This window comes from Pseudomonas frederiksbergensis (genome assembly GCF_001874645.1).
GTDB classification, from domain to species: domain Bacteria; phylum Pseudomonadota; class Gammaproteobacteria; order Pseudomonadales; family Pseudomonadaceae; genus Aquipseudomonas; species Aquipseudomonas frederiksbergensis_B.
This window is the reverse complement of sequence record NZ_CP017886.1, coordinates 2,200,830-2,315,623: the sequence shown is the minus strand read 5'-3', so window position 1 is coordinate 2,315,623 and position 114,794 is coordinate 2,200,830. Positions and strand designations below refer to the sequence as shown.

The window sequence follows — 114,794 nt, the reverse complement described above, 5'->3', positions numbered from 1 at the left end:
AGCAGCGGCGACTTTGCGCTGGCGGATCGGCATGGCGCTGGCGCTGGTCGGCTGCGGTGTCTTGCTGCTACTGGCGGTCGTGCTTGGGCGGCGGGTGGTCAATCGCCTGAAGCTGCTGATCGCGGCAATGGAGGATCTGGCCGCGGGTGATGGCGACCTGACCAAACGCGTGCAGATCAATAGCAAAGATGAAATCGGCGACATGGCGTCGGCGGTCAACCGCTTTGTGGATAAGTTGCAGCCCATTGTTCGCGAAGCGGGTGATGTGGCCCAGCGCACCGGCGTGGAAATCGGCGCCATGAGCAAGCGCAATGCGGGTGCCGATGCGGCAGCGAAATCCCAGCGCGATGAGGTGGCGGAGAGCTTGCGTGCCTTGTCGCAAATGGCTGACGAGGCGCAGGCCGAAAGTCACGCGATGCAGGCGGCGTTGCAGCAGGTGGTGGATATTCGTCAGGCGACGGATGAAAACACTCGCACCTCGGCGCAGGTCGGCAGTCTGATCGAGGCATTGGCTGGACAAGTCGATACCGGGGCCAAAGTCATCGAGCGTCTGGCGCAGCAGAGCGAGCAGATTGAAGTGGTGCTGGAGGTGATTCACGGGATCGCCGAGCAGACCAACTTGCTGGCACTGAACGCGGCGATCGAAGCGGCGCGGGCCGGTGAGACCGGGCGTGGTTTTGCGGTGGTGGCCGATGAAGTGCGGGCGCTGGCCAGCAAGACTCAAAGCTCGACGGGCGACATTCAGGCGCACATCGGGGCGTTGCAGCAAGGCGCTCGTGAGGCTGTGGCGGCGATTGGACAGGCAGGGCGTCAGGCCAGCGAAGGTTTGCTGGTATTGCGCGACAGTGCGCGTTTGCAGCAGTCAGTGCAGGTTTCTGTCGAGCAGGTGCATGCGGCCATCGGTCTGGCGACTCAGGCCGCGGCCCATCAGGCCAAAGGCGCGCATGCGGTACGCGGGCGGGTCGAGACGATTCATGCCCAGGCAGAGCGTGCGGCGCAGGCCGTGGTGGAAACCACAGCCAGCGGCAAGGTGCTGGACAGTTTGGCGGCGCAGTTGAAAGCAAGCCTGGGGCAGTTCAGGGCTTAATCCAAAGATCAAAAGATCGCAGCCAGCGGCTGCTCCTACAGGGAAACGCATATTCCTGCGGAGCTGCCGCAGGCTGCGATCTTTTGGCTTCGATTTTTAAGATCAAAGGCTCGGGGTTGTGCAGGCAGATTCAAGGATTTCCGGAAGCCAGAAACGCAAAAACCCGCTTTCGCGGGTTTTTGTGAGATTCAAGATCGTTGACCTTGAACTTTGAATTGGTGCCCAGAAGAAGACTCGAACTTCCACGACCTTGCGGTCACCAGCACCTGAAGCTGGCGTGTCTACCAATTTCACCATCTGGGCAGTATCAGCAACGTTGCCGCTGTTGATGTGGCGCACTATACGGAGAGCGTTTTGATCTGTAAACCCCTGATTTGGTTTTAATAAATCAAATGCTTAGAATGCAAAAACCCGCTTTCGCGGGTTTTTGTGTGAGCCTTGAAATTGAACTAATCTCAAGCTCTGAATTGGTGCCCAGAAGAAGACTCGAACTTCCACGACCTTGCGGTCACCAGCACCTGAAGCTGGCGTGTCTACCAATTTCACCATCTGGGCAGTATCGGCAACGTTGTCCGTCGTCGATGGCGCGCACTATACGGAGCGTCGTTTTAACTGTAAACCCCTGATATCAAAAAAACCTGGAAAATTTTACGAGCGGTGCTCAATGCTGTCTTTCAAGGTTGAGGAAGGGGCTTTTAGGGCCTCAAAGAGCCTGAAATTTCCCGTTTCATTACGCCTATGCCAAACTAACCCGCATATAGACAAGGTGAAAACTCTCTAATGGCCGATTGGCAGTCCCTCGATCCCGAGGCCGCTCGTGAAGCGGAAAAATATGAAAACCCTATTCCTAGCCGCGAACTGATCCTTCAGCACCTTGCTGATCGAGGTTCGCCTGCTAACCGCGAGCAACTGGTCGAAGAGTTTGGTCTGACCACAGAAGACCAGGTCGAAGCCCTGCGCCGCCGCCTGCGCGCCATGGAGCGCGATGCTCAGCTTATTTACACTCGTCGCGGCACTTACGCGCCGGTAGACAAGCTCGACCTGATCCTGGGCCGCATCAGCGGTCACCGTGACGGCTTCGGCTTCCTGATCCCGGACGACGGCAGTGACGACCTGTTCATGAGCCCGGCGCAAATGCGCCTGGTGTTCGACGGTGACCGTGCGCTGGCACGGGTATCCGGTCTGGATCGTCGTGGTCGCCGTGAAGGCGTGATCGTCGAAGTCGTGTCCCGTGCTCACGAGAGCATCGTCGGTCGTTACTTTGAAGAAGGCGGCATCGGCTTTGTGGTGGCCGACAACCCGAAGATCCAGCAGGAAGTGCTGGTCACTCCAGGCCGTAACGCCAACGCCAATATCGGCCAATTCGTTGAAGTGAAAATCACGCACTGGCCGACCCCGCGCTTCCAGCCGCAAGGCGATGTGGTGGAAGTGGTCGGTAACTACATGGCGCCGGGCATGGAGATCGATATTGCCCTGCGGACCTATGACATTCCTCACGTCTGGCCGGAAGCGGTGCTCAAGGAAGCCGCCAAGCTCAAACCGGAAGTCGAAGAGAAAGACAAAGAGAAACGCATCGACCTGCGTCATCTGCCGTTCGTCACCATCGACGGCGAAGACGCTCGCGACTTTGATGATGCGGTCTATTGCGAAGCGAAGCCGGGCAAGCTGCGGCTGTTCTCCGGCGGCTGGAAGTTGTACGTGGCGATTGCCGACGTTTCCAGCTACGTGAAGATCGGTTCGGCGCTGGATGCCGAGTCTCAGGTTCGCGGTAACTCGGTGTACTTCCCCGAGCGCGTGGTGCCGATGCTGCCTGAGCAGCTGTCCAACGGCCTGTGCTCGCTGAACCCGCATGTCGATCGCCTGGCCATGGTTTGCGAGATGACCATCTCCAAATCCGGCGAGATGACCGACTACTGCTTCTACGAAGCGGTGATTCACTCCCACGCCCGCCTGACCTACAACAAGGTCAGCGCAATGCTGGAGCAGCCGAAAACCACCGAAGCTCGTCAGCTTCGTGGCGAATACACCGACGTGGTGCCGCACCTCAAGCAGCTCTATGCGCTGTACAAGGTGTTGCTGGCGGCCCGTCATGTGCGTGGCGCGATCGATTTCGAAACGCAGGAAACCCGAATCATCTTCGGTACCGAGCGCAAGATTGCCGAAATCCGTCCGACCGTGCGCAACGACGCGCACAAACTGATTGAGGAGTGCATGCTGGCGGCCAACGTGGCTACCGCTGAATTCCTGAAAAAACACGAAATCCCTGCGCTGTACCGGGTTCACGACGGTCCGCCACCGGAGCGCCTGGAAAAACTCCGCGCCTTCCTCGGCGAGCTCGGCCTGTCCCTGCACAAAGGCAAGGACGGCCCGTCGCCGAAGGACTATCAGGCGCTGCTGGCCGGGATCAAGGATCGTCCGGATTTCCACCTGATCCAGACCGTCATGCTGCGCTCGTTGAGCCAAGCGGTGTACAGCGCTGATAACCAGGGCCACTTCGGTCTGAATTACGAAGCCTATACCCACTTCACCTCGCCGATCCGCCGTTACCCGGACTTGCTCACACACCGGGCGATTCGCAGTGTCATCCACTCCAGGCAAGACACGCCGCACGTGCGTCGTGCCGGGGCGATGAGCATTCCGAAAGCGCGCATCTATCCGTACGACGAAGCGGCGCTGGAGCAGCTCGGCGAGCAGTGCTCGATGAGCGAGCGCCGTGCCGACGAAGCGACCCGCGACGTGGTGAACTGGCTCAAGTGCGAGTTCATGAAAGATCGCGTGGGCGAGTCGTTCCCGGGTGTGATCACTGCCGTAACCGGTTTTGGTCTGTTCGTCGAGCTGACCGACATCTACGTCGAAGGTCTGGTCCACGTGACCGCTTTGCCGGGTGACTACTACCACTTCGACCCTGTGCATCACCGCTTGGCTGGTGAGCGTACCGGTCGCAGCTTCCGCCTCGGCGATACCGTTGAAGTGCGTGTGATGCGGGTTGACCTGGACGAGCGCAAGATCGACTTCGAGATGGCCGAAAAAACCATCAGCGCACCGATTGGTCGCAAGAAGCGTGGTGCAGAGACGTCGGCGCCTGCAGCCAAGACTGCTGCTGAGCCTGGGCCGGCAAAAACCGGTCGTCGTGGTTCCTCGAAGGAAAAGGCCCCTGAGGCTTATCGCCCGAGCGATGCCGCGGCGAAAAACGCCGAAGTACGCAAAAGTCGTGAAATGAAGCAGGCGTTGCTGGCCGAAGCTAAGAGCGGCGGTAAAGCGGCGTCTGGGGGAAAGGCCGGACGGTCGGCGCCTGAAAAGGCCTCCGGCGGCAAGCCAGCCAAACCGAGTAAACACCGTAAAGGCCCGCCCAAGGCGGGCTCGGCTCCAGCCAAAAGCGGCGGGGCACGTAAACCTAAGGCCAAGTCATGAGTCAGTTGGAAAAAATCTATGGCGTGCATGCCGTAGAAGCGTTGCTGCGTCATCACCCGAAACGCGTCAAGCAGATCTGGCTGGCCGAAGGCCGCAGTGATCCGCGCGTTCAGACGCTGATCGAGCTGGCTAACGAAAACCGCGTTGCGGTCGGTCAGGCCGAGCGTCGTGAGCTGGATGCCTGGGTTGAAGGCGTGCACCAGGGTGTGGTGGCGGACGTAAGCCCAAGCCAGGTCTGGGGCGAGGCCATGCTTGACGAGCTGCTCGACCGTACCGAAGGCGCACCGCTGTTGCTGGTGCTCGACGGCGTGACCGATCCGCACAACCTCGGTGCTTGCCTGCGTTCTGCCGACGCGGCGGGTGCATTGGCAGTGATCGTTCCGAAGGATAAGTCGGCCACCCTGACTCCGACTGTGCGTAAAGTCGCCTGTGGCGCCGCGGAAGTGATTCCGTTGGTGGCCGTGACCAACCTGGCGCGCACCCTGGAGAAACTCAAGCAGCGTGGTTTGTGGGTTGTCGGTACGGCAGGGGAGGCGGAGCAGGATCTGTATCAGCAAGACCTGACCGGCCCGACCATCCTGATCATGGGTGCTGAAGGTAGTGGGATGCGTCGCCTGACTCGTGATCTTTGCGACTACCTGGTGCGTTTGCCGATGGCCGGTAGCGTCAGCAGCCTCAACGTATCCGTGGCGACCGGGGTGTGCCTGTTCGAGGCCCTGCGCCAGCGCGGTGTCAAGGCCGCAGCCAAAAAGCCCTGACACACCTCTGTAGGAGCTGCCGCAGGCTGCGATCTTTTGATCTTCTAAAAAGCAACGTCAAAAGATCGCAGCCTTCGGTAGCTCCTACGGTTTTTTATTCTCTGGGTAATGTGATTGTTCAAATAATCACCAATTGCCTTGCGCCGCTTCTGTCCCTTCTCTACAATTGCGCCCCTTGCTGTGACGGCAGGCACGCATGTGTCTATCGCCGGCAAGTCCATAAGTGTCATTCACTCCTTGTCTGACCGCTTTTGAGCGGCAGGCTACAACCCGTAAGGAGCATTCATGCGTCATTACGAAATCATCTTTTTGGTCCACCCGGATCAAAGCGAGCAAGTCGGCGGCATGGTTGAGCGTTACACCAAGCTGATCGAAGAAGACGGCGGCAAAATCCACCGTCTGGAAGATTGGGGCCGTCGTCAACTGGCCTACGCAATCAACAATGTTCACAAGGCTCACTACGTGATGCTGAACGTTGAGTGCACTGGCAAGGCCCTGGCCGAGCTGGAAGACAACTTCCGCTACAACGATGCAGTGATCCGTAACCTGGTCATCCGTCGCGAAGAAGCCGTTACTGGCCAATCCGAGATGCTCAAGGCTGAAGAAAACCGCAGTGAGCGCCGTGAGCGTCGCGACCGTCCTGAGCACTCCGACGCCGAAGGCGTTGACAGTGATGACAGCGACAACAGCGATAACGCTGACGAGTAATCCACGGACCTTTTGAGGAGCCTATTACATGGCACGTTTCTTCCGTCGTCGTAAATTCTGCCGCTTCACCGCTGAAGACGTGAAAGAGATCGATTACAAAGATCTCAACACTCTGAAAGCTTACGTATCCGAGACCGGCAAAATCGTTCCAAGCCGCATCACCGGTACCAAAGCTCGTTATCAGCGTCAGCTGGCCACCGCTATCAAGCGCGCCCGCTTCCTGGCCCTGCTGGCCTACACCGACAGCCACGGCCGCTGAGACCGGGCAGTCGACACGTAGCAAAGGATTGAATGCATGCGCGCCATAGCTGAGTTCATCATGCGCGGTCGTATGCAGGCCACTCTTGTAGTGGCTGGATGCGCGGCATTGCCGTTGTTGTATTGGTTGGGTGCTGCCGCCGGGAGCCTTGTGCTGCTGCGGCGCGGATTGAAGGACGCCCTCGGCGTTCTTGCTCTGGGAATACTGCCGGCATTGATCTGGTGGCTGTATTCCGATGATCCACGCGCACTCATGGTGTTGCTGGGGTCTTCGGGCCTTGCGCTGGTTTTGCGCGCAAGTGAATCCTGGAACCGCGTGCTGCTGGTCAGCATAGCGATGGGATTGGTGTTTTCAGTGGTGCTGGGTGCGGTTTACCGCCCTCACATCGAGATTCTGGCGCAGGAACTGGTAAAGATCCTGCCGCTGGCCCTCGGTGACCTCTATCAGCAATTGTCGGTAGAGGAGCGAGCGCGTCTCGCCGCCCTGATTGCCCCGGTCCTGACTGGCCTGATAGCGGCCTTGTTGCAAATCGTCAGTGTGCTGAGCCTGATTATCGGGCGCTACTGGCAGGCGTTGTTGTACAACCCTGGTGGTTTTGGTCGCGAGTTTCGCGCCATCCGAATCCCGCTGGGGCCAGCGATGTTGCTGCTGGCGTGCATGCTTCTGGGGCCGAACTTCGGTAGCCAGATGGCCATGTTGACGCCGTTGTGCAGCGTACCGCTGGTGTTCGCCGGGCTGGCCCTGATTCATGGGCTGGTGGCTGAAAAGCGACTGGCCAAATTTTGGCTGGTGGGGTTGTACGTAACGCTGTTGCTGTTTATGCAGCTGATCTATCCGTTGCTGGTGGTCCTGGCCATTGTCGACAGCCTGATTGATTTTCGCGGTCGTTTGACGCCGAAAGACGTCGATAGCGCGAACGGTGAAGGTTAAAAGTTAAGAGGATTTTCACATGCAACTGATCCTTCTGGAAAAAGTCACCAACCTGGGCAACCTGGGTGACAAAGTGAACGTTAAGGCTGGTTACGGTCGTAACTACCTGCTGCCTTACGGCAAAGCGACCGCTGCGACCGCTGCCAACCTGGCTGCGTTCGAAGAGCGTCGCGCTGAGCTGGAAAAAGCCGCAGCAGACCGTAAAACTTCGGCTGAAAGCCGCGCTGCCCAACTGGCTGAGCTGGAAGTGACCATCACTGCCACCGCCGGTGACGAAGGCAAGCTGTTCGGTTCGATCGGCACTCACGACATCGCTGATGCACTGACCGCCTCTGGCGTTGAAGTTGCAAAAAGCGAAGTTCGTCTGCCGAACGGCACCATCCGCAACGTAGGTGAATTCGACGTAGCCGTGCACCTGCACGCTGAAGTTGAAGCCACCGTACGCGTTGTCGTGGTAGCAGCTTAAGCAATACTTGTCGGCTGGCACCCTTGGGTGCTTGCCGGTAACATCGGGCACGATCCTGTTTACAGGTCGTGCCCTTTGTCTTTCTGCGGTTCCTGATTTTCTACAACCCCTGCTTTTCCTAAAGAAACCAAGTGGCCATGAACGATATCTCCGCTCCTGAGCAATACGATCTGCAAACCGCCGCGCTGAAAGTGCCGCCGCATTCCATCGAGGCCGAACAGGCCGTGCTCGGTGGTCTGATGCTGGACAACAACGCCTGGGAACGCGTGCTCGATCAGGTGTCGGATGGTGATTTCTATCGGCATGACCACCGCCTGATCTTCCGTGCGATCGCCAAGCTGGCCGATCAGAACTCGCCGATCGACGTCGTGACCTTGGCCGAGCAATTGGACAAGGAAGGTCAGACCTCGCAAGTCGGCGGTCTCGGATACCTGGGTGAACTGGCGAAAAACACGCCGTCGGTCGCCAACATCAAGGCCTATGCCCAGATCGTTCGTGAGCGAGCGACCCTGCGTCAGTTGATCGGCATCAGCACTGAAATTGCCGACAGCGCCTTCAATCCGGAAGGTCGCACTGCCGCCGAAATTCTCGACGAAGCTGAACGGCAGATCTTCCAGATTGCCGAAGCCCGGCCGAAAACCGGCGGCCCGGTGAGCGTCAATGACCTGTTGACCAAGGCCATCGATCGTATCGACACCTTGTTCAACACCGACAACGCCATCACCGGCCTGTCCACCGGCTACACCGACCTCGACGAGAAAACCAGCGGCCTGCAACCGTCTGACCTGATCATCGTCGCCGGCCGTCCATCGATGGGTAAAACCACCTTTGCGATGAACCTGGTGGAAAACGCCGTGCTGCGCAGTGACAAGTGCGTACTGGTCTACTCGCTGGAGATGCCAGGCGAATCGCTGATCATGCGTATGTTGTCGTCCCTCGGCCGGATCGATCAGACCAAGGTCCGGGCCGGTCGGTTGGACGACGACGATTGGCCGCGCCTGACCTCGGCGGTCAATCTGCTCAACGATCGCAAGCTGTTCATCGACGATACCGCCGGTATCAGCCCGTCGGAAATGCGCGCACGGACTCGGCGTCTGGTGCGTGAGCACGGCGAAGTGGGCCTGATCATGATCGACTACCTGCAACTCATGCAGATCCCGGGCTCGGGCGGCGATAACCGGACCAACGAGATTTCCGAAATCTCCCGCTCGTTGAAAGCCCTGGCCAAGGAATTCAACTGCCCGGTGGTGGCGCTGTCGCAGCTCAACCGCTCCCTGGAACAGCGTCCCAACAAGCGCCCGATCAACTCCGACTTGCGGGAATCCGGAGCGATCGAGCAGGATGCCGACGTCATCATGTTCGTTTACCGGGACGAGGTGTATCACCCGGAAACCGAGCACAAGGGCATCGCCGAGATCATCATCGGCAAGCAGCGGAACGGTCCGATCGGTACGTCACGCCTGGCGTTCATCGGTAAGTACACCCGCTTCGAAAACCTCGCGCCGGGCAGCTACAACTTCGACGACGAATAATCTCGTCGTCTCTAATTCCGACCATGGTCGTCGGAATTGGTTAAATTTTGTGCTATATTCCGCGCCCGCGAAATTCAATGAAAGCCAACACCGGTTATCGACATGCAAGCAGCCAAGCCGTTATTTGACTATCCCAAGTACTGGGCCGAATGTTTCGGGCCAGCGCCATTCCTGCCGATGAGCAGGGAGGAGATGGATCAGCTCGGCTGGGATTCCTGCGACATCATCATCGTCACCGGTGATGCGTACGTCGACCATCCGTCGTTTGGCATGGCAATCATTGGCCGGCTGCTGGAGTCCCAGGGCTTTCGCGTCGGGATCATTGCCCAGCCAAACTGGCAGTCCAAAGACGACTTCATGAAGCTCGGCGAGCCGAACCTGTTCTTCGGTGTCGCGGCCGGCAACATGGACTCGATGATCAACCGCTACACCGCCGACAAGAAAATCCGCTCCGATGACGCCTACACCCCCGGTGGCCTGGCGGGCAAACGTCCGGATCGCGCGAGCCTGGTGTACAGCCAGCGCTGCAAGGAAGCCTACAAGAATGTGCCGATTGTCCTCGGTGGCATCGAAGCTTCCCTGCGCCGTATCGCACACTACGATTACTGGCAGGACCGGGTGCGCAACTCGATCCTGATCGACGCCTGCGCCGACATTCTGCTGTACGGCAACGCCGAGCGAGCGATCGTCGAAGTTGCCCAGCGTCTGTCCTACGGTCACAAGATCGAAGACATCACCGACGTTCGTGGCACCGCGTTCATTCGCCGTGATACGCCGCAAGGCTGGTACGAAGTCGACTCCACGCGCATCGACCGTCCGGGCAAGATCGACAAGATCATCAACCCGTACGTGAACACCCAAGACACTCAGGCCTGCGCCATCGAACAAGAGAAGGGGCCGGTTGACGACCCGGAAGAAGCCAAGGTTGTACAGATCCTGGCGAGCCCTCGGATGACCCGTGACAAGACCGTGATTCGTCTGCCATCGGTAGAAAAAGTCCGTGGCGACGCCGTTCTGTACGCCCACGCCAACCGTGTGCTGCACCTGGAAACCAACCCGGGCAACGCTCGCGCATTGGTACAGAAGCACGGCGAAGTCGACGTCTGGTTCAACCCGCCGCCGATTCCGATGACCACCGAAGAGATGGACTACGTGTTCGGCATGCCTTACGCCCGTATTCCGCACCCGGCGTATGGCAAGGAGAAGATCCCGGCCTACGACATGATCCGTTTTTCGGTGAACATCATGCGCGGCTGCTTCGGCGGCTGCACCTTCTGCTCGATCACCGAACACGAAGGCCGGATCATCCAGAACCGTTCCGAAGAGTCGATCATTCGCGAAATCGAAGAGATCCGCGACAAGGTGCCAGGCTTTACCGGCGTTATTTCCGACCTCGGCGGCCCGACCGCGAACATGTACCGTATCGCTTGCAAGAGCCCGGAAATCGAATCCGCGTGCCGTAAGCCATCGTGCGTGTTCCCGGGCATTTGCCCGAACCTCAACACTGACCACTCGTCGCTGATCCAGCTGTATCGCAGCGCTCGCGCCTTGCCGGGTGTGAAGAAGATCCTGATCGCGTCCGGCCTGCGTTACGACCTCGCGGTCGAGTCGCCGGAGTACGTCAAAGAGTTGGTGACCCACCACGTCGGTGGTTACCTGAAGATCGCCCCGGAACACACCGAGGAAGGTCCGCTCAATCAGATGATGAAGCCGGGCATCGGCAGCTATGACAAGTTCAAGCGGATGTTCGAGAAGTACTCCAAGGAAGCCGGGAAAGAGCAGTACCTGATTCCGTACTTCATCGCCGCCCACCCGGGCACCACCGACGAAGACATGATGAACCTGGCCCTGTGGCTCAAGGGCAACGGTTTCCGTGCGGATCAGGTACAGGCGTTCTACCCGTCGCCGATGGCCACCGCCACTGCCATGTACCATTCGGGCAAGAACCCGCTGCGCAAGGTGACTTACAAGAGCGACGCCGTGACGATCGTCAAGAGCGAAGAGCAGCGTCGTCTGCACAAGGCGTTCTTGCGTTACCACGACCCGAAAGGCTGGCCGATGCTGCGTGAAGCGTTGACCCGCATGGGCCGTGCCGACCTGATCGGACCGGGCAAGAACCAGCTGATCCCGTTGCACCAGCCGGCCACCGACAGCTACCAGAGCGCCCGTCGCAAGAATTCGACGCCAGCCGGTAGCCATAAAGTGGCCGGGGAAAAGACCACCAAAATCCTCACGCAACACACTGGCTTGCCGCCGCGTGCCAGCGATGGCGGTAATCCGTGGGACAAGCGTGAACAGGCCAAGGCTGCGGCGTTCGCCCGTAACCAGCAGGCCGCCAAGGAACGCAAGGACGCCGCCAAGGGCAAAGGTCCCAAGCCTGCACGTAAGCCGGTAGTGCCGCGCTAAGCGGTGTTTGCCTGTTAACAAAACGCCAGCCTTCGGGTTGGCGTTTTGCGTTGTATATCAAGATCAAAAGATCGCAGCCTGCGGCAGCTCCTACGAGGAAACGCGTATGCCAGTGTAGGAGCTGCCGCAGGTTCGGGCCGCGTTCGGACGATCTTTTCACGCTCCCGCCACATTTCTGTGCAACCTTCATCACATCAAATCCCGCATTGCGCGGTTTTGGTGCTGTACTGCGCGAAGCAAACGGAGAAAGCGCCGATATGCCGGCTGGCATAAGTCTTGCGCGCTTTCAGTTACGCTTAAGGCTCGCAGGAGGCACGCCGTGTCGATTCATGTCGCATTGCACCATGTCACGCATTACCGCTACGACCGCGCCGTCGAACTCGGCCCGCAGATCGTTCGCCTGCGCCCGGCTGCCCACAGCCGCACGCGGATTCTTTCCTATGCGTTGAAAGTGTCGCCTGAGCAACACTTCATCAATTGGCAACAAGACCCCCAGGGCAATTACCTGGCACGGTTGGTGTTTCCCGAGAAAACTGCGGAGCTGCGGATCGAAGTCGATCTGCTGGCCGAGATGGCAGTGTTCAACCCGTTCGACTTCTTCCTTGAGCCTTACGCGGAAAAAATCCCTTTCGCCTATGCCGCCGACGAACAGCGCGAGCTGGCGCCGTACCTGGAAACCCTGCCACTGACGCCGACGTTCAAGGCTTATCTTGACGGCATCGACCGCACGCCGCTGCCCGCCGTGGATTTTCTGGTGGCCCTCAACCAGCGCCTGAGCGAAGACATCGGCTACCTGATCCGCATGGAACCGGGCGTGCAAACCCCGGAGTACACCCTGGAACACGCCTCGGGTTCTTGCCGCGATTCGGCCTGGTTGCTGGTGCAACTGCTGCGCAACCTCGGGCTGGCGGCGCGATTTGTTTCCGGTTATCTGATTCAACTCACCGCTGATGTCAAAAGCCTCGACGGTCCTTCCGGCACCGAGGTGGATTTCACCGACCTGCACGCCTGGTGCGAGGTTTACCTGCCCGGTGCGGGCTGGATCGGCCTGGACGCCACCTCCGGGTTGTTTGCCGGTGAAGGGCATATTCCGTTGGCCTGTAGTCCCGATCCGTCCTCTGCGGCGCCGATCAGCGGCCTGGTCGAACCGTGCGAGTGCGAATTCAGCCACGAAATGTCGGTGGAGCGGATTTGGGAGGCCCCAAGGGTCACCAAGCCCTACACCGAAGACCAGTGGCTGGCGATCCAGGCGCTGGGCCGGCAGATCGACGCCGACCTGCAAGAAGGCGATGTGCGTCTGACCATGGGCGGCGAGCCGACCTTCGTCTCCATCGACGACCCGGACGGTGCCGAGTGGAACACCGCTGCGCTCGGGCCGGACAAACGTCGACTGTCCGCCGAGCTGTTCCAGCGCATGCGCAAACATTACGCCCCCAAGGGCCTGGTGCATTTTGGTCAGGGCAAGTGGTACCCGGGCGAGCAACTGCCGCGCTGGTCGCTGAATTGCTACTGGCGACGAGATGGCGTGCCGATCTGGAATAACAGCGCGCTGATTGCCGATGAGCAGCAAGACTACGGCGCCGATGGCACATTGGCCGGGCGTTTTCTGGCGAGTGTCGCCGAGCGTTTGAAACTGCCTACGCGCTTTGTATTTCCGGCTTACGAAGACAACCTCTACTACCTCTGGCGCGAAGGCGCGTTGCCGGTCAACGTCAGCGCCGAAGACTCACGGCTGGGCGATGAACTTGAGCGCGCCCGCCTGCACAAGGTCTTCAGCCAGGGTCTGGACAAAGTGATTGGCCACGTGCTGCCGCTGGCGCGTACGGCCAAGGGCGATCAATGGCAGAGCGGTCGCTGGTACCTGCGTGACAGCCATTGCCGACTGGTGCCGGGAGACTCACCGCTGGGCTATCGCTTGCCGCTGGCCTCGCAGCCGTGGGTGACGGCGGCGGAGTACCCGTTCGTGCACCCGCTCGATCCGAATCAGGATTTGCCGGAACTGCCTGACGCAGCCCAGTTGCAGGCGCATGGTGAGCCGGCAACGGCTGATGAGCGCACACCGAAAATCGATCAATCCGCCGATTGGCTGACCCGCACCGCGTTCTGCGCCGAGGCCCGGGAAGGTCGGTTGTACCTGTTCATGCCGCCGCTGGAACGCGTCGAGGATTATCTGGAACTGGTCAGCGCCATCGAAGCCACTGCCGAGGAGCTGCATTGTCCGGTGTTGCTGGAAGGCTATGAACCGCCGAGCGATCCACGCCTGAGTAACTTTCGCATCACCCCGGACCCCGGCGTTATTGAAGTCAACGTGCAGCCGTCCGCCAGTTGGGACGAACTGGTCGAGCGCACCGAATTCCTCTACGAAGAGGCACGCCAGACCCGGCTGACCACCGAGAAATTCATGATCGACGGCCGGCACACCGGCACGGGTGGCGGTAACCATTTCGTACTCGGTGGCGCGACTCCGGCCGACTCACCGTTTCTGCGTCGCCCGGATCTGCTGCGCAGTCTGATCAGTTACTGGCATAACCATCCGTCGCTGTCCTACCTGTTTTCTGGCCTTTTCATTGGTCCGACTTCCCAGGCGCCGCGTGTGGATGAAGCCCGCAACGATGCGTTGTACGAGCTGGAAATCGCCTTCGCGCAGATGCCCGAACCGGGTGAAGAGTGCGCGCCGTGGTGGGTGGACCGCTTGCTGCGCAACCTGCTGATCGACGTCACGGGCAACACCCACCGCGCCGAATTCTGTATCGACAAACTCTACTCTCCGGACGGCGCCACCGGTCGCCTTGGGCTGCTGGAGCTGCGCGCTTTTGAAATGCCACCTCATGCGCGGATGAGCCTGGCTCAGCAACTGCTGCTGCGAGCATTGGTGGCGCGGTTCTGGCGCGAGCCGTATGCGCCGGCCAAGCTGGCCCGCTGGGGCACCGAGTTGCACGACCGTTTCCTGCTGCCGCACTTTATCGAGCAGGATTTCGCCGATGTGATCGTCGACCTCAACGCCGCCGGTTATGCGCTGCGCGCCGAGTGGTTTGCGGCGCATCTGGCGTTTCGCTTTCCCAAGGTCGGCGATTACGCGGTCAGCGGCATTGAACTGGAGCTGCGTCAGGCGCTGGAGCCCTGGCATGTGCTGGGTGAGGAAGGTTCGGCCGGCGGCACGGTGCGCTACGTCGACTCGTCGCTGGAGCGTTTGCAGGTCAAGCTCACAGGCTTGGCGCCGCAGCGTTATGTGCTGACCTGCAACGGCATCCCGGTACCGCTGCAACCGACCGGGCGCGTCGGTGAGTTTGTCGCCGGTGTGCGGTTCCGCGCCTGGCAACCGGCCAACTGCCTGCAACCGACCATCCCGGTTCACGCGCCGCTGGTGTTCGACCTGCTCGATACCTGGATGCAGCGCTCGCTGGGCGGTTGTCAGTACCACGTCGCGCATCCGGGCGGGCGTAACTACGACAGTTTGCCGGTGAACGCCAACGAGGCCGAGAGTCGGCGGATGGCGCGGTTCTTCCGCCTCGGTCACAGTCCGGGAACTTTGGTGGTGCCGACGCTGACTATCAACGATGAACTGCCGATGACTCTCGATTTACGACGCTTCTGAATCAGACACGACGCCCGGTTTTTTCGCATATCCGGGCGTCAGAGGTCTGCGTTAATCTGACTTTTCATTGCTGGCTGCCGAGCTTTCCATGCCTGACCTGCTTGACCGTTACCCGCTCACGGCGGGCACCTATCATGAACTGCTCGACGACAATGGGGCCGTGCGCCCGCACTGGCGACGGCTGTTCGATCAGTTGCAACGCAGCACGCCGACGCAACTGGTGCAGCGGCAAGCCTTGCTGGCACGGCAGATTCAGGAAAACGGTGTCACCTACAACGTTTACGCCGACGCCAAAGGCGCAGATCGTCCATGGGAACTGGACCTGTTGCCCCATGTAATGGCGGCCGATGAGTGGCAGCAGTTGTCCGCAGGGATCGCCCAGCGCGCGCGTTTGCTCAATGCGGTGCTGGCGGATTTGTATGGCCCGCAGCGTTTGATTGCCGAAGGCTTGCTGCCGGCAGAACTGGTGTTCGGTCACAACAACTTCCTCTGGCCTTGTCAGGGCATTCAACCGCCGGACGGGGCCTTTTTGCATCTGTATGCGGTGGACCTGGCTCGCACGCCCGATGGGCGCTGGTGGGTGACGGCGGATCGAACTCAAGCGCCTTCGGGTGCCGGTTATGCGTTGGAAAACCGCACCATCGTGTCGCGGGCCTTTCCGGAGTTGTACCGAGATTTGCAGGTGCAGCACCTGGCCGGGTTCTTCCGCACCTTGCAGGAAACCCTCGCGCGCCAAGCACCGAGCGCCGATGAAGTGCCGTTGGTGGTGTTACTGACGCCAGGGCGGTTCAACGAGAGCTATTTCGAGCACCTGTATCTGGCTCGCCAACTGGGTTATCCACTGGTTGAAGGCGGCGACCTGACCGTGCGCGATGCCACGGTTTACCTGAAAACCCTCAGCGGTTTGCGTCGGGTCCACGCGATCATGCGTCGGCTCGACGATGATTTCTGCGATCCGCTGGAGTTGCGCACCGACTCGGCGCTTGGCGTGCCGGGCCTGCTTGAAGCGGTGCGACAGGGGCGGGTGCTGGTGGCCAATGCCTTGGGCAGCGGCGTACTGGAATCGCCGGGGCTGTTGGGCTTCCTGCCGAAGATCAATCAATACCTGTTCGGTGAAGAACTGATCCTGCCGTCCATTGCCACCTGGTGGTGCGGTGAACCGCCAGTGTTGGCGCAGGCGCTGGAAAAAATGCCTGAACTGGTGATCAAACCGGCATTCCCTTCACAAAGCTTTGCCCCGGTATTCGGCCGTGACTTGAGTGAAAAACAGCGCAAAAGCCTCGCCGAGCGCATGCAGGCACGGCCTTATGCCTATGTCGCGCAAGAACTGGCGCAGCTGTCGCAGGCGCCGATCTGGCAAGCCGAAGACGGTCAGTTGCAGCCCCGGGCGATCGGCATGCGCGTTTACGCGGTGGCCAGTAAAGACGGCTATCGGGTGTTGCCCGGCGGTTTGACCCGGGTTGCGGCGGAAGCTGACGCCGAAGTGGTGTCGATGCAGCGCGGCGGTGCGAGCAAGGACACCTGGGTCTTGGGTGAGCGAGCGCCAATGGGCGAGCAATGGAAAACCCATCGGACTATCGGCGTGCATGATCTGGTACGGCGCGATCCCTACCTGCCGTCGCGGGTGGTCGAGAATCTGTTCTGGTTCGGCCGTTATTGCGAGCGCTGCGACGACAGCGCGAGGCTGCTGCGGATCATGCTCACACGCTACGTCGACGGCGACGATCCACAAGCCTTGCAGGCCGCGGTCGATCTGGGTGAAAGCCTGATGCTGCTGCCCGACGAAGGTAATTTGCCCGAGCGTTTGCTGACGGCATTGCGCGGTGATGACTGGTCGTTCAGCCTGCGTTCCAACCTGCAGCGCTTGCAGTGGGCGGCGTCCCAGGTGCGCGGCAAGCTCTCACGAGAGAACTGGCAGGCGTTGGTGGAATTGCAGCGCGACGCCGCGGAGCTGGAAACCGAAGAGCCGGATTTTGGCGAGTTGCTGGATTTCCTCAACCGCTTGGTGATGTCACTGGCGGCGCTGTCGGGATTTGCGCTGGACGACATGACCCGCGACGAAGGCTGGCGCTTTTTGATGATCGGTCGGCGGATCGAGCGTTTGCAGTTTCTCAGCAGCAGCCTGGCGGCGTTCCTGCGCGGCGCTGGAGCGTTTGATCAAGCCGGGCTGGAATGGCTGCTGGAGCTGGGCAACAGCAGCATCACTTACCGTTCCCGCTATCTGGCGGTGGCGCAATTGATTCCGGTGCTCGACGTGTTGCTGCTCGATGAGCAGAACCCTCACGCGGTGCTGTTTCAGCTGAAACTGGTGACCCGGACACTTAAACGCTTGAACGACGACTTTGGTGTGCCGCGCGAGCAGGCGTTGCCTTCGTTGGTAGAGCGTCTGGCGCGATTCGATCTCGGTTGTCTGGAGAACGCGTTGTTCGGCGAAACCAGCGTTCGCGCAGCCCTCGATGGTCTGGCGGATCTGTTGCAAGAAATCGCCGATGTCAGCAACCAAGTCTCTGATCGCCTGGCGTTGCGGCACTTCGCCCATGTCGATGATGTCAGCCAGCGCACGGTGTCCGTCTGATGAGCGCCCATTACCAGATTCTCCACGACACCCATTATCACTACGACAGCCCGGTGTCCCTGGCCCAGCAACTCGCCCATTTGTGGCCCCGGCCCTGCGCCTGGCAGCGCTGCACCGAGCAGCACTTGCAGATCAGCCCGGAGCCGACCTCGCGCCGCGATGAGCTGGATGTGTTCGGCAATCCGCTGACCCGCCTGGCCTTCGAACGGCCTCACGACGAACTGCTGGTCAATGCCCGGCTGACGGTCGAAGTACTGGCCCGGCCACTGCGCGATTTCAATCAATCACCAGCCTGGGACATGACCCGCAGCGCATTGACCTATAGCGGTCAGCCGATTGCTCCGCAGCTACTGGAAGCGTGTCGCTATCGGTTTGAGTCGCCGTATGTGCACTTGAAGAGCCGCTTCGTCGAGTTCTCCGAAAGCTGTTTTGCGCCGGGCCGTCCATTGATGTTGGGCGTTCAGGCGTTGATGGAGAAGATCTTCAGCGAATTCACCTTCGACGCCGAGGCGACGCAGGTCGCAACGCCGCTGGTGGAAGTGCTGGAGCGTCGGCGTGGGGTCTGTCAGGACTTTGCGCACTTGATGCTCGCCTGCTTGCGCTCCCGCGGATTGGCGGCGCGTTACGTCAGCGGCTACCTGCTGACTCAGCCTCCACCGGGCCAGCCACGGTTGATCGGCGCTGACGCGTCCCACGCCTGGGTCTCGGTATTCTGTCCGGTGCTGGGTTGGGTTGATTTCGATCCGACCAACAATGTGCAGCCGGCGCTGGAGCACATCACCCTGGCCTGGGGCCGGGATTTTTCCGATGTCTCGCCATTGCGTGGAGTGATACTGGGCGGCGGCAGCCATGACCCGGAAGTGCGGGTGACCGTCATGCCACGGGATGAACATTAAAGATCGCAGCCTGCGGCAGCTCCTACAGCAGAATGCTGCCCGGCATAGGAGCTGCCGAAGGCTGCGATCTTGAGGGGATGCTTAGGCCTGCGAGGGTCGGCAGCATCACTGCCGACCCTGGACACAGATCCGGTGGGTTTGATCAGAACATCAAACCCTGTGGGTCTCAGGCGTCAGGCGCCTGATCTTTCGGTGCTTCAACAGCGTCATCAGCAACCACTTCACCTTCTGCATCCGGGGTCAGTGCGCCGGTTTCTTCATCGGCGGCAGCTTTCTTGCGTTGCAACTTTTCCTCTTTCTTCTGCTCTTTGGCCAAGTCTCTCTGACGTTTGGCGAAGGAGTAATTAGGTTTAGCCATGGGCGATCCTCTGGGGTCGAAGGTGAGGTTGAGCGGCGCGTATTCTGCCTTTAAACCGGGGACAAGGGTTAGCCGGGTTTTTGCCCGACCCATTTTGGGGCTACCACCGGTTGCCAGGCATCCAGCGCATCCAGCAGATCCTGCGGCGATTCGCTCATTTGCAGCATGTCACGGTGATGCTCGCGAACGAAGCCTTCGCCGACGACATGATCAAGAAATGCCGTGAGTTTGCTGTAGAAACCGTTCACTTCCAGCAACCCCAGCGGTTTGCCGTGGTAACCGAGCTGGCCCCAGGTCCAGACTTCGAACAGCTCTTCAAACGTGCCGAGGCCGCCCGGTAGCGCGATGAACGCGTCGCTCAGCTCGGCCATGCGTGCCTTGCGTGCGTGCATGCCGTCGACCACTTCCAGGCGCGTCAGGCCGTTGTGGCCGATTTCCGAGTTCTTCAGGCTCTCGGGAATGATCCCGATCACTTCGCCGCCCGCCGCCAGTGCAGCATCGGCAACAATGCCCATCAAGCCGACAGCACCGCCGCCGTACACCAGCGTCAGCTTGCGCCGGGCCAGCGCCTGGCCGAGGGCGATCGCCGCTTGCCGATACGCCGGGTCAGTGCCGGTGCTGGCGCCGCAAAATACACAAACAGACGCTAAAGACATGCCTTACCCCATGGTCAGTGATGACTCCAGAATAATGGCTGACAGAGGACGCTCCAAGGGTTAATCCTCGGTGCGTGCTTCTTCATAAGTGCCGCTGGCGCCACAGGCATAGGCGGCGAGCAAACTGCACAACAGGCTATTGAAGGACATGACCGGCGCTCCAGGATGAGATGACACGCCGATCATAGGTGCGCGCCAGAGGTTTGGCCGGTTAATTGTTTCGATCAATGTCATAGCCTGAAAGTTGTATACAATTCTTGATTCAAGTCATAGGCACTTCCAGAAATTTCAGGCAGTCTTTAGGCCCTACGGATTTTGTTAACCCTGCCTTGGAGATTCACCATGTTTGCCAAACTCGTTGCGGTATCCCTGCTGACACTGGCCAGCAGCCAATTGATGGCTGCAGAGTGCAAGGTCGATGTCGACTCCACCGATCAGATGTCCTTCAACACAAAGGAGATCACCATCGACAAGAGTTGCAAAACCTTCACTGTCAACCTGACCCACTCCGGCAGCTTGCCGAAGAATGTCATGGGCCATAACTGGGTGCTGAGCAAAACCGCAGACATGGCGGGTATCGCCACCGACGGCATGGCCGCCGGCATCGACAAGAATTACTTGAAAGAAGCTGACACTCGCATTATCGCCCACACCAAAATCATCGGTGCCGGCGAGAAAGACTCGGTGACCTTCGACGTGTCGAAGCTGACCGCTGGCGAAAGCTATCAGTTCTTCTGCTCGTTCCCGGGCCACAACTCGATAATGAAAGGCGCTGTTGTCCTGAAGTAATCGAATTTGACTCATAAAAAAAGCGTCCACTCGGGACGCTTTAATGAGATGGTCACCCCCACACCCTGCGAGGGCTACGCTTTCGCAGGGTGTTTTGTTTTCGGAGGCCATCATCATGAGCGAGTCAGCGCTGATCGGAATCGATCTCGGTAAACACAGTTTCCATCTGCACGGCCAGGACAAATCCGGGCGAGAGGTGTTTCGCAAGAAGCTCTCGCGCCCACAGATGATGCAGTTCTTCGGCAACCTACCGGCCTGTACCGTGGTGATGGAGGCGTGTGCCGGCGCGCATTTTGTCGCTCGTCAGCTGATCGCCATGGGGCATCAGGCCAAACTGATTTCTCCGCAGTTCGTCCGGCCCTTCGTCAAGGGCAACAAAAACGACTTCGTGGATGCCGAGGCCATTTGCGAAGCCGCTTCACGTCCGTCGATGCGCTTCGTCTCGCCTAAAACCGAGGCCCAGCAGACTCTTTCCGTTCTGCACCGCCTGCGCGAATCGCTGGTGCACGACCGCACCAAAGCCGCCAATCAGATGCACGGTTTCCTGTTGGAGTTTGGTATCAGCCTGCCCAAAGGTCTGGCGATCATGAAACGTTTGGCGAGTATCTTGGCCGAGCATGAGTTGCCGGTTCGGCTCACCGGGCTGTTGCAACAACTGCACGATCACTTCGTTTGCCTGGATGAGCAGATCAAGGAACTGGATAAAGAGCTGGCAAGCCAACTGGCCGCCGATGATCTGGGCAGTCGCCTGCTGAGCATGCCGTGTGTCGGCCCGATCACCGCCAGCCTGTTGGCTGTCGAAATGGGCGACGGCCAACAGTACAAGTGCAGTCGCGACTTCGCCGCGTCTGTGGGTCTGGTGCCCAGACAATACAGCACCGGTGGCAAGGCGAATTTGCTCGGCATCAGCAAGCGCGGTGACAAGCACCTACGGCAATTGCTGGTGCAGTGTGCTCGGGTCTACATGCAAAGGCTGGACTACCAGCGCGGCCGTTTGGCCGACTGGGTACGCTCAATGCTGACGCGACGCCACTCGAACGTGGTGGCCTGTGCCTTGGCTAACAAGCTGGCGCGGATCGCGTGGGCGCTAGCGGCCCACCATACGCAGTATGAAGCAGGGCCAGACGCGCTGAACGCCTGACCCTGCGGTTGTTGCAGTACCACGAACCACCCTTCAGGTTTTGCGATAGCTGAACAACGGATGACGTGAACGGCCCACCGGCCTGACGAACAACCTGGCACAAAAATCGGCTTTAGAAAGCCGTCGGTTTTTTCAGGATCGTCAGGCGCGACTCTCATCGTGGCGCGGGGCATGCCCCAAACAGACGCCGGATAGATTTAAGCAAGCCAACCACTTCACCCATTAATCAGTATTGCAAAAACGGGGGTGACCATAGATTTTTGTGCTCGACGTTTGACCGCGTCATTGTTCATCGCGAGCAGGCGTCAGTACAGGCCACAGCAGCCTCAAGGCGCGAACGGCATCACCCGCTTGTGATGGGTCTTGCGGTACGTATCGCAGATGATCTTGAACGCCTCTTCACGCACCGGCTCCCCATGCAGGAAGGCATCAATCTCGGCGTAGGTCACGCCGTGGGACGCTTCATCCGGTTTGCCGGGCGACAGGTCTTCGAGGTCGGCAGTCGGGATTTTTTCCACCAGCGACTCCGGCGCACCGAAGCTGCGGGCGATGGCCCGGACCTGGTGCTTCACCAGGCCGCTCAGCGGCGCGAGGTCGCAGGCGCCATCACCGAACTTGGTGAAGAAGCCCATCACCGCTTCGGCCGCGTGGTCGGTGCCGATCACCAGGCCGTGGGCGGCCCCGGCGATGGTGTATTGCGCGACCATGCGCATCCGCGCCTTGGTGTTGCCCAATACAAAGTCCACCGAGACCGCGTGCTTGCCTTCGAAGGCGGCGACTTCACTGGCCAGCGATTTGACCGCCGGGCCGATGTTCACGGTGTGGCGCTCATCCGGGGCGATGAAGTCCACCGAGGCTTGCGCATCGTGTTCATCGAACTGGGTTTCGTACGGCAAGCGTACGGCGATGAATTTGTAGCGCGTGTCACCGCTGCGCTCACGTAACTCGCGCATGGCGCGCTGGGCCAAAAGCCCGGCGGTCAACGAGTCGACGCCGCCGCTGATGCCCAGCACCAGCGTCTTGAGCCCGGAATTGACCAGGCAATCCTGGATGAAGGTAATCCGCCGTGCGACCTCAGCCTCCAGGGCTGCATGATCGGCGAAGGGCGGTTGGACCTTGAGCTGTTCAGCAATCTCACGCTGTACGGCTTGCATGAATTCACTCCTTGCTTGATGTGCCAGAGAGGGCGGCAGGTACTTGAAACACATGTCGCAAATAGGCGACGAAATTCGGATCTTTGCAGTGTGTCTTGCCTGCTTCATCAGAGATCTTGGCGACGGGTTGACCATTGCAGGCCGCCATTTTAAGCACGATGCTCATCGGTTCGACACCCGGAATATCGCACGTCAGGTGGGTGCCGATACCGAAGCTGACATTGATCCGACCGCGCAGCGCCCGGAAAATCTCCAACGATTTTGGCAGCGTCAAGCTGTCGGAGAACACCAGCGTCTTGCTCATCGGCTCGATACCGAGCTTATGGTAATGGGCGATGGCTTTTTCGGCCCAGGCGATCGGGTCCCCGGAGTCATGGCGCAAACCGTCGAAGAGCTTGGCGAAATACAGGTCGAAATCGCTCAGGAAGGCATCGGTGGTGATGCAGTCGGTCAGGGCGATCCCCAGCAGGCCGCGGTATTCGCGAACCCAGCAATCGAGGGCGGCGCTCTGGCTGTCGATCAGCCGCGGGCCGAGTTGTTGGTGGGCCATGATCCATTCGTGAGCCATGGTGCCCAGCGGCTTCATGTCCAGCTCACGGGACAGGTGCACGTTGCTGGTGCCGACGAAACGGCCGGGGAAATCGTGCTTGAGCACGTTCACCACTTCTTCCTGCACCCGGTAGGAGAAGCGCCGGCGAGTGCCGAAATCCGCCACCTGCAGGTGCGAGAGTTCTTCCGCGCTGGCATTGGCGCTCAACCAGTCGAACTTGCGATAGAGCTGTTCGCGCGCTTGCTCCATGACGATTTCACGGTAGCGATAGCGATTGCGCACTTCGCTGACGACCGCCAGCAGTGGCACTTCGAACAGGATGATATGCAACCACGGCCCGCGCAGGCGGATGAACAGCTCGCCGTGCTCGATGCCGGTGTGGATGTAACGCAGGTTGAAGCGGAACAACCCAAGAAAGCGCAGGAAGTCCGGCTTCAGGAAGCTGATGCGCTCCAGAAAGCTCAGCTGATCGGCGCTCAGGCTCAGTTCAGCCAGACGCTCGATCTGAAAACGAATCTCCGCCAGGTACGGGCGCAGATCCTCACTGTTACGGCAGCGGAACTCCCATTCGACTTCAACGTTGGGGTAGTTGTGCAGCACCGCCTGCATCATGGTCAGTTTGTAGAAGTCGGTATCGAGCAAGTTCTGCACGATGCGATCGGCAAACACACTCTCGCTCATAACGGGAATCTCCAGGCTGGCCGCCGCTCAAGGCCGCGGCGTTTCAGCTGTTTCAATGAATGGGGCTAGTGGCGCATATCGGTGGGCTGCATTGCCAGCATTTTTTACATTTACGCCGTGTTGTTCCCCCCCCGTAGGAGCTGCCGCAGGCTGCGATCTTTTGATTTTGCTTTTTAAGATCAAGAGATCGCAGCCTGCGGCAGCTCCTACGGGAGGTCAGGTGTTCGGGCTATCAATCTGCTCCAGCATCCAGGCCACAAAATCGCGCACCTTGGGCACTTCCGCCGAATGTTCGGGATAGGCCAGGTAATAGGCGTCGCTGCTGGGCATCGCGTGTTGCCAGGGGATGACCAGTTTGCCGTCGGCCAATTCCTCTTCCACCAGAAACCGTGGCAGCAAGGCGACGCCGCAGCCGACTTGCGCGGCGCGGATGCACATATAAAAGGTTTCGAAGCGCGGCCCGTGATAGCTGTGTTCGGTCTGGTAACCCTGGCTGTCGAACCAGTCGTGCCAGGCCTGGGGTCGCGAGGCATTTTGCAGCAGCACCAGATCGCTGAGTTGGGTCGGGTCGGTGAAGGGCTGCTCCGGCAGGCTGCCGGGTGCGCAAACCGGCACCAGCTCTTCGCCAAACAGTTTCAGGCATTCGGTGCCGGGCCGCGAACCCTGGCCGAAATAGAACGCCAGATCGCTGCGCCCTTGCAGCAAGTCGTCGGCTTCCTGTTCGTTGCACAGGTCCAGATGAATGTGCGGATGGCGCAGACGCCAGCCTTTAAGGCGTGGTACCAGCCAGCGAGCGCCGAAGGTCGAAGGTGTGGACACGCGCAATACTTCGGTCTCACCGCCGTAGGAACGCAGGTAGTGGGTCGACATTTCGACTTGCGTGAGGATTTTTCGGACTTCAACCAGGTACAAATCCCCGGCCGGGGTCATTTGCAGGCGTCGACGTACCCGGCGGAACAGCAGGTGCTGCAACAGCTCTTCGAGTTGCGCGACCTGTTTGCTCACGGCGCTTTGGGTCAGGTTCAGCTCTTCGGCGGCGCGGGTGAAGCTCAGGTGACGAGTGACCGCCTCGAAACACTGCAACGCGGTGATCGACGGCAAGTGGCGTTTATTCAGCATGGGAGGGGCCTTATTCTTGTTGCAACGCTTTGCATGAATAAACGGAATGATATCTCGCTTAATCGTCGTTTGTTGGCACGTCTCGGGGCGGCTACAACTATAGGCCTGAAGCCCCTTGTCAGCGGGCTGTGAATTTTCTGCTTTTCACGTTGAAGGAGTGACCCATGGTTGCCGCATTGCTTGATCGTTTGGGTGTGAACCCGGCCCTGTACCAGAACGGCAAACAGCCCGTGCATTCACCGATCGACGGCAGCCGTATTGCTTCCGTGAACTGGGAAGGCGCCGCTGAAGTCGAGCAGCAGGTCAGTCGCGCAGAGCATGCGTTCGATCTGTGGCGCAAGGTCCCGGCCCCGCGTCGCGGTGAACTGGTGCGTCAATTGGGCGACATTTTGCGTGAATATAAGGCCGATCTGGGCGAGCTGGTGTCCTGGGAGGCCGGCAAGATCACCCAGGAAGGCCTGGGTGAAGTTCAGGAAATGATCGACATCTGCGATTTCGCCGTCGGCCTGTCCCGTCAACTCTACGGTTTGACCATCGCTTCCGAACGTCCAGGCCACCACATGCGTGAGTCCTGGCATCCGCTGGGCGTGGTCGGGGTGATCAGTGCGTTCAACTTCCCGGTCGCGGTCTGGGCCTGGAACACCACGCTGGCGCTGGTCTGCGGCAACTCGGTCATCTGGAAACCGTCGGAGAAAACCCCGCTCACCGCACTGGCCTGCCAGGCGCTGTTCGAGCGTGTATTGAAGAATTTCAGCGATGCGCCGCAGTACCTGAGCCAGGTGATCATCGGCGGCCGCGATGCCGGTGAAGCGTTGGTGGACGACCCGCGTGTGGCCTTGATCAGCGCCACCGGCAGCACCCGCATGGGCCGCGAAGTGGCGCCGAAAATCGCCGCACGCTTTGCTCGCAGCATTCTGGAGCTGGGCGGCAACAACGCAATGATCCTCGGCCCAAGCGCCGACCTTGACATGGCTGTGCGGGCGATTCTGTTCAGTGCGGTGGGTACTGCCGGTCAGCGTTGCACCACCCTGCGTCGTTTGATCGCCCACGAGTCGGTCAAGGAAGAGATCGTTACCCGCCTCAAGGCGGCATACGCCAAAGTGCGCATCGGTCACCCACTGGAAGGCAACCTGGTTGGCCCGCTGATCGACAAGCACAGCTTCGAGAACATGCAGGACGCGCTGGAACAAGCCTTGAGCGAAGGCGGCCGGGTGTTTGGCGGCAAGCGTCAGCTCGAAGACACGTTCCCGAATGCCTACTACGTTTCGCCGGCCATCGTCGAAATGCCAGAGCAAAGCGATGTGGTGCGTAGCGAAACCTTCGCCCCGATTCTGTACGTGGTTGGCTACAAAGACTTCGCCGAAGCGCTGCGCCTGAACAACGCGGTGCCACAAGGTCTGTCGTCGTGCATCTTCACCACCGACGTGCGTGAAGCCGAGCAGTTCATGTCGGCGGTGGGCAGCGACTGCGGGATCGCCAACGTCAACATCGGCCCGAGTGGTGCGGAAATCGGTGGCGCCTTTGGTGGCGAGAAAGAAACCGGCGGCGGTCGCGAATCCGGCTCCGATGCGTGGCGCGGTTACATGCGTCGTCAGACCAACACCGTCAACTACTCGCTGGAGTTGCCGCTGGCCCAGGGCATTACCTTCGACTGAGGGGGCTGCCTTAAAAGATCGCAGCCTGCGGCAGCTCCTACGGGAGTTGACCCTGGCAGCGATTGTGCGATGTACCCGATCGGCGTAGGAGCTGCCGAAGGCTGCGATCTTTCGGGTTGGTTAGGTTTCTGATCGGAGTCTGGCAATGCCGTTATCGGACGAGTGCTTATGGGAAAAACTGACGCCGCAACGGCCTGACCGGGCGGCGCTCAAGGGTGAGGTGACGGCGGACGTCTGTGTGATCGGCGCCGGTTTTACCGGTTTGTCAGCGGCGGTGCATTTGCTGGAACAGGGCAAAAGCGTCTGCGTGCTGGAGGCCAAGCGCTGCGGGCAGGGTGGTTCGGGGCGTAACGTCGGGCTGGTGAACGCCGGGATGTGGATTCCTCCAGACGAGATCGAAGCCGGGTTCGGCGAAGCGATCGGCAGCCAGCTCAACCGTATGCTCGGAGCGGCACCGGCTCTGGTGTTCAGCCTGATCGACACCTACAACATCGATTGTCAGTTGCGCCGTGAAGGCACGTTGCACATGGCGCACAACGCCCGTGGCGAAGCCGATCTGCGCAGTCGTGAAGAACAATGGAAGCGCCGCGGCGCGCCCGTGGAGTTGTTGACCGGTGCCGCTTGTGAGCAGGCCACCGGCACCAAAAAGATCGCCGCCGCGTTGCTCGACCGCCGCGCCGGTACGCTCAATCCGATGGCCTACACCAGTGGTCTGGCCAAGGCTGCTGCGGATCTGGGGGGAAGCTGTTCGACCATTCTCCGGTGACCCGACTCGAACGTCAGGGCCAACGCTGGTCAGTGCAAACCGCCGAGGGTTCGGTCATGGCCGAGCAGGTGGTGATCGCCTCCAACGCCTACACCGAAGGCGACTGGACTGAACTGCGGCGCAATTTCTTCCCCGGTTACTACTATCAGGTGGCCTCCGCGCCGCTGACTGAAGACGCCGCACAGTTGATTTTGCCCGGTGGCCAGGGTTCCTGGGACACCCGTCAGGTGCTCAGCAGTATTCGTCGAGACAAAGACGGCCGGTTGTTGCTCGGCAGCCTGGGCAACGGCAATCAGAAACCCACGTGGTTCCTCAAGGCCTGGGCCGATCGGGTACAGCAGCATTATTTCCCTTACCTCAAACCGGTGGACTGGGAATGCACCTGGACCGGTTGCATCGCATTTACCCCCGATCACTTGATGCGTTTGTTCGAGCCGGCGCCCGGTTTAGTGGCAGTGACCGGTTACAACGGCCGTGGCGTGACCACCGGCACGGTGGTCGGTAAAGCCTTCGCCGATTACTTGTGTAACGGAAATCCTCAGGCGCTACCGATTCCCTTCGCACCCATGCAGCCACTGGCCGGGGTGGGCCTGCGCAGCTGTTTATACGAGGCCGGGTTTTCGCTCTATCACGCGGGCCAGTGCCTGCGGATTGTCATCTGATCGAGGAATTTTGTTGCGGGAAGCGGCGCTTTTTGGCGCAGCGACTAGCCTGTAATGGTGCGTGTTGTAGCAGTTGCGCACCGGCAGTGTGCAGTTCGGTGACGCACGCTGTTACAGGTTGGTTGCACGTCGTTTCGCGCCGCGGTTGCAATGATGGCGCGTGCGGGTTGCGCCTAAAAAAATAAATGGTTTCACCTTCCGCGGTTTAGACGGTTGCACGCCCAATGAAAAAGGGTCAGAAACAGTCGAAATAACAATAAAGCAGCGACTTTTTGAAGAATAAAAAACCGATGGCACGCCACTTGCTCTGCGCTTTGTAGCTGAATCAAAGCTTCCGCTGAAGTTGCTGTGCTAACTAAAAAACCTCAGGAGCACCATCACATGTCGCAGACGTTTTACAGGAAAGGTTTTCTGGCACTCGCAGTTGCTACTGCATTGGGTGTTTCTTCGTTTGTTCAGGCGGATGTCAAAATTGGTGTGGCAGGTCCGATGACCGGTCCTAGCGCTTCCTTCGGCTTGCAGTACATGAAAGGCGCGCAAGCGGCGGCGGATGCAATCAACGCCAAGGGCGGCATCAACGGCGAAAAAATTGTACTGGTCCAGGGCGATGACGCCTGCGAACCGAAACAGGCTGTGGCTGTCGCGAACAAAATGGTGCAGGACAAGGTTATCGGCGTTGTCGGGCACTTCTGCTCGTCGTCGACCATCCCGGCTTCTGAGGTCTACTCCGACGCAGGCATCATCGCGATCACTCCGGGTTCTACCAACCCGGCGGTCACCGAGCGCGGCCTGCCTGCCATGATGCGTATGTGCGGGCGTGATGACCAGCAAGGTATCGTCGCGGGCAACTACATCGTCGACGTCCTGAAAGGCAAGAAAGTTGCCGTCATCAACGACAAAGACACCTACGGTAAAGGCTTGGCGGACGCAACTGCCAAGCAGTTGACCGCGCGAGGCGTGAAACCGGTTCTTGAAGAAGGTCTGACCCGCGGCGAGAAAGATTTCAGTGCCGTGATCACCAAGGTCCGTTCGGTAGGGGCTGATGTCCTTTACTTCGGCGGCCTGCACCCGGAAGCGGGTCCACTGGTCCATCAACTGCGTGAGCAAGGCCTGAAAGACGTCAAGTTCATGTCCGATGATGGCATCGTGACTGACGAAATGGTCACGACTGCCGGTGGTGCTCCTTACGTCGACGGCGTGTACATGACCTTTGGCGCTGACCCGCGTCTGATTCCAGACAGCAAGGCTGTTGTAGAAACCTTCCGCAAGTCCGGTTACGAGCCTGAAGGCTACACCCTGTACGCTTACGCCTCGGTGCAAGCCCTGGCTGCCGGCTTTAACGGTGCCAAGACGAACAAAGGTGAAGACGCGGCTAAATGGCTGAAAGCGCACCCGGTGGAAACCGTGATGGGCAAGAAGGAATGGGATGGCAAGGGCGACCTGAAAATCTCCGACTACGTGGTTTACCAGTGGGATGCTGCGGGCAAATACCACCAGCTGGACAAACAGAAGTGAGATAAGCGCATCGCCAGGCCTGGGTCTCTCGACATAAATCGTGGGGTGCAGGCCCGGCTTTGGTCATGGGTTCTGCAATCGTGCCGACCCGGTATTTTTCTTCTGAGCCACGTGAACCTGGCCAGGTGCGCCTCACAAGGGCTCATCGACGCCGGGTTCGCGCTGGCCTCTCAAGTTAGTGAGAGTGCATGATGGACGGTATTTTCCTGCAACAAGTTATCAATGGTCTGACTCTCGGATCGGTCTACGGCCTGATCGCCATCGGCTACACAATGGTCTATGGCATCATCGGCATGATCAACTTCGCCCACGGCGAGGTTTATATGATTTCCGCGTACCTCGCGGCGATCAGCCTGGCTCTGCTGTCCTACTTCGGTGTTGAATCCTTTCCGTTGTTGATCCTGGGCACTCTGCTGTTCACTGTCTTCGTGACCGGTGTGTATGGCTGGGTCATCGAGCGCATCGCTTACAAACCGCTACGCAACTCCACCCGACTGGCACCGCTGATCAGTGCTATCGGCGTTTCCCTGATCCTGCAGAACTACGCGCAGATCGCTCAGGGCTCACGGCAACAGGGTATTCCTACGCTGCTGAGCGGTGGGCTGAGATTCGATATCGGTACGGGTTTCGTGCAGATCACCTACACCAAAATCTTTATTCTGGTCGCCGCGTTTGTCGGGATGGCCCTGCTGACCTACGTCATCAAATACACCAAGTTGGGGCGCATGTGTCGTGCGACCCAACAAGACCGCAAGATGGCCTCGATCCTCGGGATAAACACCGACCGGGTGATCTCCTATGTGTTCATCATCGGTGCCGCCATGGCTGCGTTGGCCGGTGTCTTGATCACGGTGAACTACGGCACCTTCGATTTTTACGCAGGCTTCGTGATCGGCATAAAGGCCTTCACCGCTGCGGTGCTCGGCGGGATTGGTTCGCTGCCTGGCGCCATGCTCGGCGGGATCATTCTCGGCGTTTCCGAGTCGCTGTTTTCCGGCGTGATCAACTCTGACTACAAGGACGTCTTCAGCTTCTCGCTGCTGGTACTGATCCTGATTTTCCGTCCTCAAGGCCTGTTGGGTCGCCCACTTGTGGCGAAGGTATAAGTATGTCCGACGCTAATAACAAAACTATCGATGTCAAAAAAAGCCTGATCGACGCTGTTCTGGCCGGGTTGATTGCCCTGATTGTCTTCGGCCCGATCGTGGGCGTAGTGCTTGAAGGTTATAGCTACAACCTGCAGCCGACGCGTGTGGCCTGGATGGTCGGGGCGGTAATGATCGGGCGTCTTGTCTTGAGTCTGTTCATGCAGACCGCCAGGGGCGTGAAGGTCCAGCAAAGCTTCGAGGTCACCGGCTCAGGCGTGCATGTACTGCCACCTGATTACAAGTCGCGGCTGCGCTTGATCATCCCGGGTTTGATCGTGATCGCTATCGTGTTTCCGATCTTCGCCGACAAGTACCTGCTGACGGTGGTGATCCTGGGGCTGATCTACGTGTTGCTGGGCCTCGGTCTGAACATCGTGGTCGGTCTGGCAGGTCTGCTCGACCTGGGTTACGTGGCGTTCTATGCCATCGGCGCTTATGGCCTGGCGCTGGGTTATCACTACCTTGGACTGGGCTTCTGGACCATGTTGCCGCTGTCGGCACTCATGGCGGCGCTGGCCGGATGCATACTCGGCTTTCCCGTATTACGCATGCACGGCGACTACCTGGCCATCGTGACCCTGGGCTTCGGTGAAATCATTCGCCTGATACTGACCAACTGGCTGTCCTTTACAGGAGGGCCTAACGGTATGCCGGTGCCCTCACCGTCGGTTTTCGGCATCGAGTTCACGCGTGTGGCGAAAGATGGCGGGATACCCTTCCATGAATTCTTCGGGACTGAATACAACCCGAACGTAAAGTTCATGCTCATCTATGGCGTGCTGTTCCTCGTCGTAATGCTGGTGCTGTACATCAAGCATCGCCTGACTCGCATGCCGGTCGGGCGTGCCTGGGAGGCTTTGCGCGAAGATGAAATCGCTTGCCGCGCCATGGGTCTCAACCATGTACTGGTCAAGCTGTCGGCCTTTACCCTGGGGGCTTCCACCGCCGGTCTGGCCGGTGTGTTTTTCGCCAGCTATCAAGGTTTCGTCAACCCGACCTCGTTCTCGTTCTTCGAATCGGCCTTGATCCTCGCCATCGTCGTGCTCGGCGGCATGGGGTCGACCGTCGGCGTGGTGATCGCCGCGTTCGTGCTGACCGTCGCTCCGGAACTGTTGCGCAGCTTCGCCGAATACCGCGTGTTGCTGTTCGGCATCCTCATGGTGCTGATGATGATCTGGAAGCCGCGTGGCCTGATTCGGATCAGCCGTACCGGTGTGACCCCACGTAAAGGTGCCTTGACTGAGAGGGCCGCGCCATGAGCGAAGAAATCGTTCTAAAGGTCGAGAACCTGATGATGCACTTCGGCGGCATCAAAGCCCTGAGCGACGTCAGCCTGAAGGTCAAACGCAACTCGATCTTCGCGTTGATCGGCCCCAACGGTGCGGGCAAGACCACGGTGTTCAACTGCCTGACCGGTTTCTACAAGGCCACCGGCGGGCGTATCGAACTTGACACCCGCGGTGTGAAAACCAACGTCATCAAGATGCTCGGGGAACCGTTCAAGGCGACTGATTTTGTTTCACCAAAAAGCTTCGTCAGCCGGCTCCACTACAAGATGTTCGGTGGCACGCACCTGATCAACCGTGCCGGCCTGGCGCGGACCTTCCAGAACATTCGCCTGTTCAGGGAAATGTCGGTGATCGAGAACCTGCTGGTGGCCCAGCACATGTGGGTCAACCGCAACCTGGTGTCCGGCATTCTCAACACCAAAGGCTACCGCAAGGCCGAAAGCGACGCCCTGGACCATGCCTTCTACTGGCTGGAGGTGGTCGATCTGGTGGACTGCGCCAACCGCTTGGCCGGTGAACTTTCCTACGGCCAGCAACGGCGTCTGGAGATCGCCCGGGCCATGTGCACCCGGCCCAAGATCATTTGTCTGGACGAACCGGCGGCGGGCCTCAACCCGCAGGAAACCGAGGCGCTCAGCGCGATGATTCGACATCTGCGCGACGACCACGACATTACGGTGGTGCTGATTGAACACGACATGGGCATGGTAATGAGCATTTCCGACCACATCGTGGTGCTGGACCACGGCAACGTGATCGCCGAGGGTAACCCTCAAGCGATCCGCAACGATCCGAAAGTGATTGCCGCCTACCTGGGTGCTGATGAAGAGGAGCTGGTATGACTCAACCGATCCTCGAACTGAAAGAGATCGACGTGTTCTACGGGCCGATCCAGGCCCTGAAAAAGGTCTCGCTGCACATCAACGAAGGCGAAACCGTCAGTTTGATTGGCTCCAATGGTGCCGGCAAATCGACCTTGCTGATGTCGATTTTCGGGCAGCCACGTGCCGCCGACGGGCAGATCGTCTACCGCGGCGTGGACATCACTCACAAGTCATCCCACTACATCGCTTCCAACGGCATCGCGCAGTCGCCGGAAGGGCGGCGGGTGTTCCCCGACATGACCGTCGAGGAAAATCTGCTGATGGGCACGATCCCGATTGGCGATAAGTTCGCTGCCGAAGACATGCAGCGCATGTTCGAGCTGTTTCCACGGCTCAAGGAACGGCGCAATCAGCGGGCGATGACCATGTCCGGTGGCGAGCAGCAAATGCTTGCCATTGCCCGGGCTTTGATGAGTCGGCCTAAATTGCTGTTGCTCGACGAGCCAAGCCTGGGGTTGGCGCCGATTGTGGTGAAACAGATCTTCGCCACCCTGCGCGAACTGGCGGGCACCGGCATGACCATCTTCCTGGTCGAGCAGAACGCCAACCACGCGCTCAAGCTGTCCGACCGGGCCTACGTGATGGTCAACGGTGAAATCCGTCTGAGCGGCACCGGCAAGGAGTTGCTGGTGAACGAGGAGGTGCGTAACGCGTATCTCGGCGGTCACTAAGCTTCGCCGATGTCAAACAGCGCCCTGACGGCTCCGGCCTCAGGGCGTTTTTTATACCCCTACGGGGATGTGGTTTTGGATTGGGGAAATTGTGGAAAACAATATTCGCAACCTGTCAAAGCGCGACATAAAGCCGCTGCAAATGGCTGTTTTTCCACAGTTTTGACTTGTCCCCGTTTGCTGTGGAGCTGGCTGTGGGTAACGTGGGAGCAACTCGCTGCAGGCCTTTGTTTACGGGGTGTCCAGGTGTGTGGTTGTTTTTTGATCAGGTGCTTTCTAGGGACTTTGAGCCTGGGTTGTCAACCTTTTTATTGCTACAGGGACGGTGCTGAAAAATGCTCCAGCAGCCTGTGGATAAGTCTGTGGTTAAACTCTGGAAAGACTCGGCAAAGGGCCGTAATGACTGGCCGGGAGCCATCGTCTCAGTGACGGGTCGGTCGCATGGATCGATGCTGGCTACACTTGTCAGTACCCAGGTCAAGCAAAAAACTTTCAAATCTGCCTGCAAAGCCTTGTAGATAGCGCGTCTCAAGGTTTGCACTTGCCCCCAAAGACTGTGGACGGGGCTGTGGATAAGGTGCGTGCAATTGGCTACGAGCCAGAGCAGCCAAGGCTTGGCAGTAGTTGAGTGTTTTTTGTACGGCGAACATGACAGAATTTTCATTTTCGCGGTTTTGGGTTCAGGTACTCTGCGCGCCTTGGCGCCCCTGAATGGGCGCTCGTCATTTGACGACATGGAGTAATTGCATGACCGATAGTCCCGCCTTTGCTCCTGTCGAGCCCGTCAGTCCGACGCGCCGACTGCGTCAACGAATCGGTTACCAACTGGCGGTGATGGACCTCGGCGGACGCGGGCTGGCACTGATCGGCGGGCTGATTTTGCTGGCTTGGATCAGCTCCGGTATCTACAAGGTTCAGCCGGATGAACAGGGCATCGTGCTGCGCTTCGGGCGTTGGCAGCAGACCGCCGAATCCGGGCTGCACTATCACTTGCCCTATCCCGTCGAAACCGTCCTGTTACCCAAAATCACCCAGGTCAATCAGCTGCAACTGGGCACCACTACCAGCGTGCAGAGCGCTGCGAGCAATGGTGCGCGCGACAAGCAGATGCTCACCGGTGACGAGAACATTGTCGAAGCCGATTGCACGGTGTTCTGGCGAATCAAGGACGCGCGACTCTACCTGTTCAAAATCAGCGACCCGGAGCGCTCGGTGAAACTCGCGGCCGAAAGCGCCTTGCGCGAGGTGATCGGGCGCACGCCGATTCAGTCAGTGATGTCCGATAAACGTGCGCAGATCGCCGATGAAACCCGGGACTTGTTGCAACAACTGCTGGATCGCGAACAGGCCGGGATTCTCGTCACCCAGGTACAACTGCAACGGGTCGATCCGCCGCCGCAAGTGATCGATGCGTTCAACGACGTTCAGCGGGCCCGTGCCGATCAGGAGCGCGCCCGCAACGAAGCCGAAGCCTATGCCAACGATGTGATTCCCCGCGCCCGTGGCGATGCGGCGCGTATCACGCAAGAAGCCGAGGCCTATCAGGCGCAGGTCGGCAACCTGGCCGAGGGCGAGGCCAAACGCTTCCTCTCGGTCTATAACAGCTACGTGCAATCCAAAGACGTCACCGCCTGGCGCCTGTACATGGAGAGCATGGATGAAGTGCTGAAAAAAGCCTCCAAAGTCATCATCGACTCTTCCGGCAAGGGCATGTCCGGGGTGGTGCCGTACATGCCGCTGAGCGAGCCTGGCAAACCGCTGCAAAAGGATGCCCGACCATGAACCGCACCTTCAAATGGTTGGCCGCAGCCGTCGTCGCGATTGCGCTTTGGGCGTTGGCCGCGTCGGCCTATGTCGTCGATGAATCGCAACAGGCACTGATCATCCGCTTTGGCGCACCGATGGGCGTGGCCGGGGAACCGGGGCTCAAGTTCAAGGTGCCGTTCAGTGATTCCGTCGTGTTCTACGACAGTCGCTTGCAGACTCTGTCGTCACCGGCCGAACAAGTCATCCTCGGTGATCAGAAACGTATCGAGGTCGAGACCTATACACGTTTTCGCATCAACGACCCGCTGCGTTTCTATCAGACGGTCGGAACGCTGGACCAGGCCAATGCGCAGCTGACACAAATGGTCAGCTCCTCACTGCGCCGAAAGCTGGGTGAAATATCGCTGCGTTCGTTGTTGTCCACGGAGCGTCAGCAGGAAGTCTCGATCATCGAGAAAGACGTGGCCGACAAGGCCCACGCACTCGGCATCGATGTGACAGAAGTGCGCCTGCACCGCGCCGATCTGCCGCTGGAGGCCAGTCAGGCGATTTACGACCGGATGAAATCCGAGCGTCAACGCGAAGCCAAGGAGCTGCGCGCGCAGGGCTTTGAATGGGCTCAGCAAATTCAGGCCAAGGCCGACCGTGATCGCACGGTGTTGCTGTCCGAGGTCCAGCGCCAGTCGGCAATCACTCATGGTGAGGCCGATGCGGCGGCCAACCAGATTCTTTCGGCGGCGTTTAGCAAAGACCCGGAATTCTACAAGTTGTACCGCTCGTTACAGACTTACCGTCAGGCGCTGTCTGACAGTCAGCCGATGCTGGTACTGACGCCTGATGCTGAGTTTCTCAAGCAGTTTCGGAACGGGCCGGCAACGACCAGCGGCAAGTAGCAAGTGCCATGAGCGACCTTCCCGCAGACCGCCGCGCGTTTCGACAACGCCTGACCCGCTTGCTCGCGGCCATGGGCCCGGGGCTGGTGGTGATGATGGCCGACACCGAGGCCGGCAGCGTAATTACCGCAGCGCAAAGTGGTGCGCAGTGGGGCTATCGCTTGTTGCTGCTGCAGTTTCTGCTGGTGCCATTGATGTTCATGGCCCAGGAGCTGACGGTGCGCTTGGGTTTGTGCACCGGCAAAGGCTATGTGGAACTGGTTCGTCAGCGCTTTGGCCGGGCGCTGGCCATGAGCACCGCGATTGTTTTGCTGCTCAGTTGTTTTGGTGCGCTGCTGACGCAGATGAGCGGTCTGGTGGGGGCCGGCAGTCTGTTCGGTATTCCGGGCTGGCTGATTTTGTTCACGCTGGTGGTGTTCATCCTCGGCATGGTGCTGACGGGTTCGTATCATTCGGTCGAGCGCGTAACCCTCGCGGTGGGATTGTTCGGCCTGGCGTTTCTGGTGATGGCGGTCAAGGCGCAGCCTGATGTTCGGCAGATACTGCACGACATTGTCCGGATGCCCCTCAACAACCCTGACTATCTGTACTTGCTGGCAGCCAACCTCGGCACCAGCGTGATGCCCTGGACGGTGTTCTATCAGCAATCGGCGCTGATCGATAAGGGCTTGGGTGCTGAACATTTGCCGCTGGCGCGAATCGATACGCTGGTCGGTGCGGTGTTCTGCCAGGTGCTGACCGCCGCCATCGTTATCGCTGCCGCCGCGACCCTTGGCGGGCACGGCGCGGGGCTAGAGAGCATCGCCCAAATCGGCGAAGCCTTTGGTGCGTTGATCGGGCCGACCTGGGGCGAGGCAGTGTTCGCCATCGGGCTCGCCGGCGGTGCTTTGGTGGCTACCATCGTCGTCTGTCTGAGCGCAGTCTGGGCTGTGGGCGAGGCATTGGGCGTACGTCATTCGCTGGAGCAACATCCGCTGGATGCGCCGTGGTTCTATGGCCCCTTTGCGTTGTTGCTGATTGGCGGAGCGCTGCTGGTGGCGTCTGGTGTGAACCTGATCCGCTTGTCGATCGCAGTCGGGGTACTCAATGCACTGTTGATCCCGCTCATATTGCTGTTGTTGTTCTTGCTGGCGCGCAGTGTGCTGCCGCCGGAACATCGCCTGCGCGGACGTTACGCGCTGGCGGTTGCTGTCATCTTCACGCTGACCTCGGTGCTCGGGCTGTACGCCGGCCTGAGCGGTTCGCTGGGATGATGTTCCGATGACGCAGTCTTTTGCCAGGAAACCGCTCGATGTTATTTGAAGGTGCGCTGCACGCGCTGAGTATGGTCTTTCAGGTGTTCCTGCTGGACCTGATCCTGTCCGGCGATAACGCGTTGGTGATCGCCCTGGCCTGTCGCGGGTTGCCGCCGGAACAGTTACGTCGGGCCGTGTTGATCGGCACCAGCGGCGCGATCATCCTGCGGGCGTTACTGACCACGCTGACCGGGTGGTTGCTGTTGGTGCCGTGGCTCAAGTTGATCGGCGCGGTGCTGTTGCTGGTGATTGCCATACGGCTGCTGACCGAGAATGAGGCCGACGAACAGGGCAGCCTGCCAGGCGGCTCGCCACAGACCTTGGGTGGCGCGGTGGTCACGGTGCTGACCGCCGACCTGATCATGAGCATGGATAACGTGGTCGGGCTGGCGGCGGTGGCGCAGGGCAGTGTCTTTTATCTGGTGCTGGGGCTGCTGCTGAGCGTGCCGCTGTTGATGTTCGGCAGCCTGCATATCACCCGTCTGTTGCAGCGCCAGCCGTTGCTGGTGTCGATTGGCGCAGCACTGCTGGGCTATGTCGCGGGGGACATTGCGGTCTCTGATCCGGTGGTCGTGGGCTGGGTCAACAGCCAGTCACCTGCGCTCAATCAGGTGGTGCCCTTGTTGTGTGCGGTGTATGTGGTGCTTCAGGCTCGGATCATTCTTCGGCAACGTGCGCGGTTGCCCAAACCTGCGGTCATACAGCGGGTTGCGCGGGCGGTCAGGTTTCAGGAACCGGTCAGCGAGCCGGTGAAGTTGCCTGTCGTGAAACCCGAGGTCGAACTGACGGCATCGCCTGCGCCTGTGATTGAAGCGTCCAGTGACGCGCCGCCTCGACGTCTGTTCGGCGAATACAGTGGGTTGGCGACGGTGTTGGCGGGGCTTGCCGGTATTTTCGTGATCAGCGCTGCGTTGTATAGCCTGGTGGGCGGATTGTCGGGTGGTCTGCTGCCGACGCCGCAAAAGGATTATGCGTATGTCTGCACCGGCGCGAGCACCACCCTTTACTATCGACCCGGCGGCAGCACGATCCGGCTCGTCACGGGTGGCGGTGAAGCCTCGGGTTACGTGAGGTACAAGAAAATCCTCTGGCAGAACCCGCAGAACGCCCTCAAGGAACTGCACCTGACGCCCCCCAGCGAGATCGAAAAGACCAGCGCTACGGTTGTCACCCTCAATGGCGGCAGTTTCTCGCAGATCCAGTGCGCGCGCAGCCCGTGACGTGATGGTTGATGACCCGGTTGCCGCTGTGCTCCGGGCCGGGCATGCTGCTGGTTGAGTTTCTATTCCAATGGCTGCGTATCAGCCCAAACCAGGAGAACACGATGTCCAACACCCTGTTTATTACCGGCGCGACGTCCGGTTTTGGTGAAGCCTGTGCCCGTCGTTTTGCCGAGGCTGGCTGGAAACTGGTGCTGACGGGCCGTCGTGAAGAGCGTCTGAATGCCCTGTGCGCCGAATTGTCGAAGCAGACCGAAGTCCATGGCCTGGTGCTCGACGTGCGTGACCGCAAGGCCATGGAAGAGGCGATCGCCAACTTGCCGCCGTCGTTTGCCACGCTGCGCGGACTGATCAACAACGCGGGCCTGGCCTTGGGTGTAGACCCGGCGCCAACGTGCGATCTGGACGACTGGGACACCATGGTCGACACCAACGTCAAAGGCCTGATGTACAGCACCCGCCTGCTGCTGCCACGCTTGATTGCCCACGGTCGCGGCGCCGGGATCATCAACCTCGGTTCCATCGCCGGCAACTACCCGTATCCGGGCAGCCACGTGTATGGCGCGACCAAAGCCTTCGTCAAACAGTTCTCGCTGAACCTGCGTTGCGATTTGCAAGGCACTGGCGTGCGGGTGAGCAACATCGAGCCGGGCCTGTGTGAAAGCGAGTTCTCGCTGGTGCGCTTTGCCGGTGACCAGGCCCGCTATGACGCCACGTACGCGGGCGCTGAGCCGATCCAGCCGCAGGACATCGCCGAGACGATTTTCTGGGTCCTCAATGCCCCGGCGCACATCAACATCAACCGTCTGGAATTGATGCCGGTGAGCCAGACCTGGGGCGGGTTTGCGATCGACCGTAGTGGCAAGGCATAAGATCGAGTCGGATTCATCGCGGGCAAGCCTTGCTACAGGTTCTGTGTCGACACACGACCCGTAGGAGCAAAGCTTGCTCCGGGCAGTGCTCCGACGATTGCGTTCAGCTAGGCGAAAGTACCCGTAAGGTAGACTCCTCCCCTTAAACCCCCACCGCACTCTGCGGTTTCAAGGTTTTTAGAGGAGGAAATGTGAGTAACCGAGGTGAGCAGGTACTGCTCAAACAATCGACCATCCTGATGTTCGCCGTGGGGATCGCCGCGATCGTCACGGGTGTTGCTTCTGGCTCCCAATCGATTTTATTCGATGGTTTTTTTTCGCTGATCGCGACCGTCATCAAGGTCCTGATGCTGATCACCGCCAAGCTGATCGCCAAGGAAAGTAACCAGCGCTTCCAGTTCGGCTTCTGGCACCTGGAACCGATGGTGCTGCTGATCGAAGGCAGCTTTTTGTTGCTGATTGCGATCTACGCCTTTCTCAGCGGTGTGTTCGGCATCATCAACGGTGGCCGCGAGATCGAACTGGGCCTGGTGATCCCTTTTGCGGCGCTGCTTAGCGTTGTCTGTTTCGGCTATTTCTTCTACGTCCGCTATCGCAATCGTACGTTGAAATCGTCGTTGATCCAGTTCGACAACATCAGTTGGCTGGTGGATGCGATGCTCTCGATCGGCTTGCTGGTGAGCTTCCTCACCGCGTTGCTGCTCAAGTCATACGGCTATGGCGCGTGGGCCGCTTACGTCGACCCGTCGATCCTGATCCTGCTGGCCCTGAGCATGCTCGCGCCGGCCTTCAATATCCTCAAGCCAGCGTTACGCGATGTACTGGGGATTGTCCCGGATCAGCTGGATGACAAGGTTCGCCAGGTGATGGACGAGGTTAAGGCCGAGCATGGTTTTGCCGACTACGTCTCGTATGTGCAGAAGCACGGACGGGCGCGTTTCATCGAGATTCACGTGGTATTGCCGGTGGACTACCCACTCGACGGCGTGGCCACACTGGATGAACTGCGTGAGCAGATTTCGGCGAAGCTCGGCAAGCCGGATGCGGCGCGTTGGCTGACCATCAGTTTCACCGGTGATCGCAAGTGGATTGCTGGTTGATGTCTTGACCCTTAAAAGATCGCAGCCTGCGGCAGCTCCTACAGGGTATCGCCACGGGTTGCGATCGCACGGGTATCGCCACGGGTTGCGATCGCACGGGTATCGCCGTGGGTTGCGATCGCCCATGGGTATCGTCGTAGGAGCTGCCGAAGGCTGCGATCTTTTGCGATCAACCGAAATATTCGGCGAGGCCGCGATAACAGGTCGCCAAATGGTAAGGCGTGGTCGACGGCATGTCCCCGCGGCTGACCGCGCTGTCCCTGTCCAGGCACTCGTACCAGCCACCGGCATGCAGGAAGCGTTGTTGCAATGCGAGCAACTGGCGTTGAATCAACGCTTCGCTGTCCGGGCGCAAAGTCAGGGCTCGCAGGTATTCCGCCTGGGCCCAGATGCGCTGGGTTTCATCGCGGGGGCGACCGTCCAGATTCGGGTCAAGCATGGCCCGAACCGCTCCTGTCTGCTGATTGACGCCTTGTTGCTCGGTAGCACTGAAGGCGCGACTCAAGGACCGGTGCAGTGTTGATCCGCGTAGCAACGCCGAAGACTCGAGCAGGAAATACCATTCGAACTGATGCCCCGGTTCAAACCAGTTATCCACAGCCCCCAGCGGCTTCTCCAGCATCACCCCGTCATCCGGGTGGATGAAGCGCTTGTGCATGCCGTCGCACAGCACAACGAGCGCGGTTTGCACGGCGGTGTCGTCGCGTACGGAAAGCGTGGCGAGGAATGCTTCGGCCAAATGCATCAGCGGGTTTTGCAATGGCCCGGTGTTGAGCGACGACCAGTCGCGGTCGAGGCTGGCTTCGTACAGACCGTCGTCTGTGGCGAAACGCTGCGCAACGACTTCCAGTGCCGCATTGAGCACCGACGCAACCAACGGCTCACGAACCTTGGCCCAGTAATGGGCGCAGGCAAACAGAATGAAGGCGTGGGTGTAGAGGTCTTTACGCTGATCCAGCGGCGCGCCATGGGCATCGATGCTATAGAACCAGCCGCCGTGCTCGGCATCGTGGAAATGCCGTTGTAACGAGCGAAACAGCGCAGCAGCCCGCTCTTCGGCAGCCGGCACGTCTCCGATCAGGCTGGCGAACAGGTACAGCTGTCGCGCGCAGGCCATGGCCCGGTAGCGTTGTGGCGGTAGTGGCCGATGCTCGGCGTCCAGCGCTTCATACGGCAACGCCATGGCTGCGTTCCAGCCGGGCCCTTGCCAGAGCGGCACGATCACGTCCTGGAAGTGCTGCTGCACAGTGGCGAACAGGGCGGTCAATTCAGGCTGGGAGGCGGAGCGGGGAGCGTCGGGCATTGGCTGGCGTCGTCACGGCAGGAGTGTTTGCGCGACATGGTAGCAGAGAGGTCGGCCTGAGAGACGCGTGTTACGGCACTCGCCTCGTAGGAGCTGGCGAAGCCTGCGATCTTTTGATCTTGAAGGCCTACCCCCCGATAAAAGATCGCAGCCTGCGGCAGCTCCTACGCAGGATCAGGTGTCCGGTTTCAGTCCGCTGTCAGAAGCCCCTGGCGTTCGATGAAGGCGATGATTTCTTCAAGGCCCTGGCCGGTTTTCTGATTACTGAAGACGAACGGCTTGCCGCCGCGCATGCGTTTAGTGTCGCTGTCCATCATCGACAGCGATGCGCCTACCAGCGGCGCCAGGTCGATCTTGTTGATCACCAGCAGGTCAGACTTGCAGATCCCAGGCCCGCCCTTGCGCGGCAGCTTGTCGCCGGCCGAGACATCGATCACGTAGATCGTCAGGTCCGAAAGTTCCGGGCTGAAGGTCGCCGACAGGTTGTCGCCACCGGACTCCACCAGAATCAGATCGAGACCGGGAAAGCGTCGGTTCAGTTGATCCACCGCTTCGAGGTTGATCGACGCATCTTCGCGGATCGCCGTGTGCGGGCAGCCGCCGGTTTCCACGCCGATGATCCGCTCGGGGGCCAGGGCTTCGTTGCGCACCAGAAAATCGGCGTCTTCGCGGGTATAGATGTCGTTGGTGACCACCGCCAGGTTGTAGCGATCACGCAACGCCAGACACAGGGCCAGGGTCAGCGCGGTTTTGCCGGAACCCACCGGGCCGCCGATGCCGACGCGCAGAGGTTGTGTGTTCATGTGATTCTCCAAAATAACAGGCCCTAGGAACGGAACAGACGGCTGTACTGGCGCTCATGGGCCATGCACGCCAGGGACAGGCCGAAAGCGGCACTGCCGTAGTGTTGAGGGTCAAGGCTTGAGGCGTTCTGCTGAGCCTGTTGCAGCAGCGGCAGCAGCTCGCTGGTGAGACGTTGCGCGGCTTGCTGGCCCAGCGGCAGGGTTTTCATCAACACCGCCAATTGATTCTCCAACCAGCTCCAGAGCCAGGCGGCCAGGGCGTCTTGCGGGGTTATCTGCCAGGCGCGCGCGGCCAGCGCCCAGCCGAGGGCCAGATGCGGTTCGCTACGTTGTGCGAGAAAGGCGCGGGCGGTGTCATCCAGTTCCGGCAAACCGTTGAGAAGTTGCTGTAGGGAGTAGCCCATTTGCCGGCTCTCCTGATGCAGCTCGCGGGTTTCCCGACTGGCGCGGTGTTCCTCGCTACATTGCAGCAACTGTGGCCAGTCTTCATGGGCGGCGGCGGTGCAATGGGCGAGTAACAGCGGCGCTTCGAAGCGCGCCAGGTTGAGCAGCAACTGATCGCTGATCCAGCGTTTGGCCGATAGCGGATCGCTCACGCGGCCGTTGTCCACGGCCATTTCCAGGCCTTGGGAATAGCTGTAGCCGCCAATCGGCAATTGCGGACTGGCCAGACGCAGCAGCGCCCAGGCCGGGTTCACGTGCGTACGCCGAACTGATGCAGTTTCGGTGGATAGTTAAAGTCCTCGTCGCCGTGTCGCGAATGATGATGGCCACCGCCATAGGCGCCGTGCTCCGGCTGGAACGCTGCTTCGATGTTTTCGGCCCGGGCGCCCAACTGTTCGAGCATGGCTTTGAGCACGTAGTCGTCGAGCAGGCGCAGCCAGCCATCACCGACTTGCAGGGCAACGTGGCGGTTGCCCAGGTGATAGGCGGCGCGGGTCAGTTCGAAAGCATTGGCGCAGGTGACGTGCAACAGCTGTTCGGGACGGGCGCAGACGCGGACGATGCGGCCGTCTTCGGCCTCCAGGCATTCGCCGTCGTACAGCGGCGGCTGGCCGCGCTCCAAAAACAACCCGACGTCTTCACCTTCAGCACTGAAACAGCGCAGACGGCTTTTACTGCGCGCCTCGAAGTTCAGGTGCAACTCGGCGGCCCAGACGGGGTGAGGGTCGACTCTGCGATGAATCACCAGCATGGGAAGGTTTCCGGCAAAGGACAATGCTCAGGTTAGAGCAAGGGGCTTGCCAATCGGACGAGACGTAGGAGAACCCTGTCAGAGCGTAGAAGATGTTTCTGGATGTTGCAGGGTTTTGGGCTGACTTGGTGCGTGATGGTTTTTTCGAGCACCCATTTGTGGCGCATAAAAAAGATCGCAGCCTGCGGCAGCTCCTACAGGGATCGCATTTCTTTGTAGGAGCTGCCGCAGGCTGCGATCTTTTTAAACGATTACTCGGTACTGCCCAACCCTTGCCAATGCTTCAAACCGATAAAAATAAAGCGCAGCTGCTGAGTGATCTTTGCCTGTGGCGTCAGATGCACGGGCAGTGCCTCGGCGGGAGGGTCGATGATGTCGGGAAGGGTGGCGAACACGCTTTTGACGATCAGGTCAGCCATGACCGATAACCCGGCGAAATCGAGGTGTTGCAGCTTGGGCATCAAGGACAGGTCGGCGGCCAGGTCCGAGCTGATGTTTTCGCGCAGTTTGCCGATGGCCAGGCGCACCGGCAGCGAGCCACCATATTGTTCGCGCGCCAGAAACAGGAACTGCGAACGGTTGGCCGCGACCACATCAAGGAAAATTCGCACTGAGGCATCGATGATTCCGCCCATGACGAATTCATTGTGGCGCACCAGGCGGATGGTTTCGCGGAAGGTCTGGCCGACTTCGCTGACCAGTTCCAGCCCTAACTGATCCATATCGGCAAAGTGCCGGTAGAAACCGGTCGGGACAATGCCAGCGGTTTTTGCCACTTCACGCAGGCTCAGGCTGCCGAATCCTCGGCCGCATTCCATCAGGTGGCGGGCAGCGTCCATCAAGGCGTTGCGGGTCTGTTGTTTCTGTTCGGCGCGGGGCAGCATCAGGCGGCTGGCTTCTAATCAAGGACAGCGGCGCACTCTAGCAAATCAGCTTTGCTGGCGTCGAACTTGAGTAAGGGATGCAGAGGGGGAAGTGCGAGCTACATAAAGTCAAAGCCCGATCCAGGGGATCGGGCTTTTTTCCGGGCCAGCATGGCCTTAGCTCAGGCTAGCGTTGCGTTCGATCACGCGGTCACCACCGCCTTCAGCCAGGGTTTGGCCTTGTGGAGTGTGGTCGGAACCGTCAGCGGCAAGGGTCTGGCCTTGTGGAGTGCGATCGGAACCGTCAGCAGCCAGGGTCTGGCCTTGTGGAGTGCGATCGGAACCGTCAGCAGCCAAGGTCTGGCCTTGTGGTGTCTTGTCGTAGCCGTCCTGAGTGATCAGGCCTTTTTCTTTCAAGCGTTCGTTACCATTGGCACCGTCGGCAACAGTTTGGCTATAAACCGAATGACTGGATTTGACTTGCGGAGTTGCCTGGTCGGCAGCTGGCAGGGCAAAAGCAGTGCTGGCTAACATCGAGAGGGTCAGGCTAAGCAGTAATTGGCGTTTCATGATGGGTTGCTCCTTGGGAGGGCGATAAAGTGGGTACGGAGCCAATGCTACTCTCGATAAGTCGATATAAAAGTTCATAAAGGCAATGGTAATAATCAACGGAATTGATTGTTCAGCGGAAAGCCTCTAGAACGGACGTTTCCGGGGAACGCTTTTGCACCGAGGTGGGTATTTTCGACTCACTCACGCGACGGGAAAGTGCGGCGTGGGTAACGGACGCTGGCTGAGTGGTCAGGGACATTGGTTTTTTTTTGCGCCTTATGGGTCTTTGCGTTAAACCTGCGGGCCATTTGCCAGTCGTAGCTCTCATAACGTAGTTCCCACAAACGGCCGATTTCTGGCCTCGCGTTTCTTATGTGCGTCGCAGTTAGGGCGCTGAGTCGTAATCAGGAGCCCTGTGCAATGACGCGCAGTCGTAAAATTCTCGCCTGGGTTGTCGGCGGCCTCGTGTTGCTGATGGCCCTGCTGCTGGTGATCATTGCGTTCTTCGACTGGAACCGGATCAAACCGCCGCTCAACACCAAAGTCTCCGAAGAACTGCACCGCCCCTTTGCCATCAACGGCAACCTGACGGTGGTCTGGAAGCGTGAAATCGATGAAGACGGTTGGCGTGCCTGGGTGCCGTGGCCGCACGTGGTGGCCGAGGACTTGAGCCTGGGCAACCCGCAATGGTCGAAAAGGCCGCAAATGGTCAGCCTCAAGCGCGTCGAATTGCGGGTTTCGCCGTTGGCTCTATTGGCACAGCGGGTAGTGATTCCGCGCATCGACCTCACCGAACCCAATGCCGATCTGCAACGCCTGGCTGACGGCCGCGCCAACTGGACGTTCACGTTCGACCCGAAAGACCCGAACGCCAAACCGTCCAGCTGGGTGGTAGACATCGGTGCGATCGGCTTCGACAAGGGCCACGTCACCCTTGACGACCAGAGCCTGAACACTCAGCTCGACCTGCTGATCGAGCTGTTGGGCAAGCCGATTCCGTTCAGCGAGATCGTCGGTGATAAAGCCGCCAGGAAAGCCCTGGAGAAGGGCTCGGCGCCGCAGGATTATGCGTTTGCGCTGAAGGTCAAAGGCCAATACCACGGTCAGAAACTCGCAGGCGAAGGCAAGGTCGGCGGGCTGCTGGCGTTGCAGGACGCGACCCAACCGTTCCCGTTGCAGGCGCAGGTGAAGATCGCTGACACCCGCGTCGAGCTGGCCGGGACGCTGACCGATCCACTGAACCTCGGCGCGCTGGACCTGCGCCTGAAACTGGCCGGCAGCAGCCTGGGCAACCTTTATCCATTGACCGGCGTAACCCTGCCGGCTTCGCCGCCTTACGCCACCGACGGTCACCTGAGCGCCAAGTTGCACGAGCCGGACGGTGCGACGTTTCGCTACGAAGCATTCAACGGCACCATCGGCGGCAGCGATATTCACGGCAACCTGGCGTATGTCGCCAGCCAGCCTCGGCCCACGCTCAGTGGTGCGCTGATCTCCAATCAACTGCTGTTTGCCGACCTCGCGCCGTTGATCGGCGCCGACTCCAACGCCAAGCAAAAGGCCCGTGGCGGCGAAAGCAAGCAGCCGGCGGACAAGGTGTTGCCGGTCGAAGAGTTTCGTACCGAGCGCTGGCGCGATATGGACGCCGACGTCGAGTTCACTGGCAAGCGTATCGTCCACAGCGAGAAACTGCCGTTCACCGATCTCTACACCCATCTGCTGCTCACCGATGGCCAGCTCAGCCTGGAGCCGCTGCGTTTCGGCATGGCGGGTGGCAAGCTCGATGCACAAATCCGTCTCAACGGTCGTGCCACGCCGCTGGAAGGGCGGGCGAAACTGACCGCGCGCGGCTTCAAACTCAAGCAGCTGTTCCCGAGCTTCGAGACGATGAAAACCAGCTTCGGTGAGCTCAACGGTGACGCCGACATTACCGGTCGCGGCAACTCGGTGGCGGCGTTGCTGGGCAGCGCCAATGGCAATCTGAAGATGTTGATCAACGACGGCGCGATCAGTCGTGAACTGATGGAGCTCGCGGGGCTGAATGTCGGCAATTACGTGGTCGGGAAAGTCTTTGGTGACAAGGACGTGAAGATCAACTGCGCGGCGGCCGACTTCGGCATCAAGAGCGGTTTGGCGACTTCCCGGCTGTTTGTGTTCGACACCGAGAACGCAATTGTCTACATCGACGGCACGGCGAACATGGCCAGTGAGCAGCTCGACCTGACCATCACGCCAGAATCCAAGGGCTGGCGGCTGATCTCGTTACGTTCGCCGCTGTATGTGCGCGGCAAATTCATCAAGCCGGATGCCGGCGTGAAAGGTGTGCCGTTGATGCTGCGGGGCGCGGGGATGGTGGCGCTCGGTGTGATTGCCGGACCGGCGGCCGGGCTGCTGGCATTGGTGGCGCCGAGTGGCGGTGAGCCAAATCAATGCGCGCCATTGCTGGAGCGGATGAAGGCGGGCAAGGCGCCCAAGACCGTCAAGGGCTGAAGGCTGCGCGGTTTGGGCGTTGAGCGCTAATGGAGTTTGACGCACCATTAGCGCGGTAGCGGCCTACTGCATGCTCTGGAGCATCAGCCTTTCATTGAGTGTATGGGTGTCGCTGGATCTATATGAAAAAGGTGGGTGTTTACCGTGCTGCCCAGCTTTCCAGTCACCCGGTTTCTGACGCCTTCGTACTTGTCTTCCTGCAGGTGGGTAGTCCACAAGACGGTCTCAGGATCGTCAAGAATAGCCCGTTGGGAGATCTCTTGATCCAGAATCGTGATGTCAACGGCGCGGGAGGTTTTGAATGAAAGGTGAAATGAAAGGGTTGTTTTGTTTTCGCAGACGATGGTCAGCAGTGTGCTGATGGTGAAGGTGGTTTTTTCACCGGGGATAAGACTGCCTGGGTGAGCGACTGGAGCGTTTTTTCTTTGAATTTTATTCAATACCGCCTTAATGATCGGGGAGTCATCAGGCAGCTGTTTGATGATGGAGAATGCATGGCCAAGCTGTTGTAGTTGCTCTTCCTGTAGTGCGCTGGACAAACCGATTTTTGCAAGACTCAAAAAGCTCGAGGGTTCTTTTTTGATCGTGCGGTTCTCAAAGCTTTTGAGCGCCCAGAACAAGTTGTTGAGGGTCTTTTTATAGTCGGCAAACCAAGTGTCGGGCGTACTGTTGGCGGTTAATTGTGCCAGCAGGCTGGAATGCAGAATGTCTTTTTTAAAATCGTCGGAATGTAAACCGTAAAAAAGTGTAATGTTTCCGTCGACGACGTAAATGTCGGGTGCGGTAGGTTTCATAAAAATTCCGGGTAAATGAAGTGAAAGCGCATGGGCAGGAACAGAGGCCATGAGTGCTCACTGGCCCCGATTCTTATCAGTTTGCTTGAATGTAATTATTGAAAGCCCGGGATACTGTCCAGGTAGTCTTCGGCAGCTTGGCCGAGCTTCCTGAGAACGGATGCACGTACTCCGTCGTAAAGATCAGTATTGAGATAAACGGCCGAGGCTGCCGATTTAATAGCGGTTGATTGAGTGGTCGATTTCCACCAGAGGATACCTCGCTTGCTTTCCCTGACATCCACGGATGTGCAGTTAAGAACCATCATGGGCGAGCCTCCGCGGGTTTGCCAGACGGGGGACATGTCAAACTTGGCTTCATAGCCAACTTTGGCATTGCGATTGTAAATGCTGATCAGCCCCTGATCATCTTTGACGCCTGCCACCGCTTTGCCTGTGAGCGCCAGCAGTTGAGGGGCGTTAGCGCCCACCAGCCCCTGAAGTATCTCAATGGCGACAGCATCCATGGTGAGTCCGGTCTTTTTGATGGTTATATTCTTGACTTGGGATGCTTGAGTGACCCAGCCAAGTTTGGCAAGACTCTCGGTGTAATAGGTATACCACTCGTGCAGTTGTTTGATCGGGTCATATTTTTGTGAGGCGGCGTTCTGGACAAGTAATTTGCAATTATCAACGTCTTTACGGTTTTGATCCGAGACGCCCGGCATGTAAATATTCATCATTTCCGGGCCGACCGTGCCACTTTCTTTGTTGGGGTCGGTCGGTGGGCTGAAGGTCGCTATTCGGGGTGTGAAGTTTGATGCGGGTAACGCAGGAAGTGTATCAATGAACTCGAGTCGTTGTTCCATGTGCATGGCGGTAGTCCTTTACTAAGTTAATAGGGCAAGTCATAGGCTTGCGAGGCCAAAGATAAATTAATCGTTCAGAAAGTCCATGAGCGCTTTGTAACTGGATAGTTGTTGAAGTGGGCGCTGGATAGGGGGAGTGAAGCGTGTGTGTGGGCTGTTGAAGTTGTTGGGCGTTGGCGTGTATGAACGTGTGAGTGATGGGCAAGGCCAAAAGTTTTGTTCGATCTGGTAATCCCGAAATGATCGCGGTCAGCAGGCGGTGCCTGCCGGGGGACGCAGGAGTCGCGCAATGTCATAGACTGGTCGTGAAAGCGTCATCTTCGGTGGCGATGCTTGAGGCCGACGTCTTGCATCCCGCCTTGGGCCTTTTCATCGATCACAAGGATGTCTGCCCATGTCGCAAGAAACCGCCACGCGTTACCCCTTGGTGCTGGTTCCGGGAATGCTCGGGTTTATTCGCCTGCTGCTCTACCCGTACTGGTACGGGATCATCCCGGCGCTGCGCCGGGGTGGGGCGACAGTGATTGCGGTACAGGTTTCGCCGGTCAACTCCAACGAAGTGCGTGGTGAGGAGTTATTGACGCAAATCGATGAGATATTGCGCGAAACCGGTGCGAGCAAAGTCAATCTGATCGGTCACAGCCAGGGTTCGCTGACCGCCCGTTATGCTGCCGCCAAGCGCCCGGACCAGGTGGCCTCGGTGACCTCGGTAGCCGGGCCTAACCAGGGTTCGGAGTTGGCGGATTATCTGCACAAACACTATTCGCCCGACAGCGCGAAGGGACGTGTGCTGAGTGCCTTGTTGCAGCTGGTTGCATGGTTGATGGGCCTGTTGGAAACCGGTAATCGCCAGCGTAAATGGCCGGTGGATGTGCATGCCTCGCACAACTCGCTGACCAGCGAAGGGGTCGCGTTGTTCAATCAGCGTTACCCACAGGGATTGCCCGAGACTTGGGGCGGGCATGGGCCGGAGTGGGTCAACGGCGTGCGCTATTACTCATGGTCCGGGACCTTGCAATCGGGCAAGACCGACCGTGGCGGCAATCTGTTCGATGGCACCAACCGCAGTTGTCGGCTGTTCGCCACCACCTTCGTCCGTGAAGCCGGGCATTGCGACGGTATGGTCGGGCGTTACAGCTCTCACCTTGGCACGGTGATTGGTGATGAATATCCGCTGGACCACTTCGACATCGTCAACCAGTCGCTGGGGCTGGTGGGCAAAGGCGCCGACCCTTTGCGGTTGTTTGTCGAGCATGCGCAGCGGTTGAAGGCGGCGGGGGTGTGAAATTTGTGTAGCAGACAAGATCGCAGCCTGCGGCAGCTCCTACAGGCAACTCCCCCCGTAGGAGCTGCCGCAGGCTGCGATCTTTAACAGTTCATCAGGCAACGCAGGTCTTGCGGCCCAACACCAAGGTCCAACGCTCCGAAAGAATCACCCCACCCAACGTCAGCACTCCACCTACCAGGTGGTACAGCGCCAATTGCTCATGCAGCACCACCGCCGCAATCAATGCCGTAATCAACGGCAGCAGGTTGAAGAACAGCGTGGTTCGGCTTGGCCCCAGACGCACCACCGCTTGCATCCACGCCAGTGGCGCGAGCATCGAGGCCAGCAGGCAGGCATAAAGCACCAGCGGAATGTTCTGCAAGGTCGGGCCGACTGTTGGCGAGGCCATGAACAGCGGAAACAGTACCACCACCGCCACCAGCACCTGCAAATACAACAGCACCAGCGGTGGCAGGCGCAGCTGCCATTTTTTCAGCAAGGTGCTGTAGACCGCATAGGCCAGTGTAGCGATCAGCATCATCGCATCGCCCAGGTTGACCCCGTGTTCCAGTAGCGCACCCAGGCTGCCAGACGACACCACCACCAGCACGCCGGCAAACGACAGCACCGCACCGGCCAGCGCGCCGGCCGTCAGCCGCTGGCCGAGGCTGATAATGGCCATGGCCAGCGACATCAACGGCATCAGCGACAGGATGATGCCCATGTTGGTGGCCGAGGTCATGGTCGCGGCGAAGTAGGCCAGGCTTTGATAGACCGCCATACCGAGCACGCCGAGGATGAAGATCTTGCCCAGGTTCGGGCGAATCTCCGTCCAATGGTTCATCACCGGTTTGAGCATGAACGGTGTGAACAGAATCCCGGCGAGCAGCCAGCGATAGAAACCGATCTCGGCGGGGAAGATCGCGCCGACCGCCAGTTTGTTGATCACGGTGTTGCCGGCCCAGATGAAAATGGCCAGCAGGGGATAAGCGTATTGCATGGGAAAAACCAGAACGTTCGTTAATGAAGCGCAATTATCCGCCTGTCTGGATGAAAGCCTATACTGCGATCCAGACAACCTGCCTCTGAATACGGACAGCATGAACAGTAAACACATCGATCTGCTGGATTTCAGCGAACTGCCGGCCCCTGTGTACTTCCGCTATGCCGACTTTGATGCTCACCGCTTTGCCTCGGCTCACTGTCATCCATGGGGCACGCTGGAGTATTCGGCCCACGGCGTATTGCACATGGAAATCGGCGGCAGCCGCTTCATGTCGCCGCCGCAATACGCGGTGTGGGTGCCGCCGCACACCGAGCACAGTTTCTACAGCAACCAGCCGATTAATTACCGCGCTGTTTGCCTCGCGCCGCCGCTGTGCCGCGACCTGCCGCAGCAGGCCTGTACGCTGGCGATCAGTGACATTCTCAAGGCGATTCTCAAGGACTTCGCGGCCCGCGACGTAAAGATCCCCGAGAGCCCGGCTGACAAGCGCTTGGCCGAGGTACTGGTCGATCAGCTTCAACAGGCGTCGGTGCATAACTGTTATTTGCCTTACGCCAGCAGCGCCGGACTGCTGAGTGTGCTCGAAGCCTTGCAGGCGTCGCCGGGCGACAATCGGCCACTGGTGCAGTGGGCGGAGCAGATCCACGTCAGCGAACGAACCCTGGCCCGGCAATGTGTTCGAGAACTGGGCATGAGCTTCGGTGAGTGGCGCCAACGCTTGCGTTTCCTGGCTTCGATCGAAGCACTGGACAGCCCGCGCAGCATTCAGGAGGTCGCTTTCGATATGGGTTACAGCACGTCGTCGGCGTTTATCGCGATGTTTCAGCGCCAGGCCGGTTGCACGCCCGAGCAGTATCGACGGACCACTCTGGAGAGTCGGTGAGGGTGTAACAGGCTTTGTCTACACTCATCTCGAGGCCGCGCCCATCGGCGCGGTAACAAGGAGAAAACTCCATGAAGATGCTGCGTATCCCTTTGTTGATGATCGGTCTGTTGCTCTGTTCCCAGGGCTTTGCCGCCACGGCTCAACAGAACAAAATGACCACCTGCAATGCCGACGCCACCGCGAAAGCCCTCAAGGGTGATGAGCGCAAAACCTTTATGAGTACCTGCCTGAAAGCCGCGCCGGCAGCAGACGCGGCCAAGACCATGACACCTCAGCAAGAGAAGATGAAAACCTGCAACGCCACCGCCACCACGCAGGCACTTAAAGGCGATGCGCGCAAAACCTTCATGAGCGATTGCCTGAAGAAAAAATAAATATCGAAATATCGAAAGATCGCAGGCTTCGCCAGCTCCTACATGAGACCGCGATCCTCGTAGGAGCTGCCGCAGGCTGCGATCTTGCGGGTCATCCGCTCGCTTCGCCGCTCGAAGGCTGGCAGACTGCCAATCCTTTAACGCCGTTTGTTTTGAGGCTGTATGCCAACGTTTTCTCAGCGTCACGTGTTGCTGTTGGTCAGTTGGGTGATCATTTTTGGTGGTTTGCTGCTGGTGTTGCCGCTGCGACTGTTGCCCAGTCTGCTGGCCGGGTTGCTGGTGTTCGAACTGGTCAACATGCTCACCCCGCAGCTGCAACGACTGATCGAAGGTCGGCGGGCACGCTGGCTGGCCGTGGCCTTGCTTGGCACTCTGGTGGTCAGCGTACTGGCGCTGATTTTTGCCGGTGCTATCAGTTTTCTGCTGCATGAAGCGGAAAACCCCGGGGCTTCCCTGGACAAATTCATGCTGGTGGTCGACAAGGCGCGCAGCCAGTTGCCTCCATTCATCGACGCTTATCTGCCGGCCAGCGCCGCCGAATTTCGCGTGGCCATCGGCGAATGGCTGAGCAAGCACCTGAGCGACTTGCAACTGGTCGGCAAAGATGCAGCGCACATGTTCGTCACGTTGCTGATCGGCATGGTGCTGGGGGCGATCATTGCCTTGCAACGCGTCCCTGATCTGACCAAACGCAAACCCTTGGCGGCGGCGCTGTTCGACCGTTTGCACCTGCTGGTTCAAGCGTTTCGCAATATCGTCTTTGCGCAGATCAAGATTTCCCTGCTCAACACCTTCTTCACCGGGATCTTCCTGGCGGTGATCCTGCCGTTGTTCGGGATCAAGCTGCCGCTGACCAAAACCCTGATCGTGCTGACCTTCCTGCTGGGCTTGCTGCCGGTGATCGGCAACCTGATCTCCAACACGCTGATCACCATCGTCGGCTTGTCACTGTCGATCTGGGTCGCGGTGGCGGCGCTGGGTTATCTGATCTTTATCCACAAGCTGGAATACTTCCTCAACGCGCGGATCGTCGGCGGGCAGATCAGTGCCAAGTCCTGGGAGTTGCTGCTGGCAATGCTGGTGTTCGAAGCCGCGTTCGGCCTGCCGGGGGTGGTGGCGGGGCCGATTTATTACGCGTACTTGAAGAGCGAGTTGAAGCAGATCGGGATGGTCTGACGTATAGCCCGTAGGCCGTAGGAGCTGCCGAAGGCTGCGATCTTTTGATCTTCTTCAAGTAAAAGTCAAAAGATCGCAGCCTTCGGCAGCTCCTACGGGGAAGGTTGTGATTCAGCAGCCGTAACGCTTCATGGCCTCGATCGCCAACCCGCTGCCGATGCTGCCGAAGATATTCCCTTCCACATGCTGCGCATTCGGCAACATCGCCGAAACACTGTTACGCAGCGCCGGAATGCCGCTCGAACCACCGGTGAAGAACACCGTGTCCACCTGATCGACGCGCACATTGGCGTCGTTGAGCAATCGGGTCACGCTGTTGCGCACCCGCTCCAGCAGGTTATCGATGGCCGACTCGAACAGCGCCCGGCTCAGCTCTACGCTCAAACCCGGTTCGATCCGGTCCAGCGGCACATGACGACTGTCAGCGTGGGTCAGCTGGATCTTGGTTTCTTCCACTTCCATTGCCAGCCAATGCCCGGCGCGCTGGTCGATCAGCTTGAACAGGCGGTCGATGCCGCCGGTGTCTTCGATGTCGTAACGCATGCTGCCCAGGGCCAGGGTCGACTTCTGCGAGTACACCGAGTTGATGGTGTGCCAGGTCGCCAGGTTCATGTGGTGGCTGGTGGGCATGTAGGCGCCGCTCTTCATCCGGCTGCCATAGCCGAACAGCGGCATCAGGCCTTGCAGGCTCAGTTGCTTGTCGAAATCGGTCCCGCCGATGTGCACGCCGCCGGTGGCGAGGATGTCGTCGTGACGGTTGTCGTGGCCGCGTCGCTCAGGGGACAGGCGAACCAGAGAGAAGTCCGAAGTACCCCCGCCGATGTCGACGATCAGTACCAGCTCTTCCTTTTCGATGGTCGATTCATAGTCGAACGCTGCGGCAATTGGTTCGTACTGGAACGAGACGTCCTTGAAACCGATGGCACGGGCCACGTCCACCAGCGTGTTCTCGGCTTCCTGGTCGGCCATTTCATCGTCATCGACGAAAAACACCGGGCGCCCCAGCACCACTTCTTCGAATTCTCGACCGGCGGCGGTCTCGGCACGCTTTTTCAACTGGCCAATGAACAGCCCGAGCAGGTCCTTGAACGGCATCGCCGTGCCCAGAACGCTGGTGTCGTGCTTGATCAGCTTGGAGCCCAGCAGGCTCTTGAGCGAGCGCATCAAGCGGCCTTCGTAGCCTTCCAGGTACTCGTGCAGCGCCAGCCGGCCGTACACCGGGCGGCGCTCTTCCATGTTGAAGAAGACCACCGACGGCAGGGTGATCTTGTCGTCCTCCAGCGCGATCAGCGTTTCCATGCCAGGGCGCAGCCAGCCGACAGTGGAGTTGGACGTGCCGAAGTCGATACCGCAGGCACGGGCTGGAGATGCGTTTTTCATGTCTTTCGAGTTCCGGTTAAAAAACGGCCGCGCAGTGTATGCCAGAGCGGCGAAGAATCGAAGGCCGACTATCTGCTAATTCGCACCTTTAAGCGCCTTGAAAGACTATCCTTGTTCCCCAAACTTACAGGCATGAGCCTGGCAGCCATTCTGCAATCAAGTGATCCGCCCCGGCTGCCGATAAACTTCTGATGCGCTGCCCGATCACACTCTTGAGATCGGTCAAGCCTGCGGCTGCCAATCAGTGCATGCTGTGTCTGGCTGCGCGATATCGATAACGGATGGTGATTCCCTCGATGGACTTCAAAGACTATTACAAGATTCTCGGTGTGGAGCCGACCGCTGACGATAAGGCGATCAAGGCCGCCTATCGCAAGCTGGCGCGCAAATACCACCCCGACGTCAGCAAGGAAAAGGACGCCGAGGCCAAGTTCAAGGACGCCTCGGAAGCCTATGAAGCGCTGAAAAGCGCCGACAAGCGCGCCGAATACGACGACTTGCGCAAATACGGCCAGCACGGCCAACCGTTTCAGGGCCCGCCGGGTTGGCAGCAGCGTGGCGGTAGCGGTGGTTTTGGTGGACAGGATGGCGGCGATTTTTCGGACTTCTTCAGTTCGATTTTCGGTAACCGTGGCCCGGGTTTCGGGGGTGGACAGTCTGGCCGCAGTGCCGGTCGTCGAGGGCAAGACGTGGAAATGGAATTAGCGGTTTTTCTGGAAGAAACCCTGTCGACCGAATCGAAAAAGGTCAGCTTCCAGGTGCCGCAGTACAACGCGGCCGGTCAGCACGTCAGCAATACCAGCAAAAGCCTGAACGTGAAGATTCCGGCGGGTGTCACCGATGGTGAGCGCATTCGGCTCAAGGGGCAGGGGGCTCCGGGTGTCGGTGGCGGCGCTAATGGCGACCTGTACCTGACCATTCGTTTTGCGCCGCACCCCAAATTCGACCTTGAAGGTGAAAACCTGATCATCACCTTGCCGTTGGCTCCGTGGGAGCTGGCGCTGGGGGCAGAGGTCGCGGTGCCGACCCTGACCGGCAAGATCAACCTGAAAGTTCCAGCCGGCAGCCAGAACGGCCAGCGCATGCGCGCCAAAGGCCACGGCCTGCTGAACAAGGCAGGGCAGCGCGGTTATCTGTTCGTGCAGCTCAAGGCCGTGATGCCGAAACACACCGATGATGACGTCAAAGCGTTGTGGCAGGAGCTGGCGAAGAAAGCCGCTTTTAATCCGCGGGAGCATTTTTGAGTCAAGAGAAGGAGTAGCCAATCATGAGCAACCCCCTGATCGTTCAACTGGACATGGCAGAATTCTGTGAGGCGACCGATTTGTCGGACGTCTACGTGATCGAAATCGTCGAACACGGCATCCTCGAACCTCAGGGCACGCAGCCCAAGGATTGGCGTTTCAACGACTATGAACTGGCGGTCGCCAAGCGCGCCGCCAAGTTGCGCCAGGACCTTGACCTGGAATGGGAAGGCGTCGCCCTGGCGCTCGACCTGCTCGAAGAAGTGCAGCAACTGCGTGCCGAAAACCGGATGCTCAGGCAACGGCTGGGGCGGTTGGTGATCGAGTAGCGTGAAGACTCAAAGCTGCTTGAAACCCTGAATGACGGCGATCCCTAATGGCGACTTTCCTGCAGACATTAAAAAGCCGGCTTGTGGCCGGCTTCTCGGGGACTGGCTTGGTTTATTTTTGGTAAACCGTACCAGCCTTCAAAACGTACACCCGGATCTTGCGTCCGGCTGTGGGACTTGGCGAGAAAGTCATCTGCCTTGTCGGTGCGATCGGACGGGCGCTGGGCGGGTCGATGCAAATGTGGGGCGCAGCATACTGATTTTTTTGAGTAATTCCCAGCGTGAAGTGCTATCCAGAGCGTTGTGCTGCTTAAAAGGGCGGTGCGGTATCAGCAGAACGGCACCGGTGGCCGCTGTTTGTTCAGCGTGGACCACCAGAAGACCCAGCCGAGGATTTCGATGTTTTGTTCTTCGATCTGTTTGGCGCTGAAGATTTCGTCGGGGTAGCCGTTGCTGTTGTGGCTGCGCAGTCGCAAGGCGCCGGAGGGGAGGCGGTGCAGGTATTTGATGCGCAGCATGCCGGCGTGTTCGAGGGCGTAGATCTGGCCGTCGACGACCTGGGTCAGGCTGCGGTCGATGGCGAGGGTCGAGCCGTCTTCGATTTTTTCCGACATGCTGTCGCCGACCATCGGTACGCAGATGGCTTGGGCCGGTTCGACTTCCAGGCTCTCGAGGTGGCTTCGCGGCAGGCGGATGAACTCGCCGGGTATTTCGACGACCTGGGTATCGCTGGCACCGGGGGCCGTGGGGACTTCTTTATACAGCGGGATTTCTACATCGGCCGAATCGACATTCACGGTATACACGCCGCGAGTTTCTTGCGCCTCGTAAACGTTACCGGTCTGATCGGCCAGTTGTATCGGGCCTGGATGCCTGGGGCCTTCGCCGTTGAGCAGCCACAGGCTGTTGACGCTTAACAGGCGGGCGATTTCGTCCATTCGCGGGTAGGGAACGCCGCGGTTGTACCAGTTGTTCACGTGCTGGGGCTCGACGTTGCAGAAGGCCGCGAATGCCGTCGGGGTGATGTTCACCTCTTTCAGGAGCGCTTTGAAGCGTGGGCCGCATTTGTGCTTTTTCATGAATACGGAGTTTACGGGCCGGGGTGGCCGGATTAAATAAACAACCGGGTCAATTTTCGCGGGAATATTCTGCTGAAGTGCAGGATATTGTTAGTTCATATTAAACGCGTCTAAACGTTAGACGGTGTTTCATTAAACGCGCTGTTTATCCTGATGTTTTAACGCTCATAAAAAAACCCCGGATAACCGGGGCTTCTTCAAGAAGTCAGTGGCGTTCAGCCAATGCCGTCTCAGCCTTTATAGGCCGCAACCGACTTCGTGATCGCGGCGCGAGCGGCGTCTGCGTCGGCCCAACCTTCGATCTTCACCCATTTGCCTTTTTCGAGATCTTTGTAGTTCGCGAAGAAGTGCTCGATCTGCTGAATCAGCAGCGGTGGCAGGTCGGTGTATTCCTTCACGTCAACGTACAGCTGGGACAGCTTGTCGTGTGGAACGGCGATGACTTTAGCGTCGCCGCCGCCGTCGTCGGTCATGTTCAGGATGCCGACTGGACGCGCGCGGATCACCGAGCCTGGAGCAACCGGGTAAGGGGTCACAACCAGCACGTCGAGGGGATCACCGTCGTCTGCCAGGGTGTTCGGGATGTAACCGTAGTTGGCCGGGTAGAACATTGGGGTGGCCATGAAACGGTCAACGAACAGGCAATCGCTGTCTTTGTCGATTTCGTATTTGATCGGCGCGTGGTTGGCCGGAATCTCGATCGCGACGTAGATGTCGTTCGGCAGGTCTTTGCCAGCCGGAATCTTGCTGTAGCTCATTGGGCGGTGCCCCCGTAAGTGGCCAAATGACTTGGCCGGATTGACCAAAAAGTGGCGGCGATTATAGGCATATTCCGCCGCCGACGCCACGTACCAGCCTAGTCGTGTGCTTGGTAAGCCGGATGTCCGGCTTGCAGTTGCTTGAGCCGCGTCAGTGGGTCCTGGCGGTAAAACAGCTGCAGTTGCTGATAGACCTGTGGATAAGTTGCGTGCAGCAAATCCGGGGCGCTGAAGAAGTATTCGCTGGTGACCGCGAAGAACTCGGCCGGATTTTCCGCTGCATAAGGGTCGATGGCGGTGTCGGCGTGCGGGTGGCGATCCAGTTGGCGATTAAGGTCGTCGTAGGCATGTTGCATGACCTTCGCCCAGTCGCTGACGCGCATGTCGCTGTGCAGCGGTGGCAAACCGTTGGCGTCGCCGTTAAGCATGTCGAGTTTGTGCGCCAGTTCGTGGATCACCAGGTTGTAGCCTTCCCAGCCCCCGCTGGCCATCACGCCCGGCCAGGCCAGAATGATCGGTCCCTGTTGCCAGGCTTCGCCGCTGTGCTCGCCGTTCCATTCATGCTCGACGCCGCTGGCATCGCGATGGCGCTGCGGGCTGAGGAAGTCGTCGGGGTAGAGCACGATTTCGTGGAAACCCTGATACCAGTTCAAATCGCCCAGGTGCAGCAACGGTAATTGCGCTTGCGCGGCGAGCAACAGGCGCTGCTCCTGGTGCAGTTCGACGCCGGGCAGGCAGGTCAGGTGTTTGTCTTGCAGAAAGAGCACGGCGGCTTCGCGCAGCCACCGATCTTCGGTGTCGCTGAGGCCGTCGAGAAAACTCAGGTGCTGGCGCACCCGCTGCCAGGTTTCATCGGCAACGGGGTGCTTGGCCAGCGTGCGCTGGCGGCGCCAGGCGTTGAGGGACCACATGGACGCTCAGCGCGACGCGGCTTTGGAGCTCGCGTTGGCCAGGCGATTGCGGATCAAACCGATGATCATCGGCACCAGCGACAGCAGGATGATGCCCACTACCAGCAACGACAGGTTCTTCTTGATGAACGGCACGTTGCCGAAGAAGTAACCGAGGGTCACCAGGCCGCCGACCCAGAGGATGGTGCCGAACACACTGAAGGCGAAGAAGCGCGGGTAAGGCATTTTGCCTACGCCGGCGACGAACGGTGCGAACGTCCGGATGATCGGCAGGAAGCGCGCCAGTGTCACGGTCTTGCCGCCGTGCTTGTCATAGAAATCATGGGTTTGTTGCAGGTAGTCGCGACGGAAAATCTTCGAATTTGGATTGCTGAACAGCTTTTCGCCGGCCGTTCGTCCGACAAGGTAATTGGTGCTGTCACCGAGAATCGCCGCCAGCATCAGCAAACCGCCCAGCAGCACCGGGTCCATGCCGCCACCGGCCGCTACCGCGCCGGCGATGAACAACAACGAATCACCCGGCAGGAATGGCATCACTACCAGTCCGGTTTCGCAGAAAATCACCATGAACAGGATGGCGTAGATCCATGGCCCGTAGTTGGTCACCAGCAAGTCGAGGTAGACGTCGAGATGCAGGATTAGGTCGATCAGGTTGAAATCCATGGTGGGCACCTGTGGTAACGACCCGACTCAGCAGGCCTGTGCGAATATTTTGAAAAAATGGGCTACAGGGCCGTGGAGTTTTTCTTACAGCCCGTGAGGTTCACGATTATACGGACTGAAAGGTGAAAAGCGTGTCGAGTTTGTAGCGAGGGATTTCCAAGGGGCGGGAGAAGCCGCCCGTAGGAGCTGTCGTAGCCTGCGATCTTTTGATTCTTGGCGAATGTAGAGACGCTGAAGATCAAAACATCGCAGCCTACGACAGCGCCTACGAGTTTTTGATCTTACAGCTCTTCGCTGATCGGCAAGACGTAGTTCTTGAACTCGGTGTCTGCGCGAAAACCGATGGATTCGTAGGTTTTCTGCGCTATTTCGTTGTCGCTGCTGGTGGACACGCGCATGCGCACAGCCTGGGTTTCCTTGGCCATTTTCTTTGCGGTACGCATCAGGTTGTCGGCGACCAGTTGGCGACGGGCGTCTTCGGCGACGTAAATATCGTTGAGGATCCATACGCGCTTGAGCGACAGCGACGAAAAGCTTGGGTACAGCTGACAAAAGCCCAGCAATTTGTTGTCATCATCATCGGGCAGGGCCAGATAGATCACCGACTCCTTACGCCGCAGGCGCTTTTCCAGAAAGGCCCGGGACGAGTCTGGATAGGCCAGTGAGCCATAAAATTCGCGGTATTTGACGAACAAGGGCGTCAGAAGGTCCAGGTGCTCGAGGGTTGCTTGAGTAATCCGCATGCTAGGCCTCAACTTTCAAGTAGATAGGGCGGCAGTTTCCAGTGGATACGACGGCAATCGTTTCATTACTCGGGCAGCCGTTCGTCGATGCTGCCTGAAAGCAGAGCAAAAACGCAATTCGGATACGGGTCAGTCATTCGGCGGACTCAGTAGGAAATTTCCTTTCATGTCAGCGTCATCTTTCGACCCAAGAGTCTGGACCTGGGCTTCGTCTTTCAGGTTGACTCCCGACAGCTGCCGCCGACAGGCCTCGCGCATCAAGTACAGCAAACGGTGTGCCGCCATGCCGTAACTCAAGCCTTCCTGTCGGACATTGGAAATACAGTTGCGGTAGGCGTCCGTCAGGCCGACCTTTGGATTATAGGTGAAATACAAGCCGAGACTGTCTGGCGAGCTGAGGCCAGGGCGTTCGCCGATCAGGATCACCACCATTTTTGCACCCAGCAACTCACCGATTTCGTCAGCCACGGCGACGCGACCCTGCTCCACCAGAATCACTGGCGACAACGACCAACCTTCGGCCTGGGTCTGTTCTTCCATGCGCGCCAGAAACGGCAAGGTGTGCCGATGCACCGCCAGCGCCGACAGGCCGTCGGCCACGACCACCGCCAGATCAACGCCGCCCGGGTTGGCCAAGGCGTGTTCGCGCAGCCTTTGCGCAGACGCGTCACTCAGCTTGCGACCCAGGTCCGGGCGTTGCAGGTAGCTGTGGCGATCGGTGGCGGCGCTGTGCAGCAGCAGACTGTCGCGCCCGCGCTCGGTCAATTGAGCGCTCAGCCCGGCAGGGTCGAAGGGCAAGTGCACGGCGTCGCGGGCCTGGGCGTGGGCGTACTGGAAATCCAGTTGCGCGCCGGTCGGCATGCTGGTGCCGGTACGACCCAGAGCGATGCGTGCCGGGGTCAGGCGGCGCAGCCCCAGCAAAGGGTTTTGCGGGTCGAAGGGTGGTTTGTCCATCAGCAGATTACTCATCCCAGTTGCGCCATGGCCTGGCGGAAGGCCGGCGGCAGGTGGTTGCCGAAGTGAACCTTGCCGTCACCTTGGGTGAAGATGCCCATTTTCGCCAGCCACAACTCAAACTCCGGCGCAGGTTTCAGGCCGAGGGTCTGGCGCGCGTAGAGCGCGTCGTGGAACGAAGTGGTCTGGTAGTTGAGCATGATGTCGTCGGAGCCGGGGATGCCCATGATGAAGTTGATCCCGGCCACGCCCAGCAGCGTCAGCAGGGTGTCCATATCGTCCTGATCGGCTTCGGCGTGGTTGGTGTAGCAGATGTCGCAGCCCATCGGCACACCGAGCAACTTGCCGCAGAAGTGGTCTTCGAGGCCGGCGCGGATGATCTGTTTGCCGTTGTAGAGGTATTCCGGGCCAATGAAGCCGACCACGGTGTTCACCAGAAACGGCTTGAAATGCCGTGCCACGGCGTAGGCGCGGGTTTCACAGGTTTGCTGGTCGATGCCGTGATGGGCGTTGGCCGAGAGCGCGCTGCCCTGGCCGGTTTCGAAGTACATCAGGTTTTGCCCCAGCGTGCCGCGATTGAGGCTCAATCCTGCGTCATAACCTTCCTGCAGCACATTCAGGCTGATGCCGAAACTGGCGTTGGCCGCTTCGGTGCCGGCGATCGACTGGAACACCAGGTCCAGTGGCACGCCACGGTTGATCGCCTCGATGGAGGTGGTGACGTGGGTCAGCACGCAGGCTTGGGTCGGGATTTCGTAGCGCTGGATCACCGCGTCGAGCATTTCCAGCATGGCGCAGATCGAGGCGATACTGTCGGTGGCCGGGTTGATCCCGATCATCGCGTCGCCGTTGCCATAGAGCAGACCGTCGAGAATGCTCGCGGCAATCCCGGCGGGTTCGTCGGTGGGGTGATTGGGTTGCAGGCGGGTCGACAGGCGACCGCGCAGGCCCATCGTGCCGCGAAATTGAGTCACCACGCGGATTTTCTGTGCCACCAGCACCAGGTCCTGTACGCGCATGATCTTCGACACGGCGGCCGCCATTTCCGGGGTCAAGCCGGGGGCGAGGGCGCGCAGGCTGTGCTCGTCGGCCGCATCGCTGAGCAGCCAGTCGCGAAAGCCGCCAACGGTCAGGTGGCTGACGGTCGCAAAGGCGCTGGCGTCGTGGGTATCGATGATCAGCCGGGTGACTTCATCGGATTCGTAAGGGATCAGTACTTCTTGCAGGAAATGCTTGAGCGGGATGTCAGCCAACGCCATTTGCGCGGCAACCCGTTCACCATCATTCAGGGCGGCAACGCCGGCCAGGAAGTCCCCGGAACGCGCCGGGCTGGCCTTGGCCATGACGTCCTTGAGGTCGTCGAAACGGTAGGTCCGGGCGCCGACGGTATGGGCAAATGCAGCCATGAGCGGTGTCCTTCTGATGTATTGAATGCATTTGGTGCATGCGCCGGGCCATTCGCCCGGCGCAGGTGCACGTTATATGCCCGTGAGCATCGCGTCGGCCGGTGCATCGGAGCGCTGTTTGGCGGTCAGTTGGAAGTAGATGAAACCTGCCACCATGAAACCGAGGAAAATCATCCCGATCAAGGTATTGAACCAGGCCATCGCCACCAGGCAGACCACCGCCAGGAACAGCGCAATGCCCGGCACGATCGGATAACCCGGGGCGCGGAAGGTGCGCTCCAGCAGCGGCTCGGTTTTACGCAGTTTGAACAGGCTGAGCATGCTGATGATGTACATCACGATGGCGCCGAACACCGACATGGTGATCATCGCGGCTGTCAGGGTCATGCCTTGCAGGTTGACCAGTCCATCGCTGTAAATCGCCGCGATGCCGATCACGCCGCCGGCCAGAATCGCCCGGTGCGGCGTCTGGAAGCGCGAGAGCTTGGCCAGGCCGCGAGGCAGGTAGCCAGCACGAGCGAGGGCGAAGAACTGTCGCGAGTAGCCGAGGATGATCCCGTGGAAGCTCGCCACCAGACCGAACAGGCCAATCCACACCAGCATGTGCATCCAGCTGGAGTTGTTGCCGACCACGGCTTTCATCGCCTGTGGCAGCGGGTCGTTGATGTTCGCCAGTTGACGCCAGTCACCCACGCCGCCGGCCATGACCATCACGCCCATCGCCAGGAACACCAGGGTCAGGATACCGCTGACGTAGGCCTTGGGAATCGTACGTTTCGGGTCCTTGGCTTCTTCGGCAGCCATGGCCGCGCCTTCGATGGCGAGGAAGAACCAGATAGCAAACGGTATCGCCGCAAACATCCCGGGGATCGAGCCCATCGTGAACTCGCTCGAACCCGACCAGCCGTTGAGCACGAAATTGCTGAAGCTGAAGCCCGGTGCAACCACGCCCATGAACACCAGCAGTTCGGCTACCGCCAGAACGGTCACCACCAGTTCGAAGGTCGCGGCAATGCTGACGCCAAGAATGTTCAGGCCCATGAACACGAAGTAGGCGCCGACCGCGGCGATTTTCGGGTCCAGATCCGGGTATTGCACGTTCAGGTAGGCGCCAATGGCCATCGCAATGGCCGGTGGCGCAAAGACGAACTCGATCAGCGTAGCAATCCCGGCAATCAAACCGCCTTTTTCACCAAAGGCCCGTCGGCTGTAGGCAAAGGGCCCGCCAGCGTGGGGAATCGCGGTGGTGAGTTCGGTGAAACTGAAGATGAAGCAGGTGTACATCGTCGCCACCATCAGCGCGGTGACGAGGAACCCCAGGGTACCTGCGGTGCCCCAGCCATAACTCCAGCCGAAGTATTCGCCGGAAATCACCAGACCGACGGCAATGCCCCACAGGTGCAGGGTGCCGAGTGTGGGTTTGAGCGTAGTTGTCGAAGTCATAAGTCCTCTCTGCTTTTTATTGTTTGATCTGTTGGACTTTCGGGTGTGGCGGTTTGGGTGGATCGACGCTGTTCACGCAGCGGTTAATCTGTCGATCGGGCACGCAAAGCCCGTGCCAGAGCGGCAGGGCAATGATTTTTGGTTGGAACGCCATCCCTGTAGGAGCTGGCGAAGCCTGCGATCTTCTTCAACCTGGCGACGGGAGCTGCCAACAGACAAAGATCAAAAGATCGCAGCCTGCGGCAGCTCCTACGCCGGTTTTAAGCCTGGAGGGTTAGAAGAAACCCAGCGGATTGATGTCGTAGCTCACCAGCAGGTTTTTGGTTTGCTGGTAGTGGTCGAGCATCATTTTGTGGGTTTCACGGCCGACACCGGACTTCTTGTAACCGCCGAATGCCGCGTGGGCCGGGTACAGGTGGTAGCAGTTGGTCCAGACGCGACCGGCCTTGATCGCCCGACCCATGCGGTAGGCGCGGTTGATGTCGCGGGTCCAGAGACCGGCGCCGAGGCCGAACTCGGTGTCGTTGGCAATCGCCAGGGCTTCGGCTTCGTCCTTGAAGGTGGTGATGCTCACCACCGGGCCAAAGATTTCTTCCTGGAACACGCGCATTTTGTTGGTGCCCTTGAGCAGGGTCGGCTGGATGTAATACCCGGTCGCCAGGTTGCCCTCGAGTTTTTCCACTTTGCCGCCCGTCAGCAACTCAGCACCTTCACCTTTGGCGATTTCCAGGTAGGAGAGGATCTTGTCGAATTGCTGCTCGGACGCCTGGGCGCCGACCATGGTGTCGGTGTCCAGCGGGTCGCCACGTTTGATTTGCAGGACCTTCTTCATCACCACTTTCATGAAGTCGTCGTAGATCGACTCCTGCACCAGTGCGCGGGACGGGCAGGTGCAGACTTCGCCCTGGTTGAAGAACGCCAGCACCAGGCCTTCGGCGGCTTTCTCGATGAAGGTCGGTTCGGCTTGCATGATGTCGGCGAAGAAGATGTTCGGCGATTTGCCGCCCAGTTCCACGGTGGACGGAATGATGTTTTCGGCAGCGCATTTCATGATGTGCGAGCCGACCGGCGTCGAGCCGGTAAAGGCGATTTTGGCGATGCGCTTGCTGGTGGCCAGGGCTTCGCCGGCTTCTTTGCCGAAACCTTGCACGACGTTCAGTACGCCGGGTGGCAGCAGGTCGCCGATCAGTTCCAGCAGAACGGTAATGCCCAGCGGAGTTTGCTCGGCGGGCTTGAGCACCACGCAGTTACCGGCGGCCAGGGCCGGGGCGAGTTTCCAGGCGGCCATCAGGATCGGGAAGTTCCATGGGATGATCTGCCCGACCACGCCCAGCGGTTCGTGAATGTGATACGCCACGGTGTTGCCGTCGATTTCCGCGGCGCTGCCTTCCTGAGCGCGCAGGCAACCGGCGAAGTAACGGAAATGGTCAGCGGCCAGCGGAATGTCGGCGTTCAGGGTTTCACGCACGGCCTTGCCGTTGTCCCAGCTTTCGGTGATCGCCAGCACTTCGAGGTTTTGTTCAATGCGGTCGGCGATTTTCAGCAGCACCAGCGAGCGTGCCTGAGCAGACGTGCTGCCCCAGGCGTCGGCGGCTGCGTGGGCAGCGTCGAGGGCTTTTTCGATGTCTTCGGCCGTGGAACGGGGGAATTCGGCAATCGGTTGGCCGTTGACCGGCGAGGTATTGGTGAAGTACTGACCTTTGACAGGCGCGACGAACTCGCCGCCGATGTAGTTGCCGTATTGACTCTTGAACGAAACGATAGCGCCTTCAGTACCTGGGTGAGCGTAACGCATGGTGAGTGTCTCCTTGGCTTTTGTACTTATAAGGGAGTACGCGCAGTAAGCGCTTGAGAAGCGTAGAGCAAAGGTCGGGCCAGTGCTTTGCGGGACAGGTAAATCAAGGGTTTACGGTTTTATTGAGGGTTGGTGAAGCAGGGCCTGTGACAGATGCAATACAGGCCTTGTGACAGTTTGTACCGCTTGTGGCACAGCCCGTGACCTGGCGGTCAGGCCGGCATTGCAATGCGCTCGACGCTGGAGGATGCTCAGTGCCTGTAATGGACCGTAGGAGCTGCCGGAGGCTGCGATCTTTTGACTTTGTTTTTTCAAAATCAAAAGATCGCAGCCTCCGGCAGCTCCTACAGGGCCGTGTACACCTTTCGGGGAGAATAATAAGAAATGCACAGCAACCATTTGAGTCGCCATGCCCAGCAAGTCTTGACCGTGACCCAAGGCAAATCCCATTTGCAGGGGCCGGGCAGCGATCCGTCCATCGCCCGTTCCTGGCTGCGTTGTCTTGAGGACTATCACCTCGACCCGGCCCTGACCATGGCGCCGACGGTGCTTGAGCACGGTCGGGTGCTGGAGAGTCGCGAGCGCTTGCAGCAAGTCCTGCAGATCGCTGGCGGCGAAATGACCAGCCTGCATCAACAACTCTCCGGTGCCGGCCACGCGGTGCTGTTGACCGACGCCCGCGGGGTGATCCTCAACTGTGTCACCGCGCCCGCCGAACGGAAGATTTTCGAGCGCGCGGGTCTGTGGCTCGGCGCCGACTGGAGTGAAGCCTGCGAAGGCACAAATGGAATCGGCACTTGCCTGGTGGAGCGTCAGTCGCTGACCATTCACCAGGATGAGCACTTTCGCGGTCGCCACACTGGCCTGACCTGTTCGGCGAGCCCGGTGTTCGACCCGCACGGCGAACTGCTGGCGGTGCTCGACGTTTCGTCGGCGCGCCACGATGTTTCGCGGCAAAGCCAGTTTCATACCATGGCGCTGGTCAACCTCTCGGCGAAGATGATCGAGAGCTGCTACTTCCTGCGTTACTTCGACAATCAATGGCTGCTGCGCTTTCACTTGCAGGCCGAGTCCGTCGGGCTGTTCAGCGAGGGGCTACTGGCGTTCGACGGCGAAGGGCGGATCAGCGCAGTCAATCAGAGTGCGTTGAACCTGCTGGGGCATGTTCGCGGCGGGTTGCTGGGTAAACCGGTCGAGGCGTTTTTCGATTGCTCGCTGGACGAATTGCTGGGGCGCGCGAGCGTCAATGCCAGCGCCAGTTGGCCGCTGCGCACCCGCGACGGGCGGGTGTTGTTTGCGCTGCTGCGCGGCCAGCCCCGCAGCGTCCCGACCCCGGTACTGCAAAAGCCGAGCATTGCCGAGCGCTCGGTTCTTTCGGATATTTGTCTTGGGGATGAAGGGCTGCAGGCTGATTTTCGTAAAGCCTTGCGGGTCTTCGAACGTGATGTGCCGCTGCTGATCAACGGTGAAACCGGCTCAGGTAAAGAAGCCTTCGCCAAGGCCGTTCATCAGGCCAGTCAGCGCGCCGAAAAAGCCTTTGTCGCGCTCAACTGCGCGGCGATCCCGGAAAGCCTGATCGAGAGCGAACTGTTCGGCTATCGCGGCGGCAGTTTCACTGGCGCACGCAAAGAGGGCATGCGCGGCAAGTTGCAGCAGGCCGATGGCGGCACGCTGTTCCTCGACGAGATCGGTGACATGCCACTGGCCCTGCAAACCCGACTATTAAGAGTGCTGGAAGATCGGCTGGTGGTGCCTATCGGTGGCGAGCCGCAGGCGGTCAACGTGCGGATCATCAGTGCCACTCACCGCAATTTGCTCGAGCGGGTGCAGGACGGCAGTTTCCGCGAAGATTTGTATTACCGCCTCAATGGCCTGGAAATCGCCTTGCCGGCCTTGCGCGAACGCAGCGACAAATCCCGATTACTCGATTTTTTGCTGGCTGAAGAGTCGGGCGGGGAGACGGTGCTGATTGATGCGGCAGCGCGACAGGCGCTGCTCGACTTCGCCTGGCCGGGTAACGTGCGGCAGTTGCGCAACGTGTTGCGCACCCTGGCGGCGTTGTGCGAGGACGGGCGGATCGGGGTTGAAGATTTGCCGGTGATGATTCGGCAGGGGCGGCCGGTGCTTGCGCTGGTGCAGGCGGACGAGGTGTCCGAACATCCGCTGGACGATGCCGAACGTTTGGCCTTGCTCAATGCTCTGGAGCAGCAGCGTTGGCACATGACCCATACCGCTGAACAACTGGGTGTCAGCCGTAATACGCTTTATAGAAAGCTGCGCAAGCACGGCATTGCCCGGTAGCGAAAAGATCGCAGCCTGCGGCAGCTCCTACAGAAGAAGCCAACCGCGCTCTGCGTAGGAGCTGCCGCAAGCTGCGATCTTGGCGATCATCTGCGCGCTGGTGATCTCGAGTCCGAAACACAAGGTGCGATTTTCGGCCCTCTACGCTAACCTGCCTCGATGTTTTACGAGGTTGACTATGCACATTCATATTCTGGGTATTTGCGGCACTTTCATGGGCTCGATGGCGGTTCTGGCCAAAGAGCTGGGCCATCACGTGACGGGCTCCGATGCCAACGTCTACCCGCCGATGAGCACTCAGTTGCAGGCGCAGGGCATCGAGCTGACGCAAGGCTATGATCCTGCCCAACTCGATCCGGCCCCGGATCTGGTGGTGATCGGCAATGCGATGTCGCGCGGCAACCCTGCGGTCGAATACGTATTGAATAAAGGCCTGCCGTACGTCTCCGGTCCGCAATGGCTGGCCGACCACGTGCTGCAAGGTCGTTGGGTGCTGGCGGTTGCCGGCACCCACGGCAAGACCACCACCAGCAGCATGCTCGCCTGGGTGCTGGAACACGCCGGCATGAGTCCGGGCTTCTTGATCGGTGGCGTGCCACAGAACTTCTCGGTGTCGGCGCGTCTGGGTGCCACGCCGTTCTTCGTGATCGAAGCCGATGAGTACGACAGCGCCTTCTTCGACAAGCGTTCGAAATTCGTTCACTACCGTCCGCGTACCGCGATCCTCAATAACCTTGAGTTCGATCACGCCGACATCTTCCCCGATCTGCCGGCCATCGAGCGGCAGTTCCACCACTTGGTGCGGACCATCCCGAGCGAAGGCCTGGTGATCCACCCGACCACCGAACCGGCATTGCAGCGCGTTATCGAAATGGGTTGCTGGACCCCGGTGCAAACCACCGGTGCAGGCGGGCAGTGGCAGGTCAAGTTGCTCAGCGCCGACGGCTCGAAGTTTGAAGTGATGTTCGAAGGCGTCGCCCAAGGCGTGGTCGAGTGGGACATGACCGGCCAGCACAACGTGGCCAATGCCTTGGCCACTCTGGCGGCCGCGCGGCATGTGGGCGTGGTCCCGGCGATGGGCATCGCCGCGTTGAGCGCGTTCAAGAGCGTGAAACGGCGCATGGAAAAAGTCGCTGAAGTTCACGGTGTCACTATCTACGACGACTTCGCGCATCACCCGACCGCCATCGCGACCACCCTCGACGGTCTGCGCAAACGCATCGGCGACGCGCCGTTGATCGCGATCATCGAGCCGCGTTCCAACTCGATGAAGCTTGGCGCACACCGTGACGGTTTGCCGGAAAGTGTGGTCGATGCCGATCAGGTGATCTGGTACGCGCCGGCCAACCTCGGCTGGGATCTCGGCGCGACGGCTGCGCTGTGCTCGGTGCCGTCAATGGTCAGCGATTCGCTGGAAGGCATTATCGAGCGGGTGAAGAGCCAAGCCAAACCGGGCACCCACGTGGTGATCATGAGCAACGGCGGCTTCGGCGGCCTGCATGGCAAATTGGCCGAGGCGCTTAAATGAGCAATGGTCCGGATCGCATCACCCTTGCCATGACCGGCGCTTCCGGCGCCCAGTATGGTTTGCGCCTGCTCGATTGTCTGGTGCGCGAAGACCGCGAGGTGCACTTCCTGATCTCCAAGGCTGCGCAACTGGTGATGGCGACCGAGACCGACGTCACGCTGCCGCCAAAACCGCAGATGATGCAGGCCTTCCTCACCGAGTACACCGGCGCTGCTGCCGGGCAGATTCGGGTGTATGGCAAGGAAGACTGGATGTCGCCCGTGGCCTCGGGCTCCGGTTCGCCAGCCGCGATGGTGGTGGTGCCGTGCTCGACCGGGACCTTGTCGGCAATTGCCACAGGCGCCTGCAATAACCTGATCGAGCGCGCCGCCGACGTGACGCTCAAAGAGCGTCGACCATTGATTCTGGTGCCACGCGAAGCGCCGTATTCAAGCATTCACCTGGAAAACATGCTCAAGCTGTCGAACATGGGCGTGACCATTCTGCCGGCCTCACCGGGCTTCTATCACCAGCCGCAGACCATCGATGATCTGGTGGATTTTGTCGTGGCGCGGATTCTCAATTTGTTGAACATCCCGCAAGACATGCTGCCGCGTTGGGGCGAGCACCATTCAAGCTGCGATGAATAAGTTATTGAGTCTGCTGCTCGTCCTGCAATTGGGCGGCTGTGCCACCGCACGTACGCTGGACGCAGCCAAGCCCGGCGCGCCGGTGGTGTACTCGGGCATGCGTCTTGATCTGTATGCGCTGGACGGCGGTTGCTGCGCCAAGGATCGTTTTGGCGCCGAAGCACCGAGCTACCCCGGCATCGACCTGCCGGCCAGCGCGCTGCTCGACACGCTGCTGTTGCCGCTGTCGGTGTTGACGGTGTTGGGTGTGGGGTTTCAGGCGACGGGCGGGTTGTAAGCAAAAAGATCGCAGCCCGTAGGAGCTGCCGAAGGCTGCGATCTTTTGATTTTTACTTACCGAGCTTGCGCAATTCGTCGGACTCGACAATCCGCACACCGTCCTGTTCTTCCAGCGCCAGGCGCCACATGGCGCGGGCCAGTTGGCAGGCTTCGATGCCGCGGTATTTGCCGGGAATCAGTCTGGACAGCGGGCCTGCCAGTTGTTCGGCGAGTCGCGGTTCAAGGCGATCTCCCAGTAGCAGGGAAGGCCGGCAGATGGTCAGTTGCGGCCAGTTCTGTGCGCGTAATGCGTATTCCATCTCGCCCTTAACCCGGTTGTAGAAAATCGAGGATCTCCGATCGGCCCCCAGGGCGCTGATCACGATCAGGTGCCGTGCGCCCATCTCCCGCGCACGTTTGGCGAACGCCACCACCATGTCCAGATCAACGGCGCGAAAGGCTTTTTCGGAGCCGGCCTGTTTGATCGTCGTGCCCAGGCAGCAGTAGGCAATGTCGACGCGGCCACTGAGTTGTGGGAGAAATACAGCCGGGTCGCCGACCGGGTTTTCCAGGTGTGGATGTTCCGCCAGTGGCCTGCGTGAGGGTGCCAGTACGCGGCTGATGGTCGGCTCGTTGAGCAGCCGATCAAGTAAGTGCTCACCGGTCAGGCCGGTGGCTCCAGCGAGCAATATATGCTGAGGCGTCAAGTACATAATGTTTCCCCCTTGATACTGTTTCAGCTTAGTTGCTCTTTGCTTCCTTGCTGGTTAAAGCGGCACTTTGTAGTGCCTTGCGTGCTTGCTGCTTGCGCAATAATTGCCAGTGCGCCACCACCCCTTTAGGCGCCCAGATCTGTGGTTCAGATGCTTCGAAGTTGTCTGCCAGTTCGCGCTCGGCAACGGTGGCCTTGGCCAGTTTGAACGCCTGCTCCAGATCGTCGGTCTGGTTCAGGGCCTGAACGAATAACGCGTCGCCGAAGTAAGTGAAGTCTGCCTCTTCCGAGCAACCGAACGACACTCGGTCGGCGCGCGAGGCGGTCATGATCAGCGTGTGTTCGTCTTTGAGTGCCGGGATAAAACCGCCGGAGTAGCACGCCGAAATCACGATGATCTTGTCGCGATTTTTCAGCGGTGCGAGGACCGCTGCCAATTCGTCAGCCGGCAAGTCGGCCAGCTCCAGGCGCGGTTGGTCGAGCACCAGTTCGTGTTCGTGGGTGCCGTGGCTGGTCAGGTAGATGAACACCAGGTCTTCCGGCCCGCTGCGTTCGGCCAGGGTCAGGGCGGCGCGGCGCAGGTTCTCGCGCGTGGCCATCGGCCGGTCGCCAAGGTGGTCGCGATGGTTGACCAGGCGGATCTGGCCGTAGGCACCAAAGCGGCTGGCGAGCATGTTGCTGACGTAGTCGGACTCGCGCAGAAACACACTCTGCTTGCCGTCGCCGCCCACGGTCAGGGTGTACAACTCGATCGCCGGGGTCGAGGCGGGCACATTGGCCAGCGCCTCTTCGAGCAGACGGCCTTGCGCCAGTAACCCCAACTCGAGGGTGTCTGGCAGCAACTTGCCATTGGCATCGCGTACACGCTGACCATTGATCCAGTCGCCGCTTTGCACGCTGCCATCAGTCAGCACCAGCGTGCCATGCCCTTGGTAGCTGTCGCTGTCGAACTCGCCGATGTAAAAGCTGCCGTCCGACAAGTTCAAGCGGCCTTGGCCGGTGAAGCGCCAATCGCTGAACTGGCCGATATAGTGGCTGTTATCGGCGCCAATCAATTCACCTTTGCCGTTCAGCGCGCCTTCCTTGAATTGACCGACCCACACGTCGCCATCGGCGTTCTCGTAGCGGCCTTTACCGTTCAACTGATTCTGTTTGAAACCGCCGACGTAGCTGTCGCCCTCGGCGCTGCTGAAGGTGCCGTTGCCTTCCAGCTGGCCGTCGACGAAATTGCCGGTGAACTGGTTGCCGCTGGCATCGCCGCGCTGGCCTTCGCCGTTGGGTTTGCCATTGGCGAACTGGCCCTGATACTGACTGCCGTCCTCAAGTTCGAGGCGACCGAGCCCGGAATACTGATCGGCCTTGAACTCGCCACGGTAGGTCATGCCGTCTTCTTTGAGGGTGCCTTCACCGTCGCGCCGACCGAGTTTGAAACCGCCGGTGTAGCTGCTGCCACTAGTGGTCAGCGTGCCCTGGCCATGGAACAGCCCTTGCTGGAACTCCCCGCGGTAGACTTCGCCGTTGCTGCCGTGCCATTCGCCCTGACCGTGCCACTGGCCTTTGTCGAACTGACCGGCGTACCAGCTGCCGTTCGGGTAGTCGATCCGGCCCTGACCTTGCAGCAACCCGTTGACCAGATCCCCCCGATAGCGGCCACCATCCGGCAGGCGTGCGTCGGGCGGCAACAGCGATTCGCCGTCACCACAGGCGGTGAGCAACAGGGTCAGGACAAGGGGTGCAAGTGAGCGCATAGCGGGATCCGGGCAATTAGGCGAGGGAGTATGCCGCAGCTATGTGTCTGATATATAGAGACGCGGTGCGAAACAGTAGGAACTGCTTCGCATCCGGCAGGGGTTAAACGAACGCCAGCGACAGCGGTTCAGCGATGTACGCAGGTTTATCCGAGCCTTCGATTTCCAGCGTGGCGGTGGCCTTGAGCAGCCATTGGCCGGGTTTCTTCTCGGTGACTTCAGACAGTTCGACCTTGAGCCGGACTCTGGAGTCGACCTTCACCGGTTGAATGAAGCGCACGCTGTCCAGGCCGTAGTTGACCACCATCTTCAAACCTTGCGGGAGGACCAGGATGTCTTCCATCAGTTTCGGGATCAGCGACAGCGACAGGAAACCGTGGGCAATCGTGCTGCCAAACGGGGTTTGTGCGGCTTTTACCGGGTCAACGTGGATGAACTGATAATCGCCTGTGGCTTCAGCGAACAGGTTGATGCGGTCCTGATCGATGGTGAGCCATTCGGAACGTCCGAGTTCCTTGCCGACATAATCTTTGAGCTCTGCAACTGGAACATAGGGCATTGAGACTCTCCTTGGGTTCATCGTTTTTAAAGTTTTTTCGGGGGGGATTCAATCCCGGAACAACCACGTTAGATCATCACGGGGATTTGCTCCGGTCAAGCATCCATGCTTTTGGCGAATACCCATGCATAGCAAGTGCCATGCTTATAATGTCCGGCCCGCTTGTGGGGGACGAGTTTTGCTGGAGATGACGGATGTTGCTACGCGGCCTGACCTGGCTGGTGCTGTTTCAATTGCTCGGCACAGCCCTCAACCATTTGTTTTTGCCGGTGCTGCCAGGGCCGATTATCGGCCTGCTGTTGCTGCTGGGGTTCCTGGTCATTCGTGGCGAAGTGGCTGAGCCCTTGAACCTGGCCGCTGGCAGCCTGCTGCGTTATTTGCCGTTGCTGCTGGTGCCACCGGCGGTGGGCGTGATGGTTTACGCCGCCGATATCGCTGCGGACTTCTGGGCCATCGTTGGCGCATTGGTGTTGTCGCTGCTGCTGTCCTTGTCTTTCGCCGGGGTGTTGATGCAGCGGCTGATCAAGCGTCACGCTGTTCGCACGGAGGAGTCGTTATGATCTTCGACTGGCAGGGCGCGCTGGCGGCAGTGATTCATCACCCGTTGTTCGGTATCGGCGTTACGTTGGGCGCCTATCAACTGGTGTTGGCGGCGTTCGAGAAAACCCGTTGGATCTTCCTGCAGCCAGTGCTGGTATCGATGCTGCTGGTGATCGGCGTGCTGCTCGCGTGTGGGCTGACGTACGCCGAATACCGTAAAAGCACCGAGATCCTCAGCATTCTGCTGGGGCCGGCGACCGTTGCGCTGGCGGTGCCGCTATACCTGAACCTGCGGCGGATTCGGCAGCTGTTCTGGCCGATATTTACTACGCTGGTGATAGGGGGGTGGTTGCCACCGGCATGGGCGTGCTGCTGGGGTGGTGGTTTGGCGCCGAGCACATGATCCTGATGACCATGGCGCCCAAGTCAGTCACCTCGCCGATTGCCATGCTGGTGGCCGAGCAGATTGGCGGAGTGGCCGCGCTGGCCGCGGTGTTCGTGTTGATCACGGGGGTGATTGGCGCAATTTTCGGCCCGAGTCTGTTGACCCGACTCGGTGTGCACAGCCCTGAAGCCCGCGGCATGGCGCTGGGTATGACCGCCCACGCTGTCGGGACGGCGGTGGCGATGCAGGAAAGTGAAGAATGCGGCGCCTTCGCGGCGCTGGCGATGAGCCTGATGGGTGTGGCCACGGCGGTGTTTCTGCCGTTGGCGGTGTCGATGGTGGTGTAAGGAAATGTCTATGAGCCTGGCGCTTTTTCCGCTGAACACAGTGCTGTTTCCTGGCTGCATCCTCGATTTGCAGATTTTTGAGGCGCGCTATCTGGACATGATCAGCCGCTGCATGAAACAGGGTGCAGGCTTTGGTGTGGTATGCATTCTGGATGGGGATGAAGTGGGCGTCGCGCCCGAAGGTTATGCGCGGGTCGGGTGCGAAGCGCTGATCACCGACTTCAAACAACAGGACAACGGCCTGCTGGGCATTCGGGTACAGGGCGGGCGGCGTTTCCACGTGTTGCGCACCGAGGTGCAACGCGATCAGTTGACCGTCGCCGAGGTCGAGTGGCTGGAGGACGAACCGGAGCAACCGTTACAGGACGAAGACGCCGATCTGGTCGCACTGCTCAAGGCCCTGGCCGAACACCCGATGGTCGAAGCGTTGAACATGGGCACCGAAGCGACAGGCCAGCAGTCACTGGCCAATCAACTGGCGTACCTGTTGCCGTTTGCCGAAGTGGACAAGATCGACCTGCTGCAACTCGATGACCCGCAACAACGCCTGGATGCGATTCAGGCGTTGCTGGATGAGTTGCAGGGTGAGTTGTTTGCCTGACGCCCGCTAAAAGATCGCAGCCTGCGGCAGCTCCTACATGGATTCGGTGTGCGTCCTGTAGGAGCTGCCGCAGGCTGCGATCTTTTGCTTTTGCTAATACGCATACCGCAACATCATATGAGGCAAATGCCACAGCGCGAAGAACCCGAACAATGCGACCAACATTGGCAAGACCAGCCACCAGGCCTTGGCCGGCATTGGGCTCAGGGGGACTTGGCGCTGGGTCACCGCCAGGCTGGCCGCACACACGCAAGCCGCCAGCACCGCTCCGGCCAGTACATCGGTTGGCCAGTGCGCACCGAGATAAACCCGCGACAGGGCGATGGACGCAGCCGGCAAGCAACCGAGTAGTAGCCAGGTCAGGCGCATGCGCGTTGGCTGGCCGCGACCGGCCAGTATCGCGAGGGTCAGGAACAACGCAAACGAACCTGACGAATGACCACTGGGCATGCTGTAGCTGGTCAGTGGATCGGTCAGTACTTCCGGGCGCATCCGGGCGAACAGGTGCTTGGTCCCAGTGTTTGCCAGTGCAGTGATCAGCAGCGTGCTGCCCGCGAAGATCATGTGCCGCCATTGCCGCGTGACCAGCAGCAGGATCGTCAGTGCCGCGCTGATCACGAACATGTTTTTGAACTCGCCGAGCTGGGTGAGCATTACGGCGACTTCATCCAGCAGCGGGCTGCGGTGTTCCTGAATCAGCGTCATCAAGCCCTGATCGAAAGCCTTCAGGTGCGGGTAGCCGATGAACAGTCCGCCGAGTATCGCCAGGCTGAGGCCGGCGATCAGTGCGGTGATTTGGCGATGAGCGCGCAAGCTGCCGTTGATGCTCAGGCCCACCAGCACCGCGATGCTGCCGACCACCAGTCCGGCCTGTGGCCAGAAGCCTTCCGGCAGTGGCAGGCGAATCGCCGCGCCCGTCGCCCAGCCCGGCAGCAAATAGGCCACAGACCAGCCGGCCCCCGCCAGCAAGCTGACGGCAAAGAAGCGTGGGAACGGCATGTCGAACATCCCGGCCACCATCGGTAGCATCGGGCGCAATGGGCCGATAAAACGCCCGACCAACAAGCTCGCGATGCCATAGCGCTGGAAATAGTTTTCGGCGCCGTTGATCCATTCTGGATGATGACGCAGCCCTGGCAAGCGCCGAATGTTCTGGTGGAAGTGTCTGCCGAGGAAATACGACAGCACATCGCCGAACAGGCCGCCGAGCAAACCCAGCAGCAGCGTTTCGCCCAGCGACAGCGCGCCGCTGCCGGCCAACGCCGTGATGGCAAACAGCAACACTATGCCGGGAACAATCAAACCGACAATTGCCAGGCATTCAACACAGGCCACTATGAATACCGCCACCGCCAGCCATTGCGGGTTTACCGTCAACCAGACGGTCAGGCTATCGAGCCATGGGCCCATACATACAACTCCATTGTTTTTCGTTGGTCTGTAGGAGCTGCCGCAGGCTGCGATCGTTAACAGTCAAAAGATCGCAGCCTGCGGCAGCTCCTACGGGGGATTGAGTTTTAAATCAGGAAATAGTCGCGGTTTTCGACTTGGCCGCGTCGCAGAGGGTTCCGGGTGCAATAGGGCGCGTAAGTGCTGTCGACGAAGCGGTACATCAGGTGTTCGTCGCGGCCATGAGGAATGCCCAGGCGTGTGGTCTGGATGACATGGGCGGGGTGTGTGCCGACGTCTTCGACAAACAGCACTTCATGATCGAAGCGCTTGGCATCCCAGGTTGGCACGTTCAGGCCCAGCGCCTTGCACAACAAGGTCTGGCCGGCGCAAAGCTTTTGTGAGGGGCGTGGTCGGCCATTGGCGTCGGGGTTGTTGAGCAGCATCTGCGCCAAGCTCGCCGGGCCGGAAATTTCATCGATCCACGGGTAGGCCGATTTGATCAGTACCGCATTGCCCGGCCCATGGGCGCTGAAGTTCAGTGAGTCGCCGCCACGGGCGTAGTACATATAGATGTGGCCACCATCCAGAAACAAAGCCTTACGCTTTTCTGTGTAACCGAGGGAGGCGTGGCTGCCCTTTTCTTCGCAGTAATAGGCTTCGGTCTCGATAATCCGCGCCGAAAGCCACAGATCACCGACCCGATGGCGGATCACTTTGCCCAGCAACTCGCGGGCAAGCAGCTGAGCATCACGATTGAAAAAGCAGTCGGGCAGGGCTTCTGGCAGTTTCGCGGTGGTCAGAATGGACATGGCGGCCGAAGTGATCAGATAAATATGACGGAATGATAACAACTCCCGACTTAATCGAGGCTGAACACTGCCCATTTCGACCATCCGCCCGTCACTGCTGTTAGTAGGAGCGCGCGACAGCTATAATCTGCCGCTTTCCTCTTTGCCAAGACCACAGAGACCATGACTGAGTCCGTTCTTGACTACATGACCCGTTTGGGTCGCGCTGCCCGCGACGCTTCCCGCGTGATCGGCCGTGCCAGCACCGGGCAGAAAAACCGCGCCCTGCTGGCTGCCGCCAACGCTTTGGATAACGCTCGCGCCGAGTTGACCGCCGCCAATGAACTTGACCTGGCCGCAGGTCGGGCCAATGGGCTTGAGCCGGCCATGCTCGAACGTCTGGCCCTGACCCCCGCACGCATCGACGGCATGATCGTCGGTTTGCGTCAGGTGGCGGCGCTGCCCGACCCGGTCGGCTCGATCCGCGACATGAGTTACCGGCCGTCGGGTATTCAGGTCGGCAAGATGCGCGTGCCTCTGGGCGTGGTCGGGATCATCTATGAGTCGCGGCCGAACGTGACCATCGATGCCGCGAGCCTGTGCCTGAAGTCCGGTAACGCAACCATCCTGCGCGGTGGTTCCGAGGCCATTCATTCCAACCGCGCCATTGCCGCCTGCATTCAGCGCGGTCTGGCTGAAGCCGGTTTGCCGGCGGCCGTGGTGCAAGTGGTTGAAACCACCGATCGTGCCGCTGTCGGCGCGCTGATCACCATGCCCGAGTACGTCGACGTGATCGTACCGCGCGGCGGCAAGGGGCTGATCGAACGGGTCAGCCGCGACGCTCGCGTGCCGGTGATCAAGCATCTGGACGGCATCTGTCACGTGTATGTCAGTGCCCACGCCGAGTTGCCGAAGGCCCAGCGCATTGCGTTCAACGCCAAGACTTACCGTTATGGCATCTGCGGCGCCATGGAAACCCTGTTGGTCGATCAAGCGGTCGCCAAGGCATTCCTGCCGGCGATGGCGGCACAGTTCCGCGAAAAAGGCGTCGAACTGCGCGGTTGCGAACGCACCCGGGCGATCATCGACGTCGTGGCCGCGACTGAAGAGGACTGGAGCACCGAATACCTGGCGCCGATTCTGTCGATCCTGGTGGTCGACGGCCTGGACCAGGCGATCGAGCACATCAATCATTACGGCTCGCACCACACCGACTCGATCGTCAGCGAACACCAGGGCGAAGCCCGGCGTTTCGTGGCTGAAGTTGATTCGGCTTCGGTGATGATCAACACCCCGACGTGCTTTGCCGATGGCTTCGAATACGGATTGGGTGCCGAGATTGGCATTTCTACTGATAAGCTGCACGCCCGCGGCCCGGTGGGCCTCGAAGGTCTGACCTGCGAGAAGTACATCGTGGTCGGTGATGGCCAGTTGCGCGGCCAGGAGCCGGTCTGACTTGGGCGATCTCGGCCAGAGTGCCGCAGTGACTGCCAGCGAAGCCTGTTCTCGGCGCATTGGCGTCCTGGGCGGGACCTTCGATCCGGTGCACATCGGCCATTTGCGCAGCGCACTGGAAGTGGCTGAATCGCTGGCCCTCGATGAGTTGCGCCTGACGCCCAGCGCCAGGCCCCCGCATCGGGACACGCCGCAGGTCTCGGCGCAGGACCGTCTGGCGATGGTCGATTGCGCGGTGGCCGGTATAGCACCGTTGGTAGTGGACGACCGCGAACTCAAGCGCGATAAACCGTCCTATACCATCGACACCCTGGAGCTGATGCGCGCGGAACTCGCCGCTGACGACCAATTGTTTCTACTTTTGGGCTGGGACGCATTTTGCGGCCTGCCCACTTGGCACCGCTGGGAAGAGTTGCTCCAGCATTGCCACATCCTGGTGCTGCAACGCCCGGATGCCGACAGCGAACCGCCGGATGCCTTGCGCAACCTGCTGGCAGCGCGCTCGGTGAGCGACCCGCTGGCCCTCAAAGGGCCGAGCGGACAGATTGCATTCGTCTGGCAGACGCCGCTCGCGGTATCCGCCACCCAGATCCGTCAACTGCTGGCCAGCGGTAAGTCGGTACGTTTCCTGGTGCCCGACGCGGTCCTGGCCTACATCGATGCGCACGGACTTTACCGTGCGTCGAACTGAATAGGAGTGCTTTGAGGCACGTGGCAACAACGTGTATTGAAGCGCCCGAACATACGAGCAAAACGAGTTTTATATGACTGACAAAGACGTAACTAAAGTAAAGCGCAAAGGTTCGTTCAAGAGCGCCCCGCTGCCAGTAACGGCTGAAACCGGCCCGGCACTCGTCGGCGAAGAACTGGTCAAGGTTGCCGTAGCGGCCCTGGAAGACGTCAAGGCCCAGGACATTCTGGTGATCGACGTTCGTGAAAAGCAGAGCATCACTGACTTCATGATCATCGCTACCGGTACTTCCAACCGCCAGATCGGCGCGATGCTGGACAAGGTCCGCGAGGCGGTCAAGGCCCAAGGCGTCAAGCCGCTGGGTGAAGAAGGCAAGGGCGACAGTGACTGGGTGCTGCTGGACATGGACGATGTCATCGTACACATGATGACCGCCTCGGCCCGCCAGTTCTACGACCTGGAGCGTCTGTGGGAAGGTGCCGAGCTGAGCCGTGCCACCGATGGCAAGCACCACAGCCCTGAAGTCGGCCACGAGCATTTCACCAAGCTCAACAAAGACCAGCAATAAGGGTTCGCTGTGCGACTGCGTCTGATCGCCGTCGGTTCACGCATGCCCAAATGGGTGGAAGAAGGCTGGCATGAATATGCCAAGCGTCTTCCTTCCGAGCTGGCGCTGGAACTGGTGGAAATACCGCTCAACACCCGCGGCAAGAATGCTGACGTGGCGCGCTTCATCCGTCAGGAAGGCGAAGCCATGCTGGCCAAGGTCGGCCCGAACGAGCGCATCGTCACCCTCGAAGTTCACGGAAAACCCTGGAGCACCGAGCAACTGGCGGTCGAACTGGACCGCTGGCGGCTGGACTCGCGTACGGTGAACTTCATGGTCGGCGGCCCCGAAGGGCTGGCGCCGGAAGTGTGTGCACGGGCTGATCAGCGCTGGTCGCTGTCGCCACTGACCCTGCCGCACCCGTTGGTGCGGATTCTGATTGGCGAACAGCTGTATCGCGCCTGGACCGTGCTGTCCGGGCACCCTTACCACAAGTAGTTCAGCGCCCCCATGTCTCAGCCGATCCGCATCAAGGACCACGAGAAAGACGCCCGTCTGGTGCGCGGCCGGGTCGTGTTCGGGGCAATTGCGGTGGTCACGCTGATCGGCGTGCTAATTGCGCGCCTGTATTTCCTGCAGGTGATTCAGTACGAGTATCACTCGACGCTGTCGGAAAACAACCGCGTCCACGTTCAGCCAATTCCGCCGACTCGGGGACTGATCTACGACCGTAATGGTGTGGTAGTGGCCGATAACCGGCCCAGCTTCAGCCTGAGCATGACCCGCGAGCGCTCGGGTGACTGGAAGCAAGTGCTCGATGTGATCGTCGAAGTGCTGCAACTGACGCCCGAAGACCGGGTGGTCTTCGAAAAACGCATGAAACAGGGGCGCCGGCCGTTTGAGCCGGTGCCGATCCTGTTCGAACTGACGGAAGAGCAGATTGCCCGGATTGCGGTGAATCAGTTCCGTCTGCCGGGCGTCGAAGTGGTTGCGCAGCTGGTGCGTCACTATCCGCAGGGCGCGCACTTTGCGCACTCGGTCGGGTACATGGGGCGGATCAACGAGAAAGAGCTCAAGACGCTGGATCCGGTGGCTTACAGCGGCACCCATCAAATTGGCAAAACCGGCATCGAGCGCTTCTACGAGCCTGAGTTGCATGGTCAGGTCGGTTACGAAGAAGTCGAGACCAACGCCCGTGGCCGCGTGTTGCGGGTGCTCAAGCGTACCGATCCGATTCCCGGCAAGGACATCGTCCTGAGCCTGGACATCAAATTGCAGGAAGCCGCCGAAGCCGCACTGGGTGGGCGCCGTGGTGCGGTGGTGGCGCTGGACCCGAACACCGGCGAAGTGCTGGCGATGGTCAGTCAGCCGAGCTTCGACCCGAACCTGTTCGTGACCGGCATCAGCTTCAAGGCCTATGCCGAACTGCGTGACTCGATCGACCGGCCACTGTTCAACCGTGTGCTGCGCGGTCTGTATCCGCCAGGTTCGACCATCAAGCCGGCCGTGGCGATTGCCGGGCTGGACTCCGGCGTGGTGACCGCTTCGACCCGGGTTTTCGACCCCGGTTACTACATGTTGCCCAACTACGATCACAAATACCGTAACTGGAACCGCACCGGCGACGGCTATGTGGATCTGGACACGGCAATCATGCGTTCCAATGACACCTACTTCTACGACCTGGCGCACAAGCTGGGGATCGATCGGTTGTCGGCGTACATGGGCAAGTTCGGCATCGGCCAGAAGGTCTCGCTGGACATGTTCGAAGAGTCGCCGGGGCTGATGCCGTCTCGCGAATGGAAACGCGCGACCCGACGCCAGGCCTGGTTCCCGGGTGAGACGCTGATTCTGGGGATTGGTCAGGGTTACATGCAGTCCACCCCGTTGCAGCTGGCCCAAGCCACTGCGCTGGTCGCCAACAAGGGCAAGTGGAACCGTCCGCACCTGGCGAAAACTATCGAAGGACAGAGGCCGCTTGACCCGAACCCGATGCCGGACATCGTTCTGCGCGATGCGTCGGACTGGACCAAGGTCAACCACGGCATGCAACAAGTGATGCATGGTGCCCGCGGCACCGCGCGCAAAGCGGCGATCGGTTCGCAATACCGGATTGCCGGTAAATCGGGTACCGCCCAAGTGGTCGCGATCAAACAGGGCGAGAAGTACGACCGCTCCAAGGTTCAGGAGCGCCACCGTGACCACGCCTTGTTCGTCGGTTTTGCACCGGCCGACAACCCGAAAATCACCGTGGCGGTGATGGTCGAGAACGGTGAGTCGGGTTCCGGCGTCGCGGCGCCAGTCGTGCGGCAAGTCATGGATGCCTGGCTCCTGGGCCCGGACGGCCGACTCAAACCCGAGTACGACAGCCCTATCAGCGCGGAGGCTACGGCCCGTGAAGAGTAATTTTGATCGCATCCTCTCCAGTGAGGACGTGATGCGTCGCCGCGCGACGCTGTTGCAACGCATACACATCGACGGCCCCTTGCTGATCCTGCTGCTGATCCTCGCTGCCGGCAGCCTGTTCGTGCTGTATTCGGCCAGTGGCAAGAGCTGGGACCTGCTGGCCAAACAAGCGACGTCGTTTGGGATCGGCCTGGTGTCGATGATCGTCATCGCCCAGTTCGAGCCGCGCTTCATGGCGCGTTGGGTGCCGCTGGGCTATGTGCTCGGAGTGATCTTGCTGGTGGTGGTGGACGTGATGGGCCACAACGCCATGGGCGCGACGCGCTGGATCAACATTCCCGGGGTGATTCGCTTCCAGCCCTCGGAATTCATGAAGATCCTGATGCCGGCGACCATTGCCTGGTACCTGTCCAAGCGCACGTTGCCGCCGCAACTCAAGCATGTCGGGGTCAGCCTGTTCCTGATTGGGTTGCCGTTCATATTGATCGTGCGTCAGCCGGACCTCGGCACGTCGCTGCTGATTCTCGCGGGTGGTGCTTTCGTGCTGTTCATGGGTGGGCTGCGCTGGCGCTGGATCCTCAGCGTGGTCGCGGCGGCCGTGCCGGTGGCCGTTGGCATGTGGTTCTTCATCATGCATGACTACCAGAAGCAGCGGATCCTGACGTTCCTCGACCCGGAGAGCGATCCGCTTGGCACTGGCTGGAACATCATTCAGTCCAAGGCCGCCATCGGTTCCGGCGGCGTGTTTGGCAAGGGCTGGCTGCTGGGCACCCAGTCGCACCTGGACTTTCTGCCGGAAAGCCACACCGACTTCATCATTGCGGTGATGGGCGAAGAGTTCGGTCTGGTGGGCATTTGCGCCTTGCTGCTGATTTACCTGCTGTTGATTGGTCGTGGGCTGGTGATTACCGCCCAGGCGCAGACATTGTTCGGAAAATTGCTGGCCGGCAGCCTGACCATGACGTTTTTTGTTTATGTTTTCGTCAACATCGGTATGGTCAGTGGCCTGTTGCCGGTGGTGGGGGTGCCGTTGCCGTTCATTAGCTACGGCGGAACTTCGCTGGTGACCCTGCTGTCAGCGTTTGGGGTTTTGATGTCGATCCATACCCATCGTAAGTGGATCGCACAGGTTTGAATAAGGTGAAGATTTCAATGCAAGTAATGCGTGGCTGGGCGACTCGATACGCTCCGTGGGTCGGCCTGGTAAGCATCCTTGGTGCAGCGCAGGAAGCGTTGGCCGGCGATTATGAAGGCTCGCCCCAAGTGGCCGAATTCGTCGGTGAAATGACCCGCGACTATGGTTTTGCTGGCGAACAGCTGATGGGCGTGTTCCGCGAAGCCGAGCGCAAGCAATCGATTCTCGACGCGATTTCCCGACCGGCCGAGCGGGTCAAGCAATGGAAGGAATATCGTCCGATGTTCCTGACCGATGCGCGGATCGCCCGGGGTGTGGATTTCTGGCGTCAGCACGAAGCAGCGCTGGCCCGCGCCGAGCAGGAATACGGTGTTCCGGCCCAGGTGATCGTCTCGATCATCGGCGTTGAAACCTTTTTCGGCCGAAATACCGGCAATTATCGGGTGATCGACGCCTTGTCGACCCTCAGTTTCGACTACCCTCCACGTGCAGAATTCTTCCGCAAGGAATTGCGCGAGTTCCTGCTACTGGCCCGCGAAGAGCAGGTTGACCCGCTGACGCTTAAAGGCTCGTACGCCGGCGCCATGGGGTTGCCGCAGTTCATGCCGAGCAGCTTTCGCGCCTATGCGGTGGATTTCGACGGTGATGGCCACATCAATATCTGGACCAATCCGATTGATGCCATCGGCAGCGTTGCCAGCTATTTCAAACGTCACGGCTGGGAGGCCGGTCAGCCGGTGGTCAGCCGGGCCGATGTGCGCGGCGATCAGGTCGACGACGGTTTGACCACCGGCATCGAGCCGACGAAAACCGTCGGGGAGTTGCGAGCGTTGGGCTGGTCAAGTCATGATGCGCTGCGCGATGATATGCCGGTCACCGCTTTCCGGCTGGAAGGTGACAATGGCCCTGAATACTGGATGGGCCTGAAGAATTTTTACGCGATTACGCGTTATAACCGCAGCGTGATGTACGCCATGGCTGTACATCAGTTGTCTGAAATGCTGGTCCAAGCACGGGGCGTCAAGTAATGCTGGCATCGCCAATCCGCAAACCCCTGAAGCTGCTGGCTTTCGCCGCGTTGTCGTTGCTCGTGGTCAGCTGTTCGACCAGCCGTGCGCCGCAACAAAAATACCCGACCGCCGTACGCGCAACGCCAGGGCTGGATATCAACCGAGCCCACAAAGACGGCGCGCCGTGGTGGGATGTGGACATCTCGCGCATTCCCGACGCCACGCCGACCCTGCACACCGGGCCTTACAAGGCCAACCCGTATACCGTGCTGGGCAAGACCTACTTTCCGTTGGCCGAATCCAAGCGTTATGTCGCTTCGGGCACGGCGTCCTGGTACGGCACCAAGTTTCACGGGCAGAACACCGCCAACGGTGAAGTGTATGACCTGTACGGCATGAGTGCCGCACACAAGACCCTACCGTTACCCAGCTACGTTCGGGTGACCAACCTGGACAACAACAAGAGCGTGATCCTGCGGGTCAACGACCGCGGGCCGTTCTATTCGGATCGCATCATCGACTTGTCCTACGCCGCGGCCAAGAAACTCGGGTATGCCGAGATTGGCACTGCGCGGGTCAAGGTTGAAGGCATTGACCCGCAAGAGTGGTGGGCGGCAAAAGGCCGACCCGCGCCGTTGATGCTCAACGAGCCGCAGGTCGCGCAAAATAGCGCACCGGTGATTACCGCTTCGGCCGGCACCGTCGAGCAATGGACTCCGCCGCCGCAGCAACATGCCGCGGCCGTTGTGCCGGTGCAGATCGATGCAAAAAAAAACGCTTCTGTGCCAGCCTCTGGCCAGTATCTGCAGGTGGGCGCGTTCGCCAACCCGGACGCTGCAGAACTCCTAAGATCGAAGCTGAGCGGGATGGTGAGCGCTCCGGTGTTCATCAGCTCGATCGTGCGCAACCAACAGACACTGCATCGGGTTCGCCTGGGGCCAATCGGTTCGCAGGGTGAAATCGCGCAAGTGCAGAACAGCGTGCGTCTGGCCAATCTCGGTTCGCCGAGCCTGGTGACGGCTGAATAAGACAAGTATTTCCAGATTCAAGGTTCGCTTGCGGTTTTGGGGGGCGAACCTGAGTTGTTGGCTCGTTGAACAATAAAAGCCCGGCAAGGGTTAGAGAGTGAACAACTGAACACGCGACAATGCTGAGGTTCCGATACGGAAGCTCGCCGAGCGGCGAACAGGCAAGGCAAAAACAGGCGAGGAAGCGGAGTTTAGGGTCCTAAATGAGCATTCCGAGCCTGTTTTTAACGCAGCCTGGTCGACGCGCAGGCAGGTTTCGTGCAGAACCTGGGTTGTCTGATTAGTTTTGCCCATAGGGCAGTTTCCATTAGCGATTTCGAGAGACGGATGAACATCACCACCTTTGCCAAACGCCTGTGCCTGCTAGTCCCGCTGCTCCTCTCACCCGCCGCTTTTGCGGTCGAGATGATGCCGTCGCCACCGCAACTGGCCGCTAAAGCCTATGTGCTCATGGACGCCAGCAGCGGCAACGTGCTGGTCGAGAACAACGGTGACCAGCGTCTGCCGCCCGCCAGCTTGACCAAGCTGATGACAGCGTACATTGCGACCCTGGAAATCCGTCGCGGCCAGATCGGCGAAAACGATCCGGTCACCGTCAGCGAAAATGCCTGGCGCACCGGCGGCTCACGGATGTTCATCAAGGTCGGCTCGCAGGTAACGGTCAGCGACCTGCTGCACGGCATCATCATCCAGTCGGGTAACGACGCCAGCGTCGCGCTCTCCGAGCACATCGCCGGTAGCGAAGACGCGTTCGCCGACCTCATGAACAAGACCGTTGCCGATCTGGGCATGGCCAACAGTCACTTCATGAACCCGACCGGTCTGCCAAACCCAGAGCACTATTCCACGGCTCACGACATGGCTGTTCTGGCGCGCGCGATCATCCACGAAGACCCGGCTCACTATGCGATCTATTCGCAGAAAGAGTTCTTCTGGAACGGCATCAAGCAACCCAATCGCAACCTGCTGCTGTGGCGTGACAAGACCGTTGACGGCCTGAAAACCGGTCACACCGAAGAAGCCGGCTACTGCATGGTGTCCTCGGCTGTACGTGACGGCATGCGCCTGATCGCCGTGGTGTTCGGCACCAACAGCGAAAGCGCTCGCGCCGCTGAAACCCAGAAGCTTTTGACCTACGGTTTCCGCTTCTTCGAAACCCAGACCTTCTATCAGAAAGGCGCCGAGCTGGCTCAGGCTCCCGTCTGGAAGGGCACTACCCACCAGGTCAAAGCCGGCCTGGCTGAAGACCTGACCATGACCCTGCCAAAAGGCCAGCTGAAAAAGCTCGCTGCCAGCATGACCATGAACCCGCAACTGGTCGCGCCGATCGCCAAGGGCGACGTGATTGGTAAAGTCGAAGTGAAACTGGACGACAAGGTGGTGCACAGCGCTGATCTGATCGCTCTGGACGCGGTCGACGAAGGTGGTATCTTCCGCCGCATGTGGGATAGCATCCGTCTATTCTTCTACGGCTTGTTCAACTGATATTGTCGACTTGCATGGTCTCTGCCCGGATATAGGGCAGGGGCCATGTCCGTCGCACCGGCTTACGAGGCCGTTACGCCATGACAGACACAGAAGTAAAGGCGCCAAAGATCGAATTCCCCTGCGCGGATTACCCGATCAAGGTAATCGGCGATACCGGTGTGGGCTTCAAGGACAAGATCATCGCGATCCTTGAGAAGCACGCCACCGTAGACCACAAGACCCTGGCCGAGCGCCAGAGTACCAATGGCAAGTACACGACCATCCAGTTGCACATCATCGCTACCGGGCAAGAACAGCTGTACGACATCAACAGCGAGTTGCGGGCTACCGGTTTCGTGCACATGGTGTTGTGATGTCCGAACCGCTGGGCTTTCGCGAGCTCGGCCAGCTGGCTTACGAGCCGGTCTGGCATGCCATGCAACGATTCACCAATGAACGCGGCAGCGACCGCGCCGATGAGATCTGGCTGGTCGAGCACCCGCCGGTTTTTACCCAGGGCCAGGCCGGCAAGGCTGAGCATCTGCTGCTTCCCGGCGATATTCCGGTCGTGCAGGTCGACCGTGGCGGTCAAGTGACTTACCACGGCCCGGGTCAGTTGGTGGCTTATCTGCTGCTGGACGTGCGCAAGCTGGGTTTCGGCGTGCGCGATCTGGTCAGCCGGATGGAACAGTGCCTGATCGAGCTGCTGGCCAGCTACGGGGTAACGGCCGTGGCCAAGGCCGATGCGCCGGGCGTCTATGTCAACGGTGCAAAAATCGCTTCTTTGGGGCTGCGGATCCGCCACGGTTGCTCCTTTCACGGCTTGGCCCTGAACGTGGATATGGACCTGGAGCCGTTTCGCCGGATTAACCCCTGTGGATACGCCGGGCTGGCCATGACCCAGCTGCGCGATCACACCGGGCCGATTGAATTTGCCGAGGTAAGTGCCCGGCTGCGTGCGCAGCTCGTCAAACACCTCGACTATGCTGAGCAGACGACCCTAACGGGCGGAATCGACTGATATGACTACTGCGCAAGACGCTGTGCAAACCATGATCCCGACGCTGGATGTTACCGAGCGCCCGGCCCCGCGTGCCAAAGTGGAAGCTGGCGTAAAGCTGCGCGGCGCCGAAAAGGTTGCGCGTATCCCGGTGAAGATCATTCCGACCACCGAATTGCCGAAAAAGCCTGACTGGATTCGCGTACGCATCCCGGTTTCCCCGGAAGTCGACCGTATCAAGGCCCTGCTGCGTAAACACAAGCTGCACAGCGTCTGCGAAGAAGCTTCCTGCCCGAACCTTGGCGAATGCTTCTCCGGTGGTACCGCGACCTTCATGATCATGGGCGACATCTGCACCCGTCGCTGCCCGTTCTGCGACGTTGGCCATGGTCGTCCGAAGCCGTTGGACGTCAACGAACCGGAAAGCCTGGCTATCGCCATCGCCGACCTGAAACTGAAGTACGTGGTGATCACCTCGGTAGACCGTGATGACCTGCGTGACGGCGGTGCCCAGCACTTTGCCGACTGCATCCGCGAAATCCGCAAACTGTCGCCGAACGTGCAACTCGAGACCCTGGTCCCGGACTACCGTGGCCGGATGGACATTGCGCTGGCAATCACCGCCGCCGAGCCGCCAGATGTGTTCAACCACAACCTGGAAACCGTGCCCCGCCTGTACAAGGCTGCGCGTCCGGGGTCGGACTACCAGTGGTCGCTGACTCTTCTGCAAAAATTCAAGGCAATGATGCCGCATATTCCGACCAAGTCCGGTTTGATGCTGGGTCTGGGCGAAACCGACGAAGAAGTCATCGAAGTCATGAAACGCATGCGTGAACACGACATCGACATGCTGACCCTGGGCCAGTACCTGCAACCGTCCCGCAGCCACTTGCCGGTGCAGCGTTTCGTGCACCCGGACACCTTCGCCTGGTTTGCCGAGGAAGGTTACAAGATGGGCTTCAAGAACGTCGCCTCCGGCCCGCTGGTACGTTCCTCGTACCACGCCGACGAGCAGGCGAAACTGGTCAAGGCCGAGTTGATGTCGTCCTGACCCGTAATGCCCGCAAGGCGTGTGCCTGGCGGGCATTTTTGTTTTCGGGCGCTGCCCCGGTCTCACGTTACATTCAGTTTTTTCCTGCACCCTGCGGGATAACTGAACCTCTTCTGTTTATCCCCGTTCCTGACTACTGTGTGTTGAAACATTCACGCAGGGAGAATCACGGATGACCACTCGCTCGACCCTCGTTATTTCCGAGCATGCTCCAGTCCCGGCGTTACCCGCTGAAGGGCTGATCGGTGTCATTGCGCCGGCTGGCCCGGCGGCACTGGATTGCGAAAGGGCCCTTCAATGGATGCGTGCACGCGGGTATTCGCTGCGGATTTTTCCGGGGGTGCTGGAGAGTGACGGCTATCTGGCTGGCAGTGACGACGTTCGTCTGAAGGATCTCCATGAGGCGTTTAGCGATCCGGCCATTGATGCAATTCTCTGCCTGCGCGGCGGTTACGGCAGTCCGCGCTTACTGGACCGGATCGACTTCGAGTTGCTGCGGCGCAATGCCAAGCCATTTGTTGGCTATAGCGACATTACTGCGCTGCACTTGGCCATCAGCCGTTATGCGGGGTTCGTGACCTTTCATGGGCCGATGCTCAACGCCGACCTGCTGGGGAACAAGCAACAACCTACCGAGTCTTCGCTGTTCAGCCTGCTCAGAGGCCAACTGAGCGCCGGGAGCCTCTTGGTGCACCCGGTGGCATACCCATTGACCATGATCGAACCTGGCATCGCTCGTGGGCGTTTGCTGGGCGGTAATCTGTCGATGATTGCTGCGACCCTGGGCACGCCTTTTGAAATCGATAGCGACGGGATCATTCTGTTCATTGAGGACATCAACGAGCCGTTGTATCGCATCGACCGGTTGCTGACCCATCTGCGCCTGGCCGGCAAGCTGAACACGCTGCGCGGGGTACTGGTGGGGGATGTGGCAGGCGTGGACAGCGATGCATTGGCGCGATTGCTCAAGCAAACCTTCGAGCCGTTGCGCATTCCGGTGCTCGCCGGTTGGCGCAGCGGCCATTGCGACCCGAACCTGACGCTGCCCATGGGGGCGTTGGTAACGCTGGATGCGGGGAGCAAGGCGTTGTGGCTGGAGCAGGATGTGGTGTTCAAGTAAAAAGATCGTCCGAACGCGGCCCGAACCTGCGGCAGCTCCTACAGGGTTTTGTATACGCCCGTAGGAGCTGCCGCAGGCTGCGATCTTTTGCTTTTAGCGGTTACGCAAACCTTCCAGCAACTTGTGCGTCGGGTAACCATCTGCCGGCCAGCCAAACGACTGCTGGGCGCTGCGAATGGCCTTGCGGGTGTTGGCGCCGATGATGCCGTCGGCGTTCCCCGAGTCGTAGTTGTTGGCGCTCAGCAAACTCTGCAGTTCGATGCGTTCGGAACGGCTCAAGGGCAAGTCATCCTTTGGCCAGTCGCCATTGATCAGTCCTGCCCCCGTGAAGCGCTCGGACAACAAATTCACCGCCAATGCATAAGACGAGGAGTTGTTGTACTTGAGGACTGCGCGGAAGTTGTCGAGGATCAGGAACGCCGGGCCGCGATAACCGGCGGGCAACAGCAGGGCGGCTGACAGTTGTTCGGAACCGGGTGGAACGACGCCACCGCTGGGCAGTTTGATGCCCATTTGCATCCACTCAGCGACGCTTTTGCGAGTCGCACCGTCAGCCAGCGAATAGTCGAAACCACTCGCCAGTTGCACTTCGAAGCCCCAAGGCTGGCCTTTCTGCCAGCCGGAGCTTTGCAGGTAATGGGCGGTGGAGGCCAATGCGTCGGTTGGGCTACCCCAGATATCGCGGCGACCAGTGCCGTCAAAATCTACCGCGTGGGTGAGGTAGGTGGTCGGGATGAACTGGGTCTGGCCCATGGCGCCGGCCCAGGAACCGAGCATCTTCTCGGGGGGGATATCACCCTGTTGCAGAATCTGTAGAGCGGCCAGCAATTGGGTGTGAGCAAAGCCTGGTCGCCGGCCTTCGTAGGCCAGGGTCGCCAGCGAACGGATCACCGATTTGTCGCCCTGGAAACTGCCGAAGTTACTTTCCATGCCCCAGACCGCCACAAGTGCCTGGCGGTCGACACCATAATGCTGCTCGATGGCGGTCAAGGTCTCGGCGTACTGGCTGAGTAATGCCTGGCCTTTGCGCACGCGCGCGGCGGAGAGCGCGCCATCGAGGTATTCCCACACGGGGCGGGTAAACTCCGGTTGGCTGCGGTCGGCGCGGATCACGCTCATGTCCAGCGTGACACCGGCAAAGGCGCGGTCGAACACATCCGGGCGGATACCGGCGGCGAGGGCATCCTTGCGAAAACCGGCTTCCCATTCGTCGAAGGTCTGGGTCGGCTGGATGTCGAGATTGTCGCCAGTGGGCACTATCGGAGGAATGATGGCCGGGGCGGCCGCAACGGGGACGGTCTGAAGCGGTTGCGCGTCGGCGGCGGTGGGTTTTTCCGCGCAGGCGACAAGCAGAACAAGGCTGGAGGCAGCAATCAGTTGGCGCAAGTGCCAACGACGGGAAAGACAAAGGGGCATGCACAGGTCCAGATAATACGAATCAGGTGCAGACCTTATCATGCCGAGAGGGAGCGAGGTGATGTTGAAACTTCATGCCGCCAGAAAGTAAGAAGCCTCCCAGCTTTTAGACTGGAAGGCTTCGCGGCGGTAGCTGCCTTTGCCCTTGCCGGGTTGTTCCTGACGGCTGCGGAACAGTGGCTGGGCGACAATGGATTTGGCCTTGTTGGGCCGCTTGCGTGTGCTCATGGGCGGTTCTCTCTGCGGGTGGTTTTCGCGGGGCAAATCATCGGCCGAAGTAGGTGGTATGTCTATAGGGCAAATGGAGGTCGTCTTTGTAGGAAGCAAAATCAAAAGAGCGCAGCCTGCGGCAGCTCCTACAGGTGTACGCGATCCACGTAGGAGCTGCCGCAGGTTCGGGCCGCGTTCGGACGATCTGTTACTCGGCAGGCAATGCCAGACGCTGGCCGGCCATCAACAACGACAAGCGGCTCAGGCTCATCCATGGCGAACCTGCAGCCTGGCCCTTGATTTGTGCGTCGATACGCTGGGCATCGAGCAGCAGTTGCGCCCAGCGCTGCGCCGAATGGCGTTGCAGGGCCTTACTCATCAGGGGCTTGCGCTTGTCCCAGACGGGCGGTCGGGCCTGGCTGAAGGCTTTGTCCAGCGGCACACCCTGGCTGTATTGCAGCGACAGGTTCGCCAGTAGCCGAAGCTCTCGGGCCAGCGCCCAAAGAATCACCGGTGGTTCGACGCCTTCGCCGCGCAAGCCTTCAAGCATGCGCAACGCGTGAGCGGCTTCGCCGTTAAGAATCGCATCGGTCAGCCCGAAAACATCGAAACGCGCACTGTCGGCGACCGCGGTTTGCACGGTTTCGACCGTGATCTGGCCACCTTCGGCCATCAGCTTGAGCTTTTCGATTTCCTGGGCGGCCGCCAGCAGGTTGCCTTCCACCCGTGCAGCGATCAGTTCGACAGCGTCCTGGCTGGCGGCAAGCCCAGCCTGGGACAGACGTTGACGAATCCACTGCGGCAACTGGTGGGTATCTACCGGCCAGATTTGCACGAACTGGGTCTGTGGGCCTTCGACCAGCGCCTTGCCCCACTTGGTTTTTTGCGCGCTACCGTCGAGCTTTGGCAGGCTGATCAACAGCAAGGTGTCTTCGGCCGGACGGGAGCAGTACTCCATCAGTGCTGCTGCACCCTTGTCGCCCGGTTTGCCGGACGGCAAGCGCAACTCCAGCAGACGCTTTTCGGCGAACAACGACATACTGGCGCCGGCTTGCAGCAGCGTACCCCAGTCGAAACTGGCGTCTGCGCTGAACACCTGACGCTCGTCAAAGCCTTGCTGGCGGGCAGCAGAGCGGATGGCGTCGGCAGCCTCCTGACAGAGCAGTGGGTCATCACCACTGATGATGTAAACAGGCGCAAGGGTGCCTTGCAGGTGTTTGCCGAGCTGGGCGGGGGCTAGTTTCATAAGACGGGGCGAACGGGGCGCCGGAGCGCCCCGTTCGACTTACTCGGTCGGCACTTGGATAGGTGATTGACGCGGAGTGTTCGCTTCAGCTTTACGTGCTGCTTCCAGCGCGTCGGCTTCCGCCTTCGCACGGGCGTCGGCGTTCTGCTGCATCTGATCCAGTTGAGCCGGAGTGAGCTGTTGCAGGCGCAACATCATGCGTTGCACCAGATCACGACGCATTTCCTTGCGCACTTCGGCGGCTTCCTGGTCAGAGCCTGCCAGGTTGTTACCGGCGTGCATGTAGACCTTCTGCACCTGCAGTTTGTCGTCGAGCAGGGACAGGCTGTTGTGGCCGACGATTTGATAGTTCAGCACGTTGGTCAGCTCATACTCGGCCGATTGGCCGCCACCGACGTAACTGAGGGTGCGCAGGCTTTCCTGTTCGTCGGTGAATACCAGCTTGTAAGGTGCGCCGGCATAGACTTTGACGCCGCTGCTTTCAAGCACCTGGCGCATCAACGTCACGGTTTCGCCATAGGCGTTGCGTGCGCTCAGATCGAGTTCCTTGATCGCCAGTTCGGCGGTACCGGTACCGCGCAGCTGGAAGCCGCAGGCGCTCAACAGTACAGCGAGCCCCATCACCAGCAGATTGCGTTTGATCATCTTGTTGCTCCCCTTGAAACCATGTGGGCCGACCGTGCGACCCGAAAGGTTCTATTCGGCGCCAGGTACACGACCTGGCGCCTGATCCAATTAGCTGGCGACAATATTGACCAGTTTTCCGGGCACTACGATCACTTTACGAATAGTCAGGCCGTCGACAAAGCGCAGCACGTTTTCATTGGCCCGTGCGGCGGCTTCAACTTCTTCGCGGCTGGCGCTGGCCGGCATCTCGATATGGCCGCGCAGTTTGCCATTCACTTGAATGACAAGCTGCAGGCTGTCTTGAACCAGAGCGCTGTCGTCCAGAACCGGCCAGCCGGCGTCGATGACCGGGTCAGCGTGGCCCAGTCGATGCCACAGCTCGTGACTGATGTGCGGCGTGATCGGTGCCAGCAACAGGGTAATGGTTTCCAGGCCTTCGTGAATCAGCGCGCGGTCCTGTTCGGTGCCTTGCGGGGCTTTTTCCAGCACGTTCATCAGCGTCATCACCTGGGCGATGGCGGTGTTGAATTTGTGGTTCTGGCCGACGTCATGGCTGGCCTGCTTGATGGCCAGGTGGATCGCACGGCGAACGGCTTTCTGGTCGTCGTTCAGGTTGGCGACGTCCAGTTTGCCCGGCAGGCCCTGAGTGACGTGCGCTTGAGCCAGACGCCAGACGCGCTTGAGAAAGCGATGCGAACCCTCAACGCCGGAGTCGGACCATTCCGCGCTCATGTCAGGTGGCGAGGCGAACATCATGAACAAGCGGCAGGTGTCTGCACCGAACTGGTCGATCATCGACTGAGGGTCGACGCCGTTGTTCTTGGACTTGGCCATCTTCTCGGTGCCGCCGATTTCCACCGGCAGCCCGTCGGCGATCAGCTTGGCGCTGATGACCTTGGCCTTGCTGTCGCGTTCAAGTTCGACGTCCGCAGGGTTGAACCAGGTGTAGGCACCGTTGGCTTCACGACGATAGTAAGTCTCGGCGATCACCATGCCCTGGGTCAGCAGGTTCTTGAACGGCTCGTTGGAGCTGACCAGACCTTCGTCACGCATCAGTTTGTGGAAGAAGCGCGCATAAAGCAGGTGCAGTATCGCGTGTTCGATACCGCCGATGTACTGATCCACCGGCAGCCAGTGATCGGCTGCGGATTTTTCCACCAGACCGCCTTCGTAATGCGGCGAGGCATAACGGGCGTAGTACCAGGACGACTCGACAAAGGTGTCCATGGTGTCGGTTTCACGCTTGGCAGGCGCGCCGCATTTTGGGCAGCTGCATTCGTAGAACTCGGGCATGCGCGCCAATGGCGAACCGGCGCCATCGGGTACAACGTCTTCCGGCAGCACGACAGGCAACTGGTCTTCCGGTACCGGCACGTCACCGCAGGTATCGCAGTGGATGATCGGGATCGGGCAGCCCCAGTAACGCTGACGGCTGATACCCCAGTCGCGCAGACGGAACTGGGTGCGCGAGGCGCCGAGGTTCTTCTTGATCAGGGCAACTTCCATGGCGTCGAACGCGCCAGCGAAGTCCAGACCGTCGAATTCACCGGAGTTGATCAGCGTGCCATGCTCACCGTAGGCGTCTTGCCACGGGGCCGGGTTCTCGTCGCCAGCGCTGGTGCGGACTACCGATTTGATCGGCAGGCCGTACTTGGTGGCGAATTCGAAGTCACGCTCGTCATGAGCCGGTACCGCCATGACCGCGCCATCGCCGTAGTGCATCAGCACGTAGTTGGCGACCCACACCGGCAGTTTTTCGCCCGTCAGCGGGTGCTCGACGAACAGTGAGGTTGGCAGGCCTTTTTTCTCCTGGGTGGCAACGTCGGCTTCGGCCACGCTGCCGCCTTTGCATTCGGCGATGAACGCTTGCAGCTCAGGGTTGTTCTGCGCGGCCAGGGTCGCCAGGTGGTGCTCGGCAGCGACGGCAACATAGGTCGCGCCCATCAGGGTGTCCGGACGGGTGGTGAAGACTTTCAGTGTGCCGGCTTCGCCGATCGAGTCGACGTTGTACGGGAACTGCACCTCCATGCCGCGGGATTTGCCAATCCAGTTGCGCTGCATGGTTTTGACTTGCTCGGGCCAGCCCGGCAGGTCGTCGAGGCTCGAAAGCAGTTCATCCGCATAGGCGGTGATCTTGAAGTAGTACATCGGGATTTCGCGCTTTTCGATCAGCGCGCCGGAACGCCAGCCGCGACCGTCGATCACCTGTTCGTTGGCCAGAACGGTCTGGTCGATCGGGTCCCAGTTCACGGTGCCGTTTTTACGGTAGATCACACCTTTTTCGAACAGGCGAGTGAACAGCCATTGTTCCCAGCGGTAGTAATCAGGCTTGCAGGTGGTGACTTCGCGCGACCAGTCGACTGCCAGACCCAGGCTGCGCAGCTGGGTTTTCATGTAGGCGATGTTTTCGTAGGTCCATTTGGCCGGCGCGACGTTGTTCTTCATCGCAGCGTTTTCCGCTGGCATGCCGAAAGCGTCCCAACCCATGGGTTGCAGGACGTTTTTGCCTTGCATGCGCTGATAGCGGGAGATCACGTCGCCGATGGTGTAGTTGCGCACGTGCCCCATGTGTAGCTTGCCGCTGGGGTAAGGGAACATCGACAGGCAGTAGAAAGTCTCCTTGCCTGGCTGTTCACTGACTTCAAAGGACTTTTGCTCGTCCCAGAACGACTGGGCAGCATTTTCGATTTCGCGGGGCTGATAGTGTTCGTGCATGGCTACTTTTGAACTGAATAGGGGTGGCCTAATCCTCTTCAATGCAACGCTGGACGCTGATGACGCCAAAAGTGGCGTTTTCGATGCCCAGCCGAGCTGGAAGTGGAGTTACAGGAAGCGCCGTAGCATACATGACCGCGCTCTACCGAGGGAAACCCTGATTACAAGCCAAGGGTCTGTTGACGTTGGCACAGCAACGCGGTCCGCCACCCAACCTCAACAGACCCTAGGGCCGTTGGTCGCGGCACCTGAACGGTTTGCTCAGCGAAGCTAAGCTCTAGATGGGGAGTGAGTCTTATCTTCAATGAGGTGAGGGATGGTTGAGTCACAACGAAAAGTAACTAAACCGCAGTTGTACGAAAAGCTGATAGAGCGCCTGGGGCTGGCCCTGGATGCCGCAAGGACAGCGAGCCGGTTGCGCGATGAGCGTCCGGTGGAGCTGGAACTTCGCGGGTTGAGCTGCGCAGAGTTCGAACTGATCAAGGCTTATCTGGACCGTAGTGAACGTGAGGGGCAAGGATGCTTGTCATCAGAAGCAGTGAAGCACAAGGACGCCCCCCGTTCGGCCAAGATTATCTGGTTGAAAGACAAGCTACCTGGCAGAGACGCGGTAAAGGTCCGGTCCCTGCAGGTCAAGTAAGTGATCAGGCAAGTGTTTGTTGTCCCGTATGGGCGCATGAAGTCACGCATGATGGCTTTTTGATTAAAAGGCCTTCCATCTTAGTTGTCGCTTTGCTTCAACCCACTTAGGCTTCGGGCATCTTTGGAGATGCCCGATGCCTTTTCGTTATTTCGTTAAACAACTTCTGCTGCCGCCCGGCATTTTCTTGCTGTTGCTTGCGCTCGCCTGGTGGTTGCGCCGCTCTAGACCACGCCTTGCAGGGCTGTGTTTTGCCTTGGGTGCGGGTGGGTTCTGGTTAATGAGTTTGCCGGTCGTCGTGCAGTGGGGCGCCAAGGCCCTTGAGCGTGAACCACCGCTGGCACGCAGCGAATGGGCGACCCTGGCCGAGCGCGCAGATGTGATTGTGGTGTTGGGGGCGGGGCGCGAGCGCGGCGACCTTGCCTGGGGTTCCGATCAGCCGACCGGTGTAGCGCTGGAGCGTGAGCGATATGCAGCGCGGCTGGCGAAGGCATCAGGCCTGCCCGTATTGACCAGTGGCGGCCTGCACTACGGCACGCCACCGACCGAAGCAAAGATGATGGCCGATTCGTTGCAGGATGATTTTGGTGTCACGGTTCGTTGGCAGGAAGGGCGCAGCCTCACCACCTGGGAAAACGCTCAATTCACTGCCGAAATGCTGGAGCCTTTGGGGTTGAAACGGGTCGTAGTGGTGACGCAAGCCTGGCATATGCCGCGCAGTGTCTGGAGTTTCGAGCGGTCGGGTTTGACCGTGGTGCCGGCACCGGTGGGCTTTTTGGGCACCGATAATGCCGAACCGTTGGGTGGCTGGATGCCAACGTTCAAATCGATCTGGCGATCGGGTCAGTTGTTGAATGAGGCCGTGGGGCAGATCGGCTATTTGATCTTTTACCGCTGAAGATCAAAAGATCGCAGCCTGCGGCAGCTCCTACGGTGGATTGCAATTACCCTGTAGGAGCTGCCGAAGGCTGCGATCTTTTACTTAAACCGTCTTGGCGATCCGGCTTGCCAGCAATGCCCAGCCAAACAGCAGCACGCAAAGGATAACCAGCGGCCACGAGCGCCATTGCAGGTAGGGCGTCAGGTTATGCATCGGTACCACTTCGCCGTAGAGAATGCCGCGTTCGAATTGCGGGATCTGCGCGGTGATCTTGCCAAATGGGTCGATCAACCCGGTGACGCCGTTGTTGGTCGCACGAATCATCCAGCGGCCGGCTTCCAGCGCCCGCATCTGCGCCATCTGCAGGTGTTGCAGCGGGCCGATGGAGGTGCCGAACCAGGTGTCGTTGCTGATGGTCAGCAGCAAATCGCTGCGCGCCGAAAGGCTGGCGGCAAATTCCGGGTAGACCACTTCGTAACAGATGAACGGTGCAATCTGATAACCCTTGGCTTGCAACAACGGCTGATCAGCCGGGCCGCGGGCGAAATCCGACATCGGCAGGTCAAAGAACGCGATCAGCCCCCGCAGCAGATCTTGCAGCGGCACGTATTCGCCAAATGGCACCAGTTTTTGCTTGAGGTAGGTGCCGTCGCCTTGGCCTACCACCGTGATGCCATTGAAAAAGCGTTTCTCGTGGTGGACTTCCTCACGAATAGGCACCCCGGTAATCAGCGCCGAATTACGTTCTGCGGCGAAGTTGCCCATCATGCTCAGGTAGCCCTCGGCGGACTCCTTGAGCACCGGGACCGCGGTTTCCGGCCAGATCAGCAGGTCGACGCGTTTGGAGCTGAAGCTCATGTCGCGGTACAGCGCCAGTTGCTCGTTGAGCTGCGCCGGGTCCCACTTCATGCTTTGTTCGATGTTGCCTTGAATCGCCGCGACGCTCAGCGGGTTGCCCGAAGGGCTGGTCCATGCGTGACCTTTGAGCAACAGGCCGATGACCCACGGCGCAGCCAGCAACAGCAGGCCGGCGACGATAAAGCCTTTGTGCCCGGCCTTGATCAGGCGTGGCAGGTTGTACACCAGCGCGGCGGTCAGGGCCAAGCTGAAGGAAATCAGCCACATGCCGCCCAATGGCGCCAATCCGGCGAGCGGGCCGTCGAGTTGGCTGTAACCGGAATAGAGCCATGGAAAACCGGTGAGGAACCAGCCACGAAACGCTTCCTGAGCAACCCACAGCGCCGCAAATGCCAAGGCGTCGGCCAATGGCGCTTCGTTACGGCGCAACCAGCGTGCCCAGAGCCAGGCGGGCAGGGCGAAGAACCAGGCAATCGCGGCGGTGAAAGCCAGCATCAGCAACCCGGCGAGCAGCATCGAAGCGCCACCAAAGTTGTGGATGCTGTAGTAGATCCAGCTGGTGCCCGCGCCAAACAGGCCGAAACCGAAGCACCAACCGCGACCCAGCGCCTGACGAGGTGTCAGTTCACGAAGGCCTGCATAGAAGAATCCGACCGCCAGCAACGCCAGCGGCCAGATATCGAACGGCGCCAAGGCCAGGGTAGTGAGTGCGCCGGCCGCCACGGCCAGCAGGTTACCGGGCCAGCCGGGGCGGGTGATCCAACGCATGTCAGTCCTTAACGGGCTATAGGGGTCAAGCGTAGCAAGTGAATACGACGGCTGTCGGCGTTCAGAATGCGGAAGCGATAGGCGCCGATTTCAGTGATTTCGTTGCGTTTTGGCAAGTGCCCGAACGCACTCATCACCAGGCCGCCGACGGTGTCGAACTCGTCGTCGGAGAACTCGCTGTCGAAGAACTCGTTGAAGTTCTCGATCGGCGTCAGGGCCTTGATCAGGAAGTCGCCGCTGGGCAGTGGCTTGATGTAGCTGTCTTCTTCAACGTCGTGCTCGTCTTCGATGTCGCCGACGATTTGTTCGAGCACGTCTTCGATGGTCACCAGACCGGCCACGCCACCGTATTCGTCGATGACGATGGCCATGTGGTTATGGTTGGCGCGAAACTCGCGCAACAACACGTTCAGACGCTTGGACTCGGGCACGAAGGTGGCCGGACGCAGCAAATCCTTGATGTTGAAGCTGTCGCCGTTCTCCTTGAGGATCAGCGGCAGCAGATCCTTGGCCAGCAACACGCCCATGACGTCGTCGTGGCTCTCGCCGATCACCGGATAACGCGAGTGCGCGGACTCAACCACGGCCGGGAGGAATTCACGGGGTGTCTGGGTCGCCTTGATGCTGACCATCTGCGAGCGCGGAACCATGATGTCGCGTACTTGCAGGTCAGCGACCTGGATGGCGCCCTCGACGATGGCCAGCGCTTCGCTGTCCAGCAACTTGTTCTGATGGGCATCACGCAGGAGCTCCAGCAGCTCCTGACGGTTTTTCGGCTCGTGGGCAAAAGCCTGGGTGAGTTTACCCAGCCAGGACTTTTGCCCGTTGCTCGATCGATCTTCGCTCATAGCGATTACTCTGAATCCTTTGTTGTAACGATAGGGGATGTTTCGGTTTCGTCGTCCGCATAAGGGTCAGGATGACCCAACTCTGCAAGCAACGTTCGTTCCAGTGCTTCCATTTCTTCGGCTTCGTCGTCATCTATATGGTCGTAACCAAGCAGATGCAAGCAGCCGTGAATGACCAGATGAGCCCAATGGGCCTTCAATTCCTTGCCTTGTTCGGCAGCTTCGCGCTCGACCACGGCCACGCAGATCACCAGATCGCCCAGCAACGGGATGTCCAGCAACTCGTCGGGCACATCGGCAGGGAACGACAACACATTGGTTGCGTAATCCTTTTGACGCCAGGTGTAGTTCAGCTCGCGGCCTTCTTCCTCGTCGACCAGGCGAATGGTCAATTCGGAGTCGGCGGTGCGCTGACGCAGGGCCAGTTCGCACCATTGACGGAATTCGGCTTCGCTTGGGGCAGTTCCCCGGCTTTCAAGCTGCAGATCAAGCTCAAGCATCGTGGCGGTTGCCCTTTTCGGCGGAAAGCGTCGCAGGTTCGTCGATCAGGCGATTTTCGAAGCGCTCATAGGCTTCGACAATGCGCTGTACCAGCGGGTGGCGCACGACGTCTTTGGGCTTGAAGTGGGTAAAGCTGATGCCCGGTACTTCCTTGAGCACGTCGATCACATGAATCAACCCGGACTTGGTGCCCTTCGGCAGGTCGATCTGGGTGATGTCACCGGTGATGACCGCGGTCGAGCCAAAACCGATCCGCGTCAGGAACATCTTCATTTGTTCGACGGTGGTGTTCTGGCTTTCGTCGAGGATGATGAAGCTGTTGTTCAGCGTACGGCCACGCATGTAAGCCAGTGGCGCGACTTCGATCACTTGACGTTCGATCAGCTTGGCGACGTATTCAAAACCGAGCATTTCGTACAGTGCGTCATACAGCGGGCGCAGGTATGGGTCGATTTTTTGTGCCAGGTCGCCGGGCAAGAAGCCGAGTTTCTCGCCAGCCTCGACCGCTGGACGCACCAGCAGGATACGGCGGATCTGTTCGCGTTCCAGCGCATCGACTGCGCAGGCAACGGCCAGATAGGTCTTGCCGGTACCGGCCGGGCCGATGCCGAAGTTGATGTCGTTGGCCAGGATTTCCTTCACGTAGCGCTGCTGATTCAAGCCGCGAGGGCGAATCATGCCTTTTTTGGTGCGCAGGGCAACGGAGGGTTCGGCGGGCGAATGGTTGTCCATTTCTTCCACGGCCGATTCCTGCAGGAACAGGTGAACCATGTCTGGCGACAGCTCGCTACCCTTGGTTTCACGGTAGAGGCGGCGCAGAAGGTTTTCTGCGGAGGTGGTGTGCTTGAGTTCGCCGATCAATTCGAACTGATTGCCGCGATTGCGGATCACAATCGCCAGGCGCTGTTCGATCAAGCGCAAATGCTCGTCGAATGGCCCGCACAGATTGGCGAAGCGGTGAGCCTCAAAGGGCTCGAGGATGAAGCGATGTGGTTCTATGGGTGCGTTCAAGGTTGTTTTTAGCCGCCCTGGGGCAATGGATATAAATCAAGGATAACGCCAGCACGCTACGTGCGAAAGCTCTTAAGGCCTCTAATATTCGAGGTCGCCAAGATCGTCCGAACGCGGCCCGAACCTGCGGCAGCTTCTACATGGATCGTATTCCCCTGTAGGAGCTGCCGCAGGCTGCGGTCTTTTGGCGTTACAGAATCAACGAGCCACGCAGCGAGTGTGGCTGTGCGGCGTCGATGTGCACGTCTGCGAACTGGCCGATCAGGGTCGGATTGTCGCAGCGGAAGTTTACGATTCGATTATTCTCGGTCCGGCCTTGCAGTTCGCCGGGGTCTTTTTTCGAATAATCGGTCACCAAGATCCGCTGGGTCGAACCGACCATTTGTCGGCTGATCTCGAAACCTTGTTGATTGAGACGATGTTGCAGGGCGTTCAGGCGCTCTTTTTTCAGCTCTTCCGGGGTTTCGTCGGCCAGGTCGGCAGCCGGGGTGCCTGGGCGCTGGCTATAGACGAACGAGTAGGAGAAGTCGAAACCGACGTCTTCGATCAGCTTCATGGTCTGCTCGAAGTCTTTTTCCGTCTCGCCGGGGAAGCCGACGATGAAGTCCGAGCTGATGCAAATACCCGGCACGGCGGCCCGCAGTTTGCGCAGTTTCGATTTGTATTCGAGCGCCGTGTGGTTACGCTTCATCGCTGCAAGAATCCGGTCCGAACCCGACTGCACCGGCAAATGCAGGTGTTTGACCAGTTCCGGTACATCGGCGTGGGCCTGGATCAGGCTGTCGGAGAACTCCAGCGGGTGCGAGGTGGTGTAGCGGATACGCTCGATGCCATCGACGGCCGCGACCACGCGGATCAGTTCGGCCAGATCGGCCAGGCGCCCGTCGTGGGTCAGGCCACGGTAGCCGTTGACGTTCTGCCCCAGCAAGGTGACTTCGCGCACGCCGTTCTCGGCCAGGTGAATGATCTCGGCGATCACGTCGTCGAATGGCCGGCTGACTTCTTCACCGCGGGTATACGGCACTACGCAGAACGTGCAGTACTTGCTGCAACCTTCCATCACCGAGACATAGGCGCTTGGGCCGTCGATACGCGGTTCGGGAAGGTGATCGAACTTTTCGATTTCCGGGAACGAGACGTCGACTTGCGGCAGTTTGGTAATGCGCGCGGCGTCGATCATTTCCGGTAGACGGTGCAGGGTCTGCGGGCCGAAGACCACGTCGACATAGGGCGCGCGGTCACGAATCGCCGCGCCTTCCTGGCTGGCCACGCAACCGCCGACGGCGATGACCATTTCCGGGTTGGCGAGCTTCAGTTCGCGCCAGCGGCCAAGCTGGGAATACACCCGGTCCTGGGCGCGTTCGCGAATCGAGCAGGTGTTGAGCAGGATGACATCTGCGTCTTCGGCGCGAACCGTCACTTCCAGGGCCTGATGTTCGCCCAACAGATCAACCATGCGCGAGCTGTCGTACTCGTTCATCTGGCAACCGTGGGTTTCGATATAGAGCTTCTTGGCCATGGACGGGGTCATCACGTGATTCAAAGAACCGCGCATTATAGGGAACAAGTCCCCAGGTTCCTACCGTCGTGCGTCCAGCGGCTATGCTATAGTTCGCGCCCTCATTTTTATCCCTCGATGTGTTACTCGCCCACCATGACCAAACGTGAAGCTCCAATCTACAAGGTGATTTTCCTCAACCAGGGCCAGGTGTTCGAAATGTACGCCAAGCAGATCTATCAAAGTGATCTGTGGGGCTTTCTGGAAGTGGAAGAGTTCGTCTTTGGCGAGCGCACGCAAGTGGTCGTCGATCCGAGCGAAGAAAAGCTCAAGGCTCAGTTCGAAGGCGTGGTGCGCAGTTTTGTGCCGATGCATTCGATTGTGCGCATCGACGAAGTCGAGCGTATGGGCACTCCGAAAATCAGCGAAGCCCGTGGCGCGGTCGGTAATGTCATGCCGTTTCCGATGCCGATGCCTGAGAAGTAAGCAGTGTTTCAATGATCGTTCCCACGCAGAGCGTGGGAATTGGCTGACTACCTTAAGGCAATGGCGAGAAAGGTGTGCGCCCGTCCGCGCTTTGCAGTTCCATCAGGTATTTACGGAAAATTTGCCCTAGCACCTGGGTAGCGACTTCCAGTTCATCGCGTTGCATGTGCTCGGCAACTTCGTCGGCGGTGTCCAGCGCATCTTCCGCACCGTTGACCGCGGCCATTTTCAGCACGATATACGCCTGAACGTTATTGGCCGGCACGCCTTCGCCATGGAAGAACATGATGCCGAGTTTGAATTGCGCCTGAGCGTGGCCTTGCAGCGAAGCTTTTTCGAAGTAACTCAGGGCTTGATTGAGGTCGCGCGGCACGCGTTTGCCGTCGTAGTAGAACTCGCCCAACTCGTATTGTGCTTCCGCATCCCCGGCGTCCGACGCTTTCTGGCAGGCGGCGAGAGCCTCCTTCAGGTCTTCAGGCTGGGTATTGAGGGTGCAACGACCCATCGCTGGGATCAACAACGAGTTGCCGCCTGCTTGTGCATGCGCGAGCAGGGGCTGAAGGAGCAACAGGCAGCCCAGTGCAAGGGCGCGGCCGGTGCGGTTCATGGGAATCGACTTACCTCTGAAGGGCGCGCGGACCCGTCGAGGGATCCAATAAGCGCGCATTATGAAATAAGCAGGACCCACCTTACAAAGTCTTTACTCGTTTTTCTGCCGCGCGGGGATTATATCTGCCGCTTTTGGGAGATTTATTGGTGTCGCGTAAGAAATAAGGTAGGCATGTGGGATAAAGCTGACGCCGACAATCGTCGACGTCAGCGTCTATCGCTTACTTCAACGCAGCGAATGCACGTTCAGCGGCGTCCAGCGTCAGTTTCAGCTCGGCTTCGCCGTGAGCGATCGAGGTGAAACCGGCTTCGAAGGCGCTTGGTGCCAGATATACGCCACCTTCGAGCATCAGGTGGAAGAAGCGTTTGAACAGGTTGGCATCACTGGCCATCACGTCATCGAAGGTCACGATGTCGTCGGCGCCGCTGAAGTACAGGCCAAACATGCCGCCGGCCTGGGTGGTCACGAAAGGGACGCCGGCAGCGTCGGCTCGCTGTTGCAGGCCATCGAGCAGGCGGCTGGTGTACTCGCTGAGTTCGGCGTGGAAGCCTGGACGACTGATCAGGCGCAGGGTGGTCAGGCCGGCGGCCATGGCCAGCGGGTTACCCGACAGGGTGCCTGCCTGGTAAACCGGGCCCAGTGGTGCGATGTGCGACATGATTTCGCGTTTGCCGCCGAAGCAGCCGACGGGCATGCCGCCACCGATGATCTTGCCGAAGGTGCTCAGGTCCGGGGTCACGCCGTAATACGCCTGGGCCCCACCCAGTGCCACGCGGAAGCCGGTCATCACTTCGTCGAAAATCAGCACTACGCCGTGTTTGTCACACAGGGTGCGCAGGCCTTCGAGGAAACCTGGCGCTGGCGGCACGCAGTTCATGTTGCCAGCCACTGGCTCGACGATGATGCACGCCACTTCCTGGCCGACGTCGGCAAGCATTTTTTCAACGGCGTCGATGTCGTTGAATGGCAGCGTCAGGGTGTGTTTGGCGAAGGCGGCAGGAACCCCGGCAGAGCTCGGCACGCCTTGGGTCAGCAGGCCGGAACCGGCTTTCACCAACAGGCTGTCGGAGTGACCGTGGTAGCAACCTTCGAACTTGATGATGCTGTCGCGGCCGGTGAAACCACGGGCCAGGCGAATCGCGCTCATGGTCGCCTCGGTGCCGGAGCTGACCATGCGGACCATTTCCATTGACGGCACGATCGAGCAGACCAGGTCGGCCATCTCGGTTTCCATCGCCGTCGGGGCACCGTAGGACAGGCCATGTTCAAGCTGCTTGCGCACTGCGTCCAGCACGTCCGGGTGGCTGTGACCGAGAATCATCGGGCCCCAGGAGCCGACGTAATCGACATAGCGCTTGTCGTCTTCGTCTGTCACGTAGGCGCCTTCGGCGTGCTTGAAGAACAGCGGCGTGCCGCCGACGCTCTTGAATGCACGAACAGGCGAGTTCACGCCGCCGGGAATGTGTTTCTGGGCATTGGCAAACAGGGTTTCGGAACGAGACATGATTGGGCTCTCAAAAATCGGTAATTGAATACTTAAGCTTTGAACAAGTCGTTGAAGGCGCGGGCACGGCGCGTCACTTCTTGAGTGTTTTCGGCACCAAACAGTCCATGAACCACGGCCAGCAGATCAACCCCGTGGGCCACCAGCGGGGCGGCATTGTCGAGGGTGATGCCGCCGATCGCGCAGATCGGCAGGTGCAGTTTGCTGCGGGCCTGGTCGAGCAGTTCGAGGCTTGCGGTCGGTGCGCCGGGCTTGGTGTTGGAGTTGAAGAAGCGGCCGAAGGCAACGTAACTGGCACCTTCTTTGGCCGCTTGTTCGGCGAGTTCGAGTTGCGCGTGGCAGGTCGAACCAATAATTGCCTGGCGACCCAGCAGCGAGCGGGCCGGGGTCAACGGGCCATCGGTCTGCCCCAGGTGTACGCCGACGCCCAGGCGCGCGGCCAGTTCGGCGTCGTCATTGATAATCAGCTGGGTCTTGTAGCGTCCGCACAGGTCATACAGGGCTTGCGCCTCACGCAGTCGGCGGGCCTCGTCGCTGCTTTTGTCGCGGTACTGCAGCAGCGTGACGCCGCCGTCCAGCGCGGCCTCCACGTAAGGCAGGAACTTGCCGGCCAGCAACTGACTGTCGGTAATGGCGTACAGGCCACGTAATTTCATCGGGCAGGCCTCATGGCGTTACGAGCAAAAGTCCAGCGGCAGACGGCGCGGTACGAACTGGCCTTTGCCGAGTTGTTCGGCGTCTCGCAGGGTGCGCCAGGTGTAATTGAGCGCCGACTGTACCGCGCTGGCGAGGTGTTCGCCTTGGGCCAGACGTCCGGTCAGAGCGCTGGCCAAGGTGCAGCCCGAACCGTGATAACTGCCGGGCAACCGCTGGCAGGTGTAGGTATGGCGGCTGCCGTCGCGGCTGTACAGGCGGTTGTGCACTTCGTGTTCGTCGCCATGACCGCCGGTGATCAGCAGGTGTTTGACGTAAGGCAGGAGTTTTTCTGCGCATTCATCGGCCGTGCCTTCGGGCAGTTCGGCAAGGATGCGTGCTTCCGGGAGGTTAGGGGTGGCGATGATCGCCAATGGCAGCAGGCGCTCGCGCATGGCGTAGCCCACTTCGTCCTTGCCCAGTCGCCCGCCACCGCCGGCGCGCAGCACCGGGTCACAGACCACCGGTAAATGCGGATGCGCCTGAAGCAGTTCGACGACGGTGTCGACCATTTCCAGTGAACCGAGCATGCCCAGCTTGACCGCCGCGACCGTCGAGTCGTTGAGCACGGCGTTGGCTTGTGCCAGCACCCACTCACGGTCGAGAACGCGGAAGTCGCTCACGTTGACCGTGTCTTGCACAGTCAGCGCGGTAACTGCCGGGGCGGCATGACAACCCTGAGCGAGCAGGGCTTCGATATCTGCCTGCAAGCCGGCGCCACCACTTGGGTCGTGGCCGGAGAGACAGAGGACAACGGGGCGAGAGCTGTAGATATTCATGGTGCGCGAGCTTACCACCAAACATCTTTTTTCGGTGTGCATGCTCGTCAGCGCAGCCGGTCGCAAGATCAAAAGATCGCAGGCTTCGCCAGCTCCTACGCAAGCCGCAAACATTCGCCAATCCGTAGGCGCTGCCGAAGGCTGCGATCTTCTTGCGGCAAACGAATCGCTCTAGCTCAGCGGATTGCGCTGAAATGCCCGTTCTAGAGCCTTTAGACTAAATTTTCCAATGGTGCTCAATGGCCATCAACGGCTATGCTAGAGTGGATCCAAACCAATAACAGGTAATGCCGGTTTTACGTCTACTCAAAGGGAATGGGAGGCTTCCTGACACAACCGGACTGGCCACGCTGGGGCTTTATGCGCTATTTGCTGATGTTGCTGTTGAGCTTGCCGATGTTGGCGGCCGCAGCCGATTTTGATGAGCTCACCCAAAGCCTCCCCTTGGGACGAGTCATGCAGGTGTACGAAGATGTTGCTGGCACTGCATCCATCGCCGATGTGCGCGCGCAAGCCGCGGCCGGCAACTTCAAGGCCCACGACAAAGACACGTTGAACGCCGGTTACTCGCATTCGGCGTTCTGGCTGAAAGTCGATCTGCACTACCGCCCGATTAACCCTGACGCTCAACGCACCTGGCTGCTGGAGTTGGCGTATCCGCCAATGGACCATATCGACCTCTATCTGCCGGACAATACCGGCGATTATCGATTGGTCAGTCGGACCGGCGATACCTTGCCCTTCGCCAGTCGTCAGGTCCGGCAAAATAACTACCTGTTCAAACTGGACTTCGTCCCCGATCAGCGCGAAACGCTGTACCTGCGCCTGCAAAGCGAGGGCTCGATCCAGGCGCCACTGACCCTTTGGTCGAGCACCGCTTATCTGGAAGAGCAGCCCTTGCGCCTCTATGTGCTCGGTCTGATTTACGGCGTACTGCTCGGGATGCTGGTCTACAACCTGTTCATCTACCTGAGCGTGCGTGACACCAGTTACCTCTATTACATCGTTTATATTGCCTCGTTCGGCCTCTATCAGCTGTCGGTCAACGGCGCGGCGGACGAGTACTTCTGGCCGAACAGTCCGTGGTGGGCCAACGCCGCGACACCGTTCTTCATCGGTTTGGCGGCGCTGTTTGGCAGCCAATTCGCCCGCAGCTTCCTGCAAACCGCCAGTCACACGCGCTGGCTCGATCGTTTGCTGCTGGTGCTGATTGCGTGCAGCGCGGTGGTGGTCGGTCTGTCGTTGATGACCAGCTATGCGCTGGCCTTGCGCTTGGCGACGGCATTGGCGCTGGTCTTCATCGTGGTGATTTTCGCCGCCGGGATCTTCGCCTGGTGGCGTGGCCTGCGGGTGGCGCGCTACTTCATCATTGCCTGGACGGCTTTTTTGTTGGGTGGCATCGTCAATACGCTGATGGTGCTCGGCTACCTGCCCAACGTATTTTTGACTATGTACGCCAGTCAGATCGGTTCGGCGATTGAAGTCGCGCTGCTGTCGCTGGCCCTCGCTGACCGGATCAACGCCATGCGCGAGCAGCAGGCGCAGACGCTGTTTGACGCCGGGCAGAAACTCGAAGTGCTGAACCAGCAACTGGCCCGCAGTAACCAACTCAAGGATGAATTTCTCGCGACGCTGACTCACGAACTGCGTACGCCGATGAACGGCGTGATTGGTTCACTGGAATTGATGCAGACCGTCGAACTCGACCCGGAGCTTGAGCAGTATCAACAAACGGCTGCCGGTTCGGCACGCGACATGATGCGCATGGTCAACGGCATTCTGACCTTGACAGAATTGCAGGCCGGCCGACTCAAGGTCTACCCCGAAGCGTTCAGCGTGCGCTCGGTGGTCGAGACCTTGCAGCAACAGTTTGCCGCCAACGCCGCGAGCAAGGCATTGGATTTCAAGGTCGATCTGGCACCCGGGCTACCTGACCGTCTGTACGGTGACAGCGCCAAGCTGGCGCAAGGTCTGGAGTGCTTGCTGGATAACGCGATCAAGTTCACCCGGGTTGGCGGGCTGGCCTTGCGGGTCAGTGGCAAGTTTGCCGAGGAGGGGCGTCTGGCGCTGTCCTTCGCGGTCATCGACACCGGCATCGGCTTCACCGATTTGGGCGAAGCCACGCTGTATCAACGGTTCTTTCAGCTCGACGGTTCGATGACTCGCGAATACGGCGGGTTGGGTGTCGGGCTGGCGATTTGTCGGCAATTGGTTGAGCTGCTTGGCGGGCGTTTGACCCATCGCTCCGAGCCCGGACGCGGTAGCCGCTTTCAGCTGGATGTCGAGTTCGACGTGGTGAATGTTGTGCAACCGGTCGTCGCTCAATCGCGCCAGGTTCACGCTAGCGTCCGTTTACGCGCACCGCAGGACTGCACGGTGTTGCTGGTCGACGATAACAGCATCAATCAGTTGGTGGTGCGTGGCATGTTGCTCAAGCTCGGCTATCGGGTTCGCAGCACCGACAGTGGTGAGGCGGCGCTGGCGTTTCTGCGTCGCGAACCGTTCGACGCGGTGCTGATCGACTGCCCGTTGCCGCTGCTCGACGGACTGTCGATCGACAGCCAGATCCGCACACTGCCAGGTTATGCCGAGTTGCCGGTGCTGGCTGCGGTAGTCTCGGGACAGGGACTGGATCTTGAGCGGGGATTGACCGATTACCTAAGCAAACCGGTGAAATTCGAAGAGTTGCAAGCGACGCTCTATCGTCGGGTGCTGTGTCCGAAACAAGGTGAAAGCGCCGATATTTAGGCGGATATGCCACTTTGTTCGGTGAGGAGGCGGTGCTTAACTGAAGGTCTCAGCTGACCCAAGGAGGCCCCGCCATGACCCTGCATCAGTTCGCCGAAACCCACGAAGTCACCAACCAGCCGCCGTCGCTGGACGGAACCAACCTCTACCGCATCGACCTGCCGTTGCAAGAGTGGGCGCGGCGTTTCGGGGCAGGTTGGGCTGAGGCGCGGATCGACGCGTATGGCGCTTTGGCCGGCGGGCCGTTGATGGAAGCGGGGTTCCTGGCCAATCAGAACAAGCCAGTGTTCACCAGCCATGATCGCTACGGCCACCGCATCGATCTGGTGGAGTTTCACCCGGCCTACCATGAACTGATGCGCACGGCCGTCGAGCACGGTTTGACCTCCTTGCCCTGGACCGATCCGCAGTCTGGCGCCCATGTTGCCCGTGCGGCCATGAGCTACCTGCACAGCCAGGCCGAAGCCGGCAGTGGCTGCCCGCTGACCATGACCTTCGCCAGCGTCCCGGCATTGCGCCTGCAACCGGACATCGCCAGGCAGTGGCTGCCGAAGATTCTCGCCACCGACTATGACCCGCGCAATGTCGGCATGGCCCACAAGGCGGGCGTCACCATCGGCATGGCAATGACCGAGAAACAGGGTGGCACCGATGTTCGGGCCAACACCACCAAGGCTTACCCGGTCGGCGTTGCGGGGCCCGGTCAGGCGTATGAACTGGTGGGGCACAAGTGGTTCTGCTCGGCACCGATGTGCGATGCCTTCCTGACCCTGGCGCAAACCGACAAGGGCTTGACCTGTTTCCTGCTGCCGCGTCATCGTCCGGATGACACGCGCAACCAGTTCTACATTCAGCGGCTGAAAAACAAACTCGGCAATTGCTCCAATGCGTCCAGTGAAGTCGAGTTCCGTGGTGCGTTGGCGTGGATGATCGGCGAGGAAGGGCGCGGCGTACCGACCATCATCGAAATGGTCGCCATGACCCGTTTCGATTGCATGGTCGGCTCCAGCGCCCTGATGCGTCAGGCATTGACCCAGGCCAGCCATCACTGCGCCCACCGCCTGGTTGGCGGCAAATTGCTCAGTGAACAACCGTTGATGCAAAACGTGCTCGCCGATCTGGCGCTGGAAAGTGAAGCTGCATTGGCCTTGAGCCTGCGCATGGGCCGGGCACTGGATCACCTCGATGACGCCCAGGAAGCCAAATTCGCCCGACTGGTGACGGCGGTGGGCAAATACTGGATCTGCAAACGTGCACCCGCGATGATCAACGAAGCGGCCGAATGCATGGGCGGTGCAGGTTATGTCGAAGAAAGCATCTTGCCGCGTCTGTACCGTGAGGCGCCGGTGAACTCGACATGGGAAGGTTCTGGCAACGTACAGTGCCTCGACGTGTTGCGAGCCCTGTCGAAAGAGCCGGGCGTGCTCGATGTACTGTTCAGCGAGCTGGGTGATGGGCATGGCGATAAACGCCTGGCCGCACACATTCGCCAGTTGCACGCGGCATTCAAGGACACCGATGACATTCAATACCGCGCCCGGCAACTGACCGAAGACATCGCCCTGGGTCTGCAAGCCAGGCTGTTGCTCGAAGCCGGCAACGCTGCGGTCAGCGATGCGTTCATCGCCAGCCGGTTGGGAACGGCCGGTCGGGTCTATGGCACCTTGCCGCGTGGTCTGGATGTGGAGGCGATTGTTGCGCGTTCCACCCCGCAAGGTTTTTAAGGTGCGAAAAGATCGCAGCCTGCGGCAGCTCCTACGGGGCTCAGCGATATTCTGTAGGAGCTGCCGAAGGCTGCGATCTTCTTTCCAAGGTTCCCGTAAGGCGGCGATGCAGGCAAGATGAAGGTCTGCAAGTCAGAACACAGGAAGCTGATCGTGACCGAAGCCTTTATTGTCGTTCAAACCGCCGAACAAGCCGTCGATCGGCTTGCCGCTCTGCACGAGCGGGCCACCACGGCGTTGAGTCAGGCGCTCAAGCGTTATCTGAAGGACCGCGTCGAACCCGACGCTGAGCAGCGTGCGATGTTTCGTTATCCAGAATTACGCCTGACCTACCTTTGTCAGGGTGAAGTCCCACAGACCACGCGCGCTTACGCCAAGGTTCAGTTGCCGGGGACCTACAGCGTCACTGTCACCCATCCGGCGGCGTTCCGTAAGTATTTGCTGGAGCAATTGGTGCCGCTGATGCACGACTTCACCGTGACGGTGGAAGTGGGCGTCAGTGAGCAGAACATCCCGTATCCATACGTGGTCGAGCAGGGCGATGAGCTGGCTGGCTCCGGCGTCACTGCTGCGGTGTTGGCGCGAGTGTTCCCGAGTACCGATTTGTCGGCCGCCACTGATGGCATTGCCGATGGTTTGTACGATTGGGAAAACACCGATCCGCTGCCGTTGGCGTTGTTCGACGCCGCACGGGTGGATTTCTCCCTGCGCCGTCTGGTGCATTACACCGGCAGCGACTGGCGTCATGTGCAGCCATGGATCCTGCTGACCAACTACCACCGTTATGTCGACCAGTTCATCACTCATGGCCTGGAGCAATTGCGCACCGATCCGCGTTTCGTGCGCATGGTCTTGCCGGGCAACGTGATCATCGAAAAGAGCATGGATCACGGCGAAGCGTCGGCCATTGCCGCAGGCGTGGTCTGGCACCGTTATCAGATGCCGGCCTATCACCTGCAGGCGTCTGACGGCCACGGCGTCACCCTGGTGAACATTGGCGTCGGCCCGTCCAACGCGAAGAACATCACCGACCACTTGGCCGTGTTGCGTCCGCATTGCTGGCTGATGATCGGTCACTGCGGCGGCCTGCGGCAGTCGCAGACCATCGGTGATTACGTGCTGGCCCACGCTTACATGCGCCGCGACGGGATTCTCGACCGAGTGGTGCCGCCGAACATTCCGATTCCGGCCCTGGCCGAAGTGCAGATGGCCTTGCAGCAAGCGGCAGCCAATGTGACTGGCGAACAGGGCGATGACCTGAAAA

General features: G+C 59.7%; 101 protein-coding genes, 2 tRNA genes and 2 pseudogenes (2 of these 105 cut by a window edge). 60 read left to right on the top strand and 45 right to left on the bottom strand.

What is annotated here, in order from left to right:
* Positions 1-1,087: the 3' portion of a methyl-accepting chemotaxis protein gene (locus BLL42_RS11260; protein WP_071552120.1), read on the top strand. The gene continues 848 nt to the left of window position 1, outside the view; only the last 1,087 of its 1,935 coding nucleotides appear in the window; its start codon lies beyond the left edge, outside the window; the stop codon is at positions 1,085-1,087.
* Positions 1,088-1,303: 216 nt separating this feature from the next.
* Here the strand turns inward: BLL42_RS11260 and BLL42_RS11255 are convergent.
* Together BLL42_RS11255 and BLL42_RS11250 are read right to left on the bottom strand one after the other, a co-directional pair.
* A tRNA-Leu gene (locus tag BLL42_RS11255) sits at positions 1,304-1,390 on the bottom strand.
* A 165-nt stretch (positions 1,391-1,555) separates the two neighbouring features.
* Positions 1,556-1,642 (bottom strand) — tRNA-Leu (locus BLL42_RS11250).
* A gap of 225 nt (positions 1,643-1,867) precedes the next feature.
* Between BLL42_RS11250 and rnr the strand changes: the two genes are divergently transcribed.
* The 11 genes from rnr (at position 1,868) to BLL42_RS11195 (ending at position 18,623) form a co-directional block, all read left to right on the top strand.
* Entirely contained in the window at positions 1,868-4,498 is a 2,631-nt protein-coding gene (rnr, locus tag BLL42_RS11245) for a ribonuclease R (protein ID WP_071552119.1), read from the top strand.
* Positions 4,495-5,256 (top strand): 23S rRNA (guanosine(2251)-2'-O)-methyltransferase RlmB, encoded by a 762-nt coding sequence (rlmB, locus tag BLL42_RS11240; RefSeq protein ID WP_071552118.1) that lies wholly within the window; start codon positions 4,495-4,497, stop codon positions 5,254-5,256. The genes rnr and rlmB overlap by 4 nt, the downstream gene beginning before the upstream one ends.
* Positions 5,257-5,541: 285 nt before the next feature.
* Entirely contained in the window at positions 5,542-5,964 is a 423-nt protein-coding gene (gene rpsF / locus BLL42_RS11235; protein WP_007939579.1) for a 30S ribosomal protein S6, read from the top strand.
* A gap of 28 nt (positions 5,965-5,992) precedes the next feature.
* Positions 5,993-6,223, top strand: coding sequence for a 30S ribosomal protein S18 (gene rpsR / locus BLL42_RS11230; RefSeq protein ID WP_002551829.1), 231 nt, complete (start codon positions 5,993-5,995; stop codon positions 6,221-6,223).
* Between the two features lie 36 nt (positions 6,224-6,259).
* Positions 6,260-7,153: a YybS family protein gene (locus BLL42_RS11225; protein WP_071552117.1), complete on the top strand. Its 894-nt coding sequence runs from the start codon at positions 6,260-6,262 to the stop codon at positions 7,151-7,153.
* Between the two features lie 19 nt (positions 7,154-7,172).
* Entirely contained in the window at positions 7,173-7,619 is a 447-nt protein-coding gene (gene rplI / locus BLL42_RS11220; protein WP_003197251.1) for a 50S ribosomal protein L9, read from the top strand.
* A gap of 137 nt (positions 7,620-7,756) precedes the next feature.
* Positions 7,757-9,151, top strand: a complete 1,395-nt coding sequence (gene dnaB, locus BLL42_RS11215; RefSeq protein ID WP_071552116.1) for a replicative DNA helicase — start codon at positions 7,757-7,759, stop codon at positions 9,149-9,151.
* A 102-nt stretch (positions 9,152-9,253) separates the two neighbouring features.
* Positions 9,254-11,557, top strand: coding sequence for a YgiQ family radical SAM protein (locus BLL42_RS11210; protein WP_071552115.1), 2,304 nt, complete (start codon positions 9,254-9,256; stop codon positions 11,555-11,557).
* Positions 11,558-11,876: 319 nt separating this feature from the next.
* Positions 11,877-15,152: a transglutaminase family protein gene (locus BLL42_RS11205; protein WP_071552114.1), complete on the top strand. Its 3,276-nt coding sequence runs from the start codon at positions 11,877-11,879 to the stop codon at positions 15,150-15,152.
* Between the two features lie 88 nt (positions 15,153-15,240).
* Positions 15,241-17,727, top strand: coding sequence for a circularly permuted type 2 ATP-grasp protein (locus tag BLL42_RS11200; protein WP_071552113.1), 2,487 nt, complete (start codon positions 15,241-15,243; stop codon positions 17,725-17,727).
* Positions 17,727-18,623: a transglutaminase family protein gene (locus BLL42_RS11195; protein ID WP_071552112.1), complete on the top strand. Its 897-nt coding sequence runs from the start codon at positions 17,727-17,729 to the stop codon at positions 18,621-18,623. Before BLL42_RS11200 ends, BLL42_RS11195 begins: the two co-directional genes overlap by 1 nt.
* A 166-nt stretch (positions 18,624-18,789) precedes the next feature.
* Here BLL42_RS11195 and BLL42_RS11190 read toward each other — a convergent pair whose 3' ends face one another.
* Both BLL42_RS11190 and BLL42_RS11185 read right to left on the bottom strand, forming a co-directional pair.
* Complete coding sequence (locus tag BLL42_RS11190; RefSeq protein ID WP_071552111.1) at positions 18,790-18,981, bottom strand: hypothetical protein; 192 nt, start codon at positions 18,979-18,981, stop codon at positions 18,790-18,792.
* 68 nt (positions 18,982-19,049) lie between these two features.
* Entirely contained in the window at positions 19,050-19,637 is a 588-nt protein-coding gene (locus tag BLL42_RS11185) for a cytokinin riboside 5'-monophosphate phosphoribohydrolase (protein ID WP_071552110.1), read from the bottom strand.
* Positions 19,638-19,979: 342 nt separating this feature from the next.
* On the opposite strand from BLL42_RS11185, the gene azu reads away from it, so the two are divergent.
* Positions 19,980-20,426: an azurin gene (azu, locus tag BLL42_RS11180; protein WP_071552109.1), complete on the top strand. Its 447-nt coding sequence runs from the start codon at positions 19,980-19,982 to the stop codon at positions 20,424-20,426.
* 115 nt (positions 20,427-20,541) lie between these two features.
* On the top strand, positions 20,542-21,567 hold the full coding sequence (locus tag BLL42_RS11175) for an IS110 family RNA-guided transposase (RefSeq protein ID WP_071550690.1): 1,026 nt from the start codon (positions 20,542-20,544) through the stop codon (positions 21,565-21,567).
* 326 nt (positions 21,568-21,893) lie between these two features.
* Here BLL42_RS11175 and nadE read toward each other — a convergent pair whose 3' ends face one another.
* The 3 genes from nadE to BLL42_RS11160 all read right to left on the bottom strand — a co-directional run bounded on the left by nadE (position 21,894) and on the right by BLL42_RS11160 (position 25,071).
* Entirely contained in the window at positions 21,894-22,721 is an 828-nt protein-coding gene (gene nadE, locus BLL42_RS11170; protein WP_071552108.1) for an NAD(+) synthase, read from the bottom strand.
* 4 nt (positions 22,722-22,725) lie between these two features.
* A complete protein-coding gene (gene pncB, locus BLL42_RS11165) occupies positions 22,726-23,952 on the bottom strand; it encodes a nicotinate phosphoribosyltransferase (protein WP_071552107.1) in 1,227 nt (408 codons plus the stop codon).
* Between the two features lie 216 nt (positions 23,953-24,168).
* Positions 24,169-25,071 carry a LysR family transcriptional regulator gene (locus BLL42_RS11160; protein WP_071552106.1) on the bottom strand — a complete coding sequence of 301 codons (903 nt, stop codon included), beginning with the start codon at positions 25,069-25,071 and terminating at the stop codon, positions 24,169-24,171.
* 164 nt (positions 25,072-25,235) lie between these two features.
* On the opposite strand from BLL42_RS11160, the gene amaB reads away from it, so the two are divergent.
* The 13 genes and pseudogenes from amaB (at position 25,236) to BLL42_RS11095 (ending at position 40,808) form a co-directional block, all read left to right on the top strand.
* Positions 25,236-26,726 (top strand): L-piperidine-6-carboxylate dehydrogenase, encoded by a 1,491-nt coding sequence (gene amaB / locus BLL42_RS11155; RefSeq protein WP_071552105.1) that lies wholly within the window; start codon positions 25,236-25,238, stop codon positions 26,724-26,726.
* 145 nt (positions 26,727-26,871) lie between these two features.
* Positions 26,872-28,154: pseudogene (gene amaA, locus BLL42_RS11150) on the top strand (L-pipecolate oxidase).
* Between the two features lie 381 nt (positions 28,155-28,535).
* Complete coding sequence (locus BLL42_RS11145) at positions 28,536-29,669, top strand: branched-chain amino acid ABC transporter substrate-binding protein (protein WP_071552104.1); 1,134 nt, start codon at positions 28,536-28,538, stop codon at positions 29,667-29,669.
* Positions 29,670-29,860: 191 nt separating this feature from the next.
* Positions 29,861-30,775, top strand: a complete 915-nt coding sequence (locus BLL42_RS11140; protein WP_071555741.1) for an ABC transporter permease subunit — start codon at positions 29,861-29,863, stop codon at positions 30,773-30,775.
* A 2-nt stretch (positions 30,776-30,777) separates the two neighbouring features.
* The gene (gene livM / locus BLL42_RS11135) at positions 30,778-32,076 is read left to right on the top strand and encodes a high-affinity branched-chain amino acid ABC transporter permease LivM (RefSeq protein WP_071552103.1); all 1,299 of its coding nucleotides are present in this window, start codon (positions 30,778-30,780) and stop codon (positions 32,074-32,076) included.
* The gene (locus BLL42_RS11130) at positions 32,073-32,948 is read left to right on the top strand and encodes an ABC transporter ATP-binding protein (RefSeq protein WP_071552102.1); all 876 of its coding nucleotides are present in this window, start codon (positions 32,073-32,075) and stop codon (positions 32,946-32,948) included. Before livM ends, BLL42_RS11130 begins: the two co-directional genes overlap by 4 nt.
* Positions 32,945-33,661, top strand: coding sequence for an ABC transporter ATP-binding protein (locus tag BLL42_RS11125; RefSeq protein WP_071552101.1), 717 nt, complete (start codon positions 32,945-32,947; stop codon positions 33,659-33,661). The genes BLL42_RS11130 and BLL42_RS11125 overlap by 4 nt, the downstream gene beginning before the upstream one ends.
* Before the next feature lie 747 nt (positions 33,662-34,408).
* Positions 34,409-35,443, top strand: coding sequence for an FtsH protease activity modulator HflK (gene hflK, locus BLL42_RS11120; protein WP_071552100.1), 1,035 nt, complete (start codon positions 34,409-34,411; stop codon positions 35,441-35,443).
* Positions 35,440-36,321, top strand: a complete 882-nt coding sequence (hflC, locus tag BLL42_RS11115) for a protease modulator HflC (RefSeq protein WP_071552099.1) — start codon at positions 35,440-35,442, stop codon at positions 36,319-36,321. Before hflK ends, hflC begins: the two co-directional genes overlap by 4 nt.
* A gap of 8 nt (positions 36,322-36,329) precedes the next feature.
* Positions 36,330-37,574 carry an NRAMP family divalent metal transporter gene (locus BLL42_RS11110; protein WP_071552098.1) on the top strand — a complete coding sequence of 415 codons (1,245 nt, stop codon included), beginning with the start codon at positions 36,330-36,332 and terminating at the stop codon, positions 37,572-37,574.
* Between the two features lie 38 nt (positions 37,575-37,612).
* Positions 37,613-38,836 carry a TerC family protein gene (locus tag BLL42_RS11105; protein WP_071552097.1) on the top strand — a complete coding sequence of 408 codons (1,224 nt, stop codon included), beginning with the start codon at positions 37,613-37,615 and terminating at the stop codon, positions 38,834-38,836.
* Between the two features lie 104 nt (positions 38,837-38,940).
* A complete protein-coding gene (locus BLL42_RS11100) occupies positions 38,941-39,708 on the top strand; it encodes an SDR family oxidoreductase (RefSeq protein ID WP_071555740.1) in 768 nt (255 codons plus the stop codon).
* A 191-nt stretch (positions 39,709-39,899) separates the two neighbouring features.
* Complete coding sequence (locus BLL42_RS11095; RefSeq protein WP_071552096.1) at positions 39,900-40,808, top strand: cation diffusion facilitator family transporter; 909 nt, start codon at positions 39,900-39,902, stop codon at positions 40,806-40,808.
* A 169-nt stretch (positions 40,809-40,977) separates the two neighbouring features.
* Here the strand turns inward: BLL42_RS11095 and BLL42_RS11090 are convergent, their stop codons facing one another.
* The 6 genes from BLL42_RS11090 to BLL42_RS11065 form a co-directional block, all read right to left on the bottom strand.
* Positions 40,978-42,111, bottom strand: coding sequence for an AGE family epimerase/isomerase (locus BLL42_RS11090; RefSeq protein WP_071552095.1), 1,134 nt, complete (start codon positions 42,109-42,111; stop codon positions 40,978-40,980).
* A 188-nt stretch (positions 42,112-42,299) separates the two neighbouring features.
* A complete protein-coding gene (ureG, locus tag BLL42_RS11085) occupies positions 42,300-42,914 on the bottom strand; it encodes an urease accessory protein UreG (protein ID WP_071552094.1) in 615 nt (204 codons plus the stop codon).
* A 23-nt stretch (positions 42,915-42,937) separates the two neighbouring features.
* On the bottom strand, positions 42,938-43,612 hold the full coding sequence (locus tag BLL42_RS11080; protein ID WP_071552093.1) for an urease accessory protein UreF: 675 nt from the start codon (positions 43,610-43,612) through the stop codon (positions 42,938-42,940).
* Complete coding sequence (ureE, locus tag BLL42_RS11075; RefSeq protein WP_071552092.1) at positions 43,609-44,109, bottom strand: urease accessory protein UreE; 501 nt, start codon at positions 44,107-44,109, stop codon at positions 43,609-43,611. The genes BLL42_RS11080 and ureE overlap by 4 nt, the downstream gene beginning before the upstream one ends.
* A gap of 251 nt (positions 44,110-44,360) precedes the next feature.
* On the bottom strand, positions 44,361-44,993 hold the full coding sequence (locus BLL42_RS11070; RefSeq protein WP_071552091.1) for a TetR family transcriptional regulator: 633 nt from the start codon (positions 44,991-44,993) through the stop codon (positions 44,361-44,363).
* Between the two features lie 156 nt (positions 44,994-45,149).
* On the bottom strand, positions 45,150-45,542 hold the full coding sequence (locus tag BLL42_RS11065) for a hypothetical protein (protein ID WP_071552090.1): 393 nt from the start codon (positions 45,540-45,542) through the stop codon (positions 45,150-45,152).
* Between the two features lie 402 nt (positions 45,543-45,944).
* Between BLL42_RS11065 and BLL42_RS11060 the strand changes: the two genes are divergently transcribed.
* Positions 45,945-48,014 carry an AsmA family protein gene (locus BLL42_RS11060; protein ID WP_071552089.1) on the top strand — a complete coding sequence of 690 codons (2,070 nt, stop codon included), beginning with the start codon at positions 45,945-45,947 and terminating at the stop codon, positions 48,012-48,014.
* Positions 48,015-48,097: 83 nt separating this feature from the next.
* Here BLL42_RS11060 and BLL42_RS11055 read toward each other — a convergent pair whose 3' ends face one another.
* Positions 48,098-48,859 (bottom strand): hypothetical protein, encoded by a 762-nt coding sequence (locus tag BLL42_RS11055; protein WP_129586950.1) that lies wholly within the window; start codon positions 48,857-48,859, stop codon positions 48,098-48,100.
* Between the two features lie 44 nt (positions 48,860-48,903).
* Positions 48,904-49,662 carry a hypothetical protein gene (locus tag BLL42_RS11050; protein WP_071552087.1) on the bottom strand — a complete coding sequence of 253 codons (759 nt, stop codon included), beginning with the start codon at positions 49,660-49,662 and terminating at the stop codon, positions 48,904-48,906.
* A gap of 388 nt (positions 49,663-50,050) precedes the next feature.
* Between BLL42_RS11050 and BLL42_RS11045 the strand changes: the two genes are divergently transcribed.
* Positions 50,051-50,941: an esterase/lipase family protein gene (locus tag BLL42_RS11045; RefSeq protein WP_071552086.1), complete on the top strand. Its 891-nt coding sequence runs from the start codon at positions 50,051-50,053 to the stop codon at positions 50,939-50,941.
* Between the two features lie 94 nt (positions 50,942-51,035).
* Here the strand turns inward: BLL42_RS11045 and BLL42_RS11040 are convergent, their stop codons facing one another.
* The gene (locus BLL42_RS11040) at positions 51,036-51,923 is read right to left on the bottom strand and encodes a DMT family transporter (RefSeq protein ID WP_071552085.1); all 888 of its coding nucleotides are present in this window, start codon (positions 51,921-51,923) and stop codon (positions 51,036-51,038) included.
* Positions 51,924-52,023: 100 nt separating this feature from the next.
* Between BLL42_RS11040 and BLL42_RS11035 the strand changes: the two genes are divergently transcribed.
* From BLL42_RS11035 to BLL42_RS11025, 3 genes are all read left to right on the top strand, one after another.
* Positions 52,024-52,812 (top strand): AraC family transcriptional regulator, encoded by a 789-nt coding sequence (locus BLL42_RS11035; protein WP_071555739.1) that lies wholly within the window; start codon positions 52,024-52,026, stop codon positions 52,810-52,812.
* Positions 52,813-52,883: 71 nt separating this feature from the next.
* On the top strand, positions 52,884-53,189 hold the full coding sequence (locus tag BLL42_RS11030; protein ID WP_071552084.1) for a PsiF family protein: 306 nt from the start codon (positions 52,884-52,886) through the stop codon (positions 53,187-53,189).
* Between the two features lie 162 nt (positions 53,190-53,351).
* Complete coding sequence (locus BLL42_RS11025) at positions 53,352-54,365, top strand: AI-2E family transporter (RefSeq protein ID WP_071552083.1); 1,014 nt, start codon at positions 53,352-53,354, stop codon at positions 54,363-54,365.
* A gap of 111 nt (positions 54,366-54,476) precedes the next feature.
* On the opposite strand, the gene BLL42_RS11020 is transcribed toward BLL42_RS11025, so the two are convergent.
* Positions 54,477-55,745 (bottom strand): Hsp70 family protein, encoded by a 1,269-nt coding sequence (locus BLL42_RS11020; RefSeq protein WP_071552082.1) that lies wholly within the window; start codon positions 55,743-55,745, stop codon positions 54,477-54,479.
* Between the two features lie 296 nt (positions 55,746-56,041).
* Here BLL42_RS11020 and BLL42_RS11015 point away from each other — a divergent pair, with 296 nt between their 5' ends.
* Entirely contained in the window at positions 56,042-56,989 is a 948-nt protein-coding gene (locus BLL42_RS11015) for a DnaJ C-terminal domain-containing protein (RefSeq protein ID WP_071555738.1), read from the top strand.
* Positions 56,990-57,012: 23 nt separating this feature from the next.
* Positions 57,013-57,318: a chaperone modulator CbpM gene (locus BLL42_RS11010; protein WP_071552081.1), complete on the top strand. Its 306-nt coding sequence runs from the start codon at positions 57,013-57,015 to the stop codon at positions 57,316-57,318.
* Between the two features lie 329 nt (positions 57,319-57,647).
* On the opposite strand, the gene BLL42_RS11005 is transcribed toward BLL42_RS11010, so the two are convergent.
* The 9 genes from BLL42_RS11005 to exaC form a co-directional block, all read right to left on the bottom strand.
* Positions 57,648-58,397 carry a S24 family peptidase gene (locus BLL42_RS11005; protein ID WP_071552080.1) on the bottom strand — a complete coding sequence of 250 codons (750 nt, stop codon included), beginning with the start codon at positions 58,395-58,397 and terminating at the stop codon, positions 57,648-57,650.
* A gap of 230 nt (positions 58,398-58,627) precedes the next feature.
* Complete coding sequence (ppa, locus tag BLL42_RS11000) at positions 58,628-59,155, bottom strand: inorganic diphosphatase (protein ID WP_071552079.1); 528 nt, start codon at positions 59,153-59,155, stop codon at positions 58,628-58,630.
* A 98-nt stretch (positions 59,156-59,253) separates the two neighbouring features.
* Positions 59,254-60,066 carry a M90 family metallopeptidase gene (locus tag BLL42_RS10995; RefSeq protein WP_071552078.1) on the bottom strand — a complete coding sequence of 271 codons (813 nt, stop codon included), beginning with the start codon at positions 60,064-60,066 and terminating at the stop codon, positions 59,254-59,256.
* 6 nt (positions 60,067-60,072) lie between these two features.
* Positions 60,073-60,729, bottom strand: coding sequence for a DedA family protein (locus BLL42_RS10990; protein WP_071552077.1), 657 nt, complete (start codon positions 60,727-60,729; stop codon positions 60,073-60,075).
* Positions 60,730-61,010: 281 nt separating this feature from the next.
* Positions 61,011-61,472: a GNAT family N-acetyltransferase gene (locus tag BLL42_RS10985; RefSeq protein WP_071552076.1), complete on the bottom strand. Its 462-nt coding sequence runs from the start codon at positions 61,470-61,472 to the stop codon at positions 61,011-61,013.
* Positions 61,473-61,601: 129 nt separating this feature from the next.
* Positions 61,602-62,426 (bottom strand): ethanolamine ammonia-lyase subunit EutC, encoded by an 825-nt coding sequence (gene eutC / locus BLL42_RS10980; protein ID WP_071555737.1) that lies wholly within the window; start codon positions 62,424-62,426, stop codon positions 61,602-61,604.
* Positions 62,427-62,437: 11 nt separating this feature from the next.
* Entirely contained in the window at positions 62,438-63,832 is a 1,395-nt protein-coding gene (locus tag BLL42_RS10975; RefSeq protein ID WP_071552075.1) for an ethanolamine ammonia-lyase subunit EutB, read from the bottom strand.
* Positions 63,833-63,904: 72 nt separating this feature from the next.
* Positions 63,905-65,275, bottom strand: a complete 1,371-nt coding sequence (eat, locus tag BLL42_RS10970) for an ethanolamine permease (protein ID WP_071552074.1) — start codon at positions 65,273-65,275, stop codon at positions 63,905-63,907.
* A gap of 274 nt (positions 65,276-65,549) precedes the next feature.
* Complete coding sequence (exaC, locus tag BLL42_RS10965) at positions 65,550-67,070, bottom strand: acetaldehyde dehydrogenase ExaC (protein ID WP_071552073.1); 1,521 nt, start codon at positions 67,068-67,070, stop codon at positions 65,550-65,552.
* A 384-nt stretch (positions 67,071-67,454) separates the two neighbouring features.
* On the opposite strand from exaC, the gene BLL42_RS10960 reads away from it, so the two are divergent.
* The 4 genes from BLL42_RS10960 to BLL42_RS10945 all read left to right on the top strand — a co-directional run bounded on the left by BLL42_RS10960 (position 67,455) and on the right by BLL42_RS10945 (position 71,805).
* Positions 67,455-69,371 carry a sigma-54-dependent Fis family transcriptional regulator gene (locus tag BLL42_RS10960; RefSeq protein WP_071552072.1) on the top strand — a complete coding sequence of 639 codons (1,917 nt, stop codon included), beginning with the start codon at positions 67,455-67,457 and terminating at the stop codon, positions 69,369-69,371.
* 178 nt (positions 69,372-69,549) lie between these two features.
* The gene (mpl, locus tag BLL42_RS10955) at positions 69,550-70,899 is read left to right on the top strand and encodes a UDP-N-acetylmuramate:L-alanyl-gamma-D-glutamyl-meso-diaminopimelate ligase (RefSeq protein ID WP_071552071.1); all 1,350 of its coding nucleotides are present in this window, start codon (positions 69,550-69,552) and stop codon (positions 70,897-70,899) included.
* Positions 70,896-71,528 carry a flavin prenyltransferase UbiX gene (gene ubiX, locus BLL42_RS10950; RefSeq protein WP_071552070.1) on the top strand — a complete coding sequence of 211 codons (633 nt, stop codon included), beginning with the start codon at positions 70,896-70,898 and terminating at the stop codon, positions 71,526-71,528. Before mpl ends, ubiX begins: the two co-directional genes overlap by 4 nt.
* Positions 71,521-71,805, top strand: a complete 285-nt coding sequence (locus BLL42_RS10945; protein WP_071552069.1) for a YceK/YidQ family lipoprotein — start codon at positions 71,521-71,523, stop codon at positions 71,803-71,805. Before ubiX ends, BLL42_RS10945 begins: the two co-directional genes overlap by 8 nt.
* Before the next feature lie 52 nt (positions 71,806-71,857).
* Here BLL42_RS10945 and BLL42_RS10940 read toward each other — a convergent pair whose 3' ends face one another.
* The 3 genes from BLL42_RS10940 to BLL42_RS10930 form a co-directional block, all read right to left on the bottom strand.
* Entirely contained in the window at positions 71,858-72,499 is a 642-nt protein-coding gene (locus tag BLL42_RS10940; RefSeq protein WP_071552068.1) for an oxidoreductase, read from the bottom strand.
* 28 nt (positions 72,500-72,527) lie between these two features.
* Positions 72,528-74,246, bottom strand: a complete 1,719-nt coding sequence (locus BLL42_RS10935; RefSeq protein WP_071552067.1) for a C13 family peptidase — start codon at positions 74,244-74,246, stop codon at positions 72,528-72,530.
* A 103-nt stretch (positions 74,247-74,349) separates the two neighbouring features.
* Positions 74,350-74,805 carry a MaoC family dehydratase gene (locus tag BLL42_RS10930; protein ID WP_071552066.1) on the bottom strand — a complete coding sequence of 152 codons (456 nt, stop codon included), beginning with the start codon at positions 74,803-74,805 and terminating at the stop codon, positions 74,350-74,352.
* A 194-nt stretch (positions 74,806-74,999) separates the two neighbouring features.
* Between BLL42_RS10930 and BLL42_RS10925 the strand changes: the two genes are divergently transcribed.
* The 3 genes and pseudogenes from BLL42_RS10925 (at position 75,000) to BLL42_RS10915 (ending at position 76,678) form a co-directional block, all read left to right on the top strand.
* Positions 75,000-75,365, top strand: a complete 366-nt coding sequence (locus BLL42_RS10925; RefSeq protein WP_071552065.1) for a CidA/LrgA family protein — start codon at positions 75,000-75,002, stop codon at positions 75,363-75,365.
* Positions 75,362-76,077: pseudogene (locus BLL42_RS10920) on the top strand (LrgB family protein). Before BLL42_RS10925 ends, BLL42_RS10920 begins: the two are co-directional and overlap by 4 nt.
* Positions 76,078-76,087: 10 nt before the next feature.
* A complete protein-coding gene (locus BLL42_RS10915) occupies positions 76,088-76,678 on the top strand; it encodes an LON peptidase substrate-binding domain-containing protein (RefSeq protein ID WP_071552064.1) in 591 nt (196 codons plus the stop codon).
* Between the two features lie 93 nt (positions 76,679-76,771).
* On the opposite strand, the gene BLL42_RS10910 is transcribed toward BLL42_RS10915, so the two are convergent.
* Positions 76,772-78,088, bottom strand: coding sequence for a bifunctional DedA family/phosphatase PAP2 family protein (locus tag BLL42_RS10910; RefSeq protein ID WP_071552063.1), 1,317 nt, complete (start codon positions 78,086-78,088; stop codon positions 76,772-76,774).
* Between the two features lie 107 nt (positions 78,089-78,195).
* The gene (locus tag BLL42_RS10905) at positions 78,196-78,879 is read right to left on the bottom strand and encodes a DNA-3-methyladenine glycosylase (protein WP_071555736.1); all 684 of its coding nucleotides are present in this window, start codon (positions 78,877-78,879) and stop codon (positions 78,196-78,198) included.
* Between the two features lie 162 nt (positions 78,880-79,041).
* Here BLL42_RS10905 and BLL42_RS10900 point away from each other — a divergent pair, with 162 nt between their 5' ends.
* The 13 genes from BLL42_RS10900 to BLL42_RS10840 all read left to right on the top strand — a co-directional run bounded on the left by BLL42_RS10900 (position 79,042) and on the right by BLL42_RS10840 (position 91,768).
* Positions 79,042-80,313: a glutamate-5-semialdehyde dehydrogenase gene (locus BLL42_RS10900; RefSeq protein WP_071552062.1), complete on the top strand. Its 1,272-nt coding sequence runs from the start codon at positions 79,042-79,044 to the stop codon at positions 80,311-80,313.
* On the top strand, positions 80,282-81,004 hold the full coding sequence (gene nadD, locus BLL42_RS10895) for a nicotinate-nucleotide adenylyltransferase (RefSeq protein ID WP_236721979.1): 723 nt from the start codon (positions 80,282-80,284) through the stop codon (positions 81,002-81,004). Before BLL42_RS10900 ends, nadD begins: the two co-directional genes overlap by 32 nt.
* Before the next feature lie 73 nt (positions 81,005-81,077).
* Positions 81,078-81,572, top strand: a complete 495-nt coding sequence (gene rsfS, locus BLL42_RS10890; protein ID WP_071552060.1) for a ribosome silencing factor — start codon at positions 81,078-81,080, stop codon at positions 81,570-81,572.
* A 9-nt stretch (positions 81,573-81,581) separates the two neighbouring features.
* Positions 81,582-82,049, top strand: a complete 468-nt coding sequence (gene rlmH / locus BLL42_RS10885) for a 23S rRNA (pseudouridine(1915)-N(3))-methyltransferase RlmH (protein ID WP_003185785.1) — start codon at positions 81,582-81,584, stop codon at positions 82,047-82,049.
* 12 nt (positions 82,050-82,061) lie between these two features.
* Complete coding sequence (gene mrdA, locus BLL42_RS10880) at positions 82,062-83,957, top strand: penicillin-binding protein 2 (protein WP_071552059.1); 1,896 nt, start codon at positions 82,062-82,064, stop codon at positions 83,955-83,957.
* Between the two features lie 31 nt (positions 83,958-83,988).
* Positions 83,989-85,092 (top strand): rod shape-determining protein RodA, encoded by a 1,104-nt coding sequence (gene rodA / locus BLL42_RS10875; RefSeq protein WP_071552058.1) that lies wholly within the window; start codon positions 83,989-83,991, stop codon positions 85,090-85,092.
* A gap of 17 nt (positions 85,093-85,109) precedes the next feature.
* On the top strand, positions 85,110-86,120 hold the full coding sequence (mltB, locus tag BLL42_RS10870; RefSeq protein ID WP_071552057.1) for a lytic murein transglycosylase B: 1,011 nt from the start codon (positions 85,110-85,112) through the stop codon (positions 86,118-86,120).
* Complete coding sequence (locus tag BLL42_RS10865) at positions 86,120-87,130, top strand: septal ring lytic transglycosylase RlpA family protein (protein ID WP_071552056.1); 1,011 nt, start codon at positions 86,120-86,122, stop codon at positions 87,128-87,130. The genes mltB and BLL42_RS10865 overlap by 1 nt, the downstream gene beginning before the upstream one ends.
* Positions 87,131-87,457: 327 nt before the next feature.
* Entirely contained in the window at positions 87,458-88,615 is a 1,158-nt protein-coding gene (locus BLL42_RS10860) for a D-alanyl-D-alanine carboxypeptidase family protein (RefSeq protein WP_071552055.1), read from the top strand.
* Positions 88,616-88,695: 80 nt separating this feature from the next.
* Positions 88,696-88,971, top strand: coding sequence for a DUF493 domain-containing protein (locus BLL42_RS10855; protein WP_008152827.1), 276 nt, complete (start codon positions 88,696-88,698; stop codon positions 88,969-88,971).
* Complete coding sequence (gene lipB / locus BLL42_RS10850; RefSeq protein ID WP_054594204.1) at positions 88,971-89,618, top strand: lipoyl(octanoyl) transferase LipB; 648 nt, start codon at positions 88,971-88,973, stop codon at positions 89,616-89,618. Before BLL42_RS10855 ends, lipB begins: the two co-directional genes overlap by 1 nt.
* A 31-nt stretch (positions 89,619-89,649) precedes the next feature.
* The gene (lipA, locus tag BLL42_RS10845; RefSeq protein ID WP_167368560.1) at positions 89,650-90,648 is read left to right on the top strand and encodes a lipoyl synthase; all 999 of its coding nucleotides are present in this window, start codon (positions 89,650-89,652) and stop codon (positions 90,646-90,648) included.
* A 172-nt stretch (positions 90,649-90,820) separates the two neighbouring features.
* Complete coding sequence (locus tag BLL42_RS10840; protein WP_071552053.1) at positions 90,821-91,768, top strand: S66 peptidase family protein; 948 nt, start codon at positions 90,821-90,823, stop codon at positions 91,766-91,768.
* Between the two features lie 93 nt (positions 91,769-91,861).
* On the opposite strand, the gene BLL42_RS10835 is transcribed toward BLL42_RS10840, so the two are convergent.
* The 5 genes from BLL42_RS10835 to leuS all read right to left on the bottom strand — a co-directional run bounded on the left by BLL42_RS10835 (position 91,862) and on the right by leuS (position 97,982).
* Positions 91,862-93,184 carry a lytic murein transglycosylase gene (locus BLL42_RS10835; protein ID WP_071552052.1) on the bottom strand — a complete coding sequence of 441 codons (1,323 nt, stop codon included), beginning with the start codon at positions 93,182-93,184 and terminating at the stop codon, positions 91,862-91,864.
* A gap of 72 nt (positions 93,185-93,256) precedes the next feature.
* The gene (gene arfA, locus BLL42_RS10830; RefSeq protein WP_071552051.1) at positions 93,257-93,412 is read right to left on the bottom strand and encodes an alternative ribosome rescue factor ArfA; all 156 of its coding nucleotides are present in this window, start codon (positions 93,410-93,412) and stop codon (positions 93,257-93,259) included.
* A gap of 190 nt (positions 93,413-93,602) precedes the next feature.
* Positions 93,603-94,640, bottom strand: coding sequence for a DNA polymerase III subunit delta (gene holA, locus BLL42_RS10825; RefSeq protein ID WP_071552050.1), 1,038 nt, complete (start codon positions 94,638-94,640; stop codon positions 93,603-93,605).
* Between the two features lie 39 nt (positions 94,641-94,679).
* Positions 94,680-95,285, bottom strand: coding sequence for an LPS-assembly lipoprotein LptE (locus BLL42_RS10820; RefSeq protein ID WP_071552049.1), 606 nt, complete (start codon positions 95,283-95,285; stop codon positions 94,680-94,682).
* Positions 95,286-95,375: 90 nt separating this feature from the next.
* The gene (gene leuS / locus BLL42_RS10815) at positions 95,376-97,982 is read right to left on the bottom strand and encodes a leucine--tRNA ligase (RefSeq protein ID WP_071552048.1); all 2,607 of its coding nucleotides are present in this window, start codon (positions 97,980-97,982) and stop codon (positions 95,376-95,378) included.
* 316 nt (positions 97,983-98,298) lie between these two features.
* Between leuS and BLL42_RS10810 the strand changes: the two genes are divergently transcribed.
* Positions 98,299-98,622, top strand: coding sequence for a hypothetical protein (locus BLL42_RS10810; RefSeq protein WP_071552047.1), 324 nt, complete (start codon positions 98,299-98,301; stop codon positions 98,620-98,622).
* 136 nt (positions 98,623-98,758) lie between these two features.
* The gene (locus BLL42_RS10805; RefSeq protein WP_071552046.1) at positions 98,759-99,520 is read left to right on the top strand and encodes a YdcF family protein; all 762 of its coding nucleotides are present in this window, start codon (positions 98,759-98,761) and stop codon (positions 99,518-99,520) included.
* Positions 99,521-99,604: 84 nt separating this feature from the next.
* Here BLL42_RS10805 and lnt read toward each other — a convergent pair whose 3' ends face one another.
* The 5 genes from lnt to miaB form a co-directional block, all read right to left on the bottom strand.
* Positions 99,605-101,128, bottom strand: a complete 1,524-nt coding sequence (gene lnt, locus BLL42_RS10800; RefSeq protein ID WP_071552045.1) for an apolipoprotein N-acyltransferase — start codon at positions 101,126-101,128, stop codon at positions 99,605-99,607.
* Between the two features lie 8 nt (positions 101,129-101,136).
* The gene (locus BLL42_RS10795) at positions 101,137-101,976 is read right to left on the bottom strand and encodes a CorC family transporter (RefSeq protein ID WP_019691823.1); all 840 of its coding nucleotides are present in this window, start codon (positions 101,974-101,976) and stop codon (positions 101,137-101,139) included.
* A 5-nt stretch (positions 101,977-101,981) separates the two neighbouring features.
* Positions 101,982-102,476 carry an rRNA maturation RNase YbeY gene (gene ybeY, locus BLL42_RS10790; protein WP_071552044.1) on the bottom strand — a complete coding sequence of 165 codons (495 nt, stop codon included), beginning with the start codon at positions 102,474-102,476 and terminating at the stop codon, positions 101,982-101,984.
* Entirely contained in the window at positions 102,469-103,488 is a 1,020-nt protein-coding gene (locus BLL42_RS10785) for a PhoH family protein (RefSeq protein ID WP_071552043.1), read from the bottom strand. Before BLL42_RS10785 ends, ybeY begins: the two co-directional genes overlap by 8 nt.
* A 190-nt stretch (positions 103,489-103,678) precedes the next feature.
* Positions 103,679-105,007 (bottom strand): tRNA (N6-isopentenyl adenosine(37)-C2)-methylthiotransferase MiaB, encoded by a 1,329-nt coding sequence (gene miaB, locus BLL42_RS10780; RefSeq protein WP_167368559.1) that lies wholly within the window; start codon positions 105,005-105,007, stop codon positions 103,679-103,681.
* A 135-nt stretch (positions 105,008-105,142) separates the two neighbouring features.
* On the opposite strand from miaB, the gene BLL42_RS10775 reads away from it, so the two are divergent.
* Positions 105,143-105,472, top strand: a complete 330-nt coding sequence (locus tag BLL42_RS10775; RefSeq protein ID WP_008052403.1) for a DUF1820 family protein — start codon at positions 105,143-105,145, stop codon at positions 105,470-105,472.
* 52 nt (positions 105,473-105,524) lie between these two features.
* On the opposite strand, the gene BLL42_RS10770 is transcribed toward BLL42_RS10775, so the two are convergent.
* From BLL42_RS10770 to BLL42_RS10755, 4 genes are all read right to left on the bottom strand, one after another.
* Positions 105,525-106,079 (bottom strand): tetratricopeptide repeat protein, encoded by a 555-nt coding sequence (locus BLL42_RS10770; RefSeq protein WP_071552041.1) that lies wholly within the window; start codon positions 106,077-106,079, stop codon positions 105,525-105,527.
* Positions 106,080-106,302: 223 nt separating this feature from the next.
* Entirely contained in the window at positions 106,303-107,586 is a 1,284-nt protein-coding gene (gene hemL, locus BLL42_RS10765; protein ID WP_071552040.1) for a glutamate-1-semialdehyde 2,1-aminomutase, read from the bottom strand.
* 32 nt (positions 107,587-107,618) lie between these two features.
* A complete protein-coding gene (gene thiE, locus BLL42_RS10760) occupies positions 107,619-108,242 on the bottom strand; it encodes a thiamine phosphate synthase (protein ID WP_071552039.1) in 624 nt (207 codons plus the stop codon).
* An 18-nt stretch (positions 108,243-108,260) separates the two neighbouring features.
* The gene (locus BLL42_RS10755; protein WP_071555735.1) at positions 108,261-109,058 is read right to left on the bottom strand and encodes a hydroxymethylpyrimidine/phosphomethylpyrimidine kinase; all 798 of its coding nucleotides are present in this window, start codon (positions 109,056-109,058) and stop codon (positions 108,261-108,263) included.
* Positions 109,059-109,418: 360 nt separating this feature from the next.
* On the opposite strand from BLL42_RS10755, the gene BLL42_RS10750 reads away from it, so the two are divergent.
* The 3 genes from BLL42_RS10750 to amn all read left to right on the top strand — a co-directional run.
* Positions 109,419-111,806 carry a hybrid sensor histidine kinase/response regulator gene (locus tag BLL42_RS10750; protein ID WP_071552038.1) on the top strand — a complete coding sequence of 796 codons (2,388 nt, stop codon included), beginning with the start codon at positions 109,419-109,421 and terminating at the stop codon, positions 111,804-111,806.
* A gap of 74 nt (positions 111,807-111,880) precedes the next feature.
* Positions 111,881-113,530, top strand: a complete 1,650-nt coding sequence (locus BLL42_RS10745) for an acyl-CoA dehydrogenase family protein (RefSeq protein ID WP_071552037.1) — start codon at positions 111,881-111,883, stop codon at positions 113,528-113,530.
* Between the two features lie 117 nt (positions 113,531-113,647).
* Positions 113,648-114,794: the 5' portion of an AMP nucleosidase gene (amn, locus tag BLL42_RS10740; RefSeq protein WP_167368537.1), read on the top strand. It continues 353 nt past the right edge of the window; only the first 1,147 of its 1,500 coding nucleotides appear in the window; it begins with the start codon at positions 113,648-113,650; its stop codon lies off the right edge, out of view.

Coding starts and splice junctions, on each gene's coding strand:
- rnr (WP_071552119.1), top strand. CDS start 1,868: ATGGCCGATTGGCAGTCCCTCGATCCCGAGGCCGCTCGTGAAGCGGAA.
- rlmB (WP_071552118.1), top strand. CDS start 4,495: ATGAGTCAGTTGGAAAAAATCTATGGCGTGCATGCCGTAGAAGCGTTG.
- rpsF (WP_007939579.1), top strand. CDS start 5,542: ATGCGTCATTACGAAATCATCTTTTTGGTCCACCCGGATCAAAGCGAG.
- rpsR (WP_002551829.1), top strand. CDS start 5,993: ATGGCACGTTTCTTCCGTCGTCGTAAATTCTGCCGCTTCACCGCTGAA.
- BLL42_RS11225 (WP_071552117.1), top strand. CDS start 6,260: ATGCGCGCCATAGCTGAGTTCATCATGCGCGGTCGTATGCAGGCCACT.
- rplI (WP_003197251.1), top strand. CDS start 7,173: ATGCAACTGATCCTTCTGGAAAAAGTCACCAACCTGGGCAACCTGGGT.
- dnaB (WP_071552116.1), top strand. CDS start 7,757: ATGAACGATATCTCCGCTCCTGAGCAATACGATCTGCAAACCGCCGCG.
- BLL42_RS11210 (WP_071552115.1), top strand. CDS start 9,254: ATGCAAGCAGCCAAGCCGTTATTTGACTATCCCAAGTACTGGGCCGAA.
- BLL42_RS11200 (WP_071552113.1), top strand. CDS start 15,241: ATGCCTGACCTGCTTGACCGTTACCCGCTCACGGCGGGCACCTATCAT.
- BLL42_RS11195 (WP_071552112.1), top strand. CDS start 17,727: ATGAGCGCCCATTACCAGATTCTCCACGACACCCATTATCACTACGAC.
- BLL42_RS11190 (WP_071552111.1), bottom strand. CDS start 18,981: ATGGCTAAACCTAATTACTCCTTCGCCAAACGTCAGAGAGACTTGGCC.
- BLL42_RS11185 (WP_071552110.1), bottom strand. CDS start 19,637: ATGTCTTTAGCGTCTGTTTGTGTATTTTGCGGCGCCAGCACCGGCACT.
- azu (WP_071552109.1), top strand. CDS start 19,980: ATGTTTGCCAAACTCGTTGCGGTATCCCTGCTGACACTGGCCAGCAGC.
- BLL42_RS11175 (WP_071550690.1), top strand. CDS start 20,542: ATGAGCGAGTCAGCGCTGATCGGAATCGATCTCGGTAAACACAGTTTC.
- nadE (WP_071552108.1), bottom strand. CDS start 22,721: ATGCAAGCCGTACAGCGTGAGATTGCTGAACAGCTCAAGGTCCAACCG.
- pncB (WP_071552107.1), bottom strand. CDS start 23,952: ATGAGCGAGAGTGTGTTTGCCGATCGCATCGTGCAGAACTTGCTCGAT.
- BLL42_RS11160 (WP_071552106.1), bottom strand. CDS start 25,071: ATGCTGAATAAACGCCACTTGCCGTCGATCACCGCGTTGCAGTGTTTC.
- amaB (WP_071552105.1), top strand. CDS start 25,236: ATGGTTGCCGCATTGCTTGATCGTTTGGGTGTGAACCCGGCCCTGTAC.
- BLL42_RS11145 (WP_071552104.1), top strand. CDS start 28,536: ATGTCGCAGACGTTTTACAGGAAAGGTTTTCTGGCACTCGCAGTTGCT.
- BLL42_RS11140 (WP_071555741.1), top strand. CDS start 29,861: ATGGACGGTATTTTCCTGCAACAAGTTATCAATGGTCTGACTCTCGGA.
- livM (WP_071552103.1), top strand. CDS start 30,778: ATGTCCGACGCTAATAACAAAACTATCGATGTCAAAAAAAGCCTGATC.
- BLL42_RS11130 (WP_071552102.1), top strand. CDS start 32,073: ATGAGCGAAGAAATCGTTCTAAAGGTCGAGAACCTGATGATGCACTTC.
- BLL42_RS11125 (WP_071552101.1), top strand. CDS start 32,945: ATGACTCAACCGATCCTCGAACTGAAAGAGATCGACGTGTTCTACGGG.
- hflK (WP_071552100.1), top strand. CDS start 34,409: ATGACCGATAGTCCCGCCTTTGCTCCTGTCGAGCCCGTCAGTCCGACG.
- hflC (WP_071552099.1), top strand. CDS start 35,440: ATGAACCGCACCTTCAAATGGTTGGCCGCAGCCGTCGTCGCGATTGCG.
- BLL42_RS11110 (WP_071552098.1), top strand. CDS start 36,330: ATGAGCGACCTTCCCGCAGACCGCCGCGCGTTTCGACAACGCCTGACC.
- BLL42_RS11105 (WP_071552097.1), top strand. CDS start 37,613: ATGTTATTTGAAGGTGCGCTGCACGCGCTGAGTATGGTCTTTCAGGTG.
- BLL42_RS11100 (WP_071555740.1), top strand. CDS start 38,941: ATGTCCAACACCCTGTTTATTACCGGCGCGACGTCCGGTTTTGGTGAA.
- BLL42_RS11090 (WP_071552095.1), bottom strand. CDS start 42,111: ATGCCCGACGCTCCCCGCTCCGCCTCCCAGCCTGAATTGACCGCCCTG.
- ureG (WP_071552094.1), bottom strand. CDS start 42,914: ATGAACACACAACCTCTGCGCGTCGGCATCGGCGGCCCGGTGGGTTCC.
- ureE (WP_071552092.1), bottom strand. CDS start 44,109: ATGCTGGTGATTCATCGCAGAGTCGACCCTCACCCCGTCTGGGCCGCC.
- BLL42_RS11070 (WP_071552091.1), bottom strand. CDS start 44,993: ATGCTGCCCCGCGCCGAACAGAAACAACAGACCCGCAACGCCTTGATG.
- BLL42_RS11065 (WP_071552090.1), bottom strand. CDS start 45,542: ATGAAACGCCAATTACTGCTTAGCCTGACCCTCTCGATGTTAGCCAGC.
- BLL42_RS11060 (WP_071552089.1), top strand. CDS start 45,945: ATGACGCGCAGTCGTAAAATTCTCGCCTGGGTTGTCGGCGGCCTCGTG.
- BLL42_RS11055 (WP_129586950.1), bottom strand. CDS start 48,859: ATGGCCTCTGTTCCTGCCCATGCGCTTTCACTTCATTTACCCGGAATT.
- BLL42_RS11050 (WP_071552087.1), bottom strand. CDS start 49,662: ATGCACATGGAACAACGACTCGAGTTCATTGATACACTTCCTGCGTTA.
- BLL42_RS11045 (WP_071552086.1), top strand. CDS start 50,051: ATGTCGCAAGAAACCGCCACGCGTTACCCCTTGGTGCTGGTTCCGGGA.
- BLL42_RS11040 (WP_071552085.1), bottom strand. CDS start 51,923: ATGCAATACGCTTATCCCCTGCTGGCCATTTTCATCTGGGCCGGCAAC.
- BLL42_RS11035 (WP_071555739.1), top strand. CDS start 52,024: ATGAACAGTAAACACATCGATCTGCTGGATTTCAGCGAACTGCCGGCC.
- BLL42_RS11030 (WP_071552084.1), top strand. CDS start 52,884: ATGAAGATGCTGCGTATCCCTTTGTTGATGATCGGTCTGTTGCTCTGT.
- BLL42_RS11025 (WP_071552083.1), top strand. CDS start 53,352: ATGCCAACGTTTTCTCAGCGTCACGTGTTGCTGTTGGTCAGTTGGGTG.
- BLL42_RS11020 (WP_071552082.1), bottom strand. CDS start 55,745: ATGAAAAACGCATCTCCAGCCCGTGCCTGCGGTATCGACTTCGGCACG.
- BLL42_RS11015 (WP_071555738.1), top strand. CDS start 56,042: ATGGACTTCAAAGACTATTACAAGATTCTCGGTGTGGAGCCGACCGCT.
- BLL42_RS11010 (WP_071552081.1), top strand. CDS start 57,013: ATGAGCAACCCCCTGATCGTTCAACTGGACATGGCAGAATTCTGTGAG.
- BLL42_RS11005 (WP_071552080.1), bottom strand. CDS start 58,397: ATGAAAAAGCACAAATGCGGCCCACGCTTCAAAGCGCTCCTGAAAGAG.
- ppa (WP_071552079.1), bottom strand. CDS start 59,155: ATGAGCTACAGCAAGATTCCGGCTGGCAAAGACCTGCCGAACGACATC.
- BLL42_RS10995 (WP_071552078.1), bottom strand. CDS start 60,066: ATGTGGTCCCTCAACGCCTGGCGCCGCCAGCGCACGCTGGCCAAGCAC.
- BLL42_RS10990 (WP_071552077.1), bottom strand. CDS start 60,729: ATGGATTTCAACCTGATCGACCTAATCCTGCATCTCGACGTCTACCTC.
- BLL42_RS10985 (WP_071552076.1), bottom strand. CDS start 61,472: ATGCGGATTACTCAAGCAACCCTCGAGCACCTGGACCTTCTGACGCCC.
- eutC (WP_071555737.1), bottom strand. CDS start 62,426: ATGGACAAACCACCCTTCGACCCGCAAAACCCTTTGCTGGGGCTGCGC.
- BLL42_RS10975 (WP_071552075.1), bottom strand. CDS start 63,832: ATGGCTGCATTTGCCCATACCGTCGGCGCCCGGACCTACCGTTTCGAC.
- eat (WP_071552074.1), bottom strand. CDS start 65,275: ATGACTTCGACAACTACGCTCAAACCCACACTCGGCACCCTGCACCTG.
- exaC (WP_071552073.1), bottom strand. CDS start 67,070: ATGCGTTACGCTCACCCAGGTACTGAAGGCGCTATCGTTTCGTTCAAG.
- BLL42_RS10960 (WP_071552072.1), top strand. CDS start 67,455: ATGCACAGCAACCATTTGAGTCGCCATGCCCAGCAAGTCTTGACCGTG.
- mpl (WP_071552071.1), top strand. CDS start 69,550: ATGCACATTCATATTCTGGGTATTTGCGGCACTTTCATGGGCTCGATG.
- ubiX (WP_071552070.1), top strand. CDS start 70,896: ATGAGCAATGGTCCGGATCGCATCACCCTTGCCATGACCGGCGCTTCC.
- BLL42_RS10945 (WP_071552069.1), top strand. CDS start 71,521: ATGAATAAGTTATTGAGTCTGCTGCTCGTCCTGCAATTGGGCGGCTGT.
- BLL42_RS10940 (WP_071552068.1), bottom strand. CDS start 72,499: ATGTACTTGACGCCTCAGCATATATTGCTCGCTGGAGCCACCGGCCTG.
- BLL42_RS10935 (WP_071552067.1), bottom strand. CDS start 74,246: ATGCGCTCACTTGCACCCCTTGTCCTGACCCTGTTGCTCACCGCCTGT.
- BLL42_RS10930 (WP_071552066.1), bottom strand. CDS start 74,805: ATGCCCTATGTTCCAGTTGCAGAGCTCAAAGATTATGTCGGCAAGGAA.
- BLL42_RS10925 (WP_071552065.1), top strand. CDS start 75,000: ATGTTGCTACGCGGCCTGACCTGGCTGGTGCTGTTTCAATTGCTCGGC.
- BLL42_RS10915 (WP_071552064.1), top strand. CDS start 76,088: ATGAGCCTGGCGCTTTTTCCGCTGAACACAGTGCTGTTTCCTGGCTGC.
- BLL42_RS10910 (WP_071552063.1), bottom strand. CDS start 78,088: ATGGGCCCATGGCTCGATAGCCTGACCGTCTGGTTGACGGTAAACCCG.
- BLL42_RS10905 (WP_071555736.1), bottom strand. CDS start 78,879: ATGTCCATTCTGACCACCGCGAAACTGCCAGAAGCCCTGCCCGACTGC.
- BLL42_RS10900 (WP_071552062.1), top strand. CDS start 79,042: ATGACTGAGTCCGTTCTTGACTACATGACCCGTTTGGGTCGCGCTGCC.
- nadD (WP_236721979.1), top strand. CDS start 80,282: ATGGCCAGTTGCGCGGCCAGGAGCCGGTCTGACTTGGGCGATCTCGGC.
- rsfS (WP_071552060.1), top strand. CDS start 81,078: ATGACTGACAAAGACGTAACTAAAGTAAAGCGCAAAGGTTCGTTCAAG.
- mrdA (WP_071552059.1), top strand. CDS start 82,062: ATGTCTCAGCCGATCCGCATCAAGGACCACGAGAAAGACGCCCGTCTG.
- rodA (WP_071552058.1), top strand. CDS start 83,989: ATGCGTCGCCGCGCGACGCTGTTGCAACGCATACACATCGACGGCCCC.
- mltB (WP_071552057.1), top strand. CDS start 85,110: ATGCAAGTAATGCGTGGCTGGGCGACTCGATACGCTCCGTGGGTCGGC.
- BLL42_RS10865 (WP_071552056.1), top strand. CDS start 86,120: ATGCTGGCATCGCCAATCCGCAAACCCCTGAAGCTGCTGGCTTTCGCC.
- BLL42_RS10860 (WP_071552055.1), top strand. CDS start 87,458: ATGAACATCACCACCTTTGCCAAACGCCTGTGCCTGCTAGTCCCGCTG.
- BLL42_RS10855 (WP_008152827.1), top strand. CDS start 88,696: ATGACAGACACAGAAGTAAAGGCGCCAAAGATCGAATTCCCCTGCGCG.
- lipB (WP_054594204.1), top strand. CDS start 88,971: ATGTCCGAACCGCTGGGCTTTCGCGAGCTCGGCCAGCTGGCTTACGAG.
- lipA (WP_167368560.1), top strand. CDS start 89,650: ATGATCCCGACGCTGGATGTTACCGAGCGCCCGGCCCCGCGTGCCAAA.
- BLL42_RS10840 (WP_071552053.1), top strand. CDS start 90,821: ATGACCACTCGCTCGACCCTCGTTATTTCCGAGCATGCTCCAGTCCCG.
- BLL42_RS10835 (WP_071552052.1), bottom strand. CDS start 93,184: ATGCCCCTTTGTCTTTCCCGTCGTTGGCACTTGCGCCAACTGATTGCT.
- arfA (WP_071552051.1), bottom strand. CDS start 93,412: ATGAGCACACGCAAGCGGCCCAACAAGGCCAAATCCATTGTCGCCCAG.
- holA (WP_071552050.1), bottom strand. CDS start 94,640: ATGAAACTAGCCCCCGCCCAGCTCGGCAAACACCTGCAAGGCACCCTT.
- BLL42_RS10820 (WP_071552049.1), bottom strand. CDS start 95,285: ATGATCAAACGCAATCTGCTGGTGATGGGGCTCGCTGTACTGTTGAGC.
- leuS (WP_071552048.1), bottom strand. CDS start 97,982: ATGCACGAACACTATCAGCCCCGCGAAATCGAAAATGCTGCCCAGTCG.
- BLL42_RS10810 (WP_071552047.1), top strand. CDS start 98,299: ATGGTTGAGTCACAACGAAAAGTAACTAAACCGCAGTTGTACGAAAAG.
- BLL42_RS10805 (WP_071552046.1), top strand. CDS start 98,759: ATGCCTTTTCGTTATTTCGTTAAACAACTTCTGCTGCCGCCCGGCATT.
- lnt (WP_071552045.1), bottom strand. CDS start 101,128: ATGCGTTGGATCACCCGCCCCGGCTGGCCCGGTAACCTGCTGGCCGTG.
- BLL42_RS10795 (WP_019691823.1), bottom strand. CDS start 101,976: ATGAGCGAAGATCGATCGAGCAACGGGCAAAAGTCCTGGCTGGGTAAA.
- ybeY (WP_071552044.1), bottom strand. CDS start 102,476: ATGCTTGAGCTTGATCTGCAGCTTGAAAGCCGGGGAACTGCCCCAAGC.
- miaB (WP_167368559.1), bottom strand. CDS start 105,007: ATGGCCAAGAAGCTCTATATCGAAACCCACGGTTGCCAGATGAACGAG.
- BLL42_RS10775 (WP_008052403.1), top strand. CDS start 105,143: ATGACCAAACGTGAAGCTCCAATCTACAAGGTGATTTTCCTCAACCAG.
- BLL42_RS10770 (WP_071552041.1), bottom strand. CDS start 106,079: ATGAACCGCACCGGCCGCGCCCTTGCACTGGGCTGCCTGTTGCTCCTT.
- hemL (WP_071552040.1), bottom strand. CDS start 107,586: ATGTCTCGTTCCGAAACCCTGTTTGCCAATGCCCAGAAACACATTCCC.
- thiE (WP_071552039.1), bottom strand. CDS start 108,242: ATGAAATTACGTGGCCTGTACGCCATTACCGACAGTCAGTTGCTGGCC.
- BLL42_RS10755 (WP_071555735.1), bottom strand. CDS start 109,058: ATGAATATCTACAGCTCTCGCCCCGTTGTCCTCTGTCTCTCCGGCCAC.
- BLL42_RS10750 (WP_071552038.1), top strand. CDS start 109,419: ATGCGCTATTTGCTGATGTTGCTGTTGAGCTTGCCGATGTTGGCGGCC.
- BLL42_RS10745 (WP_071552037.1), top strand. CDS start 111,881: ATGACCCTGCATCAGTTCGCCGAAACCCACGAAGTCACCAACCAGCCG.